Raw genomic sequence first — 111,569 nt, forward strand, 5'->3', positions numbered from 1 at the left:
GCCGTTCCCGCTCGTGCACATCGACACGGGCCACAACTACGAAGAAGTGATCGACTTCCGCGATCGCCGCGCGAAAGAACTCGGCGCCGAGCTGGTCGTCGGCCACGTCGAGGATTCGATCAAGCGCGGCACGGTCGTGCTGCGCCGCGAAACCGATTCGCGCAATGCCGCGCAGGCCGTCACGCTGCTCGAGACGATCGAGCAGCACGGCTACACCGCGCTGATCGGCGGCGCGCGCCGCGACGAAGAGAAGGCGCGTGCGAAGGAGCGCATCTTCTCGTTCCGCGACGAATTCGGCCAGTGGGATCCGAAGGCACAGCGCCCGGAACTGTGGAGCCTGTACAACGCCCGCCTGCACAAGGGCGAGCACCTGCGCGTGTTCCCGATCTCGAACTGGACCGAGCTCGACGTTTGGCAGTACATCGCGCGCGAGAACCTCGAGCTGCCGTCGATCTATTACGCGCACGAGCGCGAGATCGTGCGCCGCAACGGGCTGCTCGTGCCCGTCACGCCGCTCACGCCGATGCGTGACGGCGAGACGAGCGAAGTCGCCCAGGTGCGCTTCCGCACCGTCGGCGACATTTCCTGCACGTGCCCGGTCGAGAGCGACGCGGACGACGTCGAGAAGATCATCGCCGAGACGGCGGTGACCGAGATCACCGAGCGCGGCGCGACCCGGATGGACGACCAGGCCTCCGAAGCCGCGATGGAACAGCGCAAGAAGCAAGGTTATTTCTGAGGCACACGAGGACATTCACATCATGAGCATCATCGAGAACACCGAAGACCTCGGCGTGCTGCGTTTCATTACCGCGGGCAGCGTCGACGACGGCAAGAGCACGCTGATCGGCCGCCTGCTGTACGACAGCAAGGCCGTGCTGTCCGACCAGCTGTCCGCGCTGTCGCGTGCGAAGAACAAGCGCACGGTCGGCGACGAGCTCGATCTCGCGCTGCTGACCGACGGTCTCGAAGCCGAGCGCGAGCAGGGCATCACGATCGACGTCGCGTACCGCTACTTCGCGACCGCGAAGCGCAAGTTCATCATCGCCGATACGCCCGGCCACGAGCAGTACACGCGCAATATGGTGACGGGCGCATCGACCGCGCACGCGGCGATCATCCTGATCGACGCGACGCGCGTGACGGTCGAGAACGGCGTGGCCGACCTGCTGCCGCAGACCAAGCGCCACAGCGCGATCGTCAAGCTGCTCGCGCTGCAGCACGTGATCGTCGCGATCAACAAGATGGACCTCGTCGACTACAGCGAAGCGCGCTTCAACGAGATCCGCGATGCGTACGTCACACTCGCGAAGCAGCTCGGCCTCGCCGACGTGCGCTTCGTGCCGGTGTCGGCGCTGAAGGGCGACAACATCGTCGGCGCGAGCGAGCGCATGCCGTGGTACGCGGGCGAGCCGCTGCTCGACGTGCTCGAATCGCTGCCGGTCGAGACGCAGGCGCACGACGCGCTGCGCTTCCCGGTGCAATGGGTCGCGCGCCAGGACGGCAGCTCGGCCGACGATTTCCGCGGCTACATGGGCCGTATCGAGTCGGGTGAAGTGAAGGTCGGCGACGAGATCGTCGTGCTGCCGTCGAACCGCACGGCGACGGTCGCCGAGATCGTCGCGCCGGTGCCAGGCGGCACGGCGTCCGTCCCGCAGGCCTACGCGGGCCAGGCCGTGACGATCCGCCTCGAGGAAGACGTCGACGTGTCGCGCGGTGACATGTTCGTCACGTCCGGCGAGCCGGTCGCGCCGGCGAAGAAGCTCGAAGCCGATCTGTGCTGGTTCGACGAGACGCCGTTGTCGTCGCAGCGCAAGTACCTGCTGAAGCAGACCACCAGCACGGTGTTCGCGAAGATCGGCGGTGTCAAGCAGGTGCTCGACGTGCACACGCTGTCGCACGCGACCGACCGTCACGAGCTGAAGATGAACGACATCGGCCGCGTCGCGCTGACGCTGCAGAAGCCGATCGTTTGCGACACGTACGACGCGCATCCGGGTACCGGCGCGTTCGTGCTGATCGACGAGGCGACGCATCACACGGTTGCCGCAGGGATGATCCGGGCGTTCTCGGCGTAACCGGGAAACCGCGCCGCTTTGCGGCGGCGCGGGCCGGAGCCGACGCTTGCTGGAAGGTGAAGCGACAAACATGGGCAAGGTGTATCTGATCGGAGCAGGGCCGGGCGCGGCCGACCTCATCACGGTGCGCGGCGCGCGGCTGCTCGAGCAGGCGGACGTCGTGCTGCACGACGCGCTCGTCGAGCCCGCGATGCTCGACTACGCGCCGAATGCGCGCAAGATCGCGGTCGGCAAGCGCTGCGGGCAGCGCTCGACCGCGCAGCACTTCATCAACAAGCAGATCGTCGATGCGGCACGCGAGCATGCGTGCGTCGTGCGGTTGAAGGGCGGCGACCCGATGCTGTTCGGTCGCGCCGAAGAGGAGATGCGCGCGCTGGAAGCGGCCGGTATCGACTACGAGGTCGTGCCGGGCATCACCGCGGCGCTGGCCGGGGCGGCGACGCTGAAGCGTTCGCTGACGTTGCGCGGCGTGTCGCGCAGCGTCGCGTTCGCGACGCACAGCCGCGCGCCGGGCAGCGACGAGATTCGCGAAGCCGCGCGCGCCGATTCGATCGTCTACTACATGGGCCGCGACAGCGCGCCCGGCATCGCGCAGGAACTGATCGACGCAGGCCGTGCGCCGGCGACGCCCGTGGCGATCGTCGAGGCATGCAGCACCGCGCGCGAACGCACGCTGACGCTGACGCTCGCGCAGATGGCGGCGGGCGACGCGCAGGCGTGGCTCGATCCCGCGGAACCGAGCCTGCTGATGATCGGCGATGCGTTTGCCGAGCGCGCCGGGCAGGCAGAAGCCGGCGATCCAATGCGGAATGCCGCCTGAGCGGAATCCGGCTGGAGTCCCAAACGAAAAAAGCGCTGGCGGAAGCCAGCGCTTTTTCTTTGTGGGCCGTGAATGCGTGACTTACGCGCCGTCGCCGATCTGGTCGATGCAGTAGCGCGCGATCGCGTCGAGCACGCCGTCGTCTTCGCCGACGGCCGTGGCGCAACGGATCTCGACACCGGGATGCGCGACGCGGCATGCGTCGACGAGCTGCGGCAGGTCGCGGCGGACATGGCCGCCCTGGCCGAAGAACACGGGCACCACGGTGATGTGCGAGCAGCCGGCCGCGACCTGCGCGGCAACCGCGTCACCGAGCGACGGCGTCATCAGTTCGAGGAATGCGAGCGACACGTGTGCAGCAGGGGAGGGGGCGCCGCGCAGCCGCGCGGCGAGCCGCTCGAACGGCTCGGCCCACCGCGGGTCGCGGGCGCCGTGGCCGAACAGGACGATGCCGTGCGAACTCATGTCGAAGCCTCCGTCGTGACGCGGCGCTCAGTGCCGATCGACCCACTTGAGTGCGAACAGGCCGAGCGCGAGATAGATCAGGCCCGGTGTCGCCGCGGTGAGCGGCGCGGGCCACGTGTTCAGCGTGCCGATGTGCGAGAACAGCGTATTGAGGAGCTGGAAGCTCATGCCGAGCATGATGCCGCCGAACACCTTCACGCCGACCACGCCCGCACGCGTGTGCAGGTACGCGAACGGCAGCGACAGCACGAGCATCACGAACACCGCGAACGGATACAGCAGCTTGCGCCACAGCGCGATGTCGTAGCGCTGCGTGTCCTGCTGGTTCTCGCGCAAGTGCTGGATGTAGCGGAACAGGTTGATGATCGACATGCGCTCCGGCGACACGAGCAGCACCGACAGGATCTGCGGGGTGAGGTCCGAGCGCAGCCGGTATTCGGGCAGCGATACCTGCTGCGACCGGTATACGGGGTTCAGCGCGTCGGGCGGCTGGCCGCTGACCGGCTTGATCGGCGTCAGTTCGGTCTCGGTGACGCCCTTCAACAGCCAGTGGCCGGGCGGCTCGTAGCGGCCCGTCTGCGCGATCCGCACGTTGCGCAGCTGGAATTTCGAATCGAATTCGTAGATGCGCACGTTGCTGATCGTCGAGTCGGGCGACAGGCTGCCGACGTTGACGAAACGCGTGACCTGCTCGCCGTTTTCACGGGCCGCGAGCGTGTCCTTCACCCACACGCCCGACTGGAAATTCGACGACACCGATGCGCCGAGCGCCTGCAGCCGCACGCGTTCGGACAACTGGTCGGCGTACGGGCCGACGAATTCGCCGATCAGGTAGGTGACGATCACGAGCGGCACGCCGATCTTCAGGAGCGAGCGCAGCGCCTGGTTGGTCGCGAGGCCCGACACGCGGAAGATCGTGAATTCCGAGTTCGCGGCCATCTGCGCGAACACGTAGATCGCACTGATCAGCGCGGCGACCGGGATGATTTCGTAGAAGCGCGACGGTGTCTGCAGCGCGACACGCAACACCGCGTAGCCGAACTTGTAGTTGCCGTGCCCGACCGAGTTCAGTTCGCTGATCAGGTCGAAGAAGAAGAACAGGCCCGAGAACGCGAACAGGATGAAGACGAACGTGACGTAGATCTGCCGCGCGAAGTACTTTTCATAGAGCCGCATCGATCATGCTCCCGAGCGGCCGAACAGCGCGCGTGTGAACAGCGGACGATTGCGCACGCGCAACCAGAAGATGAACGCGACGATTACCGCGACGACCAGATGCAGGCCAACGAGCCCGACGCCGAACGACAGCTTGCCCTGCTCGATCTGCGCCTGCACGACGTTCAGCAGGTTCGAGTACGTCAGGTAGATCAGCACGGCCATCACGAGGTTGATCGTGCGGCTGCGGCGCGGGTTCTGGTACGACAGCGGGATGCCGAGCACCATCAGGTTGATCGCGATCAGCGGCAGCCCCGCGCGCCACGCGAATTCCGCGAGGTTGTCGCGCGTCGGGTTGCGCAGCAGGTCCGGCGTCGGCGTGCTGTTGGTGGTCGGCACGTTGGTGACCGGCGTGCTCGTGATCTTCACGCCATAGCGCTCGAACTCCATGATCTTGAAGTTCGGCTGGCCGGGCGTGCCGTCGTAGCGGCGGCCGTCCTCCAGGACGACGAAGCGGCTGCCGTCGCGTGTTTCCGTGTGCCCCGTCTGCGACACGACCACGTTGACCTTGCCGTTCTCGGTCGAGGTCACGAATACGTTCTGCACCTTGCTCTGGTCGGGCGTCATCTTCTCGATGAAGAACACGCGGTGGTTCGCGGCCGACTCGCGGAACTGGCCCGGCGCGAGCAGCGAGATCTCGTCGCGCTGCTGGAAGCGTGCCTTGATCATCTTGCTTTGCTGGTTCGACCACGGCCAGCCGACGAACGCGAAGAAGGCGATCAGCAGGATGATCGGCGTGGCGAATACGCCGATCGGCTTGATGAGGCGCGTGAGGCTCACGCCCGACGCGAGCCACACGACCATTTCGGAGTCCCGGTACCACCGGGTCAGCACGAACAGGATCGACACGAACAGCGTGACGACGAGCATCACGGCAAGGTAGCCGATCACGGTGAGGCCGATCAGCACGAGGACGTCCCGCGGATCGATTTCACCGGACGCGGCGTAGCCGACGATGCGGATCATCATCGTCGTGAGCATGATCGTGAGCAGCACCATGAACACGGCGCCAGCCGTATACGCAAGCTCGCGCTGGAGGGAGCGTTCGAAGATCATTCTTGATGAGAAGAGGGCGGGAGGCTGCGCACGCGTGGTGGAGCGCTCGCGCCGCCACGGGAAAAATAGCGGATAATTGCGGCTTTCATCCTTAGCCCAGATTTTATCCGAGGACAAGCGCGATGGACTTTAGCATAAAAGGCTGTGATTGGAGCAAAGGCGAGGCCAAGGGGTTCCTGACCGGGAAGTCCGACTGCATCGTGCTCGGCATCTTCGAGGCGCAGACCCTTTCGGGCGCGGCGCTCGACATCGACACGGCCACCAAGGGGTTGATCTCGCGCGTGGTGAAGGCCGGCGACATGGACGGCAAGCGCGGCAAGACGCTGTTCCTGCACGAAGTGTCGGGTATCGGCGCGTCGCGTGTGCTGCTCGTCGGCCTCGGCAAGCAGGATGCTTTCAATCAGAAAGCCTATAACGATGCCGCGACCGCCGCATGGCGCGCGCTGCTGGCGACCAAGGTCGTCCAGGTCACGTTCACGCTCGCGCAACTGCCGGTCGACGAGCGCAGCTCCGACTGGGGCGTGCGCGCGGCGATCCTTGCGCTGCGCAACGAGACCTACCGCTTCACGCAGATGAAGAGCAAGCCGGAACCGGCGTCGCACACGCTCAAGCGCGTCGTGTTCAGCGTCGATCCGTCCGACGAAAAGGCCGCGAAAGTCGCGGTCAAGCAGGCCGTCGCGCTCGCGAACGGGATGGACCTCACCCGCGACCTCGGCAACCTGCCGGGCAACGTCTGCACGCCGACCTATCTCGGCAACACCGCGAAGAAGATCGCGAAGGATTGGGGCCTGAAGGCAGAGGTGCTCGGGCTCAAGCAGATCCAGGCGCTGAAGATGGGCTCGTTCCTGTCGGTCGCGCGCGCATCGGTCGAGCCGCCGCAGTTCATCGTGCTGCACTACCAGGGCGCCGCCGCGAAGGCCGCGCCGGTCGTGCTGGTCGGCAAGGGCATCACGTTCGACACGGGCGGCATCTCGCTGAAGCCGGGCGAGGGCATGGACGAGATGAAGTACGACATGTGCGGCGCCGGTTCGGTGCTCGGCACGATGCGTGCGGTTGCCGAGATGGGCCTGAAGATCAACGTCGTCGCGATCGTGCCGACCTGCGAGAACATGCCGGGCGGCAACGCGACGAAGCCGGGCGACATCGTCACGAGCATGAAGGGCCTGACGATCGAGGTGCTGAACACCGACGCCGAAGGCCGTCTGATCCTGTGCGACGCGCTCACGTATGCCGAGCGCTTCAAGCCGGCCGCGGTGATCGACGTTGCCACGCTGACGGGCGCATGCGTGATCGCGCTGGGCGGCCACAACAGCGGCCTGTTCTCGACGAACGACGCGCTCGCGGGCGAACTGCTCGACGCGTCGCGCGAAGCGAACGACCCGGCATGGCGCATGCCGCTCGACGACGAGTACCAGGAGCAGCTGAAGTCGAATTTCGCGGATCTCGCGAACATCGGCGGGCGCCCGGCCGGCGCCGTGACGGCCGCGTGCTTCCTGTCGCGCTTCACCGAGAGCTATCCGTGGGCCCACCTCGACATCGCGGGCACCGCGTGGAAGGGTGGTGCGGCGAAGGGCGCGACGGGCCGTCCGGTGCCGCTGCTCGCGCAGTTCCTGATCGACCGCGCCGGCCAGTGATGGCGGGGTTGACGACGCTGCGGGTACGCGGGCAATGACGCGGATCGATTTCCACTCGAACGTCGGCGATTCGCTCGCGTACGCGTGCCGGCTGCTGCGCAAGGCCTACCTGGCCGGGCAGCCGGTCGTCGTGCTCGCCGAGCCCGCGCGCCTGCGCGCGCTCGACGAGCGGCTCTGGACGTTCTCGCCGCTCGATTTCATCCCGCATTGCGGTGTCGACAGCGAGCACGCAGCCGGCACGCCGATCGTGCTGGCCGCCGATCTCGACCGCGCGCCGCATCATCACGTGCTGCTGAACCTCGGCGCAGCCGTGCCCGCGCAGTTCGCCCGCTTCGAGCGTCTGCTCGAGGTGGTCGGCAACGCGCCGGACGAGCTGGCCGCGGGCCGCGACCGCTACCGGTTCTACCGCGACCGCGGATACGCGCTGAACAATTACAAGCAGGGCAGCTAGCCGCAACCGTCAACGGAGTGTTCCCGTGACCGAAGTCGATTCATCCTCGATCCCGACGCTGACCGACGTGCTGGTGCCGGGCAAGCCGGTGCCGGCGCGCGTGCCCGCGCCCGACGCACCGCGGCCGCCCGCCGGCGCGGCGATTCCGGTGCTCACCGACGTGGTCGCGCCGCACGCAGCGGCACTGGCCGATTCCTCGCAAAGTGAACTTGATCCCGATTCCGTCGTGGTCGAACGCGTGCCGACGCCGCATGTGCCGGCGGTCGAACTGCCGCGCGACGTGACGACAACTGCCGCGGCGATGGGCGAAACCGATGCGCCGGCCGAACCCGGCGCCGCGGAGCATGTGGTCGCCGAAGATTCGGCGGCAATGAGTGCGCCGCTGCAATCGTCGCTGGTCGGCAACGACGTGCCGCAACCCGTGTTCGCCGCGGTGGCGCACGATGCGGTGGGGCACGCGCGTGAAGCACACATGCCGGAGGCCGTCGTACCGGCCGCCGCGGCGCAACCGGATACGCAGGCCGCAGCCGGGCTGACGCCGGAAGATGCCCAGCACATCGCCGAGCGCCTGCGCAATCGCCTGACGAACTATCTGACGGGGGAAGGGCGCGATGCCATCGAAGCCCGCTGTCGCGACGCGCTGCATGAGCATTCGGCCTGGCTGGTCGGTCAGATCACGCGCGAAGTGGCACTTGCGCTGGAAACCGAGGTGATGGACTGGGTCCGCGACGCGGTCGACGAAGAGATCGCACGCCGCGCCGGTCATTCCGGCTAAGCGCACGGACGTCCCTGTGGAAAACAGGGCGCGATTTCAGTCAAAGCCGATGAAGCTACCGGCGACACTGCCCGGGTAGCCGGGGCATGTCCGCCAGTTGGCGGAATCCGGCAGGCTGGCTATTCCCGCCGGGCCGTCCGGTTCAGCGCACCGACAGCACCCATTGCGCGAGCGTGTGGGCTTCGGTGTTCGTCAATTGCGTATTGGCGGGCATCGGCACGCTGCCCCATACGCCGACGCTGCCTTTCACGATCGATTGGGCAAGGTAGTCGACGGCGTCGCCGCGCGCCGCATACTTGCCGGCGATGTCGCGGAACGACGGCCCCATCAGCGGCTTGCCGATCGCGTGGCAGGCCATGCAGTTCTTGCGCTGGGCAAGCGCGAGCCCGTCGGCCTGGTCGGCGCGCGCCGCCGCCGCACTGCCGATCACCAGCGTGGCGAGCAGGACGCGCAATATCGAGTGTTTCATGCGGTTCTCCGCCGGCGGGGACGGCCGGCTACATGGTCCGCGCATTATAAAAGCAAAGGGAACGCGCGTTTTGCGCGTTCCCGGGCGGCCATGTTTATTGGGGTCGCATTTTTTGATGCGCCCGCGTCACCCCGTGACGGCGCCCTGGTTCGCGGGCCGGGCGAGGGCCGCGAATTTCGCGAGCACGCCGCGCGTATAGCGCGGCGCCGGCTGTTTCCACGCGGCGCGACGGCGCGCGAGCTCGGCATCGTCGACGTTCAATTGCAGCAGCAGCCGGTGCGCGTCGATCGTGATCGAGTCGCCTTCCTGCACGAGCGCGATCGTACCGCCGACGAACGCCTCGGGCGCGACGTGGCCGACCACCATGCCCCAGGTTCCGCCCGAGAAGCGGCCGTCCGTGATGAAGCCGACCGATTCGCCGAGCCCCTTGCCGATGATCGCCGACGTCGGCGCGAGCATTTCCGGCATGCCGGGGCCGCCTTTCGGGCCGAGGTAGCGCAGCACGAGGATGTCTCCGGCACGGATCCGGTCGCCGAGAATCGCATCCATCGCGCTCTGCTCGTCGTCGAACACCCGTGCCGGGCCCGTGATCACCGGGTTCTTCAGGCCGGTGATCTTCGCGACCGCGCCGTCTTCCGCGAGATTGCCTTTCAGGATGGCAAGGTGGCCTTCCTTGTACAGCGCGCGGTCGATCGGGAAGATCACGTCCTGGTCCGCGCGCGGCACGCTCGGCACGTCCTTCAGTTCGTCGGCGATCGTGCGGCCGGTGATCGTCATGCAGTCGCCGTGCAGCAGCCCCGCGTCGAGCAGGATCTTCAGCACCTGCGGAATCCCGCCGGCCCGGTGCAGGTCGGTCGCGACGTACTTCCCCGACGGCTTCAGGTCGCAGATCACCGGCACGCGCTTGCGGATGCGCTCGAAATCCTCGATCGTCCAGTCGACCTCGGCCGCGTGTGCGATCGCGAGGTAGTGCAGCACCGCGTTGGTCGAGCCGCCCGTCGCCATGATCACCGACACCGCGTTCTCGATCGACGCCTTCGTGATGATGTCGCGCGGCTTCAGGTCGCGCTTCACGGCCTCGACGAGCACGCGTGCCGATTCGGCGGCCGAATCGACCTTCTCCTGGTCGGGGTTCGCCATCGTCGACGAGTACAGCAGCGACATCCCGAGCGCCTCGAACGACGAACTCATCGTGTTCGCGGTGTACATCCCGCCGCACGACCCCGACGTCGGGCATGCGTTCTGCTCGACGCCTTCGAAATCCTCCTGCGACATCCGGCCCGCGGTGAATTCGCCGACGGCCTCGAACGACGACACGATCGTCAGGTCCCGGCCTTTCCAGTTGCCGGGGCGGATCGTCCCGCCGTACACGTAGATGCCCGGCACGTTCAGGCGCGCGAGCGCGATCATGCCGCCCGGCATGTTCTTGTCGCAGCCGCCGACGACGACCACGCCGTCCATCCATTGCCCCTGCACGCAGGTCTCGATGCAGTCGGCGATTACCTCGCGCGACACGAGCGAGTACTTCATGCCTTCGGTGCCCATCGACATCCCGTCCGAAATCGTCGGCGTGCCGAAGATCTGCGGGTTCGCGCCGGCGGCCTTCACCGCCGCGACGGCCGCGTCCGACAGGCGCTGCAGGCCGGAATTGCACGGCGTGATCGTCGAATGGCCGTTCGCGATGCCGACCATCGGCTTGTCGAAATCGTCCTTCTGGTAGCCGAGTGCGTAATACATCGAGCGGTTCGGCGATCGGGCCACGCCTTGCGTGATGTGCTTCGAGCGACGGTTGTAAGCCATGGGGGACTCCATCGTTGTCTGGGCGATGCCGGTGAGCGGCGCGCCGGTTCGGATCAGTCAAGAATGGAGTTTCCGGATTGGGATGTCCAATATATTATTTGTCGCGTATTAAGTCGTTTTCCGAATGAAAAAGGTATGGCCGATTCGATTCCCGACCTGCGCCAGTGGCGCTATTTCGTGACCGTCGCCGACGAGCGTCATTTCGGCCGCGCGGCCGAACGCCTGTCGATGACGCAGCCGCCGCTGTCACAGGCGATCCGCGCGCTCGAGGATGCGCTCGGCGTCGCGCTGTTCGCGCGCACCAAGCGCTCGGTGGCGTTGACTGCGGTCGGGGCGGCGCTGCTGCCCGACGTGCGCCGGCTGCTGGCATCGGCCGATGCGTTGCCGCCGCTTGCGCGACGGCTCGCGCGCGGCGAGGCCGGCTCGCTGTCGCTCGCGTTCGTGTCGACCGCCGATTACGGGCTGCTGCCTGCGCTGCTGCGTGCGTTCGGCGCGCGCTATCCGCAGGTGCGGCTGCAACTCGCGGAGGCGACGAGCGACGTGCAGATCGACGATCTCGTCGCGGGCCGTATCGACGCGGGGCTCGTCATTCCGCCCGTGCCGCCACGCCACGCGGCCGGGCTGTCGTACCTGCCCGTCGTGCGCGAGCCGTTGGTGGTGGCGATGCCGGCCGCGGCGAGCGATGCGCCGGAAGACGAGCCCGTCCGTCTCGCCGAGATTGCCGCGTTGCCGCTCGTGATCTTTCCGCGTCGTTTGGCGCCCGGCTTTTATGACATCATTACGGGCTGCTACGGCGCGGCGGGGGAAACTCCGCACATCGGCCAGGAGGCGATCCAGATGCAGACGATCGTCAGCCTCGTATCGGCCGGCATGGGCGTCGCACTGGTGCCGCAATCGCTGCGTAACCTGCGGCGCACCGGCGTGGTCTACCGGCCGCTCGCCGGTCACGCGCCGGTCGTCGAGACGGGCCTCGTGTGGCGTACCGGCGACGTGAGCCCCGTGCTGGCCGGCTTCATCGACGTCGTGCGCGCGCAGGCCCTCGCCACGTGACACGTGAACGATGACGCGCCGGTGCCGTCCAAAGCGCGGTGCCGTGCGTTTGCGACGGCCGTACCGCATTCGAAAACTTCTTCGCTAACCCATGATCATTCACCCGAATTTCGACCCCGTTGCGATCCATCTCGGGCCGCTGGCCGTGCGCTGGTACGGGCTCATGTATCTCGTCGGCTTCATCGCGGCGATCGTCGTCGGCCGGATCCGGCTGAAGTTGCCGCACGTCGCGGCACAAGGCTGGACCGCGAAGGACATCGACGACATGATGTTCTACGGCGTGCTCGGCACCGTGCTCGGCGGCCGGCTCGGCTATGTGCTGTTCTACAAGGCCGATTTCTATTTCTCGCATCCGCTCGACGTGTTCAAGGTGTGGGAAGGCGGCATGTCGTTTCACGGCGGCTTCCTCGGCGTGACGCTCGCGATGATGCTGTTCGCGTGGCAGCGCAAGCGCCACTGGTTGCAGGTCACCGATTTCGTCGCGCCGATGGTGCCGACCGGGCTCGCGGCCGGGCGGCTCGGCAACTTCATCAACGGCGAACTGTGGGGCCGCGTGACCGATCCTTCCGCGCCGTGGGCGATGCTGTTCCCGGGTGCGATGCGCGACGATGCGGCATGGTTGCCGAAGCATCCGGAACTCGTCGAGAAGTGGCATCTCGCCGACGTGTTCATGCAGTACCAGATGTTGCCGCGCCATCCTTCGCAGCTCTATGAAATCGCGCTCGAAGGCATCGTGCTGTTCTTCGCGCTGTTCTTCTTCTCGCGCAAGTCGCGGCCGATGGGCGCCGTGTCCGCGCTGTTCCTGATCGGCTACGGGCTCGCACGCTTCACGGTCGAGTTCGCGCGCGAGCCCGACGACTTCCTCGGCCTGCTCGCGCTCGGCCTGTCGATGGGGCAGTGGCTGTCGCTGCCGATGATCCTCGGGGGCATCGCGCTGATGGTCTGGGCGTATCGCCGTCGCGCGGCGCATGCCGCCGCATGATGCGATGCCGATGCACGTGCGATCGGCGCGTGCATCGACAACACGCACGCAAATGAAAAACGCCGGCCCTCGGGCCGGCGTTTTTCATTTCGGGCTGCCGTGCGCTGCGCGTTACTTCATCTGCACGGAGCCGTTGACCGTGACCGACACGGTGGCCTTGCCGCCTTCGACCGCGATCGGTGCGCTCATCTTTGCGCTGTCCATCGGCGCGGCGGCCATCGCCATCATGCGCGGGTACGGCTGCACGTTGCGGCCACCGCCGACGTTCACGTCGCGGATCGTGTAGCTGCTGTAACCGAATGCCTTCGCGGCTTCGTCCGCGCGGGCGCGGAACGACTTGATCGCCTCGGTCGTCAGCTTCTGTTCGGCCGCGCGCTGCGCTTCGGGCGACAGCGAGAACTCGACGTTCGCGACCTGCATCAGGTTCGACAACTGGCCCGCAAGCTTCGACGCTGCAGCGAAATCGCGCGATTCGAGTGCGACCTCGGTGCGGCCGCGCCACGCGGAAATCTTGCCGTCGCGATCGGTGCTCGGGTACACGGAGAACGCGCCCGTGTGCGCGGTGACGCCCGATACGCCCTTCGCCTGCGACAGCGCTGCGTCGGCGCGCTGGTTCAACTGCGCGGTGAGGCTGCCCGGATCCTTGGCTTGCTGCTCGTAGAACAGCGTGATGTGGATGATGTCCTGCGGCACGTCAGCGCTGGCCTGCGACGACAGCGACAGCACGCCTGCCGGCTCCGGAAAGTGCGGGTTCGCGGTTTGCGCGTGCGCGGTGGTCGACGCGAGCGTCAGCGCGACGGGAACGGCGGCGGCAAGGGCGAGCGACAGCGCGAGTGCGGATTTCTTGGTCATTGTTGGACTCCTTGTGCGAGGGCGTGCACGCGGATCGAGCGTGCACGACGCGGGCGTACCGCGCGACGAAAAACGACAGCCGGCCTGATCGGCCGACGGCGGTTGCTTAGGCCGCGCGAAAGCGCCGCGAGTTCCGTGGCGGCGGCGCGTACTGACCAGATTTGACCTTTGGCATGCGCCTACTTCATCAGCCTTTCGGTGATGAAGCGCCATTCGGCGCGCGTGACAGGCGTGATCGACAGCCGGTTGCCGCGTGCGAGCACACGCATGTCGGCGAGTTCGTCGTGTTCGCGCAGCGCGGCGAGCGGCACGAGCGGCGTTTTTTTCACGAAGCGCACGTCGACGAGCAGCCAGCGCGGCGCTTCCTGAGTCGACTTCGGGTCGTAATAAGGGCTTTTCGGATCGAACTGCGTGGGGTCGGGGTAGGGCGTCGACGACACTTCGGCGAGACCCGCGATGCCCGGCTCGGGGCAACTCGAGTGATAGAACAGCACGCCGTCGCCGATCTTCATCGTGTCGCGCATGAAATTGCGCGCCTGATAGTTGCGCACGCCGGTCCACGGCAGCGAGCGCTGCGGTGCGTTGGCGAGATCGTCGATGCTTGCTTCGTCCGGTTCGGACTTCATCAGCCAGTATTGCATGGATCGTGATCGACGCAGAAAGAGGCTGCTACAAAAGAAAACGGCACCGGGCTTCGCCCGATGCCGTTGGATAGGCCCCCGCCTTGGCCGCTAGGCCGGCATCCTGAACCTGAGGTTCAGAATTGGTCGCAGTTAGCAGCACTTCGGGTACATCAGACAGAGTGACGCGCGCGCCCGTGCTACAAATTTCCGCAACCGTGCACATGGCATTGGTTCAAGGAATATATGACCTTGGCGAACCAGGCAGGGAAGCTGACTGAACTGTGATTCGATGCGCCAATTTGACCACCGTTGATCGCCGAGATCAAGGGGAATCGACGCATCGATTAAAACGTTACTGCGTCTCGTGCTGTGCGAGCACCGCGCCGAGCTGTTCATTCATCTGGTGCATTGTACGACGGATTTCCTCCGCCGGAAATGCTTCACCGTGCCGCACGCTCGTTTGCAGCCGCAGCAATTCGGACGCGAGCGACAGCGCCGCCATCACGGCGATGCGATCGGTGCCGCGTACCGAGCTGTTCGAGCGGATTTTCGACATTTCGGCATCGACGCGCGCGACCGCTTCGAGCAGTGCCGCTTCGGTCTCGGCCGAGCAGGCGAGCCGATAGGCCTGACCGAGAATCGAGACTTCGATCTGCTTGGTGCTCATGCATGTTCTCCGTGGCTGGCCGCGTCATCGCCATCCGTACGCGCCTGCCCATCCAGCAGGTCGAGCTGGTTGTCGGCTTGCTCCGCACTTTTCGAGCGTGGCAGCTTTTCGAGAATCGCGTTCAGTTTCACCTGGGCGTCGTCGATCTTCGCTGACAGCGTGTCACGCTCGGCCGCAAGTGCATTGCGTTCGTCGCGCAGTTGCGCGAGTTCCGCGCGGACAGCGTCCGCATCCGCGCGCAATTGCGCGACCTGCTCCTCGAGCGCGAGCCGTTCCGAGTGATAGCGCTTGTTCAGCGAAATCAGACGGCCAATATTTTGAGATAGGGTTTCGAGTTCGTTGAGCATTTGCTGCGTCCTCTAAAGACCCAGCATTTTAGCGCGGAATAACGCGCAATCCGACATCTGTAACGTTTCCAGTCGTAACACCCCTGCTTCTTGCCGCGAATCGGCGCTTCCCGTGCACGTCCGGACGCTTCCTTGACGCTCGTGCGACCCGCTCCTAAACTGGCGCCGCCTCGGTGCTCGCGCGTGGAACGCGCGGTTAAACGGGAAGCAGGGCGCGGGCGCCGGAAGCCCGCCAACCTGCGCTGCCCCCGCAACGGTAAGCGGCCGCGTCCCGTGACGCAGGCCGGCTCGGGCGCGTTTCGCGTGCAAGTCTTGCATGCGGACGCGGGCCACTGCGCGTCATCGCGCGGGAAGGCGAGCCGGACCGCCGCCAGCCCGGATACCGGCCGAGACGGGGAGCCCGCACGGGCTTCGTGACGCGCGGCCTGCGGGGAGGCGGGGCGCGCAACGCTTCACGGAACCTTCTTCGATGCTGACCCCAATCGTCCGCGCGGCGCTCACGTCACGACCGGCCGGCGGCCGCAAGCGGGGGCGCCGCACGTCGTGTGCGGCGCCGTGCGCGGCATGAGCGCCGCGCGCGCCACCGCGATCTGGGCCGCGCTGGCCGCGGCGGTCGCGTTGCTGTTCATCGCGTCGCTGTCGATCGGCAGCGTGCCGATGTCGCCATGGCAGGCGCTTGCGTCGCTCGTGCCGCATGGCGGCGACGCGCTGTTCGCCGATATCGTCCGCACGTTGCGCCTGCCGCGCGCGCTCGCCGGCTTCGCGTGCGGCGCGCTGCTCGCGCTGGCCGGGGCTCTGCTGCAGGTGTTGTTGCGCAATCCGCTCGCGGAGCCGTACGTACTCGGCGTGTCGGGTGGCGCGGCCGGCTTCGCGCTCGTCGCGATGATCGCGGGCGGCGCGTGGTGGCTCGTCGATGCGTCGGCGTTCGCCGGTTCGCTCGTGTCGGTCGCGCTCGTGCTCGGTCTCGCACGCCGCGAGCTGTGGCGCGGCGAAGCGCGCGATGCGTCGCCGCGGCTGCTGCTCACGGGCGTCGTGATCGCGGCGGGGTGGGGCGCACTCGTCACGCTGCTGCTGTCGCTCGCGCCCGATGCACGGCTGCGCGGGATCATCTTCTGGCTGACCGGCGACCTGAACGGCGTGACCGCGCCGTGGTTCGCTTGGGGGGCGCTGTTGCTGGCCGCATGCGTCGCGCTGCCGGCCGCGCCGCAACTGAACGTGCTGCTGCGCGGCGACGCGACCGCGCTCGCGCTCGGCGTGCCCGTTGCGCGCCTGCGCGTGCGGATCTATCTCGTCGCGTCGCTGGCCGCTGCGGCCGCGGTGACGACGGCCGGCACGATCGGTTTCGTCGGCCTCGTCGTGCCGCATGCGCTGCGGCTCGCCTTCGGCAATGACCAGCGCATGCTGCTGCCGGCCGCGATGCTCGCGGGCGGCGGCGGCGTGATGGCGGCCGACCTGCTCGCGCGTACCGTGATCGCGCCCGCACAATTGCCGGTCGGTGTGATGACCGCGCTGATCGGCGTGCCGGTGTTCCTGTGGATGTTGTTGAGGAGGCCGATGCGATGACGGGGGCTGCACTGCATGCCACTGCCGGCGACATGAACTACGCGGCCGTCGGCCTGACGCTGAAGGCCGGTGCGCGCACGCTGCTCGACGGCTTTACCCGGGCATTCCGTCCCGGCGAGATCTGGTGCGTCGCGGGACCCAACGGCGCGGGCAAGACGACGCTGCTCGCGACGCTCGCCGGGCTGCAGCCGCCGGCCGGCGGACACGTCGAGATCGACGGCCGGCCGCTTGCCGCATGGCCACCCGAGCAACTCGCGCAGCGTCGCGCGCTGATGCCGCAGCAACTGCACGACGCCTTCAGCGCGACCGTCTTCGACACGGTGCTGCTCAACCGCTTTCCGTACCTCGGCGGCTGGGGATGGGAGCGCGACGGCGACCGCGCGGCCGCGCGCGACGCGCTGGCGACATTCGACCTGACCGCGCTCGCTTCTCGCGACGTGCTGTCGCTGTCGGGCGGCGAGCGGCAGCGTGTCGCGCTGGCCGCGACGCTGTGCCAGGACGCGCCGTTGATGCTGCTCGACGAGCCGCTCGCGCATCTCGACCTGCATCACCAGATCGATTGCCTGACCGCGCTGGCCGCATGGCTCGACGCAGGCCCGCGCACGGTGCTGTTCTCGTGCCATGATCTGAATCTCGCGCGGCGTTTCGCGACGCATGCGCTGTTGCTCGACGGCCGCGGCCATGCGTGGGCCGGCCCCGTGCACGACGTGCTGACGCCTGAGCGCGCGAGCGATGCGTTCGGTTATCCGCTCGTGCTGATCCGCGAGAACGGCCGCGATGCGCTGCTGCCGGCGTGGCCCGAGCGACAATGACCATTTCTTTTCCGATGCGCGGCGCACACCGCGCCAACGACCCGGCACTTCGATGACGACCCCAACCCACTTCCCGCCCGCGATCGCGCCGCTCGACGACGAACTGCGCAAGCGCCTGCAGCACGTGATCGACCACAAGACCAAGCCCCCCGGCAGCCTCGGCCAGCTCGAGGCGATCGCGCTGCAGATCGGGCTGATCCAGCACACGGAGCGGCCGGTCGTGCAGCGTCCCGTGATGATCGTGTTTGCCGGCGATCACGGGATTGCCGCCGAGGGCGTGAGTCCTTATCCGCAAGCGGTGACCGCGCAGATGGTCGCGAACTTCCTCGCCGGCGGTGCGGCGATCAACGCGTTCTCGGGCGTCGCGCAGAGCACGCTCGAGATCGTCGATGCGGGCGTCGCGTCGCCGCTGCCGCTGTCCGACCGGCTGGTGTCGCTGCCGGTCGCGCGCGGCACGCGCAACTTCGCGGCGGAGCCGGCGATGACGCGCGACGAGGCGATGACGGCGCTCGCGGCCGGCGCGGCGCGCGTGCGCCTGCATGCGTCGCTCGGCACGAACGTGATCGGCTTCGGCGAGATGGGAATCGCGAATACGTCGTCGGCCGCGTGCCTGATGAGCCGCCTGCTGAGCGTGCCGATCGACGCGTGCGTCGGGCGCGGCACGGGCCTCGACGACCAGGGCCTCGCGCACAAGCGCGCGGTGCTCGGACGCGCGCTCGTCAAGCACTCGCACGCGATCGCGCCGCTCGATGTGCTCGCGACGTTCGGCGGCTTCGAGATCGCGATGATGACGGGCGCCTATCTCGCGGCCGCGAGCGAGCGGATGACGATTCTCGTCGACGGCTTCATCGCGACGGCCGCGCTGCTCGTCGCCGAGCGCATCGTGCCGGGCGTGCGCGACTACTGCGTGTTCTCGCATACGTCGCACGAGGCCGGGCACCGGCGCATGCTCGAGCATTTCGGCGCGAAGCCGCTGCTCGCGCTCGACCTGCGGCTTGGCGAAGGCACGGGTGCGGCGCTCGCGCTGCCGCTCGTGCGTGCGGCTGCCGCATTCCTCACCGAGATGGCGAGCTTCGAATCCGCCGGCGTCGACAATCGTGGCGCCTGATCGCGCGCGCGGCGTGCGGGCCGAACTGCGTTACTTCTTCGTCGCGCTCGGCTATTTCACCCGCGTGCCCGTGCCGCGCGCGATCGGCTACGCAGCCGGCGATCTCGACCAGGCCGCGCGTTATTTCCCCCTCGTCGGCGCATGGGTCGGCGCATGGGGCGCGCTCGTCTATCTCGCCGCGCTGCGCGCGCTGCCGCCGTCGATCGCGGTCGGGTTGTCGATGGCCGCGACGCTGCTCGCGACGGGCGCCTTTCACGAGGACGGCCTGGCCGACAGCTGCGATGCGTTCGGCGGCGGCTATACGCGCGACGACGTGCTGCGCATCATGCACGACTCGCGGATCGGCACGTTCGGCGCGGTCGCGCTCGTGATCTCGCTTGGCGTGAAATGGCAGGCGCTTGCGTCCATGCTGCCGTTGCGTGCCGCGTGGACGATGATCGCCGCGCATGCGGCGAGCCGCGCGGCGGCGGTGAGCCTGCTGATGACGCTCGACTACGTGCGGCCCGAAGGCAAGGCAAAACCGGTTGCGCAACGGATGGGCGCACGCGCGGCGTGCGTCGCGGCGCTATTCGGATTGCCCTGGCTGTTCTGGCCCGACTGGCGCATGGGCGTCGCCGCATGCGGTGCGCTCGTGCTCGTGCGCGCGTGGGCCGCCCGCTATTTCGTGAAGCGGATCGGCGGTTATACCGGCGACTGTCTCGGCTTCACGCAGCAACTGTGCGAACTGGCGATCTATCTCGTGGTGCTCGGATGGACGTCGTCCTGATCCGTCACCCTGCCGTCGGCGTCGAGCCGGGCATCTGCTACGGACATAGCGACGTGCCGCTCGCTGCACCGGCCGACGCCGGCGCGCAGGCCGTGCGCGCGCATTTGTCGGCACTCCGCGTGCCGCTTCCCGAACTGGTCTGGACGAGCCCGCTGACGCGCTGTGCGTCGGTGGCCGAACGGCTCGCGCAGGCATGCGGTGTGTCGTTACGGTGCGACGCTGGCTGGCAGGAAATGGATTTCGGTGCGTGGGAAATGCGGCGCTGGGACGATATCGATCGCGCGGCGCTCGATGCGTGGGCGGCGGACCTGATGCATGCGTGTGCGCATGGCGGCGAAAGCGTTGCGCGATTTGCCGCGCGGGTCGCGGGACGGGTCGACGCGGTGGTGCAGTTCGACCGGCCGCAATGGGTCGTCACGCATGCGGGCGTGATTCGTACGTTCGCATCGCATGTACTGCGCGTGCCGCTCGATACGTTGCTGTCGCGCCCGGTACCGACAGGCGGTGTCGTTTGGCTGCGCATGGGTGCCGCCACGCGAATGTGGGAAGCGGTGCACTGGGACGAATAGGCGCGCCGGCAATCGCGAGCGAACGACGCAGCGCGAGGTCAATTCGTCTCAGGCATCCGACACGCGATGCACGCGCAAGTCGCCGGCAATCAGTGCGGCCGTCGCGCACGCGCGGTATCGAGATCCTCGCACAGCGCAGCCGCGCCCAGTGCGATCCGCGGCGACGGCCGCGTCAGCAGATCGCCGTCGATCGCGAACAGGTTGTTGCGTGCCACGGCCGTCAGGGCGGGCCACGTGCGCCAGCGCGCCAGGCTCGGCAGCGGCTCGTCCGTCCGCGACGCCCCCACGCCGGTCGTCACGATCGCCTCCGGATTCGCCGCGAGCACAGCCTCGTCGGTGACGGTCGGCACGAGCGGCTTGAGCGACGCGAATACGTTGCGGCCGCCGCACAGCTCGATCACGTCGTTGATCAGGTGCGCACCGTTGAGCGTCATCAGCGGCCGATCCCAGACCTGGAAGAACATCGTGACCGGCGTGCGCGCGGCATAACGCGCGCGCAGCGCCGCGATGTCGCGCGTATAGGCGGCCGCGGCCGCATCGGCAGCCGGTTGCGTGCCGAGCAGCGTGCCGAGCCGGCGCAGCGACGACGAGACGTCATCGAGACGCTTCGGTTCGCTGAAGAACAGCGGGATGTGCAGCGCACGCAGCGCGTCGGTCTGCCGCTCGGCGTTGCCGTGCCGCCAGACGACGATCAGGTCGGGCTTCAGCGCGGCGATCCGCTCGAGGTCGAGCGCCTTGTTGTCGCCGACGCGCGGTATCGCTTGCGCGGCGGGCGGATAGTCGCTGTACGTGACGGTGCCGACGAGCTTCGCGCCGCCGCCGGCCGCGTAGACCAGCTCGGTCGCGTGCGGTGCAAGACTGATCACGCGCTGCGCGGGCGCGGGCAACGTGACGGCATTGCCGGCGTCGTCGCGGGCCGTGACATCGGCGTGGACGAGTGGTGCGTCAGCGAGCGCGGCCAGTAACGCGACTCGCGCGAGCCGGCGAAAGATGGGCGGATTCATGCGGATTCCCGTTGCAGTGTCGGCACGCAGTGCGCGAGCGCGTCGCCGAGGCGCTGCCATTCCGCTTCGCTCCCCGGCAGACCGACGCGTACGCTCGACGGTGTCGGGAAGTGCCGCGTCCAGACCCCGCGTGCCGCGAGTGCCGCATGCAGCGCCGCGGCGCGCGGGTCGTCGGTCCAGCTGAAGAGCGGCGTCGCGCGAACCGCGAAGCCGTGCGCGCGCAGCAAGCCGGCCAGCCGCTCGCCGTCGGCCGTGAGCCGTTCGCGGGCGGCGGCCTGCCAGGCGCGATCGGCGAACGCCGCGGCGACCGCGTGGCGGGCGGGGCCGCCGACCGTCCATGCGCCGAGCATGTCGCGCAGCGCGACGATCCGGTCTGGGCACGCGAGCACGAAGCCCGCTCGGATGCCGGCGAGCCCGAAGAACTTGCCGACCGAACGCAGCACGATGAGCCCAGGACGATCGACGTGCGGCGCGAGCGAGCGCGTCGCGCCCGTATCGGCGAATGCCTCGTCGACGATCAGCGTGCCGCCGCGTGACGCCAGTTGCGCGTGCCAATCGAGCAGGCGCCCGGCCGGCACGAATTCGGCAGTCGGGTTGTTCGGATTCCCGACGATGACGTGACGCAGCGTCGCAGGCAGCGTATCCGCATCGATGTCGAGCGCGACGACGCGATGGCCGTGGCGTGTGAAGGCACGCGCGTATTCGCCGTACGCGAGCGGTGCGACGCCGGCGTCGCCGGTCGGCAGCAATGCGGGCAACGCGCGGATCGCGGCCTGGCTGCCGGCAACCGGCAGCACGTGTGCGGGATCGGGTGCGTGGTAGTACTGCGCGGCGCAGGCCGCGAGGCCGTCGCCGTCGTCGGGCAGCCGGCGCCACGCGTCGGCCGGGACGGGCGGGACCGGATAGCCGACCGGATTGATGCCGGTCGACAGGTCGAGCCACGTGTCGTACGGAATGCCGTGGCGGCGCGCGGCTTCATGCAGGTTGCCGCCGTGCGTGATGCGGGTGTCAGACATGATGGGTGGCCATGGCGAGTGCGCCGCTCGCGACCAGCAGCGCGAGCCACAGGGCAAGTGTGCGCGTGACGAGCGACAGCGCGGCGACGATGTGAATGGCGGTTGCCGTTGCGCCGGTGCCGAGCGCGGGACGGTCCTCGATCGCACCGTGATAGACGGCGGGACCGCCGAGCTGCACGTTCAGGCTGCCGGCGCCGGCAGCCATCACGGGGCCCGCGTTCGGGCTGTCCCAGTGGCGCGCCTGCGTGCGCCAGCAGCGCCATGCGGCGGCCGTGTCGCCGAGCAGCGCGTAGCTCGCGGCCGTGAGGCGCGCGGGAAGCCAGTTCAGCGCGTCGTCGAGGCGCGCGGCGGCCCAGCCGAAGGTCAGGAAGCGCGGCGTGCGGTAGCCCCACATCGCGTCGAGCGTATTCGCGAGCCGGAACAGCAGCGCGCCGGGGCCGCCTGCGACGACGAACCAGAACAGCGCGCCGAAGATCGCGTCGTTGCCGTTCTCGAGCGCCGATTCGACGGCCGCACGCGACAGCGCGCCTTCGTCCGCATCGCTCGTGTCGCGCGACACGATGCGCGCGGTCAGCGCGCGGGCGGCGCCGAGGTCATGCCGCAGCAACGCAGCAGCGATCGGCGCAACGTGGTCCGTGAGGCTTTTCGCGCCGAGGGCGAACCACAGTAGCGCGATGTGCAGCGCGGCCGCAAGCGGCCACGGCAGCATGGCCGTGAGCCATGCCGCGATGGCGACCGGCGGCACGACCGCCGCGATCCACGCGGCGACGCCGACCACGCGGCCGCGCCGGCCCGTGTTCAGCGCGCCTTCGATGCGCGCGGCGAGGCGGCCGAACGCGACGAGCGGATGCCAGCCGGCCGGTTCGCCGATCGCGCGGTCGATGATCGCGGCCGCGACCGCGAACATCGCGACCACGGGCAGCGACAGCATCAGCATGACGGCGCTCCCGTCTTGAGGTCGAGCGGCAGCCCGGCGACGAGCAGCGTCGCGCGCGTCGCGAGCGCGGCGACGCGCTGGTTCAGGCGGCCGAGCTCGTCGACGTAGCGGCGCGTGACCGACCCGAGCGGCACGACGCCGAGCCCGATCTCGTTGCTGACGACGATCACCTTGGCGTGCGCGCTGCGCAACGCATGCTCGAGCCGGTCGACCTGCGCCGCGTACTGCGCATCGTCGAGCGGTTCGCCGTCGGCCGGGCACAGCAGGTTCGTGAGCCACAGCGTCAGGCAGTCGACGAGCAGGCACGCGTGCGGATCGTCGAGCCGCGCGAGCGTGCCGGCGAGATCGACGGGCGCGTCCGCGAAACCCCAGTCGGCCGGCCGGCGCGCGCGATGGTGCGCGATGCGCTCGGCGAATTCGGCATCGGCGGCGGTTGCGGTCGCAATGTAGGTGACGGGGCGGCCGCTGTCGGCGGCGAGCCGCTCGGCATACGCGCTCTTGCCCGAGCGCGCGCCGCCGAGGACGAAGGTGAGGTCGTGCGGAATCATCGCGTGATTGTAACGGCGCGGGCATACCGGCGCGGGGGATAATGCGGCCTTTGCCTCGCGACGACCTTTATACGATGAATGCACCCGAGCCGCGGCCGCGCGGCACGCTGATGATCCAGGGCACGACGTCCGACGCGGGCAAGAGCACGCTGGTTGCCGGCCTGTGCCGGCTGGCACGCCGCGCCGGCGCGCGCGTCGCGCCGTTCAAGCCGCAGAACATGGCGCTCAACAGCGCGGTGACGGCCGACGGCGGCGAGATCGGCCGCGCGCAGGCGCTGCAGGCACTGGCCGCGGGCGTCGCGCCGCATACGGATTTCAACCCCGTGCTGCTGAAGCCGACGAGCGACCGCGGCGCGCAGGTGATCATTCACGGCAAGGCGCGCATGAATCTCGACGCACGCGCTTACCACGACTACAAGCCGGTCGCGTTCGATGCCGTGCTCGAGTCGTACGCGCGCCTGCGTGCCGGCTACGACACGGTGATCGTCGAGGGCGCGGGCAGCCCGGCGGAGATCAACCTGCGCGATGGCGACATCGCGAACATGGGGTTTGCCGAACGTGTCGACTGCCCGGTCGTGCTCGTCGCCGATATCGACCGCGGCGGCGTGTTCGCGCACCTGGTCGGTACGCTCGCGTGCCTGTCGGACAGCGAGCGTGCGCGCGTGCGCGGCTTCGTGATCAACCGCTTCCGCGGCGATATCAAGCTGCTCGAACCGGGGCTCGACTGGCTGCGCGCGCAAACGGGCAAGCCCGTGTTCGGCGTGCTGCCGTACCTGCACGGGCTGCTGCTCGACGCCGAGGACATGCTGCCCGCACAGGCGCGCAGCGCAGCCGCACGGGGCGACGCAGGCGTGTTGCGCGTCGTCGTGCCGGCGCTGCCGCGCATCAGCAACCACACCGATTTCGATCCGCTGCGTGCGCATCCGCAGGTCGAATTCACGTACTGGAAGAGCGGCCCCGTGCCGGACGCGGACCTGCTGATCCTGCCCGGTTCGAAGAGCGTGCAGCGCGATCTCGCATGGTTGCGCGACGCGGGCTGGGACACGCTGATCCGTCGCCACCTGCGCTACGGCGGCAAGGTGATCGGCATATGCGGCGGGATGCAGATGCTCGGCCGCTCGCTCGACGATCCGCTCGGCCTCGAAGGCGCGCCCGGCAGCGTGCCGGGGCTCGGCTTGCTCGATTTCGACACGACGCTGCAGCCCGACAAGACGCTGAAGAACGTGACGGGGCGTCTCGCGCTGCCGGGCGGCGCTGCCGTGCGCGGTTACGAGATCCACATGGGCGATACGCAGGGGCCCGCGCTCGCGGCGCCCGCGCTGGCGCTGGCAACCGCCGATGCGCCGGGCGGCACGCGCGCGGACGGCGCGGTGTCCGCCGACGGCCAGATCCTCGCGACCTACGTGCACGGGCTGTTCGACTCGCCCGACGCGTGCGCGGCGCTGCTCGCGTGGGCCGGACTCGACGGTGCGGAACGCATCGACTACCCGGCGCTGCGCGAGGCGTCGCTCGAGCGGCTTGCCGATACGTTCGCCGAGCATCTCGACCTCGACGCGCTGTACGCGGAATTCCGCTGACGCGCGGGCCGGGGCCGGATGCAACAGGCCTCGCATTTTCCGCCGGATCGCGTACAACACAGGTGGGCGGTGGTTCGTCCGGAGGAGTGCGGCGATGAAGGTTCGGTGGTGGTGGAGCGTGCTGCTGGCGGCGCTGCTGGGCGCGTCGGCTTATGCGCACGCGTGCGATTCGTACGGCGCGGGCGGCAGCCCGTCCGGCGCCGATTCGTCACAAGGCAAAAGCGGTTACTGAGGTTCGCACCGGGGCATGATCGGTCATGCCCTTTTTTATGACCGAATTCGTTCCATCTGGGAATCAGTTAAAGCAAATTGGCGTGTTTATCGGTCGAATCGATTCGAATAGAGTGCGATCCATTCTCATCCACTCACGAAGGAATCCGCCATGAACCCCAATCGCCTCAACGATTTCGGCGCGACCCTGCTGCGCGTCACGCTCGGCGTGCTGTACCTCGCGCACGTCGCGCAGAAGGTGTTCGTCTTCACGCTGCCCGGCACCGCCCAGTTCTTTGCGTCGATCGGCCTGCCGGGCTGGCTCGCGTACCTGACGACCTTCGTCGAACTGGCTGGCGGCCTTGCGCTGCTCGCGGGCTTGCGCGTGCGCGTCGCCGCGCTCGTGCTGCTGCCGTTCATGCTCGGCGCGACCGCCGCGCATCTGCCGAACGGCTGGAGCTTCGCATCGCCGAACGGCGGCTGGGAATATCCGGCGTTCTGGGCCGTCACGCTCGCCGTGCAAGCGCTGCTGGGCGGCGGCGCGTTCGCGCTCGGCGCGCGGGAGGCCGCGGTTCGGCGTGTGTAAGGAGAAGGTAAGTCGACACGGCGCGGCGCAACCCGTTCCGGTGACCCCCCGTTTGCCGATATCATCGCTCCCTGTATCCGCAATCGAGCGGCGCCTGCCATGCGGCCGGCGCCGCGCGGTTCTTTCGGGGGGAATTCATGACGGTGATCGTGGTGGCGAATCCGAAGGGCGGCGTGGGAAAGAGCACGCTGTCCACCAATCTTGCCGGCTATTTCGCGGCGCAGGGCGCATGGGTCGCGCTCGCCGACCTGGACCGGCAGCAGTCCGCGCATGCGTGGCTCGACCTGCGGCCGGCCGGATTGCCGGCGATCGAGGCATGGGAGCTTGATCCGGAGACGCCGACGAAGCCGCCGCGCGGCCTCGAATATGCCGTGATCGACACGCCGGCCGGCCTGCACGGCAACCGGCTCAACGTCGCGCTGCAACTGGCGGACAAGGTGATCGTGCCGCTGCAGCCGTCGATGTTCGATATCCTGGCCACGCAGCAGTTTCTGGAACGCCTCGCCGGCGAGAAGGCCGTGCGCAAGGGCAGCGTCGAGGTCGGGATCGTCGGGATGCGGGTCGACGCACGCACCCGCTCGTCCGACCAGCTTCACCGGTTCGTCGAGGGGCTCGGCCTGCCGGTGCTCGGCTACGTGCGCGACACGCAGAACTACGTGCAGATCGCCGCGCACGGCCTCACGCTGTGGGACGTCGCGAAGAGCCGGGTCGAGAAGGATCTCGAACAGTGGCGGCCGATCGTCGAATGGGCCGAACGCCGGGCGCCCAAGGCAGAGAAGACGGAGAAGGCCGCCAAGGCGTCCTGATCGCGCGGCCGCCGGACCGGCGCACGATGAAATGGGAAAGGGCCGGATTCCGTGGCGTACGGAATCCGGCCCTTCGACCACAAGCGGCGCGGCGACTCCCGCGCGCCAGGCCGCGCGGGTGGCCGTTCAGGTCAGGTCCAGTTCTGCGTCGGCACGTGATCGCGGTGGCCCTTGATCTTGTTGCCGTCGTCGATGAACACGAGCTTCGGCTTCCAGCCGGCCTGCAGCTCGGCTTCGTCGACCATCGCGAACGCTGCGATGATCACGAGGTCGCCGAGTTGCGCGCGACGCGCGGCCGAACCGTTCAGCGAGATCATCCCGCTGCCGCGCTCACCCTTGATCGCGTACGTCGAGAAGCGCTCGCCGTTGTTGATGTTCCAGATGTCGATCCGTTCGTTTTCGATGATGCCCGATGCGTCGAGCAGGTCTTCGTCGATCGCGCACGAGCCTTCGTAGTGCAGCTCGCAGTGCGTGACGGCCGCGCGATGGATCTTCGATTTGAGCATGTGGCGCTGCATGGTGTCTCCGTGATGCGTCGTGAGAGGCGCGGGCGGGGCGGCCCGTCAGATTTCCAGGTTGTCGATGAGGCGCGTTGCGCCGAGCTTCGCGGCGGCGACGACGACGAGCGGTTCGCCGGCTTCGAGTTCGGCCGCGCTCGGCGCGATCAGGTTCGCGCGGCGGCGGATCGAGATGTAGTCGGGCGCCCAGCCGCGGCCGGCCAGATGCGTGCGGGCCATTTCCTCGAGCTTGCCGAGGTCGCGTTCGCCGCCGAGCACGCTCTCGCGGATGCGCTGCAGCGTCTTCGCGAGTTCGGGCGCTTCGTTGCGCTCGTCGGCCGACAGGTAGCGATTGCGCGACGACAGCGCGAGGCCGTCCTCGTCGCGCACGGTTTCGGCGGCGATGACGTCGACCGGCAGCGCGAGCTGCTGGCACATGCGGCGCACGATCATCAGCTGCTGGTAGTCCTTCTTGCCGAACACGGCGACGCGCGGCTGCACGCAGGCCATCAGCTTCGTCACGACCGTGCACACGCCGGTGAAGAAGCCGGGCCGGAATTCCCCTTCGAGGATCCCGCCGAGATCGTCCGGCGGCAGCACGCGGTATTCCTGCGGTTCCGGGTACATGTCGCGCTCGGTCGGCGCGAACAGCACGTAGACGTTTTCCTTCTGCAGCTTCTCGATATCGTCCTGGAGCGTGCGCGGATACTTGTCGAAATCCTCGTTCGGGCCGAATTGCAGCCGGTTGACGAAGATGCTCGCCACGACCGGGTCGCCGTGCTGGCGCGCGAGGCGCATCAGCGACAGGTGCCCTTCGTGCAGGTTGCCCATCGTCGGCACGAACGCCGTGCGGTTCTGTCCGCGCAGCTGGTCGCGCAGTTCATGGATCGAGCTGATGACTTTCATGATCGGGTAGCGGGTTCCTCGCGCTGGCGCGCGTTGGCGCCGCAGCAGCGGCGTCGGGGTCGAAGCGGAGAACGCCGGCGCGCGGGCGGCGCATCGGGCGTCGGCGGATTGTAGAGGATTTGGCCGCCAAACGCATCGGAAAAAGAACGATCGTTCACTTTTTAATCGGGCGTGCCGGTAACGGCTCACGCGGCCGTGCTGGGCTGCGCTGAGGCGGCGAGGGTGCCGGGATGACTCGGGAGAACGGAAAGGCCGGGTGCGGGGGTTACGCGGGCAGGTACGCGAGACGCACGTAGATCGGCGCGAACGGCTCGGCCTGCGTGATCTCGAGGAGCGACTCGCGCGCGAGCTCGAGCATCGCGATGAAATTCACGACGACGACCGGCACGCCGCGCGACGTGTCGAACAGCTCGGCGAACTCCATGAAGCGCGCGTTCTGCAGCCGGCGCAGGATCAGGCTCATGTGTTCGCGCACCGACAGCTCCTCGCGGGAGATCTTGTGGTGCTGGACGAGCTTCGCGCGCTTGAGCACGTCGGCCCATGCGGCGCGCAGGTCGTCCGAATTCACGTCGGGGAAGCGCGGCGTGACGCTCTGCTCGATGTAGACCTCGGCGCGCAGGAAGTCGCGGCCGAGCTGCGGCAACTGGTCGAGCCGCTGCGCGGCGAGCTTCATCTGCTCGTATTCGAGCAGGCGGCGCACGAGTTCGGCGCGCGGATCCTCGGCTTCCTCGCCGGTGTCGGCCTTCTTGACCGGCAGCAGCATCCGCGACTTGATCTCGATCAGCATCGCGGCCATCAGCAGGTACTCGGCCGCGAGTTCGAGGTTCGACGTGCGGATCTGGTCGACGTAGCCCAGATATTGCGCGGTGACCTGCGCCATCGGGATGTCGAGCACGTTGAAGTTCTGCTTGCGGATCAGGTAGAGCAGCAGGTCGAGCGGGCCTTCGAAGGTCTCGAGGAAAATCTCGAGCGCATCGGGCGGGATGTAGAGATCCTGCGGCAGCTTGAAGAGCGGCTCGCCGTACAGGCGAGCGAACGCCGCGACACCGTCGACCGTGTCGGGCGTCGAATCGGCGCCCGCGGGCGCGGCGATCGCGTCGTCCTGCCGGGCGGCGCTGGCCTCGTCTGCGGCGCTCACGTCGTCAGAAGTTCTGGTAGTAGACGTACGACGTCTGCTTCACGCGCGATTCCTGTTGCTCGGCGCGCTCTTCGAGGTCGATCGGCTGCTTGTCCCACAGCAGGGAACGGCCCTTGCGCTGCTCTTCCTCGAGCGTCGGCTTCTGCTGCTTGAGCTGGTTCAGGAACTGCGTGACATCGGACTGGTACGGCATGGCTGGATTTTCCGTTTCGGGCGGCGCACGATGCGCCGGATTCACGATGGCGGGATTTTACCGCATCGCGGGAACGGCCGGCGTCAATCGCGCGTCGAATCCGCGGTCTGGCATCCAGCCGGCACCGGGAAGCGCACCGTCACGCATGATGCCGCGGCCACGCGCGCGCTTGCGAAGCGGTTTACAAACATTAAGCTTTGGTGCCAGCACCCTGTGGTCAAATACAGGGTTTTCCACAAAACCGTGACAACCGAGGGCGGGGTGATATTTGGCGGGGCAGTCGAACCAGCAAGCACATGCGGCACATGACGCGGGCCCGCGCGTGGAACGCAATCGCGCCGGCGCCGCGCGGGTGGCCCTCGCGGGTTGCCTTGCCGCGTGCTTCGCGCTGCCGGCCCACGCGAAGTACGACGTCGACATCGACGCGCCGCGCTCGATTCGCAAGCTGCTCAAGTCGCATCTCGATATCGCGCGCTTCGCGAAGCGCGACGACATCAGCGACGACCAGTTCGACTTCCTCGTCACCGCCACGCCGCAGCAGGTGCGCGACCTGACCGCGACGGCCGGCTATTTCTCCCCGGTCGTGCGCACCGACGTGCGCACGCGCGACGGCAAGCGCGACGTGCGCATCGCGGTCGATCCGGGGAAGCAGACGATCGTGTCGAGTGTCGACCTGACGTTCAAGGGGCCCATCGACACCGAGGATCCGAAGCAGGAAGCGGCGACCCGTTTCGCGTTCTCGCTGAAGCCGGGCGATCCGTTCACGCAGTCCGACTGGGACGGCGCGAAGGGGGCCGCGCTCAAGCAACTGCAGTCGCGCCGCTATCTCGGCGGGAAGATCGCGTCGTCGGAGGCGCGCATCGACCCGCGCACGCAGCGCGCGACGCTCGCGGTCACGTTCGACAGTGGCCCGACGTTCACGATCGGCAAGGTCGACGTCGACGGCGTGCGGCGCTATCCGGAAAAGATCGTCACGAACGTCAATCCGCTGTCGGAAGGCGAGATCTACGACGTGCAGCGCATCACCGAACTGCAGCGGCAGTTGCAGAACACGCCGTATTACGCGAGCGTCGCGATCGACGTCGGCGACGATACGTCGAAGCCCGAGCGCACGCCCGTGCACGTGAAGGTCAGCGAGTTCCCGTACAACAACATCCGCGGCGGCGTCGGCTTTGCCACCGATACCGGGCCGCACGTGCAGGGCTCCTATACGTATCTCGACACGTTCGGCGCCGCATGGCCGCTGACCGTGTCGGGCCGGCTCGACCAGATCCAGCAATACGGGCAGGTCCAGCTGTCGATGCCGCCGGGCGAGAAGGGCTGGACCAACAGCGTGCTCGCGTCGTACACGAACACCAACGTGTCGGACACGCGCATCTACAGCGCGCGGATCGGCGCGCAGCGCACGCGCACCGGCCAGTTCATCGACTATTCGTATTCGCTGATGTACTACCAGGACCGGCTCGACCAGAACGGCGCGGGGCCGACCACGAGCCGCGCGCTCGTGCCGCAATGGGCGTGGACGCGCCGCAACGTCGACGATCCGCTGTTCCCGCGCTCGGGCAACCTGATCCACGCCGAGGCCGGCTTCGCGGTCAAGGGCGTGCTGACCGACCAGTCCTTCATCCGCGGCTACGCGCGCGGCCAGCAGTACCTGCCGATCGGCAAGCGCGACCTGTTCGTGTTCCGTGCGGAACTCGGCGGCGTGTTTACGAGCGGCAGCTCGACCGGCGTGCCGGCGTCGCTGCTGTTCCGCGCGGGCGGCTCGAACTCGGTGCGCGGCTACGGCTACCAGAGCATCGGCAACAGCGTCGACGGCTCCGTGCTGCCGACCAAGTACCTGATGACGGGCACCGCCGAATACCAGCACTGGTTCAACCGCGACTGGGGCGCCGCGACGTTCTTCGACATCGGCACCGCCACCGATGCGTGGGGCGAGAAGGTGTTTTATCCGGGTGTCGGCATCGGCGCGCGCTGGCGCAGCCCCGTCGGCCCGATCAACGTCGACGTCGCGTACGGGTTGCGCAACCATAGCGTGCGCCCGTACCTGACGCTCGGCATCGCTTTCTGACCATACCGCTTCACCGACGACGAACCGCATGACGAAGGACCCGAACGACACGCCGCCGCCTCACGATCCGGACGCGCCCGACGGCGCGCCCGACGCGCCGCCGCGTGCGCCGCGCCGCGGGCCCTTCGCGCGCATCGGGCGGGTCGTCGCGTGGACGCTTGTGACGGTCGCGCTGCTCGTCGTGCTGGCGCTCGGGCTCGTGCTGGCCGCGGTGACGACCGAGCACGGCACGCGGCTCGCGTGGCAGGTAGCCGGGCGCGTGCTTGGCGCGCGGCTCGCGGGCACGCTCGACGGCGGCTCGATTGCGACCGGCGTGCGGTTGCGCGGGTTCGCGTGGACGAGCCCCGACGGCACCGGCACCGAAATCCGCATCGACCGGCTCGACGGTCGCTGGGCGCTGACCCGGGTGCCGTGGCGGCTGTCCATCGCCTATCTTCGCGCCGGCACGATCGACGTGCGAATCCCGCCGGGGCCGTCGACGCCAAGCGCGACGCCGCAGGACCTGAGCCTGCCGCTGCAGCTGCGCATCGACGACCTGCGCGTCGATCACCTTGCGATCCACGACGGCGGCTCGACGACGCAGCTCGACCATATCGCGCTGAACGGCCGCAGCGACGGCCGTCACCATGAACTCGTGCTCGACGGCGTCGATACGCCGTACGGCGCGCTGACCGCACGCGCGACGCTCGATGGCGTGAAGCCGTTCGCGCTGACGGGTGAAGCCACGTATGCGGGCAAGCTGTCCGACGAGCCGGTTGACGCGCGCGCTCGCGTGTCGGGCTCGCTCGAGGCGCTCGTCGCCGACGTCGACGCAAGCGGGATGAAGCTGAACGGGCGCGCGCACGTCGAGGCCGCACCGCTCGGCGCGGTGCCGCTCACGCGCGCGTCGCTCGCGTTCGATCACGTGAATCCGCAAGCGCTCGCGCCCGGCGCACCGGCCGCCGATCTCGCGGTGCGCGCGGAACTCGCACCCGTGACCGCGCCGGCCGGGGCCGAGCCCGCGAAGGGTTTCGCGGTGACGGGCCCGGTGTCGATCGTCAACGCGAAACCCGGCACGCTCGGCGATCACCTGCTGCCGGTGATCGACGCGCACGCGAACGTGCATCTCGACGCGCACGCGCAGCGGATCGACGCGCTCGCGCTGAAGCTGATCCGCGACGGCAGCGTGACGGGCAACGGCACGCTGACGGGCGGCAAGGGCCGCTTCGACCTGAAGGTCGCGAACCTCGACCTGAATGCCTTCGTCGCCGAGCTGCGGCCGATGCGCCTCGCCGGCCCGCTCGGCGTGACGCTCGCGGGTGACGTGACGACGGTCGACTTCAACCTGAACGACCCGAAGCTCGCGCTCGGCGCCCGCGCGAAGGTTGCGCTGACGCCGCAGCAGACCGTGCTGACCGACGCGCGCGTGACGGCGGGCAAGGGCCGGATCGACCTGACGGGCGTGTTCCGCCACGATGCGCATTCGAGCTACGACGCGAAGGCGACGCTGACGGCATTCGATCCGCTGCTGCTCGCCGCGATGCGTGCGCCGAAGGCGGGTGGCGGCAAGGCGCCCGCCAAGGTCGCGAAGGCGCCGGCCCAGCGCGGCGAGACGCGCGTGTCGGGCACGCTGACGGCGTCGGGCGCGTTCGCGCCGCAGGTGTCGACGAAGGCGACCTTCAAGCTCGGCGACAGCCTGTACGACGGCGTGCCGCTGACCGGCGCCGGCGTCGTGCAGCTCGCCGGCTCGCGCATTCTGCCGAGCAACGCGAACCTGTCGATCGCGGGCAATCATGTCGATTTGCGCGGCAGCTTCGGCGCGCCGGGCGACCGGCTTCGCTTCGTCGTCGACGCGCCGCAACTCGACCGGCTCGGCTTCGGCGTGGAAGGGCTCGTGCAGGCGCAGGGCGACCTGACCGGCAGCTTCGCGCACCCGAACGTGACGGCCTCCTACAAGGCCGAGCACGTGGTCGTCGGCTCGAACCGGATCGGCGCGGCGCAGGGCCGCGCGGACATCCGCGACGGCGCGCACGGCGCGCTCGTGTTGACGGCCGACGCGTCCGACATCGCGCTCGGCTCGCTGAAGCTGAAATCGCTGCGCGCGAATCTCGACGGCACGCGCGCGAAGCACACGCTCGACGCGTCGGCGCTCGGGGTGGCCGGCGGCCGCGTGATCGACGTGACGCTCGCGGCGAACGGCGGCGTGGTCGAGAACCGCGACGGGATGCGCTGGGACGGCACCGTCACGCGTCTTGCGAACCGCGGCACGCCGGCCATCGCGCTTCAGTCGCCGCTGACCGTATCGGCCGGCGCCGGCCGCGTGACGCTCGGCGCGACGCGGCTCACGCTCGAGGGCGCGGCGATCGACCTGAAATCGTTCGTGTTCGATCACGGCCAGATGCGCTCGGCGGGCTCGGTGAGCGGCGCGTCGGTCGCGCGTTTCCTCGAGGTCCGCCAGGAGCTGACGGGCCAGCGGCCGCCGGTGCGGACCGATGTCGTGCTCGACGCCGACTGGGATTTCTCGCTCGGCGCGAACTCGACGGGCTATGTGCAGGTGAAGCGTCGCGGCGGCGACGTGACGATCGAGAGCGGGCGCGGCATCGCATCGCTGGGGCTGACCGACCTGTCCGCGCGGGCGAGCTTCACGCCCGGCAACCGGCTCAACATGACGGCGCTCGCGAAGGCGAACCGGATCGGCACGCTCGACGCGAACGTCACCGTGCCGTTCGCGCTGCGCGATGGCATATTCGGCGTGGTCGATGACGGCCCGCTGTCGGGCCGCATCGACGCCGATATCCCGGCGCTGAAGACGACCGGCAACCTGTTCGGGCCGAGCTATCTGCTCGGCGGGCGCGCGGCGCTGAAGCTGACGGTCGCGGGCACGCCGGTGAAGCCTAACCTGTCGGGGATGCTGACGGGCGACGACCTGTCAGCGACGCTCATCGACCAGGGCGTGCAGTTGAAGGACGGTATCGTACGCATCAAGCTGTCGGAGAACCTCGTCGAATTCCAGCAGGTTGAATTTCACGGCGGCGACGGTACGCTGCGCGCGCTCGGCCGCGTGCGCCTCGATGGCGAGGCGCCTGACCTGACGGCGAGCATCGTCGCGGACAAGCTCGAACTGTTCGCGGCGCCGGATCGCAAGCTGTCGCTGTCGGGCAAGGCAACGGTCGCGAACGACGGGCCGCGCGGCGCGCTGTCGATCGACGGCAAGTTCGTCGTCGACCGCGCCTTGTTCGACCTGCCCGAGGAATCGGCGCCGCACCTGTCGGACGATGTGGTGATCGTGGGGCCGGACGGCACGGTGCGCGGCGAGACGCCGACCGGCACCGCGGTCGCGAAGCCGAAGCCGGCCGGGGACAAGCCGGCACCGTCGCTCGCGCCGCGCGCGAACATCGACATCGGCCTCGGCAACGACTTCCGCTTCAAGGGCCACGGCGCGGATCTCGGGCTGCGCGGCACGATCACCGTGATGAGCGCGCCGGGCGCACCGCTGCGCGCGGTCGGCAACGTGCGCGTGACCGAAGGGTCGACGTATACGTCGTTCGGTCGCAAGCTCGCGATCGAGAACGGCTTCTTCACGTTCAACGGCCCGGTGTCGAACCCGGGCGTCAACATCCTCGCGATGCGGCGCAACCAGGAGGTCGAGGCCGGCGTGCAGGTAACGGGCACGATCCAGTCGCTGACGGTCAAGCTCGTGTCGGAGCCGAACGTCACGGACAACGAAAAGCTGTCGTGGCTGTTGTTCGGGCACGGCACCGACCAGGGCAACAACGTCGGCCAGCAGGGTGCGATGACGGCGGCGCTCGGGCTGCTCGGCAGCGTGACCGGCAAGCGCGTTGCGCAGACCTTCGGTCTCGACGAGGTCTCGGTCGGTCGCAGCGAAGTCGGCCTGACCGACCCGCAGGTCGTGCTGGTGTCGAAGGCGATCAACGAGCGGTTCGTGCTCGGCTTCGAGCAGGGCCTGCAATCGGCGAGCAACGCATTCAAGGCGACGATCAACCTGACGCGCTTCTGGTCGGTGTCCGCGTACGGCGGCACGTTCCAGGGCGTCGACCTGAACTACACGCGGCGCTTCGACCGGTGGTTCAGTAGTGACGGCGCCCGCGAGCGGCGTGCCGAGCAGCCATGAAAAAAGCCCCGCACGACGTGCGGGGCTTTTTTCGCGCGAGCAGCCGCGCGTTCGGCTTACTTCACGCGCATGCCGGGCTTCGCGCCGCTGTGCGGCTCGAGGATGTAGAGACCCGGCTCGGCCTTCTCGTCGGTTGCCGACGCGGCAAGCACCATCCCTTCGGACAGGCCGAACTTCATCTTGCGCGGCGCGAGGTTCGCGACCATCACGGTCAGCTTGCCGACGAGCTGCTCGGGCTGGTACGCGGACTTGATGCCCGAGAATACGTTGCGGGTCTTTTCCTCACCGACGTCGAGCGTGAGCTGCAGCAGCTTGTCCGAGCCTTCGACGGCCTGGCACGCGACGATCTTCGCGATGCGCAGGTCGATCTTCGCGAAATCGTCGATCGAGATGGGGGCATCGTCCGCGCCGTTCACGACCGCCTGCTTCGCGTCCGCCTTCGCCTTCGCGTTGTTCTTCGCATCCTTCGCGGCGTTCGCGCTCGCGACAGCCGCGCCGGTGGCTTCGGCCTGCAGCGAATCGCGGTTCGCGGCGAGCAGCGCTTCGATCTGCTTCGGGTCGACGCGCGTCATCAGGTGCTGGTACGCCTTGATCGGCTGTTCCGACGACAGCGGCTTCGCGGCATCGGCCCATGCGAGCGGCGCGATCCCGAAGAACGACTCGACGGCAACGGCGACGCGCGGCATCACCGGCTTCAGCGCGAGCGACAGCAGGCGGAACGATTCGAGGCTCACGCTGCAGGTTTCGTGCAGCGCGACCGCGTTGGCCGGATCCTTTGCGAGATCCCACGGCTTTGCGCCGTCGACGTACGCGTTCACTTCGTCCGCGAGCTCCATCGTGTGGCGCAGCGCGCGGCCGTACTCGCGCGCTTCGTAGTGCGCGGCGATCTGCGGGATTGCCTCGCGCAGCTTCGCGACGAGCGGGTGGTTCATCGCGCTGTCCTGCACGCGGCCGTCGAAGCGCTTGATCAGGAAGCCTGCCGCGCGGCTCGCGATGTTCACGTACTTGCCGACGAGGTCGCTGTTCACGCGCGCCTGGAAGTCGTCGAGGTTCAGGTCGATGTCTTCCATCGTCGCGTTCAGCTTCGCGGCGAAGTAGTAGCGCAGCCATTCGGGGTTCATGCCGGTGTCGATGTAGCTCTGCGCGGTGATGAACGTGCCGCGCGACTTCGACATCTTCGCGCCGTCAACCGTCAGGAACCCGTGCGCGAACACGTTGGTCGGCGTGCGGTGGCCCGAGAACTCGAGCATCGCGGGCCAGAACAGCGTGTGGAAGTACAGGATGTCCTTGCCGATGAAGTGATACTGCTCGGTGGTCGAGCCCGGGCGGACCCACGCATCGAAGTCGATGCCGTTGCGGTCGCACAGGTTCTTGAAGCTCGCGTAGTAGCCGACCGGCGCGTCGAGCCACACGTAGAAATACTTGCCGGGCGCGCCCGGGATCTCGAAGCCGAAGTACGGCGCGTCACGCGAGATGTCCCAGTCGGCGAGCTTGGCCTCGCCGGCATCGCCGAGCCATTCGCGCATCTTGTTGGTCGCTTCGGGCTGCGCGAGGCCGCTCACCCATTCGCGGAGGAACGTTTCGCAGCGCGGATCGGACAGGCGGAAGAAGTAGTGCTTCGACGTCTTGCGCACCGGCGTCGCGCCCGACACGACCGAATACGGGTTCAGCAGTTCGGTGGGCAGGTAGGTCGAGCCGCACACTTCGCAGCTGTCGCCGTACTGGTCCTTCGCGTGGCACTTCGGGCACTCGCCCTTGATGAAGCGATCCGGCAGGAACATTTCCTTGACGGGATCGTATGCCTGCTCGATCTCGCGCTCGGCGATGAAGCCGGCTTCCCGCAGCGCGACGTAGATCTTCTCGCTCAGCACGCGGTTCTCGTCCGAATCGGTCGAGTAGAAGTTGTCGAACGACACGCCGAAGCTGTCGAAATCGCGCTTGTGCTCGTTCCACACGCGATCGATCAGCTGCTTCGGGCTCAGGCCTTCCTTCTCCGCGCGCAGCATGATCGGCGTGCCGTGCGTGTCGTCGGCGCCGATGTAGTAGACCTCATGGCCATGCATTCGTAGCGTCCGCACCCAGATGTCGGTCTGGATGTACTCGACCAGGTGGCCGATGTGGATCTGCCCGTTGGCATAGGGCAGTGCGGACGTAACGAGGATCTGGCGGCGGCCTTGCGGCGCCGCAGCCTGCACGGGAGTGAGGTCGGATGCGGACATAGGGTCTGTAGAGGGACAGCGGTAAAACGACGGGAAACTGCGATTCTAGCAGGGGCGCGCGCCAGCGACGCGGGCAGGCGCCCTCGACCGGGCGCCGAAACGGACGGCCTACGCAAGCGGTAGGCCCGACGGTATTGTGCTGCGTTGCAGCACGATTTCTGCGGGCAAAAAAAACCGGGGCGGATACGGCCCCGGAGCAACAACGACAAGAGGAGAATGGTGACGCGCCGGCAACACCAGCCGCGTACCATAAATACTGACCACGGCCCGCGACAGAAGTTCGAAAATTTTTTCGATTGGTTACCGGCTCCGCCGGAAGCCTTGTCCGGCGGGGCTGCGCGGGCGGCGAGCCCGCGCGTTCCCCTCGTCGTGCGTTTAATGCGCCTGCGCTGCGCGCAGGTAGATTTCGACGCGGCGGTTCTGTGCACGGCCAGCTTCGGTCGCGTTGTCCGCGATCGGGTTCGATGCGCCCATGCCTTGCGCCGACAGGCGGCCGCCGTTCACGCCGCGCTGCGCCAGTGCGTTCACGACGCTTTGCGCGCGGTTCTGCGACAGCGTCTGGTTCAGCTGGGCCGAGCCCGTGCTGTCCGTATAGCCGACGATCGATGCCGTCACTTGCGGGTTCTGGTTCAGCGTCGTCGCCAGGTCGTTCAGTAGCGGCGTGAAGGCCGGCGTGATCGCGTACTGGTTCGTCGCGAACGTCACCGAGCTCGGCACGTTCAGCTTCAGCGAGCCGTCCGGCTGCTCGGTCACTTGCGTACCCGTTTGCGCTGCCGACGGCGCGAGCTTGTTCTTGATCGCTTGCCAGTTGTAACCTGTCACGCCACCGACCAGCGCGCCGACGCCTGCGCCGATCGCCGCGCCCTTGCCGCCGCCCGCCAGCGCGCCGATGCCTGCGCCCAGCGCCGCACCCGTGCCGGTACCGACAGCCGTGTTGTTGCCTTGCTGCGTGGCGCAGCCTGCCAGCAGTGCGCCGGCCAATGCGAAGACGGACAAGCGGGTCGCGATTTTCATGTTCATCTTGGATTCCTCTCTTGGTTGAACGAGTCGACAACGACAACAACAGTTACGGCTCCCTGCGCGGGCCGCCCGAAAAAGGAGGGCAGGCCTGCGCCCGCGGCAGCCGCCGAGGTGGCCGCATGCCCTGTCCGTCAGCGTGGCTGTTGGGACAGGGCGACGCGTCAGCCTCTACAATATAGGCGGTAAGCGGCCGATTTGGCCCCATAGCATGCCGCACGCGAAGAGTGCGCCGGGTCGCGCGTTCGCGCAATGGCGTGCAACAGATTCTTTCACTTTTCCCGATTTTCGCAGCGTAATTTGATATTTCTTGACGTTTGCGCGCGAGAAAAACGTTTTCACGGAGTTTCGATGAGCATTGACCGGGCACAAGTCGACGCCGCTTTGGCGGCCGTCGTCGACCCCAATACCGGCCGTCCGTATGCGGCGAACAAGGGCGTGCGCAACGTCGCGATCGACGGCGACGTCGTGGCGCTCGACGTGGTGCTCGGTTATCCCGCGCGCAGCCAGCACGACGACGTGCGCGCTCGCATCGCCGCAGCGCTCCAGGCCGTGGCCGGCGTGCGCGACGCGCGCGTCGCGGTGTCGCAGGAGATCGTCGCGCACACGGTGCAGCGTGGCGTGAAGCTGCTGCCGAACGTGAAGAACATCGTGGCGGTTGCGTCGGGCAAGGGCGGCGTCGGCAAGAGCACGACGGCCGTCAACCTCGCGCTCGCGCTCGCCGCGGAAGGTGCGTCGGTCGGCATTCTCGACGCCGACATCTACGGCCCGTCGCTGCCGACGATGCTCGGTATCCACGGCCAGCGCCCCGAGTCGCCCGACAACCAGTCGATGAACCCGCTCGTCGGCCACGGGCTGCAGGCAAACTCGATCGGCTTTCTGATCGAGGAAGACAACCCGATGGTGTGGCGCGGCCCGATGGCGACCTCCGCGCTCGAACAGTTGCTGCGCCAGACCAACTGGCGCGAGCTCGACTACCTGATCGTCGACATGCCGCCCGGCACGGGCGACATCCAGCTCACGCTCGCGCAGCGCGTGCCTGTCACGGGCGCGGTGATCGTCACGACGCCGCAGGACATCGCGCTGCTCGACGCGAAGAAGGGCCTGAAGATGTTCGAGAAAGTCGGGATTCCGATCCTCGGCATCGTCGAGAACATGAGCATCCACATCTGTTCGAACTGCGGCCACGAGGAGCACATCTTCGGCGCCGGCGGGGCCGAGCGGATGGCGAAGGACTATGGCGTGAACGTGCTCGGCAGCCTGCCGCTCGACATCGCGATCCGCGAGCGGGCCGACAGCGGCACGCCGACGGTCGTGGCCGATTCCGAAGGCGCGCTGGCGCGTCGCTACCGCGACATCGCACGCGGGGTCGCGCTGGCGATTGCCGAGCGATCGCGCGACATGACGTCGAAGTTCCCGTCGATCGTTGTTCAAAATACGTAAAACCCTTGCGGGGCGGGGCCTCACGCTGTTTACGGCGCCGCGAGGCGCGGTATCATGGCGACTTTTCCCGGGTCCCTTTACCTGCCCGGCGCGGCCGTCGTGTCAAACGGCTGCCAGCCGGCATGAGGATCGAATGAAACAACGACATCACGGCGTGCGCGCCGGCCGCGTGCGGTGCGCGCTGCTGGCCGCCGCCGCGCTGGGCCTGCTGGCCGGCTGCACCTCCTTTTCCTCGTCGCACGAAAAACGGGCCGACGCGCAACTGCAGCCGACGGTCGGCTCGCAGACGCGCGGCGCGGTGACGTTCGTCGAGCGTCCGGACGGCGTGCAGGTTACCTACAACCTGGCCGGGCTGCCGCCGAACAGCGATCACGCTTTACAGGTACACGAACGCGGCGACTGCAACGCGGGCGACGGCTCGAGCGCCGGCCAGGTGTTCGCGCCGGCGGCCGACCGGCTGCGCGCGGGCGCTCGCGTCGCCGGCGATCTCGGCAACATCCACGCGGACGCGAACGGCGTCGCGGCCGGCTTCATCGTCGCGCCCGATCTGGCCCTCGACGGCGTGCGCTCGGCGATGAACCGCGCGGCGCTGGTGCACCGCGACCCGAGCGATCCCGCGTTTGCGCAGCATGGCGCGGGGCCCGCGCTCGCCTGCGGCGTGATCCGTTGACGGCCGCCGCGTGCGCGGGCCGATGATCGCGTAAAATGTCGGCCTTTCCCCGGCCGCCGTCCTGAATGGCGGCCTCCGTTTTCCGTCACGCAGCGTTTCCTGGCGCCCCGATATGAATCGACCCCCACGCTCACTTTGTTCGCTGCCCCTCCAGGGGGCCGTCAGCCTCCTTGGGACGACCCGGCGGAGGCTGGCATGAGCATCAAGTCCGACAAATGGATTCGGCGCATGGCCGAAGAGCACAAGATGATCGAGCCGTTCGTGCCCGATCAGGTTCGTGCGTCCGAGGACGGCCGCCGGATCGTCAGCTACGGCACGTCGAGCTACGGCTACGACATCCGCTGCGCGGACGAATTCAAGATCTTCACGAACATCAATTCGACGATCGTCGACCCGAAGAACTTCGACGAGGGTTCGTTTGTCGATTTCAAGGGCGACGTGTGCATCATCCCGCCGAACTCGTTCGCGCTGGCCCGCACCGTCGAATATTTCCGCATCCCGCGCACGGTGCTGACGGTCTGCCTCGGCAAGTCGACCTATGCGCGCTGCGGGATCATCGTCAACGTGACGCCGTTCGAACCCGAGTGGGAAGGCTACGTCACGCTGGAATTCTCGAACACCACGCCGTTGCCCGCGAAGATCTACGCGAACGAAGGCGTCGCGCAGGTGCTCTTCTTCGAGAGCGACGAAGTGTGCGACGTGTCGTACGCCGATCGCGGCGGCAAGTATCAGGGGCAGCGTGGTGTCACGCTGCCGAAAACCTGATCTGGTTGCATAACGTCTCACCAGTTTCCGGGTGACCGCTGCGCGTGACGCGCCGCGGTCGTTCTTTTTGGAGAATCGCCCATGAAGTTTCGTTTCCCCGTCGTCATCATCGACGAAGATTTCCGCTCCGAGAACATCTCGGGCTCCGGCATCCGGGCGTTGGCCGAAGCGATCGAGAAGGAGGGCGTCGAAGTCCTCGGCCTCACGAGCTACGGTGATCTGACGTCGTTCGCGCAGCAGTCGAGCCGCGCGTCGTGCTTCATCCTGTCGATCGACGACGACGAACTCATGCTCGGCGAAACCGGCCCGGACGGCGAACTGCCCGAGCTGGCGACCGCGATCATCGAACTGCGCGCGTTCGTCACCGAAGTGCGCCGCCGCAACGCGGACATCCCGATCTTCCTGTACGGCGAGACGCGCACGTCGCGCCACCTGCCGAACGACATCCTGCGCGAGCTGCACGGCTTCATCCACATGTTCGAGGACACGCCGGAGTTCGTCGCGCGCCACATCATCCGCGAGGCGAAGGTCTATCTCGACTCGCTCGCGCCGCCGTTCTTCAAGGAACTCGTCAAGTACGCGGACGAAGGCTCGTACTCGTGGCACTGCCCGGGCCACTCGGGCGGCGTCGCGTTCCTGAAGAACCCGCTCGGCCAGATGTTCCACCAGTTCTTCGGCGAGAACATGCTGCGTGCGGACGTCTGCAACGCGGTGGACGAACTCGGCCAGCTGCTCGACCACACGGGCCCGGTCGCGGCGTCCGAGCGCAACGCGGCGCGCATCTTCAGCGCCGATCACCTGTTCTTCGTGACCAACGGCACGTCGACGTCGAACAAGATCGTCTGGCACGCGACGGTTGCACCCGGCGACATCGTGCTGGTCGACCGCAACTGCCACAAGTCGATCCTGCACGCGATCACGATGACGGGTGCGATTCCGGTGTTCCTCACGCCGACGCGCAATCACTTCGGCATCATCGGGCCGATCCCGCGCGACGAATTCAAGCCGGAGAACATCCGCAAGAAGATCGAGGCGAACCCGTTCGCGCGCGAGGCGCTGCGCGAGAACCCGGACATGAAGCCGCGGATCCTGACGATCACGCAGAGCACGTACGACGGCGTCGTCTACAACGTCGAGATGATCAAGGACCTGCTCGGCGACCTGCTCGACACGCTGCACTTCGACGAAGCGTGGCTGCCGCATGCGACGTTCCACGACTTCTACCGCGACATGCACGCGATCGGCGACGGCCGTCCGCGCACCGGCGCGCTCGTGTTCGCGACGCACTCGACGCACAAGCTGCTCGCGGGCATCTCGCAGGCGTCGCAGATCGTCGTGCAGGATTCGGAGAACCGCACGTTCGACAAGCACCGCTTCAACGAGGCGTACCTGATGCACACGTCGACGAGCCCGCAGTACGCGATCATCGCGTCGTGCGACGTCGCGGCCGCGATGATGGAGCCGCCGGGCGGCACCGCGCTCGTCGAGGAATCGATCGCGGAAGCGATCGACTTCCGCCGCGCGATGCGCAAGGTCGACGCCGAATACGGCGACGACTGGTTCTTCAGCGTGTGGGGCCCGGACAACCTGTCGGAGGAAGGCATCGGTTCGCGCGAAGACTGGATGCTGAAGCCGAACGACCACTGGCACGGCTTCGGCCCGCTCGCGGAAGGCTTCAACATGCTCGACCCGATCAAGGCGACGATCATCACGCCGGGGCTCGACGTCGACGGCGAGTTCGGCGAAACCGGCATTCCGGCCGCGATCGTCACGAAGTACCTGGCCGAGCACGGGATCATCGTCGAGAAGACCGGCCTGTATTCGTTCTTCATCATGTTCACGATCGGCATCACGAAGGGCCGCTGGAACTCGATGGTGACCGAGCTGCAGCAGTTCAAGGACGACTACGACAACAACCAGCCGCTGTGGCGCGTGCTGCCGGAATTCGTCGCGCAGCATCCGCGCTACGAGCGTGTCGGCCTGCGCGACCTGTGCACGCAGATCCACGACGTGTACCGCGCGAACGACATCGCCCGCCTGACGACGGAGATGTACCTGTCGGACATGGAGCCGGCGATGAAGCCGTCGGACGCGTTCGCGAAGCTCGCGCACCGCAAGATCGACCGCGTGCCGCTCGACGAGCTCGAAGGCCGCGTGACGAGCATCCTGCTCACGCCGTACCCGCCGGGCATTCCGCTGCTGATCCCGGGCGAGCGCTTCAACAAGACGATCGTGAACTACCTGCGGTTCGCGCGCGACTTCAACGAACGCTTCCCGGGCTTCCACACCGACATCCACGGCCTCGTCGCGGAAGAGGTGAACGGCCGCGTCGAGTACTTCGTCGACTGCGTGCGCGACTGATGGCTGCGCACGGACGAATCCAGGCGATGCGCGCGGTGCTGGCCGCGCTCGTCGTCTGGGCGGCAGGGGCGGCCGGGCTGGCGGGCGCGGGTGTCGCACACGCGGAAGTCGCGGCGGCCGACCCGATCGACGTCGCGATGCGGCAATGCCTCGCGCGGCGCGACCGGTCCTCGCCGGCCGGCCAGATCCAGTGCATGGGCGAAGCGCAGCAGCAGTGGCAGGCCGTGATGGACGGCGCGTATCAGCGCCTGTTGAAGGATGCGCCGGCCGACGCGAAGCGCGGCTGGCAGGACAGCCAGCGTCACTGGCTCACGTGGCGCAAGGACGAAGCGCATCTGCTGAAGGCGGTGTACGACACGACGCGCGGCACGTCGTACGCGATGTCGAGGGCCGACCTGCAACTGCAGCCCGTGCGCGATCGCGCGCTGGCGCTGCGCGGTGCCGCCGATCGCTATGCGCCTCCGCCGGCCGCCGTGCCGGTCGCGGCCGCGAGCGGCGCGCAGGGTAGCGCGAGCGGTGCCCCGAGCGCGGCCAAACCGAACGGCAAGCCGGCGAACGCGCCGCGCGATCCGGCCGTGCGCCGCGTGCGGCCGTGCGAACAGGACGCCGCGTGCGAGCACGCGCTGTTCGACCTGAACCGCTATTACCAGAAGCTGCGCCGCAAGATGCCCGCGCATTCGGCCGTGACGCTCGTCCGCGCGCAGCGCGCGTGGGTCGGGTTCCGCGATGCGACGGCGCCGCTCGTCGGCGAGGACGGCCGCGTCGACCTGATCGGCGCGCGCATTGCGACGATGAAGCGGCTGTCGGAGACGGCCGGCAACGAGTAAGCGCAATCGCGAAGCCGGTTGTACGGCGATAACGCAAAACGGGCACCCAAGGGTGCCCGTTTTTGCATTGGGCGGCAGGTGATCTATGCCGGCCGTTGCGTGTCGCGCCCGCCGAACCACGACGGCACGAGCGCGACCGCATCGTCGAGCGAGGCGAGCACGTGGAGGCTCAGCGCGACGATTTCGGGCGTCGGCGCCTTCAGGTCGGGCACGGTGACGACCGATGCGCCCGCGCCGGCGGCCGACTGCGCGCCGAAGTCGCTGTCCTCGAATGCGACGCACGCGTGTGCCGGCACGCCGAGGCGCTCGGCCGCGAGCCGGTAGACGGCCGGGTCGGGCTTGCCGCGCGCGACTTCGTCGCCGCCCGCGATCGCGCGGAAGTACGGCAGCACGCCGACCGCGTCGAGCCGCGCGCGGATCACGTCGCACGCGGACGACGACGCGACCGCGCACGGAATGCCGGCCTGCGCGAGCGCGTCGAGCAGCGCGAACGCGCCGGGCTTCAGCGGAAACTTCGGATGCGGCTCGGGTGCCGCGAGTTGCTCGCGCACACGGGTGCGCACCGCGTCGAACGTATCGGGGTTGCCGATCAGGCGTGCGAGGATGATCTGGCCTTCGGCGAACGAGCGGCCGACGATCTGCAGGTAGTCGGTGATGGTCAGCGTGACGCCGTGCGCATTCGACACGTCGATCCACGTGTTCATGATGGTCCGCTCGGAATCGACGAGCAGGCCGTCCATGTCGAAGAGCGCGGCGGAAAAAGTCATCGGCGGCATTCGGGAAGCAGGGAAGGCGATGGGCGGCGCGACAGCCGCCCGAACGAAAAACGGACGCCGAAGGCGTCCGTCCGCAACAGCAGGCTTACTGGCCGAGCGCGGCGCGCGCAGCCTTGACCGCTGCACGCACCTGGTCGGGCGCGGTGCCGCCCGGGTGGTTGCGGCTGGCGACCGAGCCCTCGAGCGTCAGGTAGCCGAACACGTCTTCGCCGATCAGGTGCGCGACGTTCGGCAGTTCCTGCTTCATCTCGTCGAGCGTCAGGTCAGCCAGGTCGATGCCGCGGTCGTCGCAGATCTTCACGGCGTGCGCGACGGCTTCGTGCGCGTCGCGGAACGGCAGGCCGCGCTTCACGAGGTAGTCGGCGAGGTCGGTGGCGGTCGAGAAGCCCTGCAGCGCGGCCGCGCGCATCGCGTCCGGCTTCACGGTGATGCCGGCAACCATCTCGGCGAAGATCCGCAGCGTGTCGGCGACGGTATCGACCGTGTCGAACAGCGGTTCTTTGTCTTCCTGGTTGTCCTTGTTGTACGCGAGCGGCTGGCCCTTCATCAGCGTCAGCAGCGCCATCAGGTGGCCGTTCACGCGGCCCGTCTTGCCGCGCGCGAGTTCGGGCACGTCCGGGTTCTTCTTCTGCGGCATGATCGAGCTGCCGGTGCAGAAGCGGTCGGCGATGTCGATGAAGCCGACGCGCGGGCTCATCCACAGCACGAGTTCTTCGGAGAAGCGCGACACGTGCGTCATCACGAGTGCGGAGGCGGCCGTGAATTCGATCGCGAAATCGCGATCCGACACCGCGTCGAGCGAGTTCGTGCAGATACCGTCGAAGCCGAGCGTCTTCGCGACGGCGTGACGATCGATCGGGTAGCTCGTACCGGCGAGTGCGGCCGCGCCGAGCGGCAGGCGGTTCACGCGGGTGCGGCAGTCGCGCATGCGCTCCGCATCGCGCGAGAACATCTCGACGTACGCGAGCAGGTGGTGGCCGAACGTGACGGGCTGGGCGACCTGCAGGTGCGTGAAGCCCGGCATGATCGTGTCGGCGTTCTGTTCCGCGAGATCGAGCAGCGCGCCGCGCAGGTCGTTCAGCAGGCCGCCGATACGGTCGATCTCGCCGCGCAGCCACAGGCGGATGTCGGTCGCGACCTGGTCGTTACGCGAGCGCCCCGTGTGCAGGCGCTTGCCGGCGTCGCCGATCAGCGCGGTCAGGCGCGCCTCGATGTTCAGGTGGACGTCTTCCAGGTCGAGCTGCCATTCGAATTCGCCGCGCTCGATTTCCCCCTTGATCTGCGTCATCCCGCGTTCGATCGCGGCCAGGTCGTCGGCGCTGATGATCTTCTGCGCGGCGAGCATGTTCGCGTGCGCGAGCGAGCCGGCGATGTCGACGAGCGCGAGGCGCTTGTCGAAAAATACCGATGACGTGTAGCGCTTGACCAGCTCCGACATCGGTTCCGAGAAGCGGGCCGACCAGGCCTCGCCCTTTTTGTGCAGTTGGGACGTCATGGCGATTCTTCGAAGGGGGATGTTTGGGCGGCGTGCGCCGCCGAGGGAATCCCGCGATTCTAACATTCGCGGGCCTGCCCGCCGCGCCGTGCCGCCGTTCGCGGCGGCGCGCAGGCGCGTGCCGGCCCGTTCAGTCGCGCACCAGCACCACCAGCTTCAGGTCCTCGCGGTGCGCGGGCTTCAGCGTGATCTGCTGGTACACGAGGCGACCGTCGGCCGGATGGTCGAATTCGCGGAGGCCGCCTTCGCGTTCGAACACGTCCTGCGACGCCCAGTACTGCGCGAACGCATCGCTGCCGGCCGTCAGTGCGTCGATCAGCGCGCGAGTGGGCGCATCGGCCAGGTGACGGATCGAATCGGCGCGGAATTCGGCCGCGAGCCGCCGCGCGCGGGTTTCCCAGTCGACGATCAGCGTGCGCGCGGCGGGCGACATGAACGTGAAGCGCAGCAGGTTGCGGTCGTGGTCGCCATCGAGCCAGCCGGAAAAGAGCGCGGCGGCCGGTGCGTTCCATGCGAGTGCGTTCCATTGCCGGTCGAGCACGTACGCGGGTGTTGCGATTGCCGCGACGGTCGCGGCGAGCGTCGGCGGCAGGTCGCCGCCCGCGACGTCGGGTTCGGCCGGGTCGCGCTGCGCGGCCAGCTCGAACAGGTACGCGCGCTCGGCCTTCGACAGTTGCAGCGCAACGGCGATCCGCGCGAGCGCGTCGGCCGACGCGGACACGGGGCGGCCTTGCTCGATCCACGTGTACCAGGTCGGGCTGACGCCGCACAGTTGCGCGACTTCCTCGCGCCGCAGCCCCGGCGTGCGGCGGCGCGGGCCGGGCGGCAGGCCGACGGCCTGCGGCGGCAGCCGCTCGCGGTGGGCGCGGATGAATTCGCCGAGTGCACGGGCGGGTGTGGCGTCGAGCGGCGGGACCGGGGCGGAGGACGGGTTGTTCATGCGGAAACGGTGAAAGGGAAGCGGGGACGCGGCAACGATCAGGCAGGTGTATCGAATACCAGAATAACTGCTTAACTTGTACTGGTACAACCGCAGGCCTATTGTAGCGGCTCGCGTGCTGGCAGGGCAGCGCGCGTCCCACAAAACGCGTTGCATGGGGCCGGTACAGGCGCGCAGGCGTCTGTCGTGCCGGCAACGGTACAAAGGAGCGAACGATGAAACACCACGACCAGGTCGCCGACGCATTCGGCACGACGGCCGCCGCCTATCTGACGAGCACGGTCCATGCGACGGGCGCCGATCTGCAGACGCTCGCCGATGCGGTGTGCGCAACGCCCGACGCCGCAGTGCTCGATCTCGGCTGCGGCGCCGGCCATGCGAGCTTCGCGGTCGCGCCGCACGTGCGCGACGTGGTCGCCTACGATCTCGCCGCGCAGATGCTCGCGACCGTCGACGCGGCCGCGCGCGAACGCGGGCTCGCGAACATCCGCACGCAGCAGGGCCCGGCCGAGCAACTGCCGTTCGACCCGGCGACGTTCGACTGGGTCGTGAGCCGGATGAGCGCGCACCACTGGCACGACATGCGCGCGGCGCTCGCCGAGGTGCGCCGCGTGCTGAAACCGGGCGGCCGCGTGCTGATGATCGATATCGCCGGCAACGACCATCCGCTTCTCGATACCTACCTGCAGGCCGCGGAAGTGCTGCGCGACGCGTCGCACGTGCGCGACTACCGTGCGGACGAATGGCTCGCGATGTTCCGCGCAGCCGGCTTCGACGCGCAGGTGCACAGCCGCTGGCGGCTGCCGATCGATTTCGATACGTGGGTCGCGCGCATCCGCACGCCGGCCGATAGCGTCACCGGCATTCGCGCGCTGTGGGCGCATGCGCCCGACGAGGTGCGCGGCTACTACGCGGTGCAGCCCGACGGTTCGTTCGAACACGACGCGTTGCTGATCGACGCGCACTGAGCGCGAGGTGCGCCGCGGCGGTTTTGCCCGCGCATGAAAAAAGCCGCGATACGCACCATCGCGTATCGCGGCTTCCACGATGTCGGTCGGCGCGGAATCCCACCGCGCCGCAGGCGGGTCAGCCGGTGTTGCGCAGGCCGGCCGCGATTCCGTTGATCGTCAGGTGAATCCCGCGGCGCAGCCGCGCGTTCGTGTCGCCCGCGCGGTGACGCTTGATCAGCTCGACCTGCAGGTGGTTCAGCGGATCGAGATACGGGAAGCGGTTCTTGATCGAGCGCGCGAGCAGCGGGTTGGTCGCGAGGCGGCCTTCGTGCCCGGTGATTTCCGCCAGCGCCTGCGACGTGCGCTCCCATTCCGCGACGATCCGCTCGAACACGTGCTTGCGCAGCTTGCGATCGGAAACGAGCTGCGCGTAGCGCGACGCGACCGCGAGATCGGTCTTCGCGAGCACCATGTCCATGTTCGACAGCAGGTTCGAGAAGAACGGCCAGGTCTTGTTCATCTTCTTCAGCAGCGCGACGCGCTTCGTGCGCTCGGCGTCGTCCTGCGCGCCGTCGAGATACGCGCTCACCGCGCTGCCGAAGCCATACCAGCCCGTCAGCAGCAGCCGGCACTGGCCCCACGAGAAGCCCCACGGAATCGCGCGCAGGTCCTCGATCTTGCGCTGCTTCGGATCCTGCAGCTTGCGCGAAGCCGGGCGGCTGCCGATGTTCAGCTCGGCGATCTCGGTGATCGGCGTCGACGAGAAGAAATAGTCGGTGAAGCCCGGGGTTTCATAGACGAGCGCACGGTACGCGGCCATCGCCGAATCGGACAGCGTCTGCATCGCGGCCTCGAACGCCGGCAACTGCGCGGGCGCGTTGTTCTGCGGCAGGAGCGTCGCTTCGAGCGTCGCGGCGACGACCGTCTCGAGGTTGCGGCGACCGATCTCCGGGTTCGCGAACTTGCTCGCGATCACCTCGCCCTGTTCGGTCAGGCGGATCTGGCCGTTCACGGTGCCCGGCGGCTGCGACAGGATCGCCTGGTAGGTCGGGCCGCCGCCGCGGCCGACCGTGCCGCCGCGGCCGTGGAACAGGCGCAGCGTGATCTTGCGGTCGCGGAACAGGTCGACGAGCGCGAGCTCCGCGCGATACAGCTCCCAGTTCGACGTGAGGAAGCCGCCGTCCTTGTTGCTGTCCGAATAGCCGAGCATCACTTCCTGCTCGGCGCCCTGGTGCGCGATCAGCGCGTCGATGCCCGGCAATGCGAAGTACTCGCGCATGATGCGCGCGGCGTCGCGCAGGTCGGGAATCGTCTCGAACAGCGGGATCACCATCAGGCTGTTCCTCGCATCGCCGCCCGGTACGCCGAGCGCGCCTTCGAGCAGGCCCGTCTCCTTCTGCAGCAGCAGCACCTCGACGAGGTCGCTGACGGTTTCCGTATGCGAAATGATGTAGTTGCGCACCGCGCGTGCGCCGAATTGCGCGCGCACTTCGCGGGCCTTCTCGAACACGCCGAGCTCGCTCTGCGCGAGTGCCGAGTATTCGAGGTACGGCGAGCGCAGCGGACGCGGATCGGCGAGCGCGGCGAGCAGCACGCGCAGCTTGTCTTCCTCGGCGAGTGCCGCGTAGTCGGCCTCGACGCCCGCGCGTGCGAACAGTTCGGCGACCACGGCTTCGTGGATGTCGGAGCTCTGGCGCAGGTCGATGCTCGCGAGATGGAAGCCGAACACTTCGGCCGCGCGCACGAGCGGCGCGAGGCGCGGCGCGGCGAGCGACGTGCCGTGGTGTTCGTCCAGCGACGCGGTCAGCACCTTCAGGTCGGCGACGAACGCGTCGGAATCCGCATACGGGATCGCGCGCACGGGCGGCGCACCGCGGCCCGCGCTGCGCACGGGCACCGTGCCTTCGCCGAGACGCACGCGCGCGCTTGCCGCGAGGCGCGTGTAGATGCCGATCAGCGCGCGGCGATACGGCTCGTCGACGCGGTGCGGCGACTGGTCGGGGGATGCTGCCGCGAGCGCCTTCACGGCGTCGTTCGCGCCGACGAGCAGGTTTGACACCGACAGCTCGGCGCCGAGCTTGTGCACCTGTTCCAGATAGTGCTCGAGGATCACGGCGGCCTGGCGGTTGATCGCTTCGTCGAGCGTTGCCGCGGTCACGTTCGGGTTGCCGTCGCGGTCGCCGCCGATCCAGCTGCCCATCTGGAAGAACGCGGGTACGCGTGCGGACAGGCCGTGCTCGGCGAGTGCGGCCTCGATGTCGCCGTACAGCGCGGGCAGTTCGTCGAGGAACGTCGCGCGGTAGTACGACAGCGCGTTCTCGATCTCGTCGCCGACCGTCAGGCGCGCGTCGCGCAGCATGCGGGTCTGCCACAGCGCGGTCACGCGCGCGCGCAGCATCGCTTCGTTGTGCTGGCGCTCGCGGCTCGTCAGTTCCTGGTCGCGCTCGGCGAGCAGGCGCGCGATGTCGTGCTGCGCGTCGAGAATGCTCTTGCGCTGCACTTCGGTCGGGTGCGCGGTCAGCACCGGCACGATCAGCGCATCGTCGAAGAAGCGCTGCAGCAGGCGCTTCGACGCGTTGCCGGTCGTCTTCAGCTGTTCGAGCGCGTACGCGACCGTGCCGGGCTGCGACGCGGAGCCGGCCAGCGCGTGGATGCGGCGGCGGCGGTTGTGGTGGCGGTCTTCCGCGATGTTCGCGAGGTGTGAGAAATAGCTGAACGCGCGCACGACGCTCACCGTCTGCTCCGGCGTCAGCTTGCGCAGCTTCTTCTCGAGCGTCTGCGCGGCTTCGCTGTCGTCCTCGCGGCGGAACTTGACCGCGGTCTGGCGGATCGTCTCGACGACGTCGAACACGGTGTCGCCTTCCTGTTCGCGCACGACGTCGCCGAGCAGGCGGCCGAGGAAGCGGATGTCCTCGAACAGCGGGCCGTCCTTGTCCTCGCGCGTGCGCGTGCCGGACTTCGTCGCGCCGGCCGTGCGGGCCGCGGTGCGGGCGGCCGGGCCGGCGGCGTTCGTCGTGCGTTTTGTCTGACGTATCGGGTCTTTCGGTTTCGTTGCCGTTTTCGCACGGCCGTTCGCGGTGGTGGCGACGGTGTCCGTCGAGGCGTCGGAGGAGGACAGGGCAGCATTGCGGCGCGCCGTACGCGCCGATCCGGAAGACTTCACGATGGGTTTCCTTGGGAAAGCTCGAGTCAAAAGGAACTGCGGAAACTGCGAAACTGCGGTCAAGCAACCAGCTACGTGCGGCGCATCCGCACATCGGCGCCGCGACCCGCTCGGCGGCAGGCCGGGCGCAGGCTCCGGGCCCGGGCGGGCAGGGGCGTGCGTGCTACCATTGTTCGATCTTCAATCCCGTCCTTCGATGTTCCAGCAATGAATTCCGAGACCCCTGCGGCCGGGCCGCAACAGGCACAACCGCCCGCGACGTTGACGATTGCTTCGCGCGAAAGCCGCCTGGCGATGTGGCAAGCCGAACATGTGCGTGATGCGCTGCGCAAATTATATCCAGCTTGTGACGTGAAAATCCTCGGGATGACGACGCGCGGCGACCAGATTCTCGATCGCACGCTGTCGAAGGTCGGCGGCAAGGGGCTGTTCGTGAAGGAACTGGAGGCCGCGCTGGCCGACGGCCGCGCCGATCTCGCCGTGCATTCGCTGAAGGACGTGCCGATGGCGCTGCCCGACGGCTTCTCCCTCGCCGCGATCATGGAGCGCGAGGACCCGCGCGATGCATTCGTGTCGAACGACTACGCGTCGCTCGATGCGCTGCCGTCCGGCGCCGTGGTGGGCACGTCGAGCCTGCGCCGCGAGGCGATGCTGCGCTCGCGCTACCCGCACCTGGAGGTGCGGCCGCTGCGCGGCAACCTCGACACGCGCCTGTCGAAACTCGATCGCGGCGACTACGCGGCGATCATCCTCGCGGCCGCCGGCCTGAAACGCCTCGGCCTCGACGCGCGGATCCGCGCGCTGCTCGACGTCGAGGCGAGCCCGCCCGCCGCGGGCCAGGGCGCGCTCGGCATCGAGATCGCATCGCAGCGCAGCGACGTCGCGGCGTGGCTCGCGCCGCTGCACGACCCGCAGACCGCGCTCGCGGTCGAGGCCGAGCGGATGGTGTCGCGCGCGCTCGGCGGCAGCTGCGAGGTGCCGCTCGCCGCGCACGCGGTGTGGCGCGCGGGCGAACTGTACCTGACGGGCCGCGTGTCGACGACCGACGGCAAACGCGTGCTGACCGCCGAGGCGTGCGGGGCCGTCATGACCGTCGCCGATGCGCTCGCGCTCGGCCGCGCCGTGTCCGACGAACTCGAGGCGCAAGGCGCGCTCGACATCGTCCATGCGCTGCTCGCGGGCTCGCCGCCCGCCGGCAAGGGCGACGCCTGATGGCGGGCGGCGCGCGCGCGTTCACCGCTGTCCTGACGCGCCCGGACGGCCAGTCCGGCGCGCTTGCGTCGCAGCTGGCCGAGGCCGGCTGCGACGTGCTCGAATTCCCGTTGATCGACATCGCGCCGCTCGACGATCCTGCGCCGCTCGACGCAGCGTTCGCGGCGCTCGCCGACTACGCGCTGGTGATTTTCGTGTCGCCGAACGCGATCGACCGCGCGCTCACGCAGTACGGCGCGATCTGGCCGAACGCGCTGCCGGTCGGCGTGGTCGGGCCCGGCAGCGTCGCGGCGCTCGAGCGTCACGGCATCGCGGCGCCCGCGTATCGCGTGATCGCGCCGCAGGCGCCGGCCGACGGAGGCGTACCCCATTACGATTCGGAAAGCCTGTTCGCGTGCATCGAGGCCGCGTTTGGCGGCGCGCAGGCGCTGGCGGGCAAGCGCGTGCTGATCGTGCGCGGCGACGGCGGGCGCGAATGGCTCGCCGACCGGCTGCGCGAGGCCGGCGCGGATGTCACGCTCGTCGCCGCGTATCGGCGCGTCGTGCCCGATCCGCGCGTCGGCGCGTGGGAGCGCGTGCATGCGCTGCTCGACGGCGAGCCGCATGCGTGGCTCGTCACGAGCTCGGAAGGCGTGCGCAACCTGCACGAACTCGCGCGGGCGCATCTGAACGATGCCGAGATCGACGCGCTGAAGCACGCGCCGCTCGTGACGCCGCATCCGCGGATCGAGCAGACCGCGCGCGCATTGGGTTTTGATAGGATTACGCTGACCGGCGCGGGCGATGAGCGCATCGTCCGCGCGTTTCGAACGATGGCCGACCAGGCCGTCCAACCGGCGACAGCCGCACCGGTGACTAAACGCATGACAGATACCAACGATTCCAACAGCGTCGCTTCCCAGCCGGCCGCTGCATCCGCACCGCCGTCCCGTCCCGCCTATATGGCGTCCGAACCGCCCGCGCGCCGCGGCGGCAGCGCGGTGCTGTGGTTCGTCGTCGTCGTGCTCGGCTGCGCGGCGGGCGTCGGCGGCTACGCGCTGAACCGCAAGATCGACCGGCTCGACGGCACGTTCGTCGCGCGCCAGAAGGCGCTCGATGCGCAGACGGCCGAGACGCGCCTGAAGACCGAGCAGGCGCTCGCGAGCACGCACCAGGTCGACACGCAGCTCGCGCAGCTCGACGGCAAGCTCGCCGACGCGCAGAGCGCGCAGCAGGCGCTGCAGCAGCAATACCAGGACCTGTCGCGCAACCGCGATGCCTGGATGCTCGAGGAAGTCGACCAGATGCTGTCGAGCGCGAGCCAGCAGCTTCAACTGACCGGCAACACGCAGCTCGCGCTGATCGCGCTGCAGAACGCCGACGCGCGCCTCGCGACGTCGCAGAGCGCGCAGGCCGTCACGGTGCGCAAGGCGCTCGCGCTGGACATCGAGAAGCTGAAGGCTGCACCGTCGGCCGACCTCACCGGCCTTGCGATCAAGCTCGACGACGCGATCGCGAAGATCGACGCGCTGCCGCTGTCCGGCGAGGCGATCGTCCCGCACGAGGCGCCGAAGGTCGCGCCGGCCGACGCCTCGTCGTCGGCCGTGGCCGTGGCCGGCGAGCCGCGCTGGAAGGTGTGGTGGCACGACTTCTCGGCCGGCCTCGGCCAGCAGTTGAAGGGGCTCGTGCAGGTGCGCCGGATCGACAACGCCGATGCCATGCTCGCGTCGCCCGACCAGGGCTACTTCGTGCGCGAGAACGTGAAGCTGCGCCTGCTGACCGCGCGCCTGTCGCTGCTCGCGCGCAACGACAGCGCGATGAAGGCCGACCTGCACGCCGCGCAGGCGTCGCTCGGGAAGTATTTCGACCAGGCATCGAAGGACACGCAGACCGTCGAGGATCTGCTCAAGCAGGTGGACGGCGCGTCGCTGACGGTTGCGGTGCCGAACCTGAACACCAGCCTGAACGCCGTTCAGCAGTTCAAGAGCCGGGGGTAACGATGACGCTTCGAGGAATCGTCTGGCTCGCGGTCCTGTTCGCGATCGCCGCTGCGCTTGCCACCGTCGGCCGTTTCGATGCGGGGCAGGTACTGCTCGTCTATCCGCCGTACCGGATCGACGTGTCGCTGAACCTGTTCGTGATCGCGATCGTCGTGCTGTTCATCGTCGTGTATGCGCTGCTGCGCATCGTGCGCAACATCTGGCGCATGCCGCAGCGGGTCGCCGCGTATCGGGCGCGTTCGCGCAACGAGAAGGCGCAGGCATCGCTGCGCGACGCGATCGCGAACCTGTACGCGGGCCGCTTCTCGCGGGCGGAGAAGGCTGCACGCGAAGCGCTGTCGGTCGATGCGAACCAGGGCGCGGCGAGTCTCGTCGCGGCCACGGCCGCGCACCGGATGCACGAGTACACGCGCCGCGACGACTGGCTGTCGAAGGTCGACGCGCCGGAATGGCAGGACGCACGGCTGCTCGCCGCGGCCGACATGCGGGCGGATGCGCGCGATGCCGACGGCGCCCTTGCCGCGCTGGCCGACCTGCAGGCGGGCGGCAAGCGCATCCATGCGCAGCAGGTCGCGCTGCGTGCGCAGCAGCAGCTGAAGAACTGGGCCGAGGTGCTGAAGCTCGCGAAGGCGCTCGAGAAGCGCGAGGCGCTGCATCCGGCCGCGGCCGTGCGGCTGCGCCAGCAGGCTGCGGAAAACCTGCTGCGCGAACGCCGGCACGACCCGGATGCGCTGCTCGAGGTGTGGCAATCGCTGTCGCCGGTCGAGCGCCAGTCGCCGCGTCTCGCCGATCTCGCGGCCGATCTGCTCGTCCCGCTCGAGCGCCGCAACGAGGCGCGCCGCATCGTCGAGGACGCGCTCGCGCACAACTGGGATGCCCGCCTGCTGCGCCGTTACCCGGACACGGCCGGCGCCGATGCGCTGCCGCTGATCCAGAAGGCGGAAGGGTGGAAGAAGGATCACCCGGACGATGCCGACCTGCTGTTCGCACTCGGCCGCCTGTGCCAGCAGCAGCAACTGTGGGGCAAGGCGCAGTCGTTCCTCGAATCGGCACTGAAGCTGGCCGACAACGAGGCGCTGAAGGTGCGTACGCATCGCGCGCTCGCGCGCCTGTTCGAGCATCTCGGCGAAACCGACAAGGCGGCGAAGCATTACCGCGAAAGCGCGCTCGCGATTACGGTGGTCTGACGCCGGTCACTCGGGCTGCCTGCTGCAGGCGGCTCGCGCAACATTCGCAAAAAAGCCCCGAAGGTTGTCCGGCCTTCGGGGCTTTTTTTCGTCCGGAGCGGGGCTGGACGACACGTCACGCGCCGAGCTTGCGCAGCAGGTCATCCTCGTTCGCGACGAACCACACCGCTTGCCCGCGATTGGATTCGCGAACGAGCGCGCGAAGCGCTTCGCTGCGCGCAAGCCAGCGCTCGATGTCACCGACCACGCCGAGCCTGACTCCGTAGTTGACGAGCTTCTGCAGGACGGCGCCCGCCAGCCCGCTGTCGAGCCGGTAGAAGTCGTCGTGCAGCGCGTTCGCGGGGACCGCGACCCAGTCGGCTTCGTGCTCATGCGCGAGCGCGACGAGGTCGAGCGCATCGCTTTCGCGTTGGACTGGCCCGGCGGCAGGATCGCGGACCAGCACACGGCTGCCGGCTGCCTGGAGGATTCGATGGGGCATGCGGGTTGGCTCCGTCGTCATGATCGTGTCGCGCTCCGCATCACTTGTCGACCAGCCGCTTCGGCACCGACAGCGCCAGCAGCCCGCCGAGCACGAGGAACCCGGCAAGCACGTACATGCCTGAATCGTTGGCGCCCGTTGCCTGCTTGAGCCAGCCCATCATGTACGGGCTGAGGAAGCCGGCGAGGTTGCCGATCGAGTTGATCATCGCGATGCCGGCCGCGGCCGCGGTGCCGCCGAGGAACGCGGTCGGCAGGCTCCAGAACAGCGGCAGCGTCGTCAGGATGCCGATCGTCGCGAGCGTGAGGCCGAGCATCGCGAGCGCGGTCTGGTGCGCCCAGATCACCGACAGCACGAGCCCGAGCGCGCCGATCGCGGCCGGAATCGCGACGTGCCAGCGGCGTTCGCGGTGCCGGTCCGCGCTGCGTGCGATCAGGATCATCGCGACCACTGCGGCGCCATACGGAATCGCCGACAGCAGGCCGATCATGAACGTGTCGGTCACGCCGGTGGCCTTGATGATCGTCGGCAGCCAGAAGCCGACGCCGTAGAGCCCCATCACGAACGAGAAGTAGATCAGCGCCATCAGCCACACGCGCGGGCTCGACATCACGGCGCCGAGCGGCAGGTCTTCCTTGGTGGCTTCTTCGGCATCGACGTTGCGCGCGAGGAGCGCCTTTTCGTCGTCGGTCAGCCAGTTTGCCTTCTCGATCCGCTCGTCCAGCTTGAGGAACACGACGACGCCAACCAGCACCGATGGAATACCCTCGAGCAGGAACAGCCATTGCCAGCCGTGCCACCCGCTCATGCCGTCGAATGCCTTCAGGATGAAGCCCGAGAGCGGCCCGCCGATCACGCCGGACAAGGCGACTGCCGTCATGAAGAACGTCGTCATGCGGCCGCGCCGGTGCGCTGGGTACCAGTAGGTGAGGTAGAGGATCACGCCGGGGAAGAAGCCCGCTTCGGCGACGCCGAGCAGGAAACGCATCACGTAGAACATCGTGGGCGTCGTGACGAACATCGTCAGGATCGAGATCACGCCCCACGTCGCCATGATGCGTGCGATCCACACGCGCGCGCCGACCTTGTGCAGGATGATGTTGCTCGGCACTTCGAAGAGGAAGTAGCCGAAGAAGAAGATCCCGGCGCCGAGCCCGTAGACGGTATCGCTGAGGTTCAGGTCGCTCGCCATCTGCAGCTTCGCGAATCCGACGTTTACGCGGTCGAGATACGCGACCACGTAGCACAGCAGCAGAAGCGGCGTGAGTCGCCACGACACCTTGCGGTAGGTCGCTTCCTCGAATGCGCCGGACGAGCCCGGCAGCGACTGCGTCGATGTTGCCATGTTGTCTCCTGTCCTTTTTGTTGGGTTTGTCATGGGCCGGGGCGGGCGCAGGGCGCCGGACCCGGTTTCGTGCGATGCCTGTGTGAACATTGTGCCGGCCGGGCAGCCCGGATACGGCTAGATGCAGCGCCCGCCGTCGACTTCGAGGCAGACGCCCGTGATGAACTCGGCCTCGTCGGATGCGAGGTAAAGCGCCGCGTTCGCGATGTCCTGCGGCGTCGAGAAGCGGCCGAGCGGGATCGTCGCGAGGAAACGGCTGCGGTTATCGGGGGTATCCTCGCAGCCCATGAATTCCGTCATCAACCCCGTTTCGCCGAGCACGGGGTTGATGCAGTTCACGCGGATGCGATCCGCGCCGAGTTCGGCCGCGAGCGACTTGCTTGCGGTGATCATCGCGCCCTTCGTGCTGTTGTACCAGACGAGGCCCGGGCGCGGCCGCACGCCGGCCGTCGACGCGACGTTCACGAACACGCCGCCGCCTTGTTCGCGGAAGTAGGGAACGAAGGTCTGCACGCACCAGAACAGGCTCTTCATGTTGACCGCGTACACGCGGTCGAATTCGGCTTCCGTCACGTCGAGCACCGGCTTGTTGCGGTGCGTGGTGCCCGCGTTGTTCACGACGATCTGCACCGCGCGGAAATCGTCGAGCGTGGCCTGCAGCAGCGCGTGCCAGTCATCCCGCTTCGACACGTCGCCGGCCACCGCGATGGCCTTGCCGCCCGCGAGCGCGATCTCGCTCGCGACGCGCTCGGCCGCCGCGCCGTTCAGGTCGTTGACGACGACGTTCGCGCCTTCGCGCGCATACGTCTTCGCGATGCCTTCACCGAACCCCGAGCCTCCGCCCGTGACGATTGCCGTCTTGCCGCTCAACCGCATGGTGTGTCTCCTGTGCTGGATATGAGTGCCGTCGTGTTTCGGCACGCGGCCGGGCGCTGCCGGCCACGTGCCGCGTGCTGCTTGCTACGCAATCAGCCGTGCCGGATCGCGATCGTCTTCAGCACGGTGAAGCCGTACAGTGCCTCGAAGCCTTTCTCGCGGCCATGCCCCGAGTGGCCGACGCCGCCGAACGGCAGCTCGACGCCGCCGCCCGCGCCATAGTTGTTGATGAACACCTGGCCCGCCCGCAGGCGCCGCGCGACACGCATCTGGCGTGCGCCGTCGCGCGTCCAGATGCCCGCGACGAGGCCGTATGGCGTGCCGTTCGCCAGCGCGACGGCTTCGTCTTCGTCGACGAAACGCATCGCGGCGAGCACGGGGCCGAACACTTCCTCCTGCGCGAGCCGGTGCGACGGCGGCACGTCGCGCAACAGCGCGGGCGCCTGGTAGAAGCCGCTTTCGGGCGCGTCGGCGACGACCTGCCCGTGCGCGGCCATCGGAATGCCGTCGTGCTGCGCGTCGGACAGGAAATCCCACACGCGCTGCTGCTGCTTCGCGTTGATCAGCGGGCCGCAATCGAGGTCGGCTCGGCTCGGGCCGACGCGCAGCCCGTTGAACGCGGTGGCGAGGCGCTCGACGAGCGGCTCGTACACCGCGCGCTCGATCAGCACGCGGCTGCCGGCCGAGCAGGTCTGCCCGCCGTTCTGCACGATCGCGGACACGAGCACGGGCAACGCCGCTTCGAGATCGGCATCGGCGAACACGATCTGCGGCGACTTGCCGCCGAGTTCGAGCGTGACGGGTACGTGGTTCTCGGCCGCCATCTGCGTCACCAGCTTGCCGGTGGCCGGCGACCCCGTGAACGAGATGTGGTCGATGCCGGGATGGCGTGCGAGCGCGGCACCCGCTTCATGGCCGTAGCCGGTGACGATGTTGAGCGCACCGGCCGGCAACCCGGCCTCGGCGGCCAGCTCGGCGACGCGCAGCAACGACAGGCACGCATCCTCGGCCGGCTTGACGACGCATGCGTTGCCGGCCGCGAGCGCGGCGCCGACGCTGCGCCCGAAGATCTGCATCGGGTAGTTCCACGGCACGATGTGGCCCGTGACGCCGTGCGGCTCGCGCACCGTCAGCACCGTGTAGCCGGCTTGATAGGGGAGGGTTTCGCCGTGCAGTTTGTCGGCGGCGCCTGCGTAGAACTCGAAGTAGCGCGCGAGCGCGGCGGCGTCGGCGCGTGCCTGCTTCAGCGGCTTGCCGGTGTCGCGCGCCTCGATCGCGGCGAGTTCCTCGATCGCGGCGGCGACACGCGCTGACAGCCGCATCAGCACGCGGCCGCGCTCGGCGGCGCTGGCGGCGCCCCACGGGCCCGCGAATGCGTCGCGGGCCGCGGCGACCGCGCGCTCGATGTCGGGCGCCGTGCCGCGGGCGATCGATGCGAATGGCTGGCCGTCGGATGGATCGACGACCGCGATGGTTTCCAGTTGCGTGGGCAACGTCCATTCGCCCGCGATGAAGTGCTTCGCCTCTTCCATGCCAGCTCCTGTCGACCCGAGTTAGCGCTTCAGCGCTTACTCGGGTCCCATGCTTTGCGGTCGACCCGGGTTAGCGCTTCAGCGCCTGCTCGGGTCCCATGCTTTGCGGTCGACCCGGTTTAGCGCTTCAGCGCCTGCTCGGATCCCATACTTTGCGGTAGATCCGAATGAGCGCTTTTGCGTTTACTCGAGCTCCATGCTTCGCCGTCGACCGGCGACACCACTTCAACGCCCGCATCGATTCCACATAACGCGGCCGGCGGTCCGACGGCCGGGCATCCGGAACGATTATCGGCCGATCGTCATCCGGACGCCACCGGTCGATTGGCTATAATGGCGCATTGCCTTGCGGGGCGCCTGCGGCGGTGCATCGGCCGCGGCGCCCTGTCCCGAATTCCCATCGACCTACAGAGAGTGCTCATGAGCTTCAATCATGTTCCGGCCGGCAAGGACCTGCCGCAAGATTTCAACGTGATCATCGAGATTCCCGCGCAAAGCGATCCGGTGAAGTACGAGGCGGACAAGGAACTGGGCCTCCTCGTCGTCGACCGCTTCATCGGCACGGGCATGCGCTACCCGGTGAACTACGGCTACATCCCGCAGACGCTGTCGGGCGACGGCGATCCGGTCGACGTGCTGGTGATCACGCCGTTCCCGCTGCTGGCGGGCTCGATCGTGCGTTCGCGCGTGCTCGGCATGCTGCAGATGACCGACGAGTCGGGCGTCGACGCGAAGCTGGTCGCCGTGCCGCACGACAAGGTCTGCCCGATGACGGCCAACCTGAAGTCGATCGACGACGTGCCCGAGTACCTGAAGGATCAGATCAAGCACTTCTTCGAGCAATACAAGGCGCTCGAGAAGGGCAAGTGGGTGAAGGTCGAAGGCTGGGCCGGCATCGAAGCCGCGCACAAGGAAATCGCCGACGGCGCAGCGAACTACAAGAAGTAAGCGGCATACCGGCCGACGGCCGGTTCGTGCGAAACGCAAACCGCGCGTGTCTCCTCAGGAGGCCGCGCGGTTTTGTTTTGTGCGTGCGGTCTGCTTGCGTGCGGAAGGGGATGCGGGCGGGGCGGCGGTGGCCAACGCGACCTTCGCGCCCGTCGTGCCCGTTGCGCGTTTGGCGCGTCGAGCGGCAACGGAGGGCACGGCGGCTTCGGCGGTTTTCGTGGCCGACGTCGGGCGGCGAGTCGGCGCGGGGGCAGGAGTGTCGCGTCCGTTCGTGACGGGCTTGCCGCTGGCTGATGGCGCTTTTCCTTTCGACGACGGAGACGCGCCCTGTCGGTTCTTTTGCGACGGCGTACTGCGCGATGCGGTCTTTTTTGCGACCGCATCGCCGTCGCGCTTCGCGACCGGCGCGGCTTTTGCCGCCTTCGGTGCCTGGGCGGCTTGTCGCGGCTTCGCGGTTTTCGCAGACTTGTCGGCTTTCCCGGCTTTCCCGGCTTTCCCGGCTTTCCCGGCTTTCCCGGCTTTCCCGGCTTTCCCGGCTTTTGCCGTCTTCGCGTCAGGCTGCTCAATTTCAGCTGTCTGCGTCGCGCTATCGACGTCCTCTGCCTTCTTCACCTTCTTCCGCCCGCGCGTACCGGCCTTCAATCCTGCAACCTCACCGCTCCCGTCGACTGCCACCCCCGTCGGCAGCACCGATTCCAGCGTCCTCAGCCCTGCCGCCAGCTCACGCTTCTGCGTGGGTGTAAGCCGCTTCACCCAGTATTCGGCGCGCGACGCGCTCGACCGGTCGGGCAGCGGAAACGAGGCGAGCACCGCACGCGGCTTGCGCGAGCGCGTGTAGCGCGCGCCCTTGCCGGAGGCGTGGTCGTCGAAGCGCGCGGCAACGTCGGTCGTGATGCCGGTGTAGACGCTGTCGTCGGCGCATTCGATCAGATACAGAAACCAGGACATGGCAGGGCGGCGGGATGCGAAGCCGCCAGTGTCTCAGAAAAAGTGCCCGTCAACGCCACCGGTCGCCATGCCCGTCGCGGAAGCGGCTCGGTGCCGCGCCGAGTTCGCGCGTGAAGAAGCGCGTGAACGCGCTCGTCGAACGGAAGCCGACCCGTACGCCGATCTCGCCGATCGGCAGTTGCGTGTTCAACAGCAGGTCGCGCGCTTCGCCGAGCCGCGCCTGCGCGACGAGCGCATGAAACCCGACCGCTTCGCGATGCAGGCGCCGGCGCAGTGTCCAGCGCGACATCGCGAAGCGCGTGCAGACGTGCTGCATCAGCGTGTCGGTCGGCACGTCGGCGTCGTCGGAGGTACGCAGCCAGTCGCGCACGCATTGCTCGACGGACGAGCCGAACGTCGAGCGCACGCGAACCCGGTCGCGCGCGGTGTCGGCCGCATGACGCTGGATGTCGGCGAGCGGTGCGTTGTAGCGCTCGAACGGCGTGTCGAAGTGCGCGGAGCGCAGCACGATGCGGTTGTGCGCGGCATCGAACGACACCGGCGCACCGAGCATGTCGCGCAGCGCGGCCGCGGGCACCAACGCACGGCCGGCGAATTCCGCGCCGTCGACACGCACGTGCGGATCGTACAGGCGGGCGAGCGCCGCGAGGATCGCCAGGTTCGCGAGCGCGCTGCCCGCGTGCCGGCCATCGCCTTCGTTCACGTATTCGATCGCGATCGCGTCGCCGTTCTCGTGCGCGAAGATCCAGTCGACGTTGCCGATCAGCTCGCGATAGCGCAGGTAGCCGTGCAGCGCGTCGCGCAGCGTCGCCGCGTTGCACGTGACGCCCGCGAGTTCCGGGAACGGCACGAGCCACGGCACGGCGTGCGGCGGCGAGCGGTACCAGGACAGCGGCCACGCGCTCGTCAGCCGCATCGCGGCGACGTGCCGGTCGCCCGCGATGCGGCGCGTGTCGTCGGCGAGCTCGGCCGGCCCGATGCCGAGCGTCTCGTATAGCGGGGCGATGTCGACGCCGTTCGCGCGCGCGTCTTCGCACAGCCAGCGGTATATCCGGACGGATACCGATTTCTGTCGCAGCTCCATGCCTGTCTCCCTGTCGTCATGCCGTTCGGGTTTGTCCCCGCTGCGAGAGGTCAACGCATGCTCCTGCCGGTCAAGCGTGGTGACCGGTCGATTCTTAGACTCGGACGCTGGAGTGTGGCGACAAGTACAACAGATCGATTCAGGAGGATCAATGAAAACTTCGCTGTTCCGGTGTTCGACGATTGCGTCTGCGTGCGCGCTCACGGTGCTGCTCGCGTCGTGCGGCGGCGACGACATCCACGCAGGCCCGGCCGCGCCGGCCGACCCCGATGCCGCGGCCGACCGGCGCGCGGCCGCGCTCGTCGCGCAACTGACGACCGACGAGAAGCTGCAGCTCGTGCACGGCACGGGAATGCCCGCGCTCGACCTGGGCGGCCCGTTTCCGGCCGACGCGCTGAACGGCGCGAGCTACATCCCGGGCGTGCCGCGGCTCGGCATTCCGGGCGTCAGCAGCGCCGATTCGGCAGGCGGCGTGAACGTGAAGAATGCGCGCGTGACCGCGCTGCCCGCGCCGGTCGCGCTCGCCGCGACGTGGGATCCGGCGCTCGCCGGCACCTACGGCACGCGCATCGCGCTCGAATTGCGCGCGCTCGGCTTCGCGGAAGGGCTCGGCGGCGGCGTGAACCTTGCGCGCGAGCCGCGCAACGGACGCACGTTCGAATACATGGGCGAGGATCCGGTGCTCGCGGGCACGCTTGGCGCCGCGCGCACGCAGGCGACGCAGGCGCAGAAGGTGATCGCGACGATCAAGCATTTCGCGTTCAACGACCAGGAAACCAACCGGATGACGATCGATTCGGTCGTCGACGAGCGAACCATGCGCGAGGCCGAGTTGCTCGCGTTCGAGATTGCCGTGAAGGACGGCCAGCCGGGCAACGTGATGTGCTCGTACAACAAGCTGAACGGCGTGTATGCGTGCGAGAACCCGTATCTGCTGACGACGGTGCTGAAGAACGAATGGGGCTTCAAGGGCGTCGTGCAGTCGGACTGGGGCGCGACGCATTCGACGGTCGCGGCCGTACAGGCGGGGCTCGACGAGGAGGAACCGGGCGCGGCGGACGACAACAACGCGCCGCTCGGCTCGTTCTTCAACACGAAGCTGCGCGCGGCGCTGCAGGCCGGCAGCGTGTCTGCGTCGCGGCTGAACGACATGGTGCAGCGCAAGCTGCGCACGCTGATCCGCGTCGGCGTGATGGACGCGCCGCCGAAGCCGGGCGGCGCGATCGACGAAGCGGCCGGCAACGCCGATGCGCTCGCGATCGCACGGCAATCCGCGGTGCTGCTGAAGAACGCGGCCGCGCCCGGCGATGCGCAGTCCGTGCTGCCGCTGGCGGCCGGCGCGCTGAAGTCGGTCGTCGTGATCGGCGGGCATGCGGACGCGGGCGTGCTGTCGGGCGGCGGCTCGGGCGCGGTGCCGGCGATCGACGGCAACGCGGTGACGACCTGTCAGCAACCGGCCGGTATGCTGTTCGGCGGCTGCGCGACCTGGTACAAGTCCGCGCCGCTCGCGGCGATCCGCGCGAAGGCGCCGAACGCATCGGTCAGCTATCTCGACGGGACCGACGCGAATGCTGCGGCGAGCGCGGCCGCGCAGGCCGATGTCGCGATCGTGTTCGCGACGCAGTGGCAGACGGAAGGGCTCGACCTCGCGAGCCTGTCGCTGCCGGACGCGAAGGCCGACCCGTACAACCAGCAGTACGACCAGAACGCGCTGATCGCCGCGGTCGCGGCGAAGGCGAAGCGCGTGATCGTCGTGCTCGAGAACGGCAGTCCCGTGCTGATGCCGTGGCTCGCGAACGTGCATGGCGTGCTCGAAGCGTGGTATCCGGGCGCACAGGGCGGCCAGGCGATCGCCGACCTGCTGTTCGGCGATGCGAACCCGTCGGGCCGGCTGCCGCTGACGTTCCCGAAGCAGGAAGCCGATCTGCCGCAGCCGGCGATCGATCCGGCGAGCCAGCAATCGGTCTATGCGGAAGGCCTCGCGTACGGTTATCGCTGGTTCGACACGAAGGGAATCGAGCCGCTGTTCCCGTTCGGCTACGGGCTGTCGTACACGACGTACACGCTTTCCGGGATGACCGCGGCGGCCGATGCATCGGGCAACGTGACGGTCGGCGTGACCGTGACGAACACGGGCGCGCGGGCCGGCGTGCAGACGGTGCAGGTCTATGCGGCGCTGCCCGCATCGCTCGGCGAGCCGCCGAAGCGGCTCGTCGGCTGGACCAAGGTCACGCTGCAGCCTGGCGAAGCGCGCACGGTCGGCATTGCGATTCCGTCGCAGCGTTTCGCGACCTGGGACGTGACCACGCATGCATGGCGGGTCAGTGCGGGCAGCTATACGCTCACGGCCGCCGCGTCGTCGCGCGATCCGCAGGCGCTGTCGCAGGCGGTGTCGCTCGCGGCGCGCTGACCGGCCGCGTCATGCATCGGGCGGGCCCGGGGCGGCGCCCCGGCCGGCCACGCGCCGGATGCTTCCGATGCGGGCCGGCGCGCGGGCCGTCTCGCGTTACCCGGTGCCGCGCCGGAACGGATCGTGTTCGCGCAGTTCGTCGACGTACGCGTGAATATGCTCGGTCTCGCGTTCGAGAAAGCGCGCGACCGCGTCCGAGAACGCCGGGTGCGCGAGCCAGTGCGCGGAGTGCGTGACGGTCGGCAGGAAGCCGCGCGCGAGCTTGTGTTCGCCCTGCGCGCCGCCTTCGAACGTATCGAGCCCGGCCTCGATGCAGAATTCGAGCAACTGGTAGTAGGCCGTTTCGAAATGCAGGCACGGCACATGTTCGACCGCGCCCCAGTAGCGGCCGTACAGCGTGCCGCCGCCGCTTTCGCCGCGCCGGTAGACGGCGAGCGCACTCGCGATCGGCTGGCCGCCGGCTTCCGCGATCACGAGCAGCAGGTTCTCGGGCATCGTCGCGCCGATCGTGCGGAAGAAGTCGAGGTTCAGGTACGGGCTCGAATAGTGTTCGCGATAGGTCTGCCGGTAGCAGCGCGAGAAGAACCGCCAGTCGGCGTCGGTGATCCGGTCGCCGGTGAGCCGCCGGAACGTCACGCCCGCATCGTGCACCTTGCGCCGCTCCGCGCGGATGTTCTTGCGCTTCTTCTGCTCGAGCGTGCCGAGGAAATCGTCGAAGTGGCGGTAGCCGTCGTTGATCCAGTGGAACTGCACGCCTTCACGCAGCATCATCCCCATCGATTCGAGGAGCGCCGCTTCGTCGCCGGTCGGGAACAGCACGTGCAGCGACGACACGTCGCTCTGCTCGGCGAACGCGAGCAGCGTGGCCGCGAGCCGGCGGCGCGCGTCGTCGTCGGCCGCGAGCAGGCGCGTGCCCTGCACGGGCGTGAACGGCACCGCGCACAGCAGCTTCGGGTAGTAGGGCAGGTCGTTGCGCTGGTACGCGTCGGCCCACGCCCAGTCGAACACGTATTCGCCGTACGAATGCTGTTTCGCATAGACGGGCGCGGCGGCCGCGAGGCGGCCGGTGCGCGGGTCGGTCAGCGTGACGAAATGGGGTGACCAGCCGGTATCGTCGACCGCGCAGCGCGCGACGTGCAGCGCGTCGAGGAATTCGTGGCGCAGGAAGGGCGTCGGCTGCGCGTCGCGGGCAAGCAGCGCGTTCCATTCCTCGGCCGGCACCTCCGCGGGGGACGACAGGATGCCCGTGCGATAATCGATGCGTTCGTGTTTCAAGCGTGAATCCGTACCATTCTGTGTCGCCGGATGCGCGGGCCTGCGCGGCCCGCACCGGGACGTTTTCGTCAGCCGTTCAGGGCGCGCCGCCGGGCTGCGCCGATCCCGCCATGAAGACCCGACTCGCTCTCGCCCAGATCAACGTCACCGTCGGCGACTTCGCCGGCAACGTCGCGCGGATCGTCGCGGCCGCACGCGCCGCGCACAACGATGGTGCGCAGCTGATGGTCGCGCCCGAACTCGCGCTGTCCGGCTATCCGCCGGAAGACCTGCTGCTGCGGCCCGCGTTCTATGCGGCGGCCGCGGCTGCGCTCGACGCGCTCGCCGACGCCCTGAAGGCGTTCGACGGGCTCGCGGTGCTGGTCGGTCATCCGCTGCGCGGCGCGGGCGAAGGCATGCACGCGTCAGCCGTCGATGGTAATGCAAACCGCCCGATCGAGCGCGGCGTGCCGCCCACCGATACCTACAACGCGGCATCGCTGATCGTCGGCGGCGAGATCGTCGGCACCTACCGCAAGCAGGATCTGCCGAACGCCGAGGTGTTCGACGAGAAGCGCTACTTCGCGACGGACGCCGAGCCGCTCGTGTTCGAGCTGAACGGCGTGAAATTCGGCGTGATCATCTGCGAGGACGCGTGGCACGCATCGGCCGCGCAGATCGCGAAGGCGGCCGGCGCGCAGGTGCTGCTGATCCCGAACGGCTCGCCGTACCACATGAACAAGGAAGCGGTGCGTTTCGACATCCTGCGCGCGCGGATTCGCGAAACCGGGCTGCCGATGGTGTACGTGAACCTCGTCGGCGGGCAGGACGAGCTCGTGTTCGACGGCGGCTCGTTCGTGCTCGACGCGCAGGGCGCGCTGGTCGCGAAGATGCCGCAGTTCGACGAAGGGCACGCGATCGTCGAATTCGACGGCGCGCGGCCGCTGCCGGGCGCGATCGCGCCCGAGCTGTCGACGGAGGCGCAGGTGTACCGCGCGCTCGTGACGGGCGTGCGCGACTACATCGGCAAGAACGGGTTTCCGGGCGCGTTGATCGGGCTGTCGGGCGGCGTCGATTCGGCGCTGGTGCTGGCCGTTGCATGCGATGCGCTCGGGCCCGAGCGCGTGCGCGCGGTGATGATGCCGTCGCGCTTCACGGCCGACATCTCGACCACCGACGCGGCGGAAATGGCGCGGCGCGTCGGCGTGCGCTACGACGAGATCGCGATCGCGCCGATGTTCGATGCGTTCCGCGCATCGCTCGCGGGCGAGTTCGCGGGCCGCGCGGAAGACGCGACGGAAGAAAACATCCAGGCGCGCATTCGCGGCACGCTGCTGATGGCGCTGTCGAACAAGTTCGGCTCGATCGTGCTGACGACCGGCAACAAGAGCGAGATGGCGGTCGGCTACTGCACGCTGTACGGCGACATGGCCGGCGGGTTCGCGGTGATCAAGGACATCGCGAAGACGCTCGTGTACCGGCTCTGCCGCTATCGCAACGAAACGGCCGATTACCTGCTGCGCGACGTGATCCCCGAGCGGATCCTCACGCGCGCGCCGTCGGCCGAGCTGCGCGAGAACCAGACCGACCAGGACAGCCTGCCGCCGTACGACGTGCTCGACGCGATCATGCGGATGTACATGGAAGAGGACCGGCCGCTCGCCGAGATCGTCGCGGCGGGTTATGCCCAGGCCGACGTCGAGCGCGTGACGCGGCTCATCAAGATCAACGAATACAAGCGCCGCCAGGCGCCGATCGGCATTCGCGTCACGCATCGCGCATTCGGGCGCGACTGGCGCTACCCGATCACGTCACGCTTTACCGAACGGCTCGATTGAGCCGTGTCGCGCCGTGCGCGGCTCGCCGGCTTACAATCGGGATCGCGATTTTTCATCCAAACGAGCATTGAGGGACAACCATCATGAAACGCATCACCGCCATCATCAAGCCGTTCAAGCTGGACGAAGTCCGCGAAGCGCTCGCCGAAGTGGGTCTCACGGGCCTGACCGTGACGGAAGTGAAGGGCTTCGGCCGCCAGAAGGGCCATACCGAGCTGTATCGCGGCGCCGAATACGTCGTCGACTTCCTGCCGAAGATGAAGATCGAGGTGGTCGTCGCGGAAGCGCAGGTCGACCAGGTGATCGACGCGGTGATCGGCGCGGCGCGCACCGGCAAGATCGGCGACGGCAAGATCTTCGTGTCGGACGTCGAGCGCGTGATCCGCATCCGCACCGGCGAGGAGAACGAAGCGGCCGTCTGAGCGCCGCATTCGTCAGTGGGCCGCACGAAACCGGCCCGCCAATAAAAAACGGTGCGATACCCGGTTGGGTACCGCACCGATACGCGCCTCTCGCAGCAGCGTGGAAAACGTCGTCGAATCGATTCTTTGAGTACGGCGCCTGATCAGAACAGGTGCTGGATACCGGCGTAGACGCCGGTCTGGCTGCCGCCCGGATTCGGGTTGCCCGTCGACACGGCCGTACCGGCGCCGTTCGCGTTCAGGCCGAAGTTGGCGTTCTTGCTGTTGCGCACCGTAGCGACCTGCAGGTCGAACAGCGTGCGCTTCGAGATGTTGTACGAGCCGCCGACCGTGTAGATGTTCGCGTTGCCGCCGCCGTGGTTCGCGTTCACGTGATACGCGGCCGCGATCAGCGCCGCTGCCGGCGTCGCCTGCCACGTCACGCCGCCCCAGACCTGTTGGGTGCCGGTGATGCCGTTGTTCGCGGGTACGATGCCGGTGCCGTCCGCGCGCGATACCTGGTACGCCGCCTGCAGCTTGAACTGGCCGAGGAACACGTTTGCACCTGCGAAATATTCACGCGAGTAGGTGAACACGTCGGAGAAGCGGCCGTTGCTGTCGCGGGTCTCATCGTAGATGCCGCGCAACTGGAACAGCGAATTGGTATAGGTAACCTGAGCGCCCATCGCACGACCCGCTGCGCCGGCCGTCGTGTTGCCGTTGAAGCTGGTCGAGTTCGAGAACGAGAACTGGCCGTAGAAGTCGAGGCCGTAGAACTGCGGCGACTGGTACGACACGTTGTTGCTGGTCTTGTTCCAGTTGCGGCCGCGCACCAGCGATGCCGTCGACCAGGCCGACTGGCCGAACGGGTCGAAGTCCCACACGCCGTTGGCGATCGCGAGTTCGCGACCCAACAGCAGCGTACCGTAGCGGTCGTTGGAGATACCGACCGTCGCATAACGATCCCAGATCGAGCCGCTGAAGCCGCCCGTCATCGTGTTGAACGCGCCTTCGAGGTGGAACAGGATCTTGTTGCCGCCGCCGATGTCCTCGGTGCCCTTCAAGCCCCAGAGGCTCGTGCCCCAGTCGCCGCTTTCCGCGCGCACTTGGTGGCCGTTTTGCAGGCCGTTCATGTACTCGATGCCGGCATCCAGGCGGCCATACAGCGTGACGCTGCTCTGCGCGTGCGCCGTCACCACCCCAGCAGCCATCAGCGCGGCCGCGACCAAAGCTTTCTTCATCATCTCCTCCATACCCTGTCAAAAAGTCAACCCAGACTGCACGAGATGCCCGGAGCGCGAGCGCCGGGCAAAAGCGGGATAACCAGGGAGACCTCGTGCAGGGCCGGTAAGCGCAGCACGCGGGCAAGCGGACGGAAAACCGTTGATTGGTCCCGCGCAGCCGGGTCGGCCTGCGGGGTCTCCTTGTAGTGTCGTGAAGCTAAACTACATTTCACGAACTTCGTTTTGCTACTTTGGTTACTAATTTAGCAAAAATACAATTTTGTGGCGATGGAAATCGTTGTTTGACTAACACCTGTCGTCAAATTGCCATGCAACACGGTGCGCAACCGGTGCGCCAAGGGTTTGCAATTAACGGAAAACCCTTGTCCCGCAAGGCAGACACGAATTTCACAAACAGGGGTCAAGGATTGCCACTATTGACGTTGCGAGGGCGCAAGCGTAAGCGCCCGGCATGAGAAATTGGTAAGTATTTCGTAATGAACGGGCGGCTGCCGGACGCCGCCAGCCGGTGCTTGTCGTGCCCGTTCGGTCACGCGCCACGCGATGCATCGGCGTGCGTCGGTCAGGCAGGCTCCGGCCTTGCGTCGAGCAACTGCGCGCGAATCCAGCGATGCGCATCGGTGCGCGCATGTTTCGCGTGCGAGTAGACCTTCACGGTGTAGCGCGGGATCTCGAACGGCGCCGGAAAGATGCGGATCGGCGCGGCGTGCCGCAGCGCCTGCGCGGCGCGGTGCGGCACGGTCATCAGCAGCGCGGATTCCGCGATCACGAACGGCGCGGCCAGCACGGTCGGCAACTGCACGGCGACCTGGCGCGCGAGGCCGAGCCGGTCGAGCACATGGTCGACGACGCCGCGCGACTCGTTCCACGGCGTGACGACCACGTGGCGTGCCGCCAGGTACTGGTCGAGCGTCAGCCGCCGGCGGATGTCCGGATGCGTGGCGCTCGCGATCACGACGTAGTCGTCGGAGAACCAGTCGAAGTCCTCGATGCCGGGTGCGTCGGCCGCTGATTCCTCGTGGTAGCCGAGCGCGAAATCGATGCGGCCGGCCGCGAGTTCGTCGACGGAGATCTTCCGGTCGGAATGGATGACGCGGATCCGCAAGCGTGGTGCCACATGCTGGATGCGGGCGAGAAACGCCGGCAGCACGGCGAATGCCGTGTAGTCGGTCGCCGCGAACACGAACGTGCGGTCGCTGTGCGCGGGATCGAAGCGGCGCGCGCGGGCGAGCCCCTTCGACATCGCGTCGAGTGCGTCGCCGGCCCAGGTCGCGATGTCGTCGGCGCGCACGGTAGGCTGCATCTCGTTGCCGAGGCGCACGAACAGCGCGTCGCCGATCGCGTCGCGCAGCCGTGCAAGCGCGTGGCTCAGCGCGGACGGGCTCAATGCGAGTTCGTGTGCGGCCGCGGCGACGGAGCGGTGACGGTACAGCGCATCGAACACGAGCAGCAGGTTCAGGTCGAGGCGGCGCAGATCGGGATGCATCATGTTCAGGTCCAGATGAAGAAACTGCACTTCCTGCAGGCGCAGCGTGAACGTAGCATGACGACCTGATTGGCGCCAGCGCGGCTGCGCGGCGCCGTATTCCGTTTCAAGTCAGGGCCGGAGGGCTCAACCCGTGCAAATCGACATCCGTTCCGCCACCGTCGCCGACGTGCCGCAGATCCTGCGTTTCATCACCGAGCTGGCCATCTACGAGAAGGCGGAACACGAAGTGATCGCGACGCCCGCGTCGCTCGAGCGCAGCCTGTTCGGCGAGGGATCGCCGGCGCGCGCGCTGATGTGCGAGGTCGACGGCGAGCCGGCCGGCTTCGCCGTGTATTTCTTCTCGTATTCGACGTGGCTTGCCCGGCAGGGGCTGTATCTCGAGGATCTGTACGTGTCGCCGCGTTTTCGTGGTGCGGGCGCCGGGCTGCGGCTCTTGAAGGCGCTCGCGCGGATCGCGGTCGAGTCGGGCTGCGGGCGTTTCGAGTGGAGCGTGCTCGACTGGAACGAGCCGGCGATCCGCTTCTACGAGAGCGTCGGCGCGGCGCCGCAGAGCGAATGGGTGCGCTACCGGCTTGCAGGCGACGAACTGCGCGCGTTCGCCGACGGCGCGCCGGTGACCGCGTAAACGCAAAACGGGCGCCGCGCGGCGAACCGCGGGCGCCCGCTCGTGCGGCGTGCGTTACTTGAGGCTGCCCGACAGGAACCCGCGCAGGCGTTCGCTCTTCGGGTTGGCGAACACCTCGGACGGCACGCCTTCTTCCTCGACGCGGCCCTGGTGCAGGAACATCACGTGATTCGATACGTTGCGCGCGAAACCCATCTCGTGCGTGACGACGATCATCGTGCGGCCTTCCTCGGCGAGCTTCTGCATCACCTTCAGCACTTCGCCCACCAGTTCCGGGTCGAGCGCCGACGTCGGCTCGTCGAACAGCATCACGTCCGGATGCATCGCCAGCGCGCGCGCAATCGCCACGCGCTGCTGCTGGCCGCCCGACAGGTGCGACGGATACTGCTTCTCGACGCGCGGCGCGAGGCCGACTTTCTCGAGATATGCGCGGGCGCGCTCCTCGGCTTCCTTCTTCGGGATGCCGAGCACGTTCACGGGCGCTTCCATCACGTTCTCGATCACGTTCATGTGCGACCAGAGGTTGAAGTGTTGGAACACCATCGACAGCTTGGTGCGCACGCGCTGCAGCTGCTTCGGATCGGCCGCGCGCAGCGCGCCGGCCTTGTCGAGGGCGGTGCGCACTTCCTCGCCGTCGACGAAGATGCGGCCGGCGTTCGGCTGTTCGAGGAAGTTGATGCAGCGGAGCATCGTGCTCTTGCCGGAGCCGGACGAGCCGATCACGCTGATCACGTCGCCCGAGTTCGCCTTCAGCGACACGCCCTTGAGCACCTCGTTGTCGCCGTACCGCTTGTGCAGATCGTCGACGAAAAGCTTCTGAGTCTGGGAATTCATCAATAGTCCTGCGAAAACTTACTTGCCTTGCGGGCGCAGATACGCGAGCCAGCGGCGCTCGGCCTGGCGGAACAGCCACACGAGCGTGAACGAGATCACGAGATAGAGCAGGGCGGCGATGCCGAATGCATGGAACGACATGTAGGTCGCCGAGTTGACGTCGCGGGCGATCTTCAGGATGTCCGGCACGGTCGCGGTGAAGGCGACGGTGGTCGCGTGCAGCATCAGGATCACTTCGTTGCTGTACAGCGGCAGCGCGCGGCGCAGCGCCGACGGCAGGATCACGCGGCGATACATCGTGAACGTCGACATCCCGTACGCACGCGCGGCTTCGATCTCGCCGTACGACGTCGCCTTGATCGCGCCCGCGAAGATCTCGGTGGTGTACGCGCAGGTGTTCAGCGTGAACGCGAGCAGCGTGCAGTGCATCCCGTCGCGGAAGAACGCGTCGAGCATCGGCGTGCCGCGCACGGCCTGCAGGCTGTAGAGGCCCGTGTAGCAGAGCAGCAGCTGCACGTAGAGCGGCGTGCCGCGGAATACGTACGTGTAGAGCCACACGGCGCTCGACAGCCACTTCTTCTTCGACACGCGCGCGACCGCGAGCGGTATCGACAGGCAGAAGCCGAGGCCGATCGACACGACCAGCAGCCACAGCGTGATCGCGACACCGGTGATGCGATAGCCGTCGGTATAGAGATAGTTGCGCCAGTATTCTTGGATGAGTTCGATCATAGGTCAGCCTTGCGGACGCCGGTCGAGTAGCGCTTTTCGAGCCACATCAGCACGAAGTTCGAGATCGTCGTGATCGCGAGGTAGACGGCGCCCGCGATCAGCGTGAAGAAGAAGAACCGCAGCGTGCCCTTGCCGGCATCCTGCGACGCCTTCACGACGTCGGCGAGCCCGATGATCGACACGAGCGCGGTCGACTTCACGAGCACCTGCCAGTTGTTGCCGATGCCCGGCAGCGCGAAGCGCATCATCTGCGGGAACATGATCCGCGTGAACACCTGCCAGCTCGTCATCCCGTACGCGCTGCCGGCCTCGAGCTGGCCGCGCGGCACCGACAGGAACGCGCCGCGGAACGTCTCGGTGAAGTACGCGCCGTAGATGAAGCCGAGCACGAGCACGCCGGCGAGGAACGGGTCGATGTCGATCTGGTCCCAGCCGAGTGCGTCGGTCGCCATGTTCAGCCAGATCTGCAGGCTGTAGAACAGCAGCAGCATCAGCACGAGGTCGGGCACGCCGCGGATCAGCGTCGTGTAGACGGTGCCGACGCCGTTCGTGAACCGGTTGCGCGACAGCTTCGCGCCCGCGCCGAGCAGGCCCAGCAGGAACGACAGCGCAAGCGAAAGCACCGCCAGCTTGACGGTTTGCCAGGTGCCAGCGAGGATCAGCGGGCCGTAACCTTGTAGAAACATATGTGGTCCCTGGTGTGGTCCCTTAGGGCGCACGCGGTGCGCCGCGAAAGACGCGTCCGCCAAGCTGCGCGGAACGCCCCGTGCGTATCATGACCGTCCGCCCCGGCAACGGTGCCGGGCCTGTCCGTCGCGCGAGCGGCGGGCGAGGGGGCGGGCGGCGCGTGGTCGACTGCCTGTACTGCGCGGATGCGGGGCCGCCCCCGCATCCGTTGCCGCTTCTTTTCGTTGCTCAGCGGGCCGAAGCCGAATAGACGCTGAACGCGAAATACTTGTGCGACAGCCGGTCGTACGTGCCGTCCTTGTGCATGTCGGCCAGCGCCTTGTTGATCTTGAGCTTCAGGTCCGTATCTTCCTTGCGCAGGCCGATCGCGGTGCCGTCGCCGATCGTCTTCGGATCCTTCACTTCCGGCCCGGCGAACGCGAAGCCCTTGCCGCGCGGCGTGCGCAGGAAACCGTAGTCGGCTTGCAGCTCGTCCTGCAGCGTCGCGTCGAGACGGCCCGAGCCGAGATCGGCATAGACCTGGTCCTGGTTCTGGTAAGGAATGATCGTCACGCCCTGCGGCTCCCAGTACGCCTTCGCGTAGGTTTCCTGCGTCGAGCCCTGCTCGACGCCCACGCGCTTGCCCTTCAGCGATGCGATCGTCGGCAGCAGCGGCGAGCCGGTCTTCGCGATCATCCGCGCCGGCGCGTCGTATACCTTGTCGGAGAAGTCGATCTGTTCGCGGCGCTTGTCCGTGACGGTCAGCGACGACACGATGACGTCGTACTTCTTCGCCTTCAGCGCCGGGATGATCCCGTCGAGATCCTGCGCCACCCACACGCATTTCACGTTGATTCGCTTGCAGATTTCCTTGGTGAGATCGACGTCGAAGCCGACGATCTCGCCGCTCGGCGCGGTCGACTCGAACGGCGGGTAGCTGGCGTCGACGCCGATCCGCACGGTCTTCCACTCCTTCGCGAAGGCGCTGCCCGCCACGAGGGCGAGGGCGGCGCACAGGGCGGCCTTCTTCATTTCCATCCTTTTGTTGCTGACTTTCCGGGAGCGCTCGCGGCCGGTTGGACCGGGCGCCGCGGCGTATTCTAGACGGCCAAAAATCGCCGATCGGCGCTCTGGCAATGGCGGCCGCCGCAACGGCGAACGCCAAAAGGCCGGTATTTTACCCGAACGCGATACCCGGAAACCGGCAATCCGGGCGGACCGATCGATTCTTCGACACATTGATCCGGCTGTTGCGATAATCGTCGCATTCGCATTGAGCATTGCATCGATTGCAACCGCGGGTGCAACGATGCGGTGCGCAAGCGGCGGATTGTGGCGCGATTGGCACACTCATAAAGTGACGGCATACCAGAACAGAGCATCTCACGGAGTGTCCGTCCCATGTTCCAGATCCGCCGCGCCGCCGATCGCGACCAGCGCAGCCATGGCTGGCACGAATTTCTTCACAGCTTTCCTCTCTCGTCCGGCCGAAGCGGGCCGTCGGCGTTTGGCGCGTTGCGCGAACTGAACGAGGAATGCATCGCACCGACCCGCGGCTACGGGATGCGGCCGTACCGCGACGCGGAAATCGTCACCTACGTGCTCGGCGGCGCGCTCGCGCATCGCGACAGCCTCGGCAACGGGGCGATCGTCCGCGCGGGCGGTGTGCAGCGCGTGAGCGCCGCCACCGGCGTCATGCTGAGCGAAACCAACGCATCGCGTGACGAGCCGTTGCGCCTGCTGCGGATCTGGCTTGCGCCGGCCGGCGCGGGCGGCCGTCCCGGCTACGCGCAGACGCGCTTTGCCGACGACGAGAAACGCGGGCGGCTGCGGCTGGTGGCGGCGCCGGACGGTGGCGATGGCGCGCTGTCGATCGGGGCGGACGTACGCATCTTCGCGGGGCTGATCGACGGCGATGAAGCGGCGGCGTTCGACGTGCCGGCCGGGCGCCGCGCATACGTGCACGTGGTGCGCGGCGACCTCGAGGTGAACGGCCGCGCGCTGGCCGCGGGCGACGGCGCGCGGATCGGCGACGTGGACGCGGTGTCGTTCGCGCGCGGCCGGGCGGCCGAGGTGCTGCTGTTCGACGTGGCCTGAAACGCAAGAAGGGGACGCGGGCCGGTGCCCGCGTCCCCTTCGATGCCGCTCCGGGGAGCGGCCCGCCGGCTTACTGCGCCGGCGCCGACGCGGCCTTGGCCGCGCGATGCTGCTGCCAGCGCTCCTTCATCTTCTCGTGGCGCTGTTCCATCTTCGCGAACTGCTGTTTGAGCGCCGTGCTGACCATCGTCTTCTGCGGGTCGTTCAGCCCGTTGTAGAACGTGAGCCACGCGGCGGACGTCTGCTCGCGCAGTTGCGCGTTCTGCGACTCGGCCTGCTGGCGTGCCGAGTGCATCGCGTTCAGGTCGAGGATCGGCTGGTTCTGCTGCGCCTTGAACTGGTCGCGCATCTGCTCGTGGCTCTTGCGCATCGCTTCACGATTTTGCTTCATCGTGTTGACGGCCGCCTGCCATTGCTGTTCCTGCGACGCATTGAGCTTCAGCTGGTCGTGCAGTTTCATGATGGCGCCGAACGGGCCGCCTTCGTGCCCGCCGTGCATCTGGTGGGCGCCGGGGCCGCCCGGAGGCGGCATGTCGTCGGGCTGCGCGGCATGCGCGGTGCCGAATGCGAGAGCGAGCACGGTGGCGGCCGCGATGGCCACGCGGGAAGTCTTCTTATACATTTCAGAAACTCCTTGTATCCAAAGGGTCCGGCGATGCGGTGCCGGGAACGCCGAGTACCGCATCCGGTAAGACGCAGGTTAGCGATGCAGGCCGCTGCCGGTGTTACGTGGGGCGGCGGCTGGGTTACCGCGCATTACACTTGCCTTGCGCGGTAACCCGCAGTAACCCTTTCGTCCCTTTGTTTCGTTCTTTGACCCCGCCCTCGCGCGGTAAACTTCGAGCCATGACTACCCAGATCCTCATCGTCGACGACGACCAAGAACTCCGAGACCTGCTGCGCGACTACCTCGTGCGCCAGGGGATGGAAGTGTCCGTGCTGCACGACGCGGCGACGCTCGAGAAGCGCCTCGAGCGCGAGCGGCCCGACCTGATCGTGCTGGACCTGATGATGCCGGGCGTCGACGGCCTCACCGCGCTGCGCCAGTTGCGCGCGGCCGGCGACGACATCCCCGTGATCATGCTGACCGCCCGCGCGGACGACGTCGACCGCATCGTCGGGCTCGAGCTCGGCGCGGACGACTACCTCGGCAAGCCATTCAACCCGCGCGAGCTGCTCGCGCGCGTGCAGGCCGTGCTGCGCCGCCGCCGCGCGACGCCGTCGGCGGCGGCTCCCGAACAGCGCGAGCCGTTCGCATTCGGCCGCTTCGTGCTCGACTTCCAGGCGCGCACGCTGTCGGTCGACGGCAAGCCGGCCACGCTGTCGAGCAGTGAATTCGCGCTGCTGAAGATCTTCGTGAACCATGCGCTGCGCACGCTGACGCGCGAGCGGTTGCTCGAGCTGCTGCACGGGCCCGAGTACGACGGAACTGACCGCGGCATCGACGTCCAGGTGTGGCGCCTGCGCCGCATCCTCGAAACGGATCCGTCGACGCCGCGCTTCATCCAGACGGTGCGCGGGCGCGGCTACGTGTTCGTGCCCGACGGCGAGGCCCATGCGCAAACCCATTGATTCGCTGTTCGGGCGGCTGGCGCTGCTCGTCGTTGGCGTCCTGCTCCTGTCGCATTTCGCGTGGTTTTTCGCGATGCGGCTCGAGCGCAACCAGATGCAGACGCGTTATGCGGTCGAGGAGGCCGCGTTCCTGGTCGACGCGGTGCGCCAGCACGTCGAGCGCACGCCCGACCAGCCGTTGCCGTCGCGCGTGCGGCTCGTGACGCCGGACAGCGCCGACGTGCCGAAGGGCGGCGACGAGAACCTGCCGGCGCCGCTCAAGCGGTTCCGCGACGACGTGAGCGAGCGGATGCCGCCCGGCACGCGCGTCGAGATCGGCGCGCCCGGCCATCCGCCGGTGCTGTGGGTGAAGGAGCCGACCGACCGCAACTGGATCGTGGTGCCGGTTCAGCCGCTGCGGCCGCCACGCTCGCTCGACCGGATGCTGTTGTGGCTCGGCACGATCTTCTCGGCCGGCGTGATCGCCGCGCTGTTCGCCGCCTGGCAGCTGCAGCAGCCGCTGCGTTCGTTGGCGCGCGCGGTCGGCCGCTTTGGCCGCGGCCAACCGGTGCCGCCGCTGCGCGAGCGCGGCCCGCGCGAGCTGCGCCAGCTCACGCATGGCTTCAACCAGATGGTGGAACAGGTGTCGCAAGCCGAGAGCGACCGTGCGGTGATGCTGGCGGGCGTGGCGCACGACCTGCGCACGCCGCTTGCGCGGATGCGCCTGCGGGCGGAAATGATGGACGACGTCCGGTTGCGCGATGGCGTCGTGCGCGACGTCGATTCGATGTCGCACATCGTGGATCAATTCCTGGTGTTTGCGCACGGCGGGTCCGATCGCAGCGAACCGGTGCCGGTCGATCAGACGTGCGAGCGGATCGCGCGCAGCTATCGCGCGGTCGCGCCGAATGCGCCGACGGTCCAGACCCGGCTCGACGCCGATCCGGGCTTCCGGCTGCCGACGGCGACGCTCGACCGGATCCTGTCGAACCTGCTGGACAACGCCCATGCGTACGGTGCGCCGCCCGTGCTCGTCGAGACGGCGCGCACGTCGACCGGCTACGTGTTGTCGGTCAGCGACAGCGGCGGCGGGATTGCGCCGCGCGACCTCGCGGCGGCCACGCGGCCGTTCGTGCGGCTCGACCCCGCGCGCGGCGGCAACGGCCACAGCGGGCTCGGGCTCGCGATCGTCGAGCGGCTCGTACTCAGGCTGGGCGGGGCGTGCGACATCGGCAACCGCCCCGAAGGCGGCCTGCGCGTCGCGATGACGTTCCCGTTCGAGGTCGTGCCGAAGGACGAACGCCACGCACAGGCCGCATGAGCGGCTGCGGCGCCAGCCCGGCCGGGCCGGCGCCGCGCGGCATCATTCGCCGAACAGCGTACCGAGCGTCTCGGCCGCGTTGCTGTCGATGGTGTTGTAGGTCACGCTGGTGGCCTCGAAGATGTAGACGGTCGTATACCGGCCGAGGCGTTCCAGGATTTCCTCCTGCAGCGATTCAGGCACGATGTTCATGTTCAGGTACCACGCCGTCGACGACAATCGCGTCTGGAACGACCCGTACTCCTGCATCAATTCGTAGAACGCGTCGGCATCCTGATCGCGGCAGACGATCACCAAGTTTCCTGCCATTCCCTTTCCTCCCGCTCGTCGATTGATCCCCAGGGCCTGTTGACATCGGGCACGCGCATGCATTGCCATCGGACCGTCCGCAACAGACCCCACGGGCCAGCCCTGATCATACCCGCTTAGTCGTATCCGGCTGGTGACCTCCGACAGGGTTTGCGCACGCGTGCGGCTGGCGGGTTCACGGGCGGGCCGGATCACGGCATAATTCGTGCCTGCATGCCAGCCGAAAGACTGCGGCCGGGCTGCTCGACCCGCGCACCCGCCTTCCGCCCACGCGCCCGCCAGGCACGATCCGTGCACCGCGTGCGCCGTTCCCGGACGGTTGTACCTGAAATACAGGTTGGTGTAGTGTCGTGCCGTCGCGGGCCGGCTCGTCCGGGGCGCGGCAGCGCATGCACGCGCGGCGCCCCGCGCTCGCGCGATCGTCAGTCAATCGAATTACCGCACCCGTGCGCTTTGCCATGAATCAACATCGACTGCCGGCTTCGTTCGGCCTTACCGGGGAGAGCGCCTGATGGACGTCGGATTCTTCAATCCGAACCGGACCGCCAACGCGTCCGCGTGGCGCGTCCTGCCGAACCGGTGGGATTTCATCGCGTTTCCGCTGATCATCTGCCTGCTCGCGATGGCGATCGTCGGTTTCCACGAAACGATGGCGCCGATCGGCACCCTGCAGACGCAGAAGATCTCGCTCGACCCGTCGAACCTGCCCGAATACGCGTTGCGCACCACGCTGCGGATGCTCGCCGCGATGGTTGCGTCGCTTGCGTTCACGCTGATCTACGGTACGCTCGCCGCGAAAAGCCGGCGTGCCGGCATGGTGCTGATCCCGATCCTCGACATCCTGCAGTCGGTGCCGGTGCTCGGTTTCATCTCATTCACGGTCACGTTCTTCCTCGCGCTGTTCCCGAGCCGCGTGCTCGGCGCCGAGCTCGCGGCGATCTTCGCGATCTTCACGAGCCAGGCGTGGAACATGACGTTCAGCTTCTACCAGTCGCTGCGCACGGTGCCGCGCGACCTGGACGAAGTGTCGCGCGGCTTCCACCTGACGTCGTGGCAGCGCTTCTGGAAGCTCGAAGTGCCGTTCTCGATGCCGGGCCTGATCTGGAACATGATGATGTCGATGTCGGGCGGCTGGTTCTTCGTCGTCGCGTCGGAGGCCATCACCGTCGGCAACCAGACCATCACGCTGCCGGGCATCGGCGCGTACCTCGCGCAGGCGATCTCGGACAAGAACCTCGGTGCGATCGGCTGGGTGATCCTCACGATGACCGTCGTGATCCTCGCGTACGACCAGCTCCTGTTCCGCCCGCTCATCGCGTGGGCCGACAAGTTCCGGATGGAAAACACCGCGTCGGGCGATGCACCGCAGTCCTGGCTGCTCGACCTCGTGCGCCGCACACGGCTGATTCATCAGCTGCTCGTGCCGGCCGGCTGGTTCTTCGCGAAGGCCGCGCGGATTCCGCTGCGCCTGCCGCTGTCGGGTGCGATGCGCTTCTCGCTGCCGAAGGTCGAGAAGAAGGCGTCGCGCACGGTCGACATTGCGTGGGCGGGACTCCTGCTGATCGGCACGGCGTATATCGTGTGGCGCGTCATCAGCTTCGTGTCGACCGGGGTGACGATGACCGACGTCGGCCATGTGCTTGTGCTCGGGCTCATCACGCTGCTGCGCGTGGTCGTGCTGATCGCGATCGCGTCGGTGATCTGGGTGCCGATCGGTGTGTGGGTCGGGCTGCGCCCGAAGCTCGCCGAAAAGCTGCAGCCGCTCGCGCAGTTCCTCGCGGCGTTCCCGGCGAACCTGCTGTTTCCGGTGTTCGTGATCGTGATCGCGCGCTTCCACCTGAACCCCGACATCTGGCTGTCGCCGCTGATCGTGCTCGGCACCCAGTGGTATATCCTGTTCAACGTGATTGCCGGCGCGACGTCCTACCCGAACGACTATCGCGAAGCGGCGACGAACTTCCGCATCCGTGGCTGGCAGTGGTGGCGGCAAGCGATCCTGCCCGGCATCTTCCCGTACTACGTGACCGGCGCGATCACCGCATCGGGCGGTGCCTGGAACGCGAGCATCGTGTCGGAAGCCGTGCAGTGGGGCAATACCAAGATCGAGGCGCACGGCCTCGGCGCCTATATCGCGCAGACCACCGCGGCCGGCGATTTTCCGAAGATCATCCTGGGCATCGCCGTGATGTCCCTGTTCGTTACCCTGTTCAACCGCCTGCTGTGGCGTCCGCTGTATGCTTTCGCCGAAGCGAAGCTGCGGCTCGACTGAGACCGATTGAGAGCGAAACGCGATGCACAATCCGAATGCTGTAAACGCCCCCGTCCAGACGAACCAACCGCCGCGCCTCGGTGAGGAAATCCTGCGCGTCGATCATGTCTGTCGCGGCTTCAACAAGACGCAGGGCGAGCTGCTCGTGCTCGACGATGCAAACCTGTCGCTGCGCGAAGGCGAGATCGTCGGGCTGCTCGGCCGTTCCGGCTCGGGCAAGTCGACGCTGCTGCGCATCATCGCCGGGCTGATCGAGCCGACCGGCGGCGAAGTGACCTACCTTGGCCAGCCGCTGCGCGGCCCGGCCGAAGGCGTCGCGATGGTGTTCCAGACTTTCGCGCTGTTCCCGTGGCTCACCGTGCTGCAGAACGTGGAGGCCGGCCTTGAAGCGCTCGGCGTCGGCGCACGCGAGCGGCGCGAGCGCGCGCTTGCCGCCATCGACCTGATCGGTCTCGACGGCTTCGAGAACGCGTACCCGCGCGAACTGTCGGGCGGCATGCGCCAGCGCGTGGGCTTTGCGCGCGCGCTCGTCGTCGACCCGACGATCCTGCTGATGGACGAGCCGTTCTCCGCGCTCGACGTGCTGACGGCCGAGACGCTGCGTACCGACCTGCTCGATCTGTGGACGCAGGGCCGCATGCCGATCAAGTCGGTGCTGATCGTCACGCACAACATCGAGGAAGCGGTGTTCATGTGCGACCGGATCCTCGTGCTGTCGTCGAACCCGGGCCGCGTGATCGCCGAGATCAAGGTGCCGTTCAAGCATCCGCGCAACCGGCTCGACCCGGCGTTCCGCAAGCTCGTCGACGACATCTACGCGAAGATGACGGCCCGCCAGACCGGCGAGGCGACGAAGAAGGGGCTCGAGCTCGGCAGCTGGCTGCCGCAGGTGTCGACCAACCTGATGGCCGGCCTGATCGAGACGCTCGCGATGGCGCCGTACCACGGCCGCGCGGACATGCCGGAAATCGCGCGCACGCTGCACCTCGAGGTCGACGACCTGTTCCCGATCGCCGAAGTGCTGCAGTACCTCGGTTTCGCGGACGTGCGGGAAGGGGACGTGTTCCTGACGCCGCCCGCGCGCGTGTTCGCGGAATTCGGCACGCAGGAGCGCAAGCTGATGTTCGCGGATCACCTGCTGAAGCACGTGCCGCTCGCCGCGCGGATCAAGAAGGTGCTGAACGAGCGCCCGGGCCATCGTGCGCCGCGCGTGCGCTTCGAGCAGGAGCTGGAGGATTTCCTGTCGGACGGCGCCGCCGAGGAGACGCTCGACGCGGTGATCGACTGGGGCCGTTATGGCGAGATCTTTTCGTACAACGACCAGACCGAGATTTTCAGTCTCGAGGACGTCGAGTCCTGATCGACATGCCGGGCCGTACGGCCCGGCATGTGTGTATCCGCCGCGCGTCATGCGCCGCGCATCGCACGGTTACTGCAGATTCCCCCACCGGTCGACCGCCGGTTCCGCCGACGCCCACTTCCAGTGCGTGCCTTGCTGGCACGCATTCGCGAAATACCAGTCGGCCTTGTCGCCGTCCTTCACCGAGAACGCGAATTCCTTGCACATCGCGAGCGCCGACGCGTATGCGCGTGTGACGCGCACTTCGCCTTCGCCGTTTTCGAGCGGCAGCGTGTTCTTCACCTTCCACGGCTTCACATCGCCGACGGCCAGGCTGCCGGCCACCTTCGCGATCGCGTCCTGCTGGTTCTGATGGAGCTGCTTCATCGTGCGGTTGACGGCTTCGTCGGTCGCCGCCTGCACGGCAATCCCGACGCCGACGCCGACCGCCGGGTTCGCGGTGACGAGGCCCGTCGCTGCGCCGGCGAGTGCGCCGCTCGCCGCGCCGACCGACCCGCAGCCCGACAGCGTGGCCGTCGCCGCGCACAGCGCGCCGATGGCCGCGATACGAAGCGCGACGCTCATTGCAGCGCGCCCCAGCGTTCGGTCGCCGGTTCGGCCGACGCCCATTTCCACACGGGGCCGTCGCGGCAGATCGTGGCGACGTAGAACGCCGATTGCGCAGCCTTGTCGCCCTTGGCGGGCGTGTCGACCGCGAACACGATTTCCTTGCAGTCGAGCGGGCCGATGCTGATCATCCGGCTGACCGTCACGCGACCCTGCTCGTCGTCCTCGATCGGGAACGCGTGGTGCGTCGACCACGGCGCGACGCCGCCTACGTCGAGCGGGCCGGCGGCCTTCGCGATCTGTTCCTGTGTGTAGCGGTGTGCGACGCGCTGCGTGTACTGGACGCCTGCTCGCGCGCCGGCGACGGCGCCGAGGCCGATGCCCGTCGCGACGGCGGCGTTGCTGGTGACCTTGGAGGCGATCGCGGCGCCCGCGATACCGGCGCCGGCTGTCGCGCCCTCGCTGTACAGCGAGTTGCAGCCGGACAGCAGTGCGGCCGTGGCGATCACGGCCATCACGACGCGCGCCGGCATGGCCCGGCGCGGCGATTCGAAACGATTGTTCATCCCTGAGTGCAAGTCCTGTCTGGGTGAGCGGCGTCGCATGCACGCCGTCATGCCGCGTCATTGTTTCGCAATTGTCATAGGAAAATTGCAAAGCTTTGACAAATCGCCGGACGGCAGGCCGCGCGCGTGCGCGCGGGGCCATTGTCGGACAGATGAATCGAGAGGGGTCGAAACGTTACAAATTGAAGGCAATTGTTACCTTGGCATGCAAGGAAGCGACCTAGACTTTTGAGTCATGGAATGTTTCTCCGACGGCCTCGGGCCGCGCCGCACATGAGACACCCAGCCATGCGTCGTTCGAAACGGTTTTCGCCCCGGCCGCCGGACCCAGCGGCAGACCACCCGCGTCCGCGGACCGACGCGCCAGCGGCACCGCCTGCCGGCGCGCCCGGCGAGACGCCGTCCGACGGCGATCACAACCAGGGCGGCGCTCGTCCGGAAGGGCTCGACTATCAGCGGGATCTCGGCCAGGAGCAGGACGCCTGATGTCATTGCCGCCGCACTCGGCCGCTGTCTTTCACACCTGCATTGCTCACGTCTGAATCGCCGCACGGCCGCCTTCGAGGAGCCGTGTCCGCCGTGGCGCGCGTCGCGCGACAGCCAATCGAATCGAGGAGGGAAGCCGCATGAGCAGATTGATCGTGGTATCGAACCGTGTCGCCGCCGGCGAGGACACACGCCCGAGCGCGGGTGGCCTGGCGGTCGGCGTGATGGACGCGCTGAAGGAAACGGGCGGCGTCTGGTTCGGCTGGAACGGCGAGATCGTCGGCGCGCCCGACGCCGAGCCCGCGATCCAGCGGGACGGCAACGTCACCTATGCGACGGTCGGGCTGACCCGACGCGACTACGACCAGTACTACCGCGGCTTCTCGAATGCGACGCTGTGGCCGGTATTCCATTACCGCGGCGATCTCGCGCGCTTCGACCGCCAGGAGTACGCGGGCTATCTCCGCGTGAACGCGATGCTCGCCAAGCAGCTTGCCGCATTGCTGCGCCCCGACGACCTGATCTGGGTACACGACTATCACCTGTTGCCGTTCGCGCATTACCTGCGCGAGCTCGGCGTGAAGAACCCGATCGGCTTTTTCCTGCACATTCCGTTTCCGTCGCCCGACATGCTGCGTCTCGTGCCGCCGCACGAGGAACTCGTGAAGTTCATGTGCGCGTACGACGTCGCGGGCTTCCAGACCGAGACCGACAAGCAGGCGTTTACCGACTACATCGAGCGGCGCGGGATCGGCGCGGCGAGCGACGACGGGATGCTGCACGCGCACGGTCGCGTCGTGAAGGTCGCCGCCTATCCGATCGGCGTGCATCCCGACGCGATCGCGCAGGCGGCCGTCCAGTACGGTACGCGCAAGCCGGTGAAGATGCTGCGCGAGGCGCTCGACGGCCGCAAGCTGGTGATGAGCGTCGACCGCCTCGATTACTCGAAGGGGCTGGTCGAGCGCTTCCAGTCGTTCGAGCGGATGCTCGCGAATGCGCCGGGCTGGCAGGGGCGCGTGTCGCTCCTGCAGATCGCGCCGCCGACGCGCTCCGACGTGAAGACCTATCAGGACATTCGCGAAACGCTCGAGGGCGAGGCGGGCCGGATCAACGGCCGCTTCTCGCAGCTCGACTGGACACCGATCCAGTACCTGAACCGCAAGTACGAGCGCAACCTGCTGATGGCGTTCTTCCGGATGTCGCAGGTGGGCTACGTGACGCCGTTGCGCGACGGGATGAACCTCGTCGCGAAGGAGTACGTCGCGTCGCAGGATCCGGCCGATCCGGGCGTGCTCGTGCTGTCGGAGTTCGCGGGCGCGGCAGCGGAGTTGACCGGCGCGCTTCTCGTCAATCCGTACGACCTGTCGCAGATGGCCGAGGCGCTCGAGCGCGCGCTGTCGATGCCGCTCGCGGAGCGGCAGGCGCGCCACGAGGAGAACCTCGCCCGGCTGCGCGAGAACGACCTGTCGGTCTGGCGCGATACGTTCGTTGCCGACTTGCGCAGCGTTGCGGCCGCCGCGTCGGTCACGCGGCGCGCGGGCCGGCGGGTTGCGCATGCGTGATTTCATGCAGGAGCCCGGCGCCGCCGCCGACGCGAGCGAAGACGCCGTACACCGCTTCTTCGTCGTGACCGGTGGCCCGGGTTCGGGCAAGAGCACGTTGCTCGATGCGCTCGAGCACGCCGGTTTTGCGCGCTCGCAGGAAGCGGGCCGCGGCGTGATCCGCGACCAGATGGCGATCGACGGTCAGGCGTTGCCATGGCGCGATCCGGCCGCGTTCGCCGAGCTGATGCTGAGCTGGGAGATGCGCTCGTACGATCTCGCGCGCCGCGTGCGCGGACCCGTGTTCTTCGATCGTGGCGTGCCGGACGTGGTCGGCTACCTGAGACTGACGGGGCTGCCGGTGCCCGCGCATGCGCATGCCGCGGCCCGCCGTTTCCGCTATCACCCGCGCGTGTTCATCGCGCCGCCGTGGCCCGACGTCTATGCGCAGGACACCGAGCGCCGGCAGGATTTCGCGGAAGCCGTGCGTACCTACGACGCGATGGTCAAGTGCTACACGTCATATGGCTACCGGCTGATCGAATTGCCGCGCGACAGCGTGCAGGCGCGCGTGCGCTTCGTAATGGACGCGCTCGACGCGGCATGATGCCCGGCCGCGCGCGTGGTGCGTGGCGGCGTCAGGTCGCCGTGTCCGGGCGAGGCGACGTGATGCGCAGCATGCTGACGACCGCGGCCACCGCAGCGAATGCCGCGGCGACATAGAGCGCAGTCGTCGGCCCGCGATCGGGCGCGAGCCCGAAAATCAATGCGACGAGCGCGGCGCCAAGCGTCTGCCCGGTCAGCCGCGCGGTGCTCAGCATGCCGCCCGCGCCACCGCTGCGCTCGCGCGGCGCCGACGACAGCATCGCGCGGTTGTTCGGCGACTGGAACAACCCGAAGCCCGCACCGCACAGCGCCATCCGCCACACGATATCGACGGTGCCCGGGTGCGCGCCGATCGTCGCGAGCGATAACAGCCCGGCCGCGAATAGCGCGAGCCCGATCCCGCCAAGGATGCCGGCTGAATAGCGATCCGACAGCACGCCCGCGAGCGGCGCGGCGAACACGATCACGAGCGGCCACGGCGTCATGTACAGGCCCGTCTCGACCTGCGAGAAGCCGAGCGAATTCTGCAGCCAGAACGGCAGCGCGACGAACGCGAGCATCTGCGACGTAAACGACGCCATCGACGTATAGACCGACAGCGCGAACATCGGGATGCGCATCAGGTCGACCGGCAGCAGAGGCGCCGGCTGCGACAGCTGGCGCTTCACGAAGAAGTAGCCGACGACGAACGCGACGGCCAGCTCGGCCGCGACGTACGCATGGCCTTCGCCGTGGCCGAGCCCGTCCACGGCCGTGATCAGCAGCCCGAACACGCACGCGTTCATCAGCGCGCTCGGGAAATCGTACGGCGCATCGTGCAGCGGGTTGGCCGGCAGCGCGCGCAGGCTGCCGAGTACCGCGGCGATGCCGATCGGCACGTTGACCGCGAACAGCCACGGCCACGATGCGAACGACAGGATCGCGGACGCGACCGTCGGCCCGATCGCCGACGATAGCGCCACCACCATCGCGTTGATCGACAGCCCGCGCCCGAGCATCGACGACGGGTAGATCATCCGTACGAGCGCCGCGTTGACGCTCATGATGCCGGCCGCGCCGAAGCCCTGGATCACGCGCATCACGGCCAGCATCGGCAGTGAGCCCGCGAGCGCGCAGCCGAGCGACGCCGCGGTGAACAGCGCGAGCCCCGCGATGTAGATGCGCCGATATCCGATGCGCTCGCCGAGCGATGCGAGCGGCAGCAGCGTGATCGTGACCGCGAGCTGGTACGCGTTGACGATCCAGATCGACGCGGCGTCGGATGCGTGCAGGTCGTGCGCGATCGTCGGCAGCGCGACGTTCGCGATGGCGCCGTCGAGCACGGCGAGCGTGATGCCCAGTGCGACGCAGACGATCGCCCAGTAGCGTTGCGGAAGCGGCAGGCCGGTATCGGCGTTCATGGCGGGAGCAGATGCGTGGTTGTCCGCGCGCCCGGTTGCCGGTTGCGTGCGCAACCATGCGAAAAGGGTGGAGGCGGCGAGGAGCAGCCCGGCCGGCGCAACTGCGCTGGAGCGGGCCGGTCGAGTGTATCACCGGGCCGCATGGCGCGACGCCGGCACTCAGCCTTCGAAGTCGAGGCCGCCGAGCCGCACGAGCGGGTCGGCCTGTGTGCGCGACAGGAGATCGATGTCGCGCGCGCCTTGCCAGGCGCCCAGCTTTTTCGGCAGCGCGGCCAGATAGTGCTCGAAGCGTTGCGGGCCGTCCGGCTCCATCAGCCGCTCGATTTCGTCGGTGTCCCAAGTCAGCTCGAGGTTCAGCGGATGCTCGAAGCCGCTGACATGCTCGTGCGGTGCGCTGCGGATCTGCACGCACGTCGGGTGCCCGTGGCCGCCATACGGGACGACGTCGGTCAGCACGTGATCGGCGAAGAAGGCGGCGATCGCCTGTGCGATGCGCGGGGCGAATTCGGTATCGAAACGGCGGGCGGTTTCGGGCTGCATGACGGCGTCTCCTGTATGCCGAAAATCGTAGCACGGCGCCGGCGCATTTCGATGTGCGTGATACCGGTAATCGCGCGTTACCACTTGCTGCATCTATTACGGCCGCAAGCCGCCACAATGCATCGCATCCAGTACCACTTCGCGTGGGAGTCCATCATGAAAAAAATTGCCGCAGTGTGTGTCCTCGCCGGTTCGCTTGCCGTGGCAGGTCCGGCGTCCGCACATGGTCGCGACGGTGGCGCCGTCATCGACGCCTTGATCGGCGGTGCGGTGCTGGGCGCGATCGTGACGTCCGCGATGAATCCGCCCGTTGCATACCAGGCGCCTGCGTACCAGGCACCGGCCTATCAGCCGCCGACGTACTACCAGGCACCCGCGTACCAGCAGCCTGCGTATCCGACCTACCAGCAGGCGCAGTATCAGGACGACGGCCCGAACTATTGCTACGACCGCTACCAGCGCGCGTATGTGTGCGGCGCGCCCGTATCGGGCGGCTACGCGCAGCCGGCCGGCTGGTAAGCAAGGCGGCCGCGCGAAGCGCGAACGGTCGGCGCCGCCGCCGTTCGCTTCGCGGCACCGGACGACAAAAGGCCCTCGCTTCATGCGAGGGCCTTCGCTTTTTGCGCGGCCGTCCGTTCGTCTGCGTGACGCGTCGGTCATCCTGACGCGCGGAGTGCGGATACAAACGGTTGCAAATGCATGGGTCAGTGGCGATGGCCGCCGCCTCCGCCTCCGCCGCCATCGTTCCAGTCGCCGCGGTGTCCGCCGCCGTGCCCCCAGCCGTTGCTGCGGTTGCCACGATCGCCGTCCCAGCGATGGTAATCGCGCCGGCCACGATCCCAGTCGCGTCCGCCGCCACCGCCCCAGATATTGACCGTGCCGTACACCGGCGACGGGGCGTACGCGTAGCCCGGCGCGGAATAGTAGGGCTGCCCGTAGCCGTATCCGGCATCCGGGGCGACGACGCAGCCGGCCAGCAGGGTGGCGACGCCGGCGGCGGCAATGAGCTTCAGCATGATGTTCTCCGTTGGTTCCCCTATAAGTACCGCGCAAGGGGATTGCCAGCTGTTTGCAATTGTGTCGTCAAATTACAGTGCCGTAAGGTATTGCGACGAAAGTGTTAGCATCCGGGGCTCATTTGTTTTTCAGGAGTACATCGATGAAATTCGCGATCCGGGCCGTGCTGGCCGCCTTCTGCGTGACGACTGCCGCCGCCTGCGTGGCCGGGCCTGCTTCGGCGCCCGCCGTGCCGGCCGAGTCGATCAAGATGTTTCCGCAGGCAGCGGCCGGCCAGCAGCGCGTCGTGATCGCGCTGCCCGCACTCGAGAACGAAGGCGATGCGCGCGTGGAGCTGATGATCGGCAAGATGCTGCAGACCGACTGCAACCAGCAGTGGTTCGGCGGCGAGCTGACCGCCGAGGACGTGAAGGGCTGGGGCTACACGTACTACCAGCTCACCGACGTGAAAGGGCCGGCATCGACGCTGATGGCGTGCCCGGGCCAGGCGCCGCAGCAACGGTTCGTGCAGGTGCGCGGTGACGGCCAGCTGCTGCGCTACAACAGCCGCCTGCCGCTCGTCGTCTATGTGCCGGATGGCTTCGAGGTGCGCTATCGCGTGTGGCATGCGTCGAAGGACGTGCAGCACGCGGCGAAGCAGTAACGTTACGGCGCGGCCGCGACGTCCTGCCGTTACGTGCCGTGCGTATCGACGAGCGCTGGCCGCGCTGCCAGCGCGGCTTGCGCGACGGCCTCCAGATCGCGACGGCTTGCACCGTCGCGCGCCTGAATCGGCATCCCCTGCTGGACCGTCACGTAGTACCGCGCGATCGCGTCGAGGTTAGCTTGCGCCGCGATTTCGCCGGTCGCGACACCTTGGCTGAGGCGCTCGCGCAGATTCTCCACCGTGCGCTCGCGTATCGCGATCAGCGTCTGCCGAACCGTGTCGGAACGCTCGGCCGGGTGTTGCGCTGAGAGCACGACCAGGCAGCCGGCGTGATTTTTCGACCGGGTGGCGTTGCGTTCGTTATCGGCAGCCGAGCCGGTGATGCTCGGTTTCGAGATCGGCGCGCTTGTCGTAAGCGCGCAGCTCGTTGCGCGGCTTGCCGTCCCGGCCCATCCCGCGCACGACCTTCTGGCCTCGGTCGGGGGCATGCGTGACGGCGTCGATGCCGGCGGCCAGTTCACGGCAGCGTGAGTTGGGGGAGGAGGTTTCAGCGTGCGGTGCTGCTGCGTTCGTGATGTTGGCGATGCCAGGTCTGACATAGCGTTGCTTCGCGGGCGCGGTGAAGGTGTCGGCGGCGTTTGCCGTGCCGGTCATCGCTGAAAGCGCGGCGAGTGCCGCGATCGCTCGAATCATTGCGGGAGTCCGGGTGCTGAAGAAGGTTCGGAATTCTACGCAATGTATGCGTGAGAGGCAGAAGCGATCGGACGGGGTGCGATCGTGTGTCGCAGGAGACGCCGGGGGCTGAATGTTCTGCAATTTGTGCGCGGTGCAGCCAGTCAGAGCACACGCAACGGGGCATGCGGAAAGCAAAAAGCCCGCTTGCTTTCGCAGAGCGGGCTTCGGTATTGGTTGCGGGGATAGGATTTGAACCTATGACCTTCGGGTTATGAGCCCGACGAGCTGCCAGACTGCTCCACCCCGCGGCGCGAAGTGTACTAGGGCTGATGTGGGGAGTCAATCGATTGGTGCTTTGCGTCGAATGAATCTGCGCTTCACCTTCATCAAGCGTGACGATAGGGCGTGCAGGTTGGCTGCCGAGGCTTCCCGATCTGCTTCGACGTCGGGCGCTTTCGGCGCCGTCGTTGCGGTGCTTGATCATGGGGAAGTGGATGAAGGCCAGGATGGCTGGTCCCCACAAGGCTTTGCGGCCGATTCAGGCGTTTATCTCCAAGTCTCCACCTCGTTCTGCATTAAGCAGACAGGCGTCGACCGCAAAGCCAGACGGGGCGCGACTCTTTGAATTCGGGGGGCGTCGGCAACCTGTTTTGGAGGGGGCCGCGATGCGCGTCGGTCGTGCATTGTTGCGCCGGCCGCAAGCGTCAGGGCCGCCGGAAAGCGGGGGGCCTTCGTTTAGGGTAAAGACGCGGGGCCCGTACGCGATTTTTTCCTACTCCCGGCGCGCCCAAGGGGGCATATTCGTACCGAAATGCAGGGGGGGTAGTGTGGTGGCAACTCTGAAAAAACGGTGGGAGGTGCGCAGCACGGGGCATAACCCTGAAGGGGCAGCGGACTCGTCGTTCGCGTTCGACCCGTTGGAGGTCTTCGACACCGTTACGAAAATCGTCCACAATCTGAGTGCGATCACCGCAAACGCGCGTAACAAGAAAATTGGGTTGCCTTTGCACAAAGAATCGTCAGTCGGCAACGGACAAGACGAAGCGGATAAATCTGGGGATGCATGACAATTTTGAGCGCAGTTGTCAGGGCGGCTGCACTAGCGGCGGTGCTGTACGCCGCGAATCGCCATATGGAGCGGCGAAACGTGGCGGACATTTCGCCCGCGCCTAGGAAAGTCACGACGCAGCGTGTCGCAGGTGTTGCTACGGGGTTGGCTTTGCTTGTTTTGTACGTCTATTTCGAGCGACATGTAATCGCCGCTACGTTTCATATTCAGTGACAACGGACGCCCACTCCCATCGCTGGCAGTGACGCGGAGTGGGCGAACCGGTGCGGGCGACATCAACCCCCTATTGGACCGACGCAACACGAACCTTGCCGCAGCCGTAACATTCCAGCCCGGTTTATCTCCAGTATCTCCAGCGTTCTCCAAATCGTTTGGAGACACGCGAAGCCTTACCCCACAAGGCTTTGCGGTCGATTCGGGCGTTTATCTCCAAATCTCCAACTCGTGTTGCACTAAGCGGACAGGCGACGACCGTCTGCGTCGACCGCAAAGCCAAACGGGGCAATGCTCTCCGGGATTCGAGGGGCGTCGACAACGTGTTTTCGAGGGGGGCCGCGATGCGCCCCGATCGGGCGTTGTTGCGCCGGCCGCAAGTGTTAGCGCGGCCGGAAAGCGGGGACTCTGCGTCTAGGGCAAAGACGCGGGGGCTCACACCCGCGTTTTCTCTCTAGCCGCGACACCCCAGGGGGTCATATTCATACCGAAATGCAGTGGCCAGGCAGTGCGGTGCCAACTCTGAAAAATCGTTGGGAGGCGCGCGACAAGGGAGGGCATATCCATACTGTTACGCCTTAAACGAAGCGCGGTCTGTCAACGGGGCGGAGATGACAGATTGCGGCAATGTCGCCGGACGCCAACCTCGAGAACGTAACAGGTGGTGCTATAAGCTTCCGGAGGCGGTTAAGCTGCCCACGAAAGGCCAAACTCGGCCGATCGACAACGGGCGCTAGATCGTCAACAATCACGATGCACTCTGCACACCGTGAAGAGCCAGTGCTTGAATGAGAAAAGTAACGGAGTAAGTTCAAATGAGCTTTCACACTCAGGTTTGGGTTCATCCGTTCGATGGCGAGCCGTTGAATGTTGCCAGCGTCCGCGACGAACTCTTGAAGTTTCTTGATGAATATTCGCTAAGCCACGACGTATTGACCAACCTCACCGAGGCATGTGGTTCGGCTCTACCAACTTCAACTCTCTTCTTTCTGAACAGCATGGCGATCGTCATGCTGTTCGACAAGTTGGCTTCATGCCTCCCGCATACGTCGTTCGGAGTAAAGGGCTCTGGCGAAGATCACCGCGATATATGGGTGCGAGAGTATGCCGACGGAGTGGCCACCTTTGAAGCCGGGCCGTTCGACGAGTAAGCTGGGGGCAGTCCAACATCGACGCGCCCCGCCCATTGCCGGCAGTGAGGCGAATTAAGCGAGGTCGCGAGGAGGATGTTGATCCGCTCTTCGCGTTCCGTACCTGCACGTCAGTGAGAGGCATTGCTGGTATCTGTGTTGTTGGTATCGGCCGATACCAACAAAAACACCAACGCTTTCTCCGGCTGTCACTGAACAACCTTGGGTAGCGATGAGAACTGGAGGTCCGCCAGACGGGTTTCGGCGGGGGATGTCTTGTGAATCTTGGGGATGGTTTGGAGCATGACTGGTCCCCCCGACAGGAATCGAACCTGTATCTAGCGCTTAGGAGGCGCTTGTTCTATCCATTGAACTACGGGGAGAGCCAAGTCCGGGCGATCGCAAAACACGCGAACCGGACGGCGGTGTGGACAGCGCGCAGAGTATAGCAAACACGCGGCGCGTCGGCGGGGCGGAATGCACGCCGACGCGCGTGATCGCGCAATCGGCCGCGACCGGAAAATCAGAGCGTCGGCGAATCAGAAATCGACGACAACAAAATCTTCCTTGCCCACGTCGCACAGCGGACAGCGCCAGTCGGCGGGAATGTCGGCGAAACGGGTGCCGGGTGCGATGCCTTCGTCGGGCAGCCCTTCCGCTTCGTTATAGACCCACCCGCAAATCAGGCAGACCCAGCTCTGGTATTCGGTTACTTCGCTCATGTAGCGCTCGGGAAAAATGGAAATCCGGTGATGCCGTCCGCGGCCTGGCCGGCGGACGAAAGGCGCAATGGTACCGGAATTTCGCCGAACGGCTCCGCAACGTCGTGTTAAACGTACGCATCGCGAACAACGCAACCGAAGCACATATGCCCTGCGTGCGGTGTATGCTTCCCGGGCTGTCCAATCATAAGGAGAATACGATGCTGAACAGAAAGTGGATCGCGGGTGCGGTGTGTGTGGCGGCGATGGCCGTGTCGACGATGGCGCGGGCCGAGGCGCGCGTGTATTTCGAAGCGCCGAGCGAGGGCGCGACGGTGTCGAACCCGGTGCACGTGAAGTTCGGGGTCGAAGGGATGGAACTTCGACCGGCCGGCGACATGACGCCGAATACCGGCCATCATCACCTGCTGATCGACAGCCAGCCGGTCCCGAAGGGCGACGTGATTCCCGCGAACCAACGTTCGCTGCACTTCGGCAAGGCGCAGACCGAAACCGATATCAAGCTGCCGCCCGGCCAGCATACGCTGACGCTACAGTTCGGCGACGGCATGCACCGGTCGTACGGCCCCGAAATGAGCTCGACGATCTCGATCAATGTGAAGTAAGCGCGTGCGCCGCGTACGGGCGCCTTGGGCGTCCGGCGCGGCATGATCGATCGGCCGGCCGCGGGCATCCGGCCGACGCGGGCCTTTTGCCCGGAACCCGAGGCCGGCGTCCGCGACCGGAAGCCGGGCGCACCCGGTGTACCATGCGCATCGCATCGACGCGCTTCGCTGGACACTGCCTGCCAGCCGTCGAAAGCGCGTTCCAGCCCGCCCCTCAACCCGTTTGCCGGGCTTATCCGTCCGGCCATACCGGTGGCGTCGCCCGCGACCGGTACAATGGGCGCTTCCGATTTCTCTCATCGCCGTCTCCCCATGTCGCTCTATTCCATTTCCGGCGCGCAGCTCGCGTTCGGTCACGTCGCGTTGCTCGATCACGCGGATTTCTCGCTGGAAGCCGGCGAGCGCGTCGGCCTGATCGGCCGCAACGGCGCGGGCAAGTCGTCGCTGTTGAAGATCGTCGCCGGGCTCGCGAAGCCCGACGACGGGCTGGTCACGCGTCAGCAGGAGCTCGTGACCGTCTATGTGCCGCAGGAGCCTGAATTCGAGCCGGGCGCGACGGTGTTCGACGCAGTGGCATCGGGGTTGGCGCACACGCGCGAACTGCTCGAAGAATACGATTCGATCGCGCACCGCTTGGCGGATATCCCCGAAGGCGCCGAGCACGATGCGTTGCTCGCGCGGATGAACGCGCTGCAGTCGTCGCTCGATGCGCACGACGCGTGGAGCTGGCGCACGCGCGTGTCGATGACGCTCGCGCAGATCGGCCTGGCGGACGTCGACGCGCCGGTCGACGCGCTGTCGGGCGGGATGCAGAAGCGCGTCGCGCTGGCGCGCGCGCTGGTGCTGCAGCCCGACGTGCTGCTGCTCGACGAACCGACCAACCACCTCGACTTCGACGGCATCCGCTGGCTGGAAGAGCTGCTTGTCGCGCAGCGCGCGGGCCTGCTGTTCATCACGCACGATCGCGCGTTCCTCGACCGCGTCGCGACGCGCATCGTCGATCTCGATCGCGGCCGGCTGCTGTCGTACCCGGGAAATTTCTCCGCGTACCAGACGCGCAAGGCGCAGCAGCTCGAAATCGAGCGCGTGGAAAACGAGAAGTTCGACAAGCTGCTCGCGCAGGAGGAAGTGTGGATCCGCAAGGGCGTCGAAGCACGCCGTACGCGCAGCGTCGGGCGCATCGCGCGGCTCGTACAGATGCGCAACGAGCGCGCGGAGCGCCGCAATGCACAGGGCAACGTGAAGCTCGACGTCGCGCAGGGCGAGAAGTCCGGCAAGATCGTCGCGGAGCTGACCGACGTGACAAAGCGCTATGGCGGCCGCACGGTTGTCGACCGCTTCTCGACGACGGTGATGCGCGGCGACAAGATCGGCTTCATCGGCCCGAACGGCGCCGGCAAGACGACTTTGCTCAAGCTGATTCTCGGCGAACTGAAGCCCGACGAAGGCACGGTGCGCACCGGCACGAACCTGCAGGTCGCGTATTTCGACCAGATGCGTGCGCAGCTCGACCAGGAAAAGAGCCTCGCGGATACGATCAGCCCCGGCAGCGAATGGGTCGAGATCGGTGGCGTGCGCAAGCACGTGATGAGCTATCTCGGCGATTTCCTGTTCGCGCCGGAACGCGCGCGTTCGCCGGTGAAGTCGCTGTCGGGCGGCGAGCGCAACCGGCTGCTGCTCGCGCGCCTGTTCGCGCGTCCGGCCAACGTGCTGGTGCTCGACGAACCGACCAACGACCTCGACATCCCGACGCTCGAATTGCTCGAGGAGCTGCTGGCCGACTACGACGGCACGGTGCTGCTCGTCAGCCACGATCGCGCGTTCCTCGACAACGTCGTGACGTCGGTGATCGCGGCCGAGGGTGACGGCAAGTGGCGCGAATATGTCGGTGGCTTCACCGACTGGCAGATCCAGAGTGCGCGTGCGGATCAGCTCGCGCAGCAGGAAGCGGCAAAGCGCGCGGTCAAGGAGGCGGCGCCCGTCAAGGAAGAGGCGGCGAAAAGTGCTGCGGGCCGCAATGCGCAACGCACGGTGAAGCTGTCGTTCAACGAGCAGCGCGAGCTCGATTCGCTGCCGGAGAAGATTGCCGCGCTCGAAGAGGAGCAGAAGACGATCAATGCGCAGCTCGAAGACGGTTCGATTTTCGCGAAGGATCCGCAGGAAGGCACGCGCCTGACCGAGCGGTTCGCGGCGATCGACGACGAATTGCTCGCCGCGCTCGAACGGTGGGAAACGCTCGAGGCGAAGCGCAAGCCCGCGTAAAACGCTTGTCGCGTCGCGCGGCCGGCGGCCGCCGCGCGCGATTGCGCGATTGGCGTGCCACGCGGAACCAGTAAAATACCGCGCGTCCCGGGCAGCGCAGCGCACGCCGCGCGCCCGCTTTCGGAGCAGTCCAAGCACACCGTTGTTTCGATTCGCTTTTTTACGGAACTCAACGTTTTGTCCACGACGTTATCCACACGAGGTGTGGACAACGTCCCGATGAATGACGAAATTCAGCGCCTATGTCAACGAAGAAACCCAGCGCGGCCTATAGCGAAGCATCGATCAAGGTGCTCAAGGGTCTCGAGCCGGTCAAGCAGCGCCCCGGCATGTACACCCGTACCGAGAATCCGCTGCACATCATCCAGGAAGTGATCGACAACGCGTCCGACGAGGCGCTTGGCGGCTACGGCAAGCAGATCACGGTCACGCTGCATGCCGACCAGTCGGTATCTGTCGAGGACGACGGCCGCGGCATCCCGTTCGGCATGCACCCGGAAGAGGGTGTGCCGGTCGTGGAGATCGTATTCACGCGCCTGCACGCGGGCGGCAAGTTCGACAAGGCCGCGGGTGGCGCCTATACGTTCTCGGGCGGCCTGCACGGTGTCGGCGTGTCGGTGACGAACGCACTGGCGACGCGCCTCGACGTGACGGTCTGGCGCGACGGCAAGATCGCGGAACTCGGCTTTGCCGACGGCGATGTGGTGAAGCCGCTCGCGACCCAAGGCGCGGGCCGCGGCGAGAAGAAGTCCGGCACGCGCGTGCAGGTGTGGCCGAATCCGAAGTATTTCGATTCGCCGAACCTCCCGCTCGGCGAACTGCAGCGCCTGCTGCGCTCGAAGGCCGTGCTGCTGCCGGGCGTCGAGGTCGTGCTCGTCAACGAGAAGACCGGCGAGCGCCAGACGTGGAAATATGAGGACGGCCTGCGCGGCTACCTGCTCGACGAAATGAACGGCAGCGAGCTGCTGATCCCGCTGTTCGAAGGCGAGCGTTTCGCCGATTCGCGTTCGGGCGACGACACCTTCGCCGAAGGCGAGGGCGCGTCGTGGGTCGTCGCATGGAGCGAGGAAGGCTCGCTCGTGCGTGAGTCGTACGTGAACCTGATCCCGACGCCGGCCGGCGGCACACACGAATCCGGCCTGCGCGACGGTCTCTACCAGGCGGTCAAAAGCTTCGTCGAACTGCACAACCTGCAGCCGAAGGGCGTGAAACTGCTCGCGGAAGACGTGTTTGCGCGCGTGTCATTCGTGCTGTCCGCGAAAGTGCTCGATCCGCAGTTCCAGGGGCAGATCAAGGAACGCCTGAACAGCCGCGACGCAGTGAAGCTCGTGTCGTCGTTCTCGCGTCCGGCACTGGAGCTGTGGCTGAACCAGCACGTCGAGCACGGCAAGAAGCTCGCCGAACTCGTGATCAAGCAGGCGCAGGCGCGCACGCGCGCGGGCCAGAAGGTCGAGAAGCGCAAGAGCTCGGGCGTCGCGGTGCTGCCCGGCAAGCTGACCGACTGCGAGACGGAAGATATCGCGCGCAACGAACTGTTCCTCGTCGAGGGCGACTCGGCGGGCGGCTCCGCGAAGATGGGCCGCGACAAGGAATACCAGGCGATCCTGCCGCTGCGCGGCAAGGTGCTGAATACCTGGGAAACCGAGCGCGACCGCCTGTTCGCGAACAACGAGGTGCACGACATCTCGGTCGCGATCGGCGTCGATCCGCACAGCCCGGACGACACCGTCGACCTGTCGAACCTGCGCTACGGCAAGATCTGCATCCTGTCGGACGCGGACGTCGACGGCTCGCACATCCAGGTGCTGCTGCTCACGCTGTTCTTCAAGCATTTCCCGCAACTGATCGAGCGCGGCCACGTGTACGTCGCGCGTCCGCCGCTGTTCCGCGTCGATGCGCCCGCGCGCGGCAAGAAGCCCGCGCAGAAGCTCTACGCGCTCGACGACGGCGAACTCGAAGCGATCCTCGACAAGCTGCGCAAGGACGGCGTGCGCGAGACGCAATGGAGCATCAGCCGCTTCAAGGGTCTCGGCGAAATGAGCGCCGAGCAGCTGTGGGATACGACGATGAACCCCGACACGCGCCGCCTGATGCCGGTGAAGCTCGGCGAGCTCGACTACGAGGCGACCGTCGCGCGCATGACGATGCTGATGGGCAAGGGCGAGGCAGCCGCGCGGCGCGGCTGGCTCGAGGAAAAGGGCAACGACGTCGAAGCGGATATCTAAGCCGAGCGCCCGCGCGGCCGGGGATGACACCCGGCCCGGCCTCACGCCACTTACGAATACGGAATTCAGATGGACGACAACACTTCCGATCTCTTCGCCGGTTCCGATGCACCGGACGCCGAAGCGCTGACGCTCGGCAACTACGCGGAGCAGGCGTATCTCAGCTACGCGGTCAGCGTCGTGAAGAGCCGCGCGCTGCCCGACGTCTGCGACGGCCAGAAGCCGGTGCAGCGCCGGATTCTCTACGCGATGAACGAAATGGGCCTCGGCCCGGACGCGAAGCCGGTGAAGTCGGCGCGCGTGGTCGGCGACGTGCTCGGTAAATACCACCCGCACGGCGACCAGTCGGCGTACGACGCACTGGTGCGTCTCGCGCAGGATTTCTCGCTGCGCTACCCGCTGATCGACGGGCAGGGCAACTTCGGCTCGCGCGACGGCGACGGCGCGGCGGCGATGCGATACACCGAAGCACGCCTCACGCCGATCGCGAAGCTGCTGCTCGACGAGATCGACCAGGGCACGGTCGACTTCATGCCGAACTACGACGGCTCGTTCGAGGAGCCGAAGACGCTGCCGAGCCGCATGCCGTTCGTGCTGCTGAACGGCGCGTCGGGCATCGCAGTCGGTCTTGCGACCGAAATCCCTTCGCACAACCTGCGCGAAGTCGCGGCGGCGGCGGTCGCGCTGATCCGCAATCCGAAGCTCACGCACGCGGAGCTGATGAACCTGATTCCCGGCCCGGATTTCCCGGGCGGCGGCCAGATCATCTCGAGCGACACGGAAATCGCGGCGGCCTATGAAACCGGCCGCGGCAGCCTGAAGGTGCGCGCGAAATGGAAGATCGAGGAGCTTGCGCGCGGCCAGTGGCAGCTCGTCGTCACCGAGCTGCCGCCGAGCACGTCGGGCCAGAAGGTGCTCGAGGAAATCGAGGAGCTGACGAACCCGAAGCTCAAGCTCGGCAAGAAGACGCTCACGCCCGAGCAGCTCAACACGAAGAAGGCGATGCTCGACCTGCTCGACGCAGTGCGCGACGAGTCGGGCAAGGAAGCGGCGGTGCGGCTCGTGTTCGAGCCGAAGTCGCGCACGATCGACCAGACGGAATTCGTGAATACGCTGCTCGCGTATACGAGCCTCGAATCGAACGCGACGCTGAACCTCGTGATGATCGGCGCCGACGGCCGGCCGGGCCAGAAGGGGCTGCTGACGATCCTCGACGAATGGGTGAAGTTCCGCCAGCTGACGATGACGCGGCGCACGCGCCATCGTCTCGCGAAGGTCGACGACCGCATCCACATCCTCGAAGGGCGGATGATCGTCTTCCTGAACATCGACGAGGTGATCCGCATCATCCGCGAGTCGGACGAGCCGAAGGCCGCGCTGATGAGCGCGTTCGGCCTCAGCGAACGGCAGGCGGAAGACATTCTCGAAATCCGCCTGCGCCAGCTCGCGCGTCTCGAGAAGATCAAGATCGAGAAGGAACTCGAAGCGCTGCGCGACGAAAAGGCGAAGCTCGAGGAACTGCTCGCGAACGAAAGCGCGATGAAGCGGCTGATGATCAAGGAGATCGAGGCCGACGCAAAGCAGTACGGCGACGATCGCCGTACGCTGATCCAGCAGGAAAAGCGCGCGACGTTCGAGGCGAAGGTGGTCGACGAACCGGTGACGGTCGTCGTGTCGCAGAAGGGCTGGGTGCGCGCATTGAAGGGCCACGGGCTCGACCCGGCCGGCTTCACGTTCAAGGCGGGCGACCACCTGTACGCGGCGTTCCAGTGCCGCACGCCCGACCGCCTGATCGCATGGGGCAGCAGCGGGCGCGTGTACTCGGTGGACGTGTCGGTGCTGCCGGGCGGGCGCGGCGACGGCGTGCCCGTCACGTCGCTGATCGAGCTCGAATCGGGCTCGCACCTGATGCATTACTTCGCGGCGCCGGCCGACCAGCAACTGCTGCTCGCGTCGAGCAACGGCTTCGGCTTCCTCGCGAAGGTCGGCGACATGGTGAGCCGCGTGAAGGCCGGTAAGGCATTCATGACGATCGACGCAGGCGCGGTGCCGCTCGCGCCGATGCCGGTGCTGCCGCATGCAACGCAGGTTGCGTGCCTGTCGAGCGGCGGCCGGCTGCTCGTGTTCGGGATGGACGAGATGAAGACGCTGTCCGGCGGCGGGCGCGGCGTGATCCTGATGGCGCTCGACGACAAGGAAACGCTCGTTCAGGCGCTCGCGATCGATCCGGCGGGCGTCGTGCTGATCGGCACCGGCCGCGGCGGCAAGGCGATGGACGAGACGCTGTCGTATGCGGGGCTGGCGCCGCACGTCGGCAAGCGCGCACGCAAGGGCCGCGCGCCGGACACGAAGCTCAAGGTCGTCAGCGAACTGCGTCCGCTACTCGGCTGACGCTGCGCACGTTCGATCGTCCGGCTCGGCCGCGATCGAAGGCCGCACCTCCGCTTCGGCGGGCGTGCGGTCTTTTCTTTTGGTTCATCGCGGAAAATCGTGGAGGGTTTGAGAGCGATTGCGTAACCTGACGCCTGACTTTAAGGAGGTCAGGAGGAAGAATTGCTCGATCGCAAGGCGCTTCAGGCACTGGGTTGCTGGACGGGTTATCGGTTAGAGCGTGTGGAATGGCCGGAAGGCGAAGGCCGCACGCTATCGCTGTATCTGAAGCCGGTCAGCAAGGTCATGTACTGCGAGCAATGCGGTGCACGCTGCCAGCAGATCCACGAGACGACGGTTCGCCGAGTGCGTGATCTGCCGCTGTTCGAATACCGGGTGGTGTTGCATGTGCCTCGTCGCCGGGTCTGGTGCGAACACTGCGGTGGTCCTCGACTGGAGAAGCTGGCGTGGCTGGGCCGCTACCAGCGAGTGACGGAGCGCTTCGCCAAGGCGTGCGAGAAGCTGCTGCAGGCCGCCAGCGTGCAGGCTGTGGCGGCCTTCTACGACCTGGGCTGGCACACGGTCAAATCGATCGACAAGATGCGCCTGCGGGCGCGCGTGGCCGAGCCGGACTGGTCGACGATCCGCTATCTGGCGATGGACGAGTTTGCGCTGCATAAGGGCCATCGCTACGCCACGGTGGTAGTCGATCCGATCGGCCGACAAGTGCTCTGGGTGGGCCCTGGACGCTCGCGCGAAACGGCTCGAACCTTCTTCGAACAGTTGCCTGAAGGTGTCGCCGAGCGCATCGAAGCGGTCGCCATCGACATGACCACGGCCTATGAGCTGGAGATCAAGGAGCATTGCCCGCAAGCGGAAATCGTCTTTGACCTGTACCACGTCGTGGCCAAGTACGGCCGCGAAGTGATCGACCGGGTACGTGTGGATCAGGCCAATCAACTCCGGCATGACAAGCCGGCCCGGAAGGTTCTGAAGTCCAGCCGCTGGCTGTTACTGCGCAACCGGCACAATCTGAAGCCAGAACAGGCCGTGCAGTTGAAGGAGTTGCTGGCCGCCAATCAGTCGCTGTTATGCGTCTACGTGCTACGCGACGAGCTCAAACGGCTCTGGTTCTACCGAAAGCCAGCCTGGGCGGGCAAGGCTTGGGGGCAATGGTTCGAACAGGCTCAGCAAAGCGGGATCGCCGCCCTGCAAAAGTTCGCCGAGCGCTTGCAGGGCTACTGGCACGGGATCGTGACCCGCTGCCGCCATCCGCTCAATACCAGCGTTGTCGAAGGCATCAACAACACCATCAAGGTTATCAAGCGCAGGGCTTATGGGTATCGCGACGAGGAGTATTTCTTCCTCAAGATCCGCGCCGCGTTCCCCGGAATTCCGCGTTGAACCTTTCTTTTGGCGGGGGGATTCGGGTAAGCAAGCGTGGCGATGTCGCGCGGAACTTGCAAAATAGTGTGAAATCGCGCCTGGGGTCTGAACCGTGCGGCGACAATCCGGTCGAACGTCGCTTGAGCCGCGTACGACGCGGCCGTTCGCCGCACCCAACTCCTCACAGGATCGCCGTCATGTCCCATGCTGTCTCCGTCGCGCTGTTTCTTCATCTGCTGGCCGTCGCCGTGTGGGTGGGCGGGATGGTCTTCGCCAACTTCTGCCTGCGTCCGGCGCTGTCCGACCTGTCGCCGCAGCTTCGGTTGCCGCTGATCGAAGGCGTGTTCGGCCGCTTCTTCAACTGGGTTTCGGGTTCCGTGATCGTGATCCTGCTGTCCGGCGGCTTCCTGCTCGTGGAATTCGGCGGCGCGCATGCGACCTGGTCGCTGCACGCGATGGCCGGGCTCGGCGTCGTGATGATGCTGATCTTCGGGCATATCCGGTTCGCGCTGTTCCCGCGCATCCGCCGTGCCGTGCAGGCGCAGAAGTGGCCGGACGGCGCACGCGCGGTGAATACGGTGCGCTTGCTCGTCCTCGTGAACCTCGTGCTCGGTGTCGTCACGATCGGCGCGGCGGTGTTGTCGCGCGGGTTCTGATCGACCGGGGCCCGCCGGCCCGCGTCCAGCCGCCGGCGCACCGGCAAGCGCCGTTACGCGGCCAGCATCGCATCGAGCAGCCATGAGCCGACCGGGCCGAGCGGCCGGTTGCGCGACCAGACCGCATCGACCCGTACGCGGCGCGGCCAGCCGCGTGCGCGCAGCTCGCACAGGCGATCGCGCGCAAAGTGGTCGACCATCCAGCGCGGCAGTTCGGCCCAGCCGAAGCCCAGCACGGCCATCTCCAGCAGCATCAGGTAGCTCGGTGCCAGCCAGTGCTGCGTGCCGACGACGATCCGGTCGTCGGCGCCGCGGCCTTCCGTTTTCACATAGGTATTGAGGCGCAGTTCGCGCACGTCGCGCAGCGCGGCGTGCGGCACGTCGGCGTCGCCGTAGTCGGCGAGCGCGTGCGTGCGGCCGACGAACAGCCCGATCTCCGACTCCTCCGCGATCGTCGCCGCGCCGATATCGGCCGGGTAGCTCGCCCGCGCGGCCATCAGCCCGAGCTGCGCGCGCCCCTGCTGGATCAGGTCGAGCACGTCCTCGTGCTCGGCGATCTGGCATTCGAGCTCGAGCGCCGGAAAGCGCTGTTCGAGCGCCATCAACGTTTCCTCGTAGCGCTTCGACTGGTACGTATCGGACACGACCAGCGTCAGCCGCGCTTCTTCGCCACGCGCCAGCCGCGCGGCCATGCGGTCGATCGCCGCGCCGGCTTCGAGCGCGCGCTGCACTTGCGGCAACAGTGCGCGCCCGGCGTCGGTCAGCGTCGGCGCGCGCGTCGAGCGGTCGAACAACTGCACGCCGAGATCGATCTCGAGGTTCGCGATCGCCTCCGACACGGTCGACTGGCGCTTGCCGAGCTTGCGCGCAGCGGCCGTGAACGAGCCGAGCGAGGCGGCTTCGGCGAATGCGAGCAGGGCTTCGGGTGTGTGGCGCATGCGGCGCTCCGGATGGCGATATATCGGTAAAACCGATGATATCAAACTGGATTCATACGGTTTCGCCGATCAAAATGGCTGCCATCAGTGAAGTACACGAATCGGAGGGCATCATGAAACAGGTCAACAAAACGGTGACGGAACGGCTGCTGCATGCACTGACGTTCGAACTGGTTGCGATCGCGCTGTGCGCGCCGATCGGCGCGTGGCTGCTCGACATGCCGGTGGCGCACGTCGGCGTGCTGACGGTGATGGTGTCGCTGATCGCGATGGCGTGGAACATGGCGTTCAACACGCTGTTCGACCGCTTCGAGCGGCGGGCGGGATTGACGCGCACGCTCGGCATGCGGATCGCGCATGCGGTCATGTTCGAGCTCGGCCTCGTCGCGATGGTGGTGCCGGTAGCCGCGTGGTGGCTGAACGTGAGCCTCGTCGAGGCGCTGCTGCTCGACCTCGGCATCGTGCTGTTCTTCCTGCCTTACACGTTCTGCTTCAACCTCGCGTACGACGCGCTGCGCGCCCGCTGGATGGCGCGCCGGGTCGCGGTGCAGGCAGGTTGAGGACGAACAGGACGGGCGAGAGGGGCGACAGGGGCGAATACCGGTAGCACAACCGGCGGGGCGGCGGCGGTCGCCCGTCAGCGCGCGCCGGCCACCAGCCACACGCCGCATGCAACCGCGACCGTGCCGTACACGGCATAGACGGGCATCTTGAAGCGCGCAAAGCACAGCGTCGCGAAGGCGCCCGTCAGCCAGTAAACGGGGTCGGCCGGTTCGCGGTACAGGATCCTCACGACGGCGACGACCAGAAAACCCGTCGTCGCGGCACGCAGCAGGCGCATCCCGTGCTCGAAGCGCGAATGGCGCTTGAGCCGGAACAGGTGGTTCTGCGCAAACACGACGAGGCACCCCGACGGAATGAACAGCGCGGCCGTCGCGAGCAGCGCGCCGACCCAGCCGTCGGTCAGGTAGCCGAGAAACGGCACGACGTTCAGCAGCGGTCCCGGCGAGACAGGGGACAGGGCGAACGCAAGCGTGAAGTCGTGATCGGAGATGCCCGTTGCGGGCGTGACGAACAGCGTCTTGAGCACGGGCAGCGCGGAAAAGCCGCCGCCGAACAGCGTCATGCCGGCGCCGGCGAGGCGAGGCCACAGCAGCGTCGCCTGGTAATCGCCGGGCAGCGGCACCGCGAACAGCGTGACGAGCACGCCGAGCAGCACGAGCAGGTTGCGGTCGCGGGTCGACAGCGTGAAATCGACGGCGTCGCGTTGCGGCGGCCCGGTCAGCCAGCCCGCCGCGAATGCTGCGAAGAGAATCCCGACGAAGGCGGCCGCATTATGCGCGAAAGCGAGCAGAATCGTCGACAGCGCGGCGATCAGTTGTTCGCGCCGTGTGCGCGCGAGCGAGCGCAGCTGCTTGGCCCACGTGACGCCGATCAGCGCGGCGAGCACCATCCCGAAGTGATTGATCAGCATCGGCGCGGCCAGCGAGCGCACGAGCGGCGTGCGATAGAAGATCGCGAACAGCGTCATCAGGATGGAGAACGGCAGCACGCTGGCGATGCCGGCGACCCACGCGCCGGCGCGGCCGTGCAGGATCTGGCCGACCTGCACCGCCACGTTGCAGCCGACGGGACCCGGCACCAGCCAGGCAAGCGCGACGAGATCGCCGAATACGTTGGGCTCGATGCGCCGCAGCCGTTCCACGTAGTGGCGTTCGAGCTGCGCCATCATCGACAGCCCGCCCCACGAGACCGCCGAAATGCTGGCGACGACCTTGAACAGGTCCCACAGGGACGCCTGCGCCTGTTCGACATCAGCGGTCGCTTCGATTTCGACGGTGGTCATGTTGGTGGTGTGGGCGCGGAGCCCGATCTCTCGCGTGTGGCCATGCCGGCGGCCCGCCGACACGTTGGCCCTCCCGATTGTCCGCCGTGCACCGTGACACTGCCATGCGCGAAAACGCTAGTTCATGAACCAGACAATCGGATCGGAAAACGAAACAATGACGGCGCGCCACGGCCGCGGGGCGCTTACGCGCCCGTGCTGCCGGTCGCGCGGTGCGCGATCACGTTGGGCGAGTCGCCGCGCACGCCGAAGCGTGCGATCAGCGCAGGAATCGCGTCGGCCGGCACCGGTCGCGAGAACAGGAAGCCTTGCGCCTCGATCTCGCCGAGCGCGGCCAGCCACGTGATCTGCTCCTCGGTTTCCGTGCCTTCGACGACGACGGTCAGGCCAAGCGAGCGCGCGAGATGCACGATCGACGACACCATCACGCACACGCTGCGATCGTTCGGGATGGCCTGCACGAACGAGCGGTCGACCTTCAGCGTGTCGACGGAGAAGCGGTGCAGGTACGACAGCGACGAATAGCCGGTGCCGAAATCGTCGAGTGCGATCCGGATACCGAGCTTCTTCAGTGCGACGATCTTCTCGGACACGAGCTCCGGATATTCCATCATCGCGGTTTCGGTGATCTCGATTTCGAGCCGGTTCGCGTCGATGCCGGTTTCCTGCAGCGTGCGCGAGATCGTCTCGATCAGGTCGCCGCGCCAGAACTGCACGGGCGAGATGTTGACCGCGAGCGTCAGCGTGTCGTGGCCCTCGTCGCGCCAGCGCGCGATCTGCTCGCATGCGGTGCGGATCACGAAGTCGCCGATCGGCACGATCAGGCCGGTCGATTCGGCAATCGAAATGAATTCGTTCGCGGAGATGATCCCGTGCTCGGGGTGATCCCAGCGCGCGAGCGCCTCGAAGCCGGTGATGTGGCGGTGCGTGAGGTCGATCTTCGGCTGGTACGCGAGGAACAGCTGCCCCTCGGCGAGCGCGACGCGCAGTTGCTGTTCCCAGCGCATCAGGTGGTCGGCGCGGTGCGACAGGTGCGGCGCATAGAACTGGTAACAGTTCTTGCCGGCGTCCTTCGCGCTGTACATCGCCAGGTCGGCCTTCTTCAGCAGGTCGATCTCGCTTTCGTTCGCGACGGAGTGCAGCGCGATGCCGATGCTCGCATGCAGCACGAACGAGCTGCCGCGCACGTCGAACGGGTCGCCGAACATCCGGATGATCGCTTCCGCGAGCCGCACCGCGCGCCGCTCGACGTCGTCGCCCTTCATCACCACGACAAATTCGTCGCCGCCGATGCGCGCGAGCGAGCCTTCGTCGCCGACCGCATCGGACAGGCGCGACGCGGTCATCTGCAGCACGATGTCGCCGGCGTTGTGGCCGAGCGTGTCGTTGACGGTCTTGAAGTTGTCGAGATCGATGAACAGCAGCCCGAGCCGCGACAGGCTCGTCGGCATCGACACGTCGTTGCGCAACCCGCGCAGCGTCGCGTAGCGGTTCGCGAGGCCGGTGAGCAGGTCGTATTCGGCGAGCTGCGTCATTTCGCGCTCACGGCCGAGCAGCTTGCCGATCAGGCCCGTTGCGACGCCGAAGAACGCGAGCATCGCGAGCGTGATGAAGCTCGTCATCAGCAGGTAGACGTTGCGCGTGTGGTAGTAGTCCGCGAATTCCTCGGTTTGCGACAGCCCGACCATCACCGCGAGCGGGTAGCCGTCGAGGTGGCGGTACGACACGATGCGCGTCACGCCGTCGATCGGGTCGATGATCGTGCCCGTCACGCGCTCGGCGATCGGGTAGACGCCCGACGCCGAAAACGCGCCGGGCGCGTTGCTGAGCGAGCCCGTGCGCCGCGCGAGCACGGCGCCCGTATCGGACACGACCGCGATCACGCCTTCCTTGCCGATCGCCGCGTTGTTGTAGAAGTCGTTCGTGAAGTAGCTCGGGTCTTCCGACACGACGACGATGCCCGCGAAGCTGCCGTCCGGGTTGTTCAGGCGCCGCGTCATCTGCAGCGTCCAGTGGCTCGACACGCGGCCGAGCACGGGCTTGCTGATGAACAGGCGGTCGTCGTTGTGCGCGAGGTGGACCTTGAAGTGCTCGCGGTCGGACAGGTTGATCGGCTGCGGGTGAAGTTCGGCCGTGTTGGCGAACAGGATGCCCTTCGCGTTGACGAGCGACACCTGGATCAGCGTGTCGCTCGGCACGACGCCTTTCTCGACGGCGCTGGCGAGGTTGAAGTGCGCGGGCGACTTCTCGAATTCGAACTTGACGAAGCGGGTGATCTGGTCGACCTGGTGGATCGCCTTGACCGTATGCTGCTCAAGCGCGGAGGACAGGATCGCCGCGGAAGCCGCTGCTTCCTTGTACGCGCTGTCCTTTTCCACCGACAGACGCGCGATGATCACGGCCCACAGCAGCGCAAGCGCCAGCATCCCCAGCAGCGGGATCGCAAATAGCGCACGCCGGCGCGATCTGCGCGGCGCGCGTAGCGGCCGGGTCGGCGGCGTGTGGTTGGACCGGGCGGAGCTCATCGAAGAGGGTGGCGTCCTGCTCGCGTGCGCCATCCGTCCGGATGGCTGGCTATGGTTCGGGTTGTCCCGACGTCTGTTCGTTCGCGGGACACGCAACCATGGACAGACCTCCGAAACAACGGATTAGGCCCGATATTACTGGCTGGAACGTTTTTGCGATAGCCGGGCGAATCGTAGGCGGCGCCGGACGGCGCCGGCGCCGTCGCACATCGCGAAATGTCAGACGGGTGACAGGAAGGTGCCGTCGACGACCGTGACGACATGGCCGCCGACCCACGTGGTGCCGTCTTCGTCGTAGCTGACGAAAATGCGGCCGTCGCGGCCGATCGCCGTACCCTGGCGGGCCGTATACGACTGGCCGGGGCGGCGTTCCTGCCGCGTCAGCAGCCCGGCGAGCGCGGCGTTTGCGCTGCCGGTGACGGGATCCTCGCCGAAGCCGAAGTTGCCGCCCGTCATCAGGCAGCGGATTTCGAACGTCGCGGGGCCGCCTTCGGCGTGCGGCGCGTAGAGCGCGACGCCGTCCGTGCCGTAGCGGTGCGTGAGCGCCGCCAGCGCGGCCGGATCGGGCGTCAGGCCGATGCAGGCGTCTGCCGACTTCAGCCGCACGACCAGCCACGGTGCGCCGTTGTCGACCGCGCAAGGCTCGGCATCCAGATCGAGCGCGTCGCTGCGCAACGCGGCAGCCAGCGCCGCGTAGTCCGACCGGTCGAGCGGCGTGACGCGGGCCGGCGGCGCGGCGAACGCCCAACTGTCGGCCTGCTCGCGCAGCGCGACCCGGCCGACCCCGCACTGCTGGATCAGCCGGCCCGGCGTGCGCGGCTGTGCGCCGCTTTCCAGGAACGCGTGCGCGGTGCCCAGCGTCGGGTGGCCGGCGAACGGCAGCTCGCCCTCCGTCGTGAAGATCCGGACGCGGTAGTCGGCTTCCGGATCGGTCGGCGTGCAGACGAACGTCGTTTCCGACAGGTTCGTCCAGCGGGCGATCGCGAGCATGTCGGCGTCGCCGAGCGAATCGGCGTCGAACACCACGGCGAGCGCGTTGCCCTTGAACGGCACCGACGTGAACACGTCGACCTGCTTGAAGCGCACGAGCTGAGTGGGCATCGCGGCGCGCCCGTTACGCGACTTCGGCGATCAGCTCGATTTCGACGCACGCGCCGAGCGGGATCTGCGCCACGCCGAATGCCGAGCGCGCGTGCTTGCCTGCGTCGCCGAACACTTCCGCGATCAGTTCCGACGCGCCGTTCGTCACGACGTGCTGTTCGGTGAAGTCGAGCGTCGA

At 67.5% G+C, this 111,569-nt stretch carries 103 protein-coding genes, 2 tRNA genes, 1 other RNA gene, 1 pseudogene and 1 riboswitch (2 of these 108 only partly in view); of the genes and pseudogenes, 53 read left to right on the plus strand and 54 right to left on the minus strand.

The window, feature by feature from the left end:
* From cysD to cobA, 3 genes are all read left to right on the plus strand, one after another.
* Positions 1–739 carry the 3' portion of a sulfate adenylyltransferase subunit CysD gene (cysD, locus tag LGN17_RS22785; RefSeq protein WP_226198733.1) on the plus strand. Its footprint begins 224 nt before the window's first position, so 739 of the gene's 963 nt are visible here — the last part of the coding sequence; its start codon lies beyond the left edge, outside the window; its stop codon occupies positions 737–739.
* Positions 740–761: 22 nt separating this feature from the next.
* Positions 762–2,078 (plus strand): sulfate adenylyltransferase subunit 1, encoded by a 1,317-nt coding sequence (locus LGN17_RS22790; RefSeq protein ID WP_226198734.1) that lies wholly within the window; start codon positions 762–764, stop codon positions 2,076–2,078.
* A 70-nt stretch (positions 2,079–2,148) separates the two neighbouring features.
* A complete protein-coding gene (gene cobA / locus LGN17_RS22795; RefSeq protein WP_226198867.1) occupies positions 2,149–2,898 on the plus strand; it encodes a uroporphyrinogen-III C-methyltransferase in 750 nt (249 codons plus the stop codon).
* Between the two features lie 81 nt (positions 2,899–2,979).
* On the opposite strand, the gene LGN17_RS22800 is transcribed toward cobA, so the two are convergent.
* The 3 genes from LGN17_RS22800 to lptF are packed head-to-tail and all read right to left on the minus strand — an operon-like array spanning position 2,980 to position 5,634.
* Positions 2,980–3,363, minus strand: a complete 384-nt coding sequence (locus LGN17_RS22800; protein ID WP_175971242.1) for a sirohydrochlorin chelatase — start codon at positions 3,361–3,363, stop codon at positions 2,980–2,982.
* 27 nt (positions 3,364–3,390) lie between these two features.
* Positions 3,391–4,539 (minus strand): LPS export ABC transporter permease LptG, encoded by a 1,149-nt coding sequence (gene lptG / locus LGN17_RS22805; protein WP_175950989.1) that lies wholly within the window; start codon positions 4,537–4,539, stop codon positions 3,391–3,393.
* A gap of 3 nt (positions 4,540–4,542) precedes the next feature.
* The gene (lptF, locus tag LGN17_RS22810) at positions 4,543–5,634 is read right to left on the minus strand and encodes an LPS export ABC transporter permease LptF (protein WP_226198735.1); all 1,092 of its coding nucleotides are present in this window, start codon (positions 5,632–5,634) and stop codon (positions 4,543–4,545) included.
* A gap of 122 nt (positions 5,635–5,756) precedes the next feature.
* On the opposite strand from lptF, the gene LGN17_RS22815 reads away from it, so the two are divergent.
* The 3 genes from LGN17_RS22815 to LGN17_RS22825 are packed head-to-tail and all read left to right on the plus strand — an operon-like array spanning position 5,757 to position 8,494.
* Complete coding sequence (locus tag LGN17_RS22815) at positions 5,757–7,268, plus strand: leucyl aminopeptidase (protein ID WP_175950991.1); 1,512 nt, start codon at positions 5,757–5,759, stop codon at positions 7,266–7,268.
* A 34-nt stretch (positions 7,269–7,302) separates the two neighbouring features.
* Complete coding sequence (locus tag LGN17_RS22820) at positions 7,303–7,719, plus strand: DNA polymerase III subunit chi (RefSeq protein ID WP_039368072.1); 417 nt, start codon at positions 7,303–7,305, stop codon at positions 7,717–7,719.
* 25 nt (positions 7,720–7,744) lie between these two features.
* Positions 7,745–8,494 (plus strand): DUF2486 family protein, encoded by a 750-nt coding sequence (locus tag LGN17_RS22825; protein WP_226198736.1) that lies wholly within the window; start codon positions 7,745–7,747, stop codon positions 8,492–8,494.
* A 142-nt stretch (positions 8,495–8,636) separates the two neighbouring features.
* Here LGN17_RS22825 and LGN17_RS22830 read toward each other — a convergent pair whose 3' ends face one another.
* Positions 8,637–8,963 (minus strand): c-type cytochrome, encoded by a 327-nt coding sequence (locus tag LGN17_RS22830; protein WP_226198737.1) that lies wholly within the window; start codon positions 8,961–8,963, stop codon positions 8,637–8,639.
* 126 nt (positions 8,964–9,089) lie between these two features.
* Positions 9,090–10,763, minus strand: coding sequence for a dihydroxy-acid dehydratase (ilvD, locus tag LGN17_RS22835; RefSeq protein ID WP_226198738.1), 1,674 nt, complete (start codon positions 10,761–10,763; stop codon positions 9,090–9,092).
* A 135-nt stretch (positions 10,764–10,898) separates the two neighbouring features.
* Between ilvD and LGN17_RS22840 the strand changes: the two genes are divergently transcribed.
* Together LGN17_RS22840 and lgt are read left to right on the plus strand one after the other, a co-directional pair.
* Complete coding sequence (locus LGN17_RS22840) at positions 10,899–11,813, plus strand: LysR substrate-binding domain-containing protein (RefSeq protein WP_175950995.1); 915 nt, start codon at positions 10,899–10,901, stop codon at positions 11,811–11,813.
* 91 nt (positions 11,814–11,904) lie between these two features.
* A complete protein-coding gene (gene lgt, locus LGN17_RS22845; RefSeq protein WP_175950996.1) occupies positions 11,905–12,795 on the plus strand; it encodes a prolipoprotein diacylglyceryl transferase in 891 nt (296 codons plus the stop codon).
* Between the two features lie 111 nt (positions 12,796–12,906).
* Here the strand turns inward: lgt and LGN17_RS22850 are convergent, their stop codons facing one another.
* The 5 genes from LGN17_RS22850 to LGN17_RS22870 all read right to left on the minus strand — a co-directional run bounded on the left by LGN17_RS22850 (position 12,907) and on the right by LGN17_RS22870 (position 15,284).
* A complete protein-coding gene (locus LGN17_RS22850) occupies positions 12,907–13,647 on the minus strand; it encodes an SIMPL domain-containing protein (RefSeq protein WP_174941592.1) in 741 nt (246 codons plus the stop codon).
* Between the two features lie 179 nt (positions 13,648–13,826).
* Entirely contained in the window at positions 13,827–14,288 is a 462-nt protein-coding gene (locus LGN17_RS22855) for an EVE domain-containing protein (RefSeq protein WP_226198739.1), read from the minus strand.
* 71 nt (positions 14,289–14,359) lie between these two features.
* Positions 14,360–14,541: non-coding RNA, 6S RNA (ssrS, locus tag LGN17_RS22860), on the minus strand.
* Between the two features lie 81 nt (positions 14,542–14,622).
* Positions 14,623–14,937 (minus strand): cell division protein ZapA, encoded by a 315-nt coding sequence (locus LGN17_RS22865; RefSeq protein WP_011352906.1) that lies wholly within the window; start codon positions 14,935–14,937, stop codon positions 14,623–14,625.
* Positions 14,934–15,284, minus strand: a complete 351-nt coding sequence (locus LGN17_RS22870; protein ID WP_175950997.1) for an ATPase — start codon at positions 15,282–15,284, stop codon at positions 14,934–14,936. Before LGN17_RS22870 ends, LGN17_RS22865 begins: the two co-directional genes overlap by 4 nt.
* Positions 15,285–15,438: 154 nt before the next feature.
* Positions 15,439–15,690: riboswitch (cobalamin riboswitch) on the plus strand.
* 158 nt (positions 15,691–15,848) lie between these two features.
* Here LGN17_RS22870 and LGN17_RS22875 point away from each other — a divergent pair.
* Genes LGN17_RS22875 through cobC form a run of 5 tightly spaced genes read left to right on the plus strand, consistent with a single transcriptional unit; the run spans position 15,849 to position 20,102 of the window.
* Complete coding sequence (locus LGN17_RS22875; RefSeq protein WP_226198740.1) at positions 15,849–16,847, plus strand: FecCD family ABC transporter permease; 999 nt, start codon at positions 15,849–15,851, stop codon at positions 16,845–16,847.
* On the plus strand, positions 16,844–17,659 hold the full coding sequence (locus LGN17_RS22880; RefSeq protein ID WP_175950999.1) for an ABC transporter ATP-binding protein: 816 nt from the start codon (positions 16,844–16,846) through the stop codon (positions 17,657–17,659). Before LGN17_RS22875 ends, LGN17_RS22880 begins: the two co-directional genes overlap by 4 nt.
* A 52-nt stretch (positions 17,660–17,711) precedes the next feature.
* Complete coding sequence (gene cobT, locus LGN17_RS22885; protein ID WP_226198741.1) at positions 17,712–18,767, plus strand: nicotinate-nucleotide--dimethylbenzimidazole phosphoribosyltransferase; 1,056 nt, start codon at positions 17,712–17,714, stop codon at positions 18,765–18,767.
* Positions 18,757–19,533: an adenosylcobinamide-GDP ribazoletransferase gene (locus LGN17_RS22890; RefSeq protein WP_226198742.1), complete on the plus strand. Its 777-nt coding sequence runs from the start codon at positions 18,757–18,759 to the stop codon at positions 19,531–19,533. Before cobT ends, LGN17_RS22890 begins: the two co-directional genes overlap by 11 nt.
* Positions 19,518–20,102 (plus strand): alpha-ribazole phosphatase, encoded by a 585-nt coding sequence (gene cobC / locus LGN17_RS22895; protein WP_226198743.1) that lies wholly within the window; start codon positions 19,518–19,520, stop codon positions 20,100–20,102. Before LGN17_RS22890 ends, cobC begins: the two co-directional genes overlap by 16 nt.
* An 89-nt stretch (positions 20,103–20,191) precedes the next feature.
* Here cobC and LGN17_RS22900 read toward each other — a convergent pair whose 3' ends face one another.
* From LGN17_RS22900 to cobU, 4 genes are read right to left on the minus strand one after another with little or no spacing between them, the layout of a single operon-like run.
* The gene (locus LGN17_RS22900; protein WP_226198744.1) at positions 20,192–21,106 is read right to left on the minus strand and encodes a cobalamin-binding protein; all 915 of its coding nucleotides are present in this window, start codon (positions 21,104–21,106) and stop codon (positions 20,192–20,194) included.
* Positions 21,103–22,122, minus strand: a complete 1,020-nt coding sequence (gene cobD, locus LGN17_RS22905; RefSeq protein WP_226198745.1) for a threonine-phosphate decarboxylase CobD — start codon at positions 22,120–22,122, stop codon at positions 21,103–21,105. The genes LGN17_RS22900 and cobD overlap by 4 nt, the downstream gene beginning before the upstream one ends.
* Positions 22,115–23,059, minus strand: a complete 945-nt coding sequence (cbiB, locus tag LGN17_RS22910; protein ID WP_226198746.1) for an adenosylcobinamide-phosphate synthase CbiB — start codon at positions 23,057–23,059, stop codon at positions 22,115–22,117. The genes cobD and cbiB overlap by 8 nt, the downstream gene beginning before the upstream one ends.
* Positions 23,053–23,607 carry a bifunctional adenosylcobinamide kinase/adenosylcobinamide-phosphate guanylyltransferase gene (cobU, locus tag LGN17_RS22915; RefSeq protein ID WP_226198747.1) on the minus strand — a complete coding sequence of 185 codons (555 nt, stop codon included), beginning with the start codon at positions 23,605–23,607 and terminating at the stop codon, positions 23,053–23,055. Before cobU ends, cbiB begins: the two co-directional genes overlap by 7 nt.
* Positions 23,608–23,681: 74 nt before the next feature.
* On the opposite strand from cobU, the gene LGN17_RS22920 reads away from it, so the two are divergent.
* The 4 genes from LGN17_RS22920 (at position 23,682) to LGN17_RS22935 (ending at position 26,786) form a co-directional block, all read left to right on the plus strand.
* Complete coding sequence (locus LGN17_RS22920; protein ID WP_226198748.1) at positions 23,682–25,184, plus strand: cobyric acid synthase; 1,503 nt, start codon at positions 23,682–23,684, stop codon at positions 25,182–25,184.
* A gap of 94 nt (positions 25,185–25,278) precedes the next feature.
* A complete protein-coding gene (locus LGN17_RS22925; RefSeq protein ID WP_166961138.1) occupies positions 25,279–25,416 on the plus strand; it encodes a hypothetical protein in 138 nt (45 codons plus the stop codon).
* Positions 25,417–25,566: 150 nt separating this feature from the next.
* The gene (locus tag LGN17_RS22930; protein WP_226198749.1) at positions 25,567–25,980 is read left to right on the plus strand and encodes a DoxX family protein; all 414 of its coding nucleotides are present in this window, start codon (positions 25,567–25,569) and stop codon (positions 25,978–25,980) included.
* Positions 25,981–26,117: 137 nt separating this feature from the next.
* Complete coding sequence (locus tag LGN17_RS22935; RefSeq protein ID WP_226198750.1) at positions 26,118–26,786, plus strand: ParA family protein; 669 nt, start codon at positions 26,118–26,120, stop codon at positions 26,784–26,786.
* A gap of 131 nt (positions 26,787–26,917) precedes the next feature.
* Here the strand turns inward: LGN17_RS22935 and panD are convergent, their stop codons facing one another.
* From panD to LGN17_RS22955, 4 genes are all read right to left on the minus strand, one after another.
* Entirely contained in the window at positions 26,918–27,304 is a 387-nt protein-coding gene (gene panD / locus LGN17_RS22940) for an aspartate 1-decarboxylase (protein ID WP_069248606.1), read from the minus strand.
* Positions 27,305–27,349: 45 nt separating this feature from the next.
* A complete protein-coding gene (gene panC, locus LGN17_RS22945; RefSeq protein ID WP_175951010.1) occupies positions 27,350–28,189 on the minus strand; it encodes a pantoate--beta-alanine ligase in 840 nt (279 codons plus the stop codon).
* A 265-nt stretch (positions 28,190–28,454) separates the two neighbouring features.
* A complete protein-coding gene (locus tag LGN17_RS22950; RefSeq protein WP_011352890.1) occupies positions 28,455–29,327 on the minus strand; it encodes a segregation and condensation protein A in 873 nt (290 codons plus the stop codon).
* A 4-nt stretch (positions 29,328–29,331) separates the two neighbouring features.
* On the minus strand, positions 29,332–29,520 hold the full coding sequence (locus LGN17_RS22955; RefSeq protein WP_006478107.1) for a DUF3460 family protein: 189 nt from the start codon (positions 29,518–29,520) through the stop codon (positions 29,332–29,334).
* A 268-nt stretch (positions 29,521–29,788) separates the two neighbouring features.
* On the opposite strand from LGN17_RS22955, the gene LGN17_RS22960 reads away from it, so the two are divergent.
* Entirely contained in the window at positions 29,789–31,591 is a 1,803-nt protein-coding gene (locus LGN17_RS22960; RefSeq protein WP_226198751.1) for an autotransporter assembly complex protein TamA, read from the plus strand.
* Positions 31,592–31,619: 28 nt separating this feature from the next.
* Complete coding sequence (locus tag LGN17_RS22965; RefSeq protein ID WP_226198752.1) at positions 31,620–35,702, plus strand: translocation/assembly module TamB domain-containing protein; 4,083 nt, start codon at positions 31,620–31,622, stop codon at positions 35,700–35,702.
* A 56-nt stretch (positions 35,703–35,758) separates the two neighbouring features.
* On the opposite strand, the gene metG is transcribed toward LGN17_RS22965, so the two are convergent.
* The gene (gene metG / locus LGN17_RS22970; protein WP_226198753.1) at positions 35,759–37,921 is read right to left on the minus strand and encodes a methionine--tRNA ligase; all 2,163 of its coding nucleotides are present in this window, start codon (positions 37,919–37,921) and stop codon (positions 35,759–35,761) included.
* 375 nt (positions 37,922–38,296) lie between these two features.
* On the minus strand, positions 38,297–38,941 hold the full coding sequence (locus LGN17_RS22975) for an OmpA family protein (protein ID WP_175951015.1): 645 nt from the start codon (positions 38,939–38,941) through the stop codon (positions 38,297–38,299).
* Between the two features lie 348 nt (positions 38,942–39,289).
* On the opposite strand from LGN17_RS22975, the gene apbC reads away from it, so the two are divergent.
* From apbC to LGN17_RS23000, 5 genes are all read left to right on the plus strand, one after another.
* Positions 39,290–40,381 carry an iron-sulfur cluster carrier protein ApbC gene (apbC, locus tag LGN17_RS22980; RefSeq protein ID WP_226198754.1) on the plus strand — a complete coding sequence of 364 codons (1,092 nt, stop codon included), beginning with the start codon at positions 39,290–39,292 and terminating at the stop codon, positions 40,379–40,381.
* Positions 40,382–40,514: 133 nt separating this feature from the next.
* A complete protein-coding gene (gene sodC / locus LGN17_RS22985; RefSeq protein WP_175971270.1) occupies positions 40,515–41,051 on the plus strand; it encodes a superoxide dismutase [Cu-Zn] in 537 nt (178 codons plus the stop codon).
* A gap of 195 nt (positions 41,052–41,246) precedes the next feature.
* Positions 41,247–41,816 carry a dCTP deaminase gene (gene dcd / locus LGN17_RS22990; RefSeq protein WP_006398615.1) on the plus strand — a complete coding sequence of 190 codons (570 nt, stop codon included), beginning with the start codon at positions 41,247–41,249 and terminating at the stop codon, positions 41,814–41,816.
* 81 nt (positions 41,817–41,897) lie between these two features.
* Positions 41,898–44,177: an arginine/lysine/ornithine decarboxylase gene (locus tag LGN17_RS22995; protein ID WP_006497175.1), complete on the plus strand. Its 2,280-nt coding sequence runs from the start codon at positions 41,898–41,900 to the stop codon at positions 44,175–44,177.
* Complete coding sequence (locus LGN17_RS23000; RefSeq protein ID WP_226198755.1) at positions 44,177–45,004, plus strand: lysozyme inhibitor LprI family protein; 828 nt, start codon at positions 44,177–44,179, stop codon at positions 45,002–45,004. The genes LGN17_RS22995 and LGN17_RS23000 overlap by 1 nt, the downstream gene beginning before the upstream one ends.
* An 83-nt stretch (positions 45,005–45,087) precedes the next feature.
* Here LGN17_RS23000 and LGN17_RS23005 read toward each other — a convergent pair whose 3' ends face one another.
* The 3 genes from LGN17_RS23005 to LGN17_RS23015 all read right to left on the minus strand — a co-directional run bounded on the left by LGN17_RS23005 (position 45,088) and on the right by LGN17_RS23015 (position 48,215).
* Positions 45,088–45,771, minus strand: a complete 684-nt coding sequence (locus LGN17_RS23005; protein WP_226198756.1) for an HAD family hydrolase — start codon at positions 45,769–45,771, stop codon at positions 45,088–45,090.
* Positions 45,772–45,865: 94 nt separating this feature from the next.
* On the minus strand, positions 45,866–47,275 hold the full coding sequence (argH, locus tag LGN17_RS23010) for an argininosuccinate lyase (RefSeq protein WP_175951020.1): 1,410 nt from the start codon (positions 47,273–47,275) through the stop codon (positions 45,866–45,868).
* A gap of 130 nt (positions 47,276–47,405) precedes the next feature.
* Positions 47,406–48,215, minus strand: a complete 810-nt coding sequence (locus LGN17_RS23015) for a helix-turn-helix transcriptional regulator (RefSeq protein ID WP_226198757.1) — start codon at positions 48,213–48,215, stop codon at positions 47,406–47,408.
* A gap of 215 nt (positions 48,216–48,430) precedes the next feature.
* Here LGN17_RS23015 and LGN17_RS23020 point away from each other — a divergent pair, with 215 nt between their 5' ends.
* Positions 48,431–49,183: a class I SAM-dependent methyltransferase gene (locus LGN17_RS23020; RefSeq protein WP_226198758.1), complete on the plus strand. Its 753-nt coding sequence runs from the start codon at positions 48,431–48,433 to the stop codon at positions 49,181–49,183.
* A gap of 118 nt (positions 49,184–49,301) precedes the next feature.
* Here LGN17_RS23020 and ppc read toward each other — a convergent pair whose 3' ends face one another.
* Positions 49,302–52,328 (minus strand): phosphoenolpyruvate carboxylase, encoded by a 3,027-nt coding sequence (gene ppc / locus LGN17_RS23025; protein ID WP_226198759.1) that lies wholly within the window; start codon positions 52,326–52,328, stop codon positions 49,302–49,304.
* A gap of 207 nt (positions 52,329–52,535) precedes the next feature.
* On the opposite strand from ppc, the gene hemC reads away from it, so the two are divergent.
* Genes hemC through LGN17_RS23040 form a run of 3 tightly spaced genes read left to right on the plus strand, consistent with a single transcriptional unit; the run spans position 52,536 to position 56,706 of the window.
* On the plus strand, positions 52,536–53,540 hold the full coding sequence (gene hemC, locus LGN17_RS23030) for a hydroxymethylbilane synthase (protein ID WP_226198760.1): 1,005 nt from the start codon (positions 52,536–52,538) through the stop codon (positions 53,538–53,540).
* Positions 53,540–55,516: a fused uroporphyrinogen-III synthase HemD/membrane protein HemX gene (hemDX, locus tag LGN17_RS23035; protein WP_226198761.1), complete on the plus strand. Its 1,977-nt coding sequence runs from the start codon at positions 53,540–53,542 to the stop codon at positions 55,514–55,516. Before hemC ends, hemDX begins: the two co-directional genes overlap by 1 nt.
* 2 nt (positions 55,517–55,518) lie before the next feature.
* Positions 55,519–56,706, plus strand: a complete 1,188-nt coding sequence (locus LGN17_RS23040) for a heme biosynthesis protein HemY (protein WP_226198762.1) — start codon at positions 55,519–55,521, stop codon at positions 56,704–56,706.
* Between the two features lie 115 nt (positions 56,707–56,821).
* Here the strand turns inward: LGN17_RS23040 and LGN17_RS23045 are convergent, their stop codons facing one another.
* The 4 genes from LGN17_RS23045 to LGN17_RS23060 all read right to left on the minus strand — a co-directional run bounded on the left by LGN17_RS23045 (position 56,822) and on the right by LGN17_RS23060 (position 60,940).
* Positions 56,822–57,187, minus strand: coding sequence for a DUF4180 domain-containing protein (locus LGN17_RS23045; protein WP_226198763.1), 366 nt, complete (start codon positions 57,185–57,187; stop codon positions 56,822–56,824).
* A 40-nt stretch (positions 57,188–57,227) separates the two neighbouring features.
* Positions 57,228–58,532 (minus strand): MFS transporter, encoded by a 1,305-nt coding sequence (locus tag LGN17_RS23050; protein ID WP_226198764.1) that lies wholly within the window; start codon positions 58,530–58,532, stop codon positions 57,228–57,230.
* A gap of 117 nt (positions 58,533–58,649) precedes the next feature.
* The gene (locus tag LGN17_RS23055) at positions 58,650–59,408 is read right to left on the minus strand and encodes an SDR family oxidoreductase (protein WP_226198765.1); all 759 of its coding nucleotides are present in this window, start codon (positions 59,406–59,408) and stop codon (positions 58,650–58,652) included.
* Positions 59,409–59,500: 92 nt separating this feature from the next.
* Positions 59,501–60,940 carry an aldehyde dehydrogenase family protein gene (locus tag LGN17_RS23060; protein ID WP_226198766.1) on the minus strand — a complete coding sequence of 480 codons (1,440 nt, stop codon included), beginning with the start codon at positions 60,938–60,940 and terminating at the stop codon, positions 59,501–59,503.
* Positions 60,941–61,360: 420 nt separating this feature from the next.
* Between LGN17_RS23060 and ppa the strand changes: the two genes are divergently transcribed.
* Entirely contained in the window at positions 61,361–61,888 is a 528-nt protein-coding gene (gene ppa, locus LGN17_RS23065) for an inorganic diphosphatase (protein WP_027786751.1), read from the plus strand.
* Between the two features lie 54 nt (positions 61,889–61,942).
* Here the strand turns inward: ppa and LGN17_RS23070 are convergent, their stop codons facing one another.
* Both LGN17_RS23070 and LGN17_RS23075 read right to left on the minus strand, forming a co-directional pair.
* Positions 61,943–62,836 carry a GIY-YIG nuclease family protein gene (locus tag LGN17_RS23070; RefSeq protein ID WP_226198767.1) on the minus strand — a complete coding sequence of 298 codons (894 nt, stop codon included), beginning with the start codon at positions 62,834–62,836 and terminating at the stop codon, positions 61,943–61,945.
* Positions 62,837–62,885: 49 nt separating this feature from the next.
* The gene (locus tag LGN17_RS23075) at positions 62,886–63,920 is read right to left on the minus strand and encodes a helix-turn-helix transcriptional regulator (protein ID WP_226198768.1); all 1,035 of its coding nucleotides are present in this window, start codon (positions 63,918–63,920) and stop codon (positions 62,886–62,888) included.
* Positions 63,921–64,071: 151 nt separating this feature from the next.
* Here LGN17_RS23075 and LGN17_RS23080 point away from each other — a divergent pair, with 151 nt between their 5' ends.
* Complete coding sequence (locus LGN17_RS23080) at positions 64,072–66,330, plus strand: glycoside hydrolase family 3 C-terminal domain-containing protein (protein ID WP_226198769.1); 2,259 nt, start codon at positions 64,072–64,074, stop codon at positions 66,328–66,330.
* A 96-nt stretch (positions 66,331–66,426) separates the two neighbouring features.
* Here LGN17_RS23080 and LGN17_RS23085 read toward each other — a convergent pair whose 3' ends face one another.
* A complete protein-coding gene (locus LGN17_RS23085; RefSeq protein ID WP_226198770.1) occupies positions 66,427–67,605 on the minus strand; it encodes a GNAT family N-acetyltransferase in 1,179 nt (392 codons plus the stop codon).
* 110 nt (positions 67,606–67,715) lie between these two features.
* Between LGN17_RS23085 and LGN17_RS23090 the strand changes: the two genes are divergently transcribed.
* Positions 67,716–69,422 carry an NAD+ synthase gene (locus LGN17_RS23090; RefSeq protein WP_226198771.1) on the plus strand — a complete coding sequence of 569 codons (1,707 nt, stop codon included), beginning with the start codon at positions 67,716–67,718 and terminating at the stop codon, positions 69,420–69,422.
* Positions 69,423–69,505: 83 nt separating this feature from the next.
* The gene (locus LGN17_RS23095; RefSeq protein ID WP_006398637.1) at positions 69,506–69,844 is read left to right on the plus strand and encodes a P-II family nitrogen regulator; all 339 of its coding nucleotides are present in this window, start codon (positions 69,506–69,508) and stop codon (positions 69,842–69,844) included.
* A gap of 143 nt (positions 69,845–69,987) precedes the next feature.
* On the opposite strand, the gene LGN17_RS23100 is transcribed toward LGN17_RS23095, so the two are convergent.
* Entirely contained in the window at positions 69,988–71,067 is a 1,080-nt protein-coding gene (locus LGN17_RS23100) for a porin (protein WP_226198772.1), read from the minus strand.
* Positions 71,068–71,629: 562 nt separating this feature from the next.
* Positions 71,630–72,556, minus strand: a complete 927-nt coding sequence (locus tag LGN17_RS23105; protein WP_226198773.1) for a LysR family transcriptional regulator — start codon at positions 72,554–72,556, stop codon at positions 71,630–71,632.
* Positions 72,557–72,686: 130 nt separating this feature from the next.
* On the opposite strand from LGN17_RS23105, the gene LGN17_RS23110 reads away from it, so the two are divergent.
* Complete coding sequence (locus LGN17_RS23110) at positions 72,687–73,181, plus strand: GNAT family N-acetyltransferase (RefSeq protein WP_226198774.1); 495 nt, start codon at positions 72,687–72,689, stop codon at positions 73,179–73,181.
* Positions 73,182–73,235: 54 nt separating this feature from the next.
* On the opposite strand, the gene LGN17_RS23115 is transcribed toward LGN17_RS23110, so the two are convergent.
* The 4 genes from LGN17_RS23115 to LGN17_RS23130 all read right to left on the minus strand — a co-directional run bounded on the left by LGN17_RS23115 (position 73,236) and on the right by LGN17_RS23130 (position 76,445).
* The gene (locus LGN17_RS23115; protein ID WP_226198775.1) at positions 73,236–74,015 is read right to left on the minus strand and encodes an ABC transporter ATP-binding protein; all 780 of its coding nucleotides are present in this window, start codon (positions 74,013–74,015) and stop codon (positions 73,236–73,238) included.
* Positions 74,016–74,033: 18 nt separating this feature from the next.
* Positions 74,034–74,747, minus strand: a complete 714-nt coding sequence (locus LGN17_RS23120) for an ABC transporter permease (protein ID WP_059233487.1) — start codon at positions 74,745–74,747, stop codon at positions 74,034–74,036.
* A complete protein-coding gene (locus LGN17_RS23125) occupies positions 74,744–75,433 on the minus strand; it encodes an ABC transporter permease (RefSeq protein WP_027786761.1) in 690 nt (229 codons plus the stop codon). Before LGN17_RS23125 ends, LGN17_RS23120 begins: the two co-directional genes overlap by 4 nt.
* Before the next feature lie 229 nt (positions 75,434–75,662).
* Entirely contained in the window at positions 75,663–76,445 is a 783-nt protein-coding gene (locus LGN17_RS23130; RefSeq protein WP_175951039.1) for an ABC transporter substrate-binding protein, read from the minus strand.
* Between the two features lie 369 nt (positions 76,446–76,814).
* Between LGN17_RS23130 and LGN17_RS23135 the strand changes: the two genes are divergently transcribed.
* Positions 76,815–77,510, plus strand: a complete 696-nt coding sequence (locus LGN17_RS23135; protein WP_226198776.1) for a pirin family protein — start codon at positions 76,815–76,817, stop codon at positions 77,508–77,510.
* A 70-nt stretch (positions 77,511–77,580) separates the two neighbouring features.
* On the opposite strand, the gene LGN17_RS23140 is transcribed toward LGN17_RS23135, so the two are convergent.
* Positions 77,581–78,132 carry a periplasmic heavy metal sensor gene (locus LGN17_RS23140; protein ID WP_226198777.1) on the minus strand — a complete coding sequence of 184 codons (552 nt, stop codon included), beginning with the start codon at positions 78,130–78,132 and terminating at the stop codon, positions 77,581–77,583.
* A gap of 224 nt (positions 78,133–78,356) precedes the next feature.
* Between LGN17_RS23140 and LGN17_RS23145 the strand changes: the two genes are divergently transcribed.
* On the plus strand, positions 78,357–79,082 hold the full coding sequence (locus LGN17_RS23145; protein ID WP_009693256.1) for a response regulator: 726 nt from the start codon (positions 78,357–78,359) through the stop codon (positions 79,080–79,082).
* The gene (locus tag LGN17_RS23150) at positions 79,066–80,382 is read left to right on the plus strand and encodes an ATP-binding protein (RefSeq protein WP_175951042.1); all 1,317 of its coding nucleotides are present in this window, start codon (positions 79,066–79,068) and stop codon (positions 80,380–80,382) included. The genes LGN17_RS23145 and LGN17_RS23150 overlap by 17 nt, the downstream gene beginning before the upstream one ends.
* A 42-nt stretch (positions 80,383–80,424) precedes the next feature.
* Here LGN17_RS23150 and LGN17_RS23155 read toward each other — a convergent pair whose 3' ends face one another.
* The gene (locus LGN17_RS23155; protein ID WP_014896379.1) at positions 80,425–80,691 is read right to left on the minus strand and encodes a hypothetical protein; all 267 of its coding nucleotides are present in this window, start codon (positions 80,689–80,691) and stop codon (positions 80,425–80,427) included.
* 511 nt (positions 80,692–81,202) lie between these two features.
* On the opposite strand from LGN17_RS23155, the gene LGN17_RS23160 reads away from it, so the two are divergent.
* The gene (locus LGN17_RS23160; RefSeq protein ID WP_226198778.1) at positions 81,203–82,960 is read left to right on the plus strand and encodes an ABC transporter permease; all 1,758 of its coding nucleotides are present in this window, start codon (positions 81,203–81,205) and stop codon (positions 82,958–82,960) included.
* 22 nt (positions 82,961–82,982) lie between these two features.
* Positions 82,983–84,320, plus strand: a complete 1,338-nt coding sequence (locus LGN17_RS23165) for an AAA-associated domain-containing protein (RefSeq protein WP_226198779.1) — start codon at positions 82,983–82,985, stop codon at positions 84,318–84,320.
* A 69-nt stretch (positions 84,321–84,389) separates the two neighbouring features.
* Here the strand turns inward: LGN17_RS23165 and LGN17_RS23170 are convergent, their stop codons facing one another.
* Both LGN17_RS23170 and LGN17_RS23175 read right to left on the minus strand, forming a co-directional pair.
* A complete protein-coding gene (locus LGN17_RS23170; protein WP_226198780.1) occupies positions 84,390–84,884 on the minus strand; it encodes a hypothetical protein in 495 nt (164 codons plus the stop codon).
* Positions 84,881–85,432, minus strand: a complete 552-nt coding sequence (locus tag LGN17_RS23175; RefSeq protein ID WP_226198781.1) for a hypothetical protein — start codon at positions 85,430–85,432, stop codon at positions 84,881–84,883. The genes LGN17_RS23170 and LGN17_RS23175 overlap by 4 nt, the downstream gene beginning before the upstream one ends.
* Before the next feature lie 288 nt (positions 85,433–85,720).
* Here LGN17_RS23175 and LGN17_RS23180 point away from each other — a divergent pair, with 288 nt between their 5' ends.
* The 3 genes from LGN17_RS23180 to LGN17_RS23190 all read left to right on the plus strand — a co-directional run bounded on the left by LGN17_RS23180 (position 85,721) and on the right by LGN17_RS23190 (position 88,066).
* A complete protein-coding gene (locus LGN17_RS23180) occupies positions 85,721–85,918 on the plus strand; it encodes a hypothetical protein (protein ID WP_226198782.1) in 198 nt (65 codons plus the stop codon).
* Positions 85,919–86,058: 140 nt separating this feature from the next.
* Positions 86,059–87,480 (plus strand): alpha,alpha-trehalose-phosphate synthase (UDP-forming), encoded by a 1,422-nt coding sequence (gene otsA / locus LGN17_RS23185; RefSeq protein ID WP_226198783.1) that lies wholly within the window; start codon positions 86,059–86,061, stop codon positions 87,478–87,480.
* A 4-nt stretch (positions 87,481–87,484) separates the two neighbouring features.
* Positions 87,485–88,066: an AAA family ATPase gene (locus LGN17_RS23190; RefSeq protein ID WP_413227043.1), complete on the plus strand. Its 582-nt coding sequence runs from the start codon at positions 87,485–87,487 to the stop codon at positions 88,064–88,066.
* 31 nt (positions 88,067–88,097) lie between these two features.
* On the opposite strand, the gene LGN17_RS23195 is transcribed toward LGN17_RS23190, so the two are convergent.
* Both LGN17_RS23195 and LGN17_RS23200 read right to left on the minus strand, forming a co-directional pair.
* The gene (locus tag LGN17_RS23195) at positions 88,098–89,465 is read right to left on the minus strand and encodes an MFS transporter (RefSeq protein ID WP_226198785.1); all 1,368 of its coding nucleotides are present in this window, start codon (positions 89,463–89,465) and stop codon (positions 88,098–88,100) included.
* A 159-nt stretch (positions 89,466–89,624) separates the two neighbouring features.
* The gene (locus LGN17_RS23200; RefSeq protein ID WP_175951049.1) at positions 89,625–90,005 is read right to left on the minus strand and encodes a DUF5594 family protein; all 381 of its coding nucleotides are present in this window, start codon (positions 90,003–90,005) and stop codon (positions 89,625–89,627) included.
* A gap of 117 nt (positions 90,006–90,122) precedes the next feature.
* On the opposite strand from LGN17_RS23200, the gene LGN17_RS23205 reads away from it, so the two are divergent.
* Entirely contained in the window at positions 90,123–90,524 is a 402-nt protein-coding gene (locus tag LGN17_RS23205) for a hypothetical protein (RefSeq protein WP_226198786.1), read from the plus strand.
* A gap of 185 nt (positions 90,525–90,709) precedes the next feature.
* Here LGN17_RS23205 and LGN17_RS23210 read toward each other — a convergent pair whose 3' ends face one another.
* A complete protein-coding gene (locus tag LGN17_RS23210) occupies positions 90,710–91,021 on the minus strand; it encodes a hypothetical protein (RefSeq protein WP_226198787.1) in 312 nt (103 codons plus the stop codon).
* A gap of 143 nt (positions 91,022–91,164) precedes the next feature.
* On the opposite strand from LGN17_RS23210, the gene eco reads away from it, so the two are divergent.
* Positions 91,165–91,665 carry a serine protease inhibitor ecotin gene (eco, locus tag LGN17_RS23215; RefSeq protein WP_175971304.1) on the plus strand — a complete coding sequence of 167 codons (501 nt, stop codon included), beginning with the start codon at positions 91,165–91,167 and terminating at the stop codon, positions 91,663–91,665.
* 29 nt (positions 91,666–91,694) lie between these two features.
* Here the strand turns inward: eco and LGN17_RS23220 are convergent.
* From LGN17_RS23220 to LGN17_RS23230, 3 genes and pseudogenes are all read right to left on the minus strand, one after another.
* Positions 91,695–92,015 (minus strand): annotated as a pseudogene (locus LGN17_RS23220) (TetR family transcriptional regulator C-terminal domain-containing protein); the annotation flags it as partial.
* Positions 92,016–92,028: 13 nt separating this feature from the next.
* Positions 92,029–92,322: a hypothetical protein gene (locus LGN17_RS23225; RefSeq protein ID WP_226198868.1), complete on the minus strand. Its 294-nt coding sequence runs from the start codon at positions 92,320–92,322 to the stop codon at positions 92,029–92,031.
* Positions 92,323–92,574: 252 nt separating this feature from the next.
* Positions 92,575–92,651: transfer RNA gene (locus LGN17_RS23230), tRNA-Met, on the minus strand.
* A 56-nt stretch (positions 92,652–92,707) separates the two neighbouring features.
* On the opposite strand from LGN17_RS23230, the gene LGN17_RS23235 reads away from it, so the two are divergent.
* The 3 genes from LGN17_RS23235 (at position 92,708) to LGN17_RS23245 (ending at position 94,776) form a co-directional block, all read left to right on the plus strand.
* Complete coding sequence (locus tag LGN17_RS23235) at positions 92,708–92,968, plus strand: hypothetical protein (protein WP_226198788.1); 261 nt, start codon at positions 92,708–92,710, stop codon at positions 92,966–92,968.
* 205 nt (positions 92,969–93,173) lie between these two features.
* The gene (locus tag LGN17_RS23240; RefSeq protein ID WP_226198789.1) at positions 93,174–93,410 is read left to right on the plus strand and encodes a hypothetical protein; all 237 of its coding nucleotides are present in this window, start codon (positions 93,174–93,176) and stop codon (positions 93,408–93,410) included.
* 1,030 nt (positions 93,411–94,440) lie between these two features.
* On the plus strand, positions 94,441–94,776 hold the full coding sequence (locus LGN17_RS23245) for a hypothetical protein (RefSeq protein WP_226198790.1): 336 nt from the start codon (positions 94,441–94,443) through the stop codon (positions 94,774–94,776).
* 287 nt (positions 94,777–95,063) lie between these two features.
* On the opposite strand, the gene LGN17_RS23250 is transcribed toward LGN17_RS23245, so the two are convergent.
* Positions 95,064–95,138 (minus strand) — tRNA-Arg (locus LGN17_RS23250).
* A gap of 156 nt (positions 95,139–95,294) precedes the next feature.
* Positions 95,295–95,477: a rubredoxin gene (locus LGN17_RS23255; protein ID WP_006398668.1), complete on the minus strand. Its 183-nt coding sequence runs from the start codon at positions 95,475–95,477 to the stop codon at positions 95,295–95,297.
* A gap of 200 nt (positions 95,478–95,677) precedes the next feature.
* Between LGN17_RS23255 and LGN17_RS23260 the strand changes: the two genes are divergently transcribed.
* The 6 genes from LGN17_RS23260 to LGN17_RS23285 all read left to right on the plus strand — a co-directional run bounded on the left by LGN17_RS23260 (position 95,678) and on the right by LGN17_RS23285 (position 104,981).
* Positions 95,678–96,082 (plus strand): DUF4399 domain-containing protein, encoded by a 405-nt coding sequence (locus tag LGN17_RS23260; RefSeq protein WP_175951054.1) that lies wholly within the window; start codon positions 95,678–95,680, stop codon positions 96,080–96,082.
* Between the two features lie 276 nt (positions 96,083–96,358).
* Positions 96,359–98,344: an ATP-binding cassette domain-containing protein gene (locus LGN17_RS23265; RefSeq protein WP_226198791.1), complete on the plus strand. Its 1,986-nt coding sequence runs from the start codon at positions 96,359–96,361 to the stop codon at positions 98,342–98,344.
* Positions 98,345–98,586: 242 nt separating this feature from the next.
* The gene (parE, locus tag LGN17_RS23270; protein ID WP_175951056.1) at positions 98,587–100,569 is read left to right on the plus strand and encodes a DNA topoisomerase IV subunit B; all 1,983 of its coding nucleotides are present in this window, start codon (positions 98,587–98,589) and stop codon (positions 100,567–100,569) included.
* Between the two features lie 69 nt (positions 100,570–100,638).
* Positions 100,639–102,960, plus strand: coding sequence for a DNA topoisomerase IV subunit A (gene parC, locus LGN17_RS23275; protein WP_226198792.1), 2,322 nt, complete (start codon positions 100,639–100,641; stop codon positions 102,958–102,960).
* 162 nt (positions 102,961–103,122) lie between these two features.
* Positions 103,123–104,343 carry an ISL3 family transposase gene (locus tag LGN17_RS23280; RefSeq protein WP_226198793.1) on the plus strand — a complete coding sequence of 407 codons (1,221 nt, stop codon included), beginning with the start codon at positions 103,123–103,125 and terminating at the stop codon, positions 104,341–104,343.
* 179 nt (positions 104,344–104,522) lie between these two features.
* Positions 104,523–104,981, plus strand: a complete 459-nt coding sequence (locus LGN17_RS23285; protein ID WP_085041971.1) for a CopD family protein — start codon at positions 104,523–104,525, stop codon at positions 104,979–104,981.
* Between the two features lie 53 nt (positions 104,982–105,034).
* Here LGN17_RS23285 and LGN17_RS23290 read toward each other — a convergent pair whose 3' ends face one another.
* On the minus strand, positions 105,035–105,919 hold the full coding sequence (locus LGN17_RS23290; protein WP_226198794.1) for a LysR family transcriptional regulator: 885 nt from the start codon (positions 105,917–105,919) through the stop codon (positions 105,035–105,037).
* A gap of 113 nt (positions 105,920–106,032) precedes the next feature.
* Between LGN17_RS23290 and LGN17_RS23295 the strand changes: the two genes are divergently transcribed.
* Positions 106,033–106,479 (plus strand): multidrug/biocide efflux PACE transporter, encoded by a 447-nt coding sequence (locus LGN17_RS23295; protein ID WP_226198795.1) that lies wholly within the window; start codon positions 106,033–106,035, stop codon positions 106,477–106,479.
* 77 nt (positions 106,480–106,556) lie between these two features.
* Here LGN17_RS23295 and LGN17_RS23300 read toward each other — a convergent pair whose 3' ends face one another.
* From LGN17_RS23300 to LGN17_RS23315, 4 genes are all read right to left on the minus strand, one after another.
* On the minus strand, positions 106,557–107,765 hold the full coding sequence (locus LGN17_RS23300) for a chromate transporter (RefSeq protein WP_226198796.1): 1,209 nt from the start codon (positions 107,763–107,765) through the stop codon (positions 106,557–106,559).
* 185 nt (positions 107,766–107,950) lie between these two features.
* A complete protein-coding gene (locus LGN17_RS23305) occupies positions 107,951–110,290 on the minus strand; it encodes an EAL domain-containing protein (RefSeq protein WP_226198797.1) in 2,340 nt (779 codons plus the stop codon).
* 219 nt (positions 110,291–110,509) lie between these two features.
* The gene (locus tag LGN17_RS23310) at positions 110,510–111,391 is read right to left on the minus strand and encodes a PhzF family phenazine biosynthesis protein (protein ID WP_226198798.1); all 882 of its coding nucleotides are present in this window, start codon (positions 111,389–111,391) and stop codon (positions 110,510–110,512) included.
* Positions 111,392–111,404: 13 nt separating this feature from the next.
* Positions 111,405–111,569 carry the 3' portion of a RidA family protein gene (locus LGN17_RS23315; RefSeq protein WP_006478174.1) on the minus strand. Its footprint extends 294 nt past the window's final position, so only the last 165 of its 459 coding nucleotides appear in the window; its start codon lies off the right edge, out of view; the stop codon is at positions 111,405–111,407.

The sequence above is a fragment of the Burkholderia sp. AU30280 genome, from assembly GCF_020420125.1.
Lineage (GTDB): Bacteria > Pseudomonadota > Gammaproteobacteria > Burkholderiales > Burkholderiaceae > Burkholderia.

Bases quoted from the DNA above. Each gene is read 5' to 3' on its own strand.
- LGN17_RS23310 (WP_226198798.1), bottom strand. From the start codon at position 111,391: ATGCCCACTCAGCTCGTGCGCTTCAAGCAGGTCGACGTGTTCACGTCG.
- LGN17_RS23150 (WP_175951042.1), top strand. From the start codon at position 79,066: ATGCGCAAACCCATTGATTCGCTGTTCGGGCGGCTGGCGCTGCTCGTC.
- LGN17_RS23255 (WP_006398668.1), bottom strand. From the start codon at position 95,477: ATGAGCGAAGTAACCGAATACCAGAGCTGGGTCTGCCTGATTTGCGGG.
- LGN17_RS22965 (WP_226198752.1), top strand. From the start codon at position 31,620: ATGACGAAGGACCCGAACGACACGCCGCCGCCTCACGATCCGGACGCG.
- hemDX (WP_226198761.1), top strand. From the start codon at position 53,540: ATGGCGGGCGGCGCGCGCGCGTTCACCGCTGTCCTGACGCGCCCGGAC.
- LGN17_RS22900 (WP_226198744.1), bottom strand. From the start codon at position 21,106: ATGAATCCGCCCATCTTTCGCCGGCTCGCGCGAGTCGCGTTACTGGCC.
- parC (WP_226198792.1), top strand. From the start codon at position 100,639: ATGGACGACAACACTTCCGATCTCTTCGCCGGTTCCGATGCACCGGAC.
- LGN17_RS22840 (WP_175950995.1), top strand. From the start codon at position 10,899: ATGGCCGATTCGATTCCCGACCTGCGCCAGTGGCGCTATTTCGTGACC.
- LGN17_RS23160 (WP_226198778.1), top strand. From the start codon at position 81,203: ATGGACGTCGGATTCTTCAATCCGAACCGGACCGCCAACGCGTCCGCG.
- LGN17_RS23130 (WP_175951039.1), bottom strand. From the start codon at position 76,445: ATGAAGAAGGCCGCCCTGTGCGCCGCCCTCGCCCTCGTGGCGGGCAGC.
- LGN17_RS23075 (WP_226198768.1), bottom strand. From the start codon at position 63,920: ATGGAGCTGCGACAGAAATCGGTATCCGTCCGGATATACCGCTGGCTG.
- LGN17_RS23060 (WP_226198766.1), bottom strand. From the start codon at position 60,940: ATGGAAGAGGCGAAGCACTTCATCGCGGGCGAATGGACGTTGCCCACG.
- LGN17_RS22800 (WP_175971242.1), bottom strand. From the start codon at position 3,363: ATGAGTTCGCACGGCATCGTCCTGTTCGGCCACGGCGCCCGCGACCCG.
- metG (WP_226198753.1), bottom strand. From the start codon at position 37,921: ATGTCCGCATCCGACCTCACTCCCGTGCAGGCTGCGGCGCCGCAAGGC.
- parE (WP_175951056.1), top strand. From the start codon at position 98,587: ATGTCAACGAAGAAACCCAGCGCGGCCTATAGCGAAGCATCGATCAAG.
- LGN17_RS23045 (WP_226198763.1), bottom strand. From the start codon at position 57,187: ATGCCCCATCGAATCCTCCAGGCAGCCGGCAGCCGTGTGCTGGTCCGC.
- LGN17_RS22935 (WP_226198750.1), top strand. From the start codon at position 26,118: ATGACGGTGATCGTGGTGGCGAATCCGAAGGGCGGCGTGGGAAAGAGC.
- LGN17_RS23050 (WP_226198764.1), bottom strand. From the start codon at position 58,532: ATGGCAACATCGACGCAGTCGCTGCCGGGCTCGTCCGGCGCATTCGAG.
- LGN17_RS23115 (WP_226198775.1), bottom strand. From the start codon at position 74,015: ATGAATTCCCAGACTCAGAAGCTTTTCGTCGACGATCTGCACAAGCGG.
- LGN17_RS22875 (WP_226198740.1), top strand. From the start codon at position 15,849: ATGAGCGCCGCGCGCGCCACCGCGATCTGGGCCGCGCTGGCCGCGGCG.
- lptF (WP_226198735.1), bottom strand. From the start codon at position 5,634: ATGATCTTCGAACGCTCCCTCCAGCGCGAGCTTGCGTATACGGCTGGC.
- LGN17_RS23135 (WP_226198776.1), top strand. From the start codon at position 76,815: ATGTTCCAGATCCGCCGCGCCGCCGATCGCGACCAGCGCAGCCATGGC.
- ppa (WP_027786751.1), top strand. From the start codon at position 61,361: ATGAGCTTCAATCATGTTCCGGCCGGCAAGGACCTGCCGCAAGATTTC.
- cobU (WP_226198747.1), bottom strand. From the start codon at position 23,607: ATGATTCCGCACGACCTCACCTTCGTCCTCGGCGGCGCGCGCTCGGGC.
- lptG (WP_175950989.1), bottom strand. From the start codon at position 4,539: ATGCGGCTCTATGAAAAGTACTTCGCGCGGCAGATCTACGTCACGTTC.
- LGN17_RS23260 (WP_175951054.1), top strand. From the start codon at position 95,678: ATGCTGAACAGAAAGTGGATCGCGGGTGCGGTGTGTGTGGCGGCGATG.
- argH (WP_175951020.1), bottom strand. From the start codon at position 47,275: ATGACGTCCCAACTGCACAAAAAGGGCGAGGCCTGGTCGGCCCGCTTC.
- hemC (WP_226198760.1), top strand. From the start codon at position 52,536: ATGAATTCCGAGACCCCTGCGGCCGGGCCGCAACAGGCACAACCGCCC.
- LGN17_RS23285 (WP_085041971.1), top strand. From the start codon at position 104,523: ATGTCCCATGCTGTCTCCGTCGCGCTGTTTCTTCATCTGCTGGCCGTC.
- LGN17_RS23305 (WP_226198797.1), bottom strand. From the start codon at position 110,290: ATGAGCTCCGCCCGGTCCAACCACACGCCGCCGACCCGGCCGCTACGC.
- LGN17_RS22880 (WP_175950999.1), top strand. From the start codon at position 16,844: ATGACGGGGGCTGCACTGCATGCCACTGCCGGCGACATGAACTACGCG.
- LGN17_RS23295 (WP_226198795.1), top strand. From the start codon at position 106,033: ATGAAACAGGTCAACAAAACGGTGACGGAACGGCTGCTGCATGCACTG.
- LGN17_RS22830 (WP_226198737.1), bottom strand. From the start codon at position 8,963: ATGAAACACTCGATATTGCGCGTCCTGCTCGCCACGCTGGTGATCGGC.
- LGN17_RS23055 (WP_226198765.1), bottom strand. From the start codon at position 59,408: ATGCGGTTGAGCGGCAAGACGGCAATCGTCACGGGCGGAGGCTCGGGG.
- LGN17_RS23095 (WP_006398637.1), top strand. From the start codon at position 69,506: ATGAAACGCATCACCGCCATCATCAAGCCGTTCAAGCTGGACGAAGTC.
- cbiB (WP_226198746.1), bottom strand. From the start codon at position 23,059: ATGCTGATGCTGTCGCTGCCCGTGGTCGCGATGTTCGCGGTCGCGGCC.
- LGN17_RS23005 (WP_226198756.1), bottom strand. From the start codon at position 45,771: ATGACTTTTTCCGCCGCGCTCTTCGACATGGACGGCCTGCTCGTCGAT.
- LGN17_RS23080 (WP_226198769.1), top strand. From the start codon at position 64,072: ATGAAAACTTCGCTGTTCCGGTGTTCGACGATTGCGTCTGCGTGCGCG.
- LGN17_RS22820 (WP_039368072.1), top strand. From the start codon at position 7,303: ATGACGCGGATCGATTTCCACTCGAACGTCGGCGATTCGCTCGCGTAC.
- LGN17_RS23190 (WP_413227043.1), top strand. From the start codon at position 87,485: ATGCAGGAGCCCGGCGCCGCCGCCGACGCGAGCGAAGACGCCGTACAC.
- LGN17_RS23170 (WP_226198780.1), bottom strand. From the start codon at position 84,884: ATGAGCGTCGCGCTTCGTATCGCGGCCATCGGCGCGCTGTGCGCGGCG.
- LGN17_RS23180 (WP_226198782.1), top strand. From the start codon at position 85,721: ATGCGTCGTTCGAAACGGTTTTCGCCCCGGCCGCCGGACCCAGCGGCA.
- cobA (WP_226198867.1), top strand. From the start codon at position 2,149: ATGGGCAAGGTGTATCTGATCGGAGCAGGGCCGGGCGCGGCCGACCTC.
- LGN17_RS23165 (WP_226198779.1), top strand. From the start codon at position 82,983: ATGCACAATCCGAATGCTGTAAACGCCCCCGTCCAGACGAACCAACCG.
- otsA (WP_226198783.1), top strand. From the start codon at position 86,059: ATGAGCAGATTGATCGTGGTATCGAACCGTGTCGCCGCCGGCGAGGAC.
- LGN17_RS23000 (WP_226198755.1), top strand. From the start codon at position 44,177: ATGGCTGCGCACGGACGAATCCAGGCGATGCGCGCGGTGCTGGCCGCG.
- cobT (WP_226198741.1), top strand. From the start codon at position 17,712: ATGACGACCCCAACCCACTTCCCGCCCGCGATCGCGCCGCTCGACGAC.
- sodC (WP_175971270.1), top strand. From the start codon at position 40,515: ATGAAACAACGACATCACGGCGTGCGCGCCGGCCGCGTGCGGTGCGCG.
- dcd (WP_006398615.1), top strand. From the start codon at position 41,247: ATGAGCATCAAGTCCGACAAATGGATTCGGCGCATGGCCGAAGAGCAC.
- LGN17_RS22855 (WP_226198739.1), bottom strand. From the start codon at position 14,288: ATGCAATACTGGCTGATGAAGTCCGAACCGGACGAAGCAAGCATCGAC.
- LGN17_RS23070 (WP_226198767.1), bottom strand. From the start codon at position 62,836: ATGTCCTGGTTTCTGTATCTGATCGAATGCGCCGACGACAGCGTCTAC.
- LGN17_RS23145 (WP_009693256.1), top strand. From the start codon at position 78,357: ATGACTACCCAGATCCTCATCGTCGACGACGACCAAGAACTCCGAGAC.
- panC (WP_175951010.1), bottom strand. From the start codon at position 28,189: ATGAAAGTCATCAGCTCGATCCATGAACTGCGCGACCAGCTGCGCGGA.
- cobC (WP_226198743.1), top strand. From the start codon at position 19,518: ATGGACGTCGTCCTGATCCGTCACCCTGCCGTCGGCGTCGAGCCGGGC.
- LGN17_RS23300 (WP_226198796.1), bottom strand. From the start codon at position 107,765: ATGACCACCGTCGAAATCGAAGCGACCGCTGATGTCGAACAGGCGCAG.
- LGN17_RS23120 (WP_059233487.1), bottom strand. From the start codon at position 74,747: ATGATCGAACTCATCCAAGAATACTGGCGCAACTATCTCTATACCGAC.
- LGN17_RS22930 (WP_226198749.1), top strand. From the start codon at position 25,567: ATGAACCCCAATCGCCTCAACGATTTCGGCGCGACCCTGCTGCGCGTC.
- LGN17_RS22925 (WP_166961138.1), top strand. From the start codon at position 25,279: ATGAAGGTTCGGTGGTGGTGGAGCGTGCTGCTGGCGGCGCTGCTGGGC.
- LGN17_RS23195 (WP_226198785.1), bottom strand. From the start codon at position 89,465: ATGAACGCCGATACCGGCCTGCCGCTTCCGCAACGCTACTGGGCGATC.
- LGN17_RS22850 (WP_174941592.1), bottom strand. From the start codon at position 13,647: ATGACCAAGAAATCCGCACTCGCGCTGTCGCTCGCCCTTGCCGCCGCC.
- LGN17_RS23200 (WP_175951049.1), bottom strand. From the start codon at position 90,005: ATGCAGCCCGAAACCGCCCGCCGTTTCGATACCGAATTCGCCCCGCGC.
- LGN17_RS23265 (WP_226198791.1), top strand. From the start codon at position 96,359: ATGGGCGCTTCCGATTTCTCTCATCGCCGTCTCCCCATGTCGCTCTAT.
- LGN17_RS23225 (WP_226198868.1), bottom strand. From the start codon at position 92,322: ATGACCGGCACGGCAAACGCCGCCGACACCTTCACCGCGCCCGCGAAG.
- LGN17_RS22865 (WP_011352906.1), bottom strand. From the start codon at position 14,937: ATGAGCACCAAGCAGATCGAAGTCTCGATTCTCGGTCAGGCCTATCGG.
- LGN17_RS23090 (WP_226198771.1), top strand. From the start codon at position 67,716: ATGAAGACCCGACTCGCTCTCGCCCAGATCAACGTCACCGTCGGCGAC.
- LGN17_RS22975 (WP_175951015.1), bottom strand. From the start codon at position 38,941: ATGAACATGAAAATCGCGACCCGCTTGTCCGTCTTCGCATTGGCCGGC.
- apbC (WP_226198754.1), top strand. From the start codon at position 39,290: ATGAGCATTGACCGGGCACAAGTCGACGCCGCTTTGGCGGCCGTCGTC.
- LGN17_RS23155 (WP_014896379.1), bottom strand. From the start codon at position 80,691: ATGGCAGGAAACTTGGTGATCGTCTGCCGCGATCAGGATGCCGACGCG.
- LGN17_RS22790 (WP_226198734.1), top strand. From the start codon at position 762: ATGAGCATCATCGAGAACACCGAAGACCTCGGCGTGCTGCGTTTCATT.
- LGN17_RS23235 (WP_226198788.1), top strand. From the start codon at position 92,708: ATGAATCTGCGCTTCACCTTCATCAAGCGTGACGATAGGGCGTGCAGG.
- LGN17_RS23210 (WP_226198787.1), bottom strand. From the start codon at position 91,021: ATGCTGAAGCTCATTGCCGCCGCCGGCGTCGCCACCCTGCTGGCCGGC.
- eco (WP_175971304.1), top strand. From the start codon at position 91,165: ATGAAATTCGCGATCCGGGCCGTGCTGGCCGCCTTCTGCGTGACGACT.
- lgt (WP_175950996.1), top strand. From the start codon at position 11,905: ATGATCATTCACCCGAATTTCGACCCCGTTGCGATCCATCTCGGGCCG.
- LGN17_RS23040 (WP_226198762.1), top strand. From the start codon at position 55,519: ATGACGCTTCGAGGAATCGTCTGGCTCGCGGTCCTGTTCGCGATCGCC.
- LGN17_RS23020 (WP_226198758.1), top strand. From the start codon at position 48,431: ATGAAACACCACGACCAGGTCGCCGACGCATTCGGCACGACGGCCGCC.
- LGN17_RS22995 (WP_006497175.1), top strand. From the start codon at position 41,898: ATGAAGTTTCGTTTCCCCGTCGTCATCATCGACGAAGATTTCCGCTCC.
- LGN17_RS23205 (WP_226198786.1), top strand. From the start codon at position 90,123: ATGCATCGCATCCAGTACCACTTCGCGTGGGAGTCCATCATGAAAAAA.
- LGN17_RS23125 (WP_027786761.1), bottom strand. From the start codon at position 75,433: ATGTTTCTACAAGGTTACGGCCCGCTGATCCTCGCTGGCACCTGGCAA.
- cobD (WP_226198745.1), bottom strand. From the start codon at position 22,122: ATGTCTGACACCCGCATCACGCACGGCGGCAACCTGCATGAAGCCGCG.
- LGN17_RS23100 (WP_226198772.1), bottom strand. From the start codon at position 71,067: ATGATGAAGAAAGCTTTGGTCGCGGCCGCGCTGATGGCTGCTGGGGTG.
- LGN17_RS23175 (WP_226198781.1), bottom strand. From the start codon at position 85,432: ATGAACAATCGTTTCGAATCGCCGCGCCGGGCCATGCCGGCGCGCGTC.
- LGN17_RS22815 (WP_175950991.1), top strand. From the start codon at position 5,757: ATGGACTTTAGCATAAAAGGCTGTGATTGGAGCAAAGGCGAGGCCAAG.
- LGN17_RS22920 (WP_226198748.1), top strand. From the start codon at position 23,682: ATGAATGCACCCGAGCCGCGGCCGCGCGGCACGCTGATGATCCAGGGC.
- panD (WP_069248606.1), bottom strand. From the start codon at position 27,304: ATGCAGCGCCACATGCTCAAATCGAAGATCCATCGCGCGGCCGTCACG.
- ilvD (WP_226198738.1), bottom strand. From the start codon at position 10,763: ATGGCTTACAACCGTCGCTCGAAGCACATCACGCAAGGCGTGGCCCGA.
- LGN17_RS23290 (WP_226198794.1), bottom strand. From the start codon at position 105,919: ATGCGCCACACACCCGAAGCCCTGCTCGCATTCGCCGAAGCCGCCTCG.
- LGN17_RS23245 (WP_226198790.1), top strand. From the start codon at position 94,441: ATGAGCTTTCACACTCAGGTTTGGGTTCATCCGTTCGATGGCGAGCCG.
- LGN17_RS23105 (WP_226198773.1), bottom strand. From the start codon at position 72,556: ATGATGCATCCCGATCTGCGCCGCCTCGACCTGAACCTGCTGCTCGTG.
- LGN17_RS23140 (WP_226198777.1), bottom strand. From the start codon at position 78,132: ATGTATAAGAAGACTTCCCGCGTGGCCATCGCGGCCGCCACCGTGCTC.
- LGN17_RS22870 (WP_175950997.1), bottom strand. From the start codon at position 15,284: ATGCTCAACGAACTCGAAACCCTATCTCAAAATATTGGCCGTCTGATT.
- LGN17_RS22955 (WP_006478107.1), bottom strand. From the start codon at position 29,520: ATGCCGTACCAGTCCGATGTCACGCAGTTCCTGAACCAGCTCAAGCAG.
- LGN17_RS23015 (WP_226198757.1), bottom strand. From the start codon at position 48,215: ATGAACAACCCGTCCTCCGCCCCGGTCCCGCCGCTCGACGCCACACCC.